The sequence below is a fragment of the Peribacillus frigoritolerans genome (assembly GCF_001636405.1).
GTDB classification, from domain to species: Bacteria; Bacillota; Bacilli; order Bacillales; family DSM-1321; genus Peribacillus; species Peribacillus frigoritolerans.
This window is the reverse complement of record NZ_KV440950.1, coordinates 4,637,908-4,753,250: the sequence shown is the minus strand read 5'-3', so window position 1 is coordinate 4,753,250 and position 115,343 is coordinate 4,637,908. Positions and strand designations below refer to the sequence as shown.

The window sequence follows — 115,343 nt, the reverse complement described above, 5'->3', positions numbered from 1 at the left end:
AAAAAACAGCGTTGGATAATAGGTGCATTGAGTGCACTCATCATCATTACGATCATTATAGGGACGTGTTCGGGGTATTCCAATCTTTCTATAGGACGACTGTTTCCAACGCTCTTCGGGCAAGGGACGTTTAAAGAGGAATTCATATTATTTTCCGTCCGCTTACCGCGTATCATCATCACCCTTTTAGCAGGCATGGCCCTTGCACTGTCGGGAGCCATTCTACAAGGGATCACACGTAATGATTTAGCCGATCCCGGAATCATCGGGATCAACTCAGGAGCAGGTGTTGCCATTGCCGCATTCTTTTTGTTTTTCCCGCTTGACGCTGGTTCATTTGTTTATATGGTTCCGCTTGTTGGTTTTATCGGAGCGTTACTGACGGCCTGTTTAATATATATCCTCTCATACAAGAGGAAGAGTGGACTTGAACCCGTCCGGTTAGTGTTGATCGGCGTAGGTTTTTCAATGGCGCTTTCAGGCCTGATGATTGTCCTCATTTCGTCAGCGGAACGAGCGAAGGTCGATTTCATCGCAAAATGGTTGGCAGGAAATATATGGGGCACGGATTGGCCTTTCATTTGGGCAATCATTCCATGGTTAGTCATCCTCATTCCATTCACCTTATATAAAGCAAATCGTTTGAATCTGCTTGGTTTAAGTGAACCGGTCGCAATTGGGGTCGGTGTATCGATTGAAAAGGAGCGGATCGTACTGCTGATCACGGCTGTGGCACTGGCAGCGGCTGCCGTTTCTGTTACAGGCGGAATTGCATTCATTGGACTTATGTCCCCGCACATAGCAAAATCCTTGGTAGGACCTCGAAATCAACTATTCATTCCGGTTGCCATTTTAATCGGTGGGTGGCTATTGCTGCTTGCCGATACGATAGGCCGAAATATAATTGAACCCGAGGGGATTCCCGCAGGTATCATGGTTGCATTGATCGGTGCACCTTATTTCATGTATTTATTGTTGAAAAAATAAGATATTGTTAAAATCCCTTGAAATCATTCAGGGGATTTTATGTTTTTTGGTTCTTCCGTAATTTTTCGTATTTAATCATGTATTATCTATATCTATTTATTTCATCAGGATTCAATCGTTTCGCTTCGAAATAAAATACTTGAATAAACTTTTTTGTATTTACCCGGGTAGGTGTAAGAACTATTTTTGAATCATTTTGCAGTTCTTTCATCTTTTGGCGAACGACTGTGAAATCAAAAAATTTGGAAGCGTAATTTTCAAACTTCGGATTCGAAAAATCCGTTAAACCTAGCGAAGCGAAATGATTTAACGAATGGTTAATCGTTCTGCGTATTCTCTGTTCGGCAGCTTTTATTTCCCGATTGATATCAACCGGCAGAGCTGCTGTTCCGAGCTTTTTTTTGGTGATTTCTACAAAGATTTCTTTAAGGGTTGGGAATTGCTTTCCAAATGTAAAAGTCCGTTCATACATAAATAAATACTGAAGCATTTCCATTAAATCTTTTGCGCCATTTTCTCCAACGACCCCTAATTCCGATAAAAGGAATTCACCCACCTCCCTTATACTTTTTTCATTAAAACTATTGGAATTATCAACTTTTGGCTGTTCAAAGTTCAATACACTATTTAAAGAGGCTTGGATATTAGTGATCGATCTTTCTAAATGGATGCGTTCCATAACTTTTCGAATGACTGTCAATATCTCAATCCGATTGATTGGTTTAGTAATATAATAATCGATTCCAAGTGAGTATGCCTCGCCAATCAACTCCTTGGATTCAACCTGCGAAATCATTATTATTTTCCCGTTAAATGTACTTTTTATATGGCGAAGTGTCTCAATGCCATCCCGGATGGGCATTAATAAATCAATAAATAATATATCAATTTGTTTTAAATTCAAAATATGCCCTTCTAATAGACTGCCATCTTCCGCTTCCTCCACCACTTCACCTAAATCTTCGTTTTCTATAATTTGGCTTAGGTTTGAACGTATGGCACAATCATCATCTGTTATAAAAAAACGCATGGAATCACCCTTTCTGGATCAACTTCTGGATTGGTAACTTTATTGAAAAAACAGCGCCATTAAAACTATTCTCAAATAGGATATCCCCTCCCAGTTCTTTCACGACTTCTTTAACATATGAGAGTCCAATCCCTGTTGAAGGTGTCCCGAACTGATCATACTTTGATGTAAAACCAGGTTTGAATATGACAGTCTGATATTTTTGAGGAATTCCAGGTCCGGTATCAGCAACTTTAAATTCTACATTGTCACTAATTTCAAACAAACTTAAACGGACGATTCCCTTTTCTTTAATTGCTTCCACTGCATTGGCGACTAAATTATTGAAAAGAGATAACACGGTATATACATGATAAGGTGAATCGTTTTTTCCTTCCAATGAGTATTCAAATTGAATGTCCTTTCCTAATGATAAGGCGTATTTTTCATTAATTCGGATAATTAAATAAAAAAGTTCAGCAGCATTCATATAATCTTTAAAACTCTCATTGGAGATCAATTTGGAGAGACCAGCAAAAATCCGTTGATTATCTTTCTTGACTTCATGCATTTCACCCGCGATGCGTAATGCTTTTTGACTATATGGCTCTGTAAGATCATGAAGTTGCTTTTCCCTTTTTTCCAATGCTTTTAATTCGCGATACAAATCATATGATTTCTTTGTAATATTCTCAGCATTTTTTAATGTTTTTTTTAAATGAATCGTTTCCTCGTATAAATTGGAAATGAGCATCAGCATATGTTCATTTTGTTTTCTGATTTGCCTCTCCCTTGATTGTGCTTCATAAAGTTTCATCATATTAAAAAAGCTCAAAACGATAAAACTGTGGCCGAATGCGATCACGATCATCTCATTTAGTGAACCAAACGTAATCGTTGTTTCCAACACAATATATTGAAAGATTAATTCTACGGAGTCGGACAATATTTCGATAATGAGACCAATAAATCCAATAATCAAAGTTCGGCTTTGAAAGCGGTTGATTTTCGCAAAATAGAATAGAACGGAATAGGTAAAATAAAAGAAAAAACTAGGATAATGAGCGTGAAATGCGGAAATCCAGGAGAAATTATCCTGCATGAAAAAGTCGATTAGAATGCGAAATATCACAACCATTGTTCCTGTCAGGATGCCCGAAAATATGGCAGGCGTTTTTTGTAATAATAGTAAAAAGAAGAAAAATGCAGGCACACCAAAACTTACCCGAAACGTTTCATTGAAAGGATAAAAACTCAATTCGCCTGCTAATGGCACAGTTAACAACATCAAAGCAAGGACATAGACCTCTTTTTTCATTAACGTACTGAGATACAAGTCGTCACCTCCTAATTTGTTTAAAAAATCAGTATACAGTTTCATCGGCTTCAATACAACGCTTACTTTTTCCTGAATAGAACGGATTATAATCAATTATGGCAAAATCAAATTGTTTTTCTATCCACAAAAAATGGTAACGGGACATGTGAGATGATCACGTTTTTTTTAGTGGATTTTTATTTTTTAGATTTTGTAGGTTTTTGTATGATTATGTAGTTCCCAATTTAAAATTAAGCAGAAAGAAATTTTTGAAAGCGCTTAACAATTTTTAGAATATTCATTATTTTTTCATCGAATCTAGTAATGGCATTCGGTAAAACGCTCATATTGAAAATATAATGATACAACAACTGAAGAGGTGGAAGAATGTGATTGAAGAATTGTCAAAAGAGTATGACATTCACGTTAATAGTCAAAGAAAATCCGACTTAGATGAATGGGTAGCATATTACAGATCCTTTGCTATTGAAGGACAAACCGCTAATTATATACCGGCATTGAGAAATGCACATTTATCGCAATTGGGCATTACCATACTGGAGCCGGGTGGAACAATGATCAAGTCAGGGGATTGGGAAGTTCCTTTCACGCTGCAAAGTATTTCAAAAGTGCTTAGCTTTATAGCCGCATGTTTGGGTCGCGGCATTTCTTATGTGTTAGAGAGGGTCGATGTGGAACCAACTGGGGATGCTTTCAATTCAATTATTCGTTTAGAAATGCATAAGCCGGGAAAGCCGTTCAATCCTATGATAAATGCCGGGGCGATTACAGTAGCTTCGCTTCTCCCAGGGGATTCTTCACAAAATAAATTGGAATTTCTCTATGAGCTATTTGAAAATTTGTTAGGGAAGCGCCCGACAATCAATGAGGAAGTGTATCAATCTGAGTGGTTAACCTCTCATAGAAATAGAGCTTTGGCTCACTATTTGAAAGAGACGAATTATTTGGAATCGGAAGTAGAGGAAGCTTTAGAGGTTTACCTCATGCAATGTTCCATAGAAGTGACCACAGAAGACATAGCCCTGTTAGGACTGATTCTTGCTCAAGATGGTTACCATCCCGTTCGTAAAGAACAAGTAATCCCTAAAAAATTGGCTAAGCTGGCCAAAGCATTAATGCTTACTTGCGGTATGTACAATGCTTCGGGGAAATTTGCGGCTTTTATTGGGGTGCCGGCTAAAAGTGGAGTATCTGGCGGGATTATGGCACTAGTTCCTCCAAGTGCCAGAAGCGGAATGCCTTTTCAAGATGGATGTGGCATTGGTATTTATGGACCAGCCATCGATGAATATGGGAATAGCGTAGCAGGTAGTTTGTTATTGAAACAAATGGCACAAGAATGGGATTTAAGCATTTTCTGAAATGCAGAAAAATTTGGTTCCGGTGTAATTAATAGAAGCAATAAGGGGACATCCTTAAGGTTTCCTCATCAATTTTCAAACTTTTACAAGAGGTGATGTAAATGCAGCAACTACTTTAAGATGTAATTGGGCGCCCTACACGAATCATTAATCCAGTTACTTTTAAACGTAAAGAATAATTTTGGAAAGCATGGTGAAAAATGTATGAATAATATGCAGCGAAAGATGGGAACATTTTCGTTAATGATGGTGGGACTCGGGTCAATTATTGGCTCAGGTTGGTTATTCGGAGCTTGGAGAGCGGCACAGATTGCAGGACCCGCTGCCATTATCTCTTGGATTATCGGGATGGTTGTTATTTTATTTATCGCACTATCTTACAGTGAATTAGGGTCTATGTTTCCTGAAGCTGGGGGTATGGTAAAATACACGCAGTACTCTCATGGTTCTTTTTTAGGGTTTATTGCAGGCTGGGCAAACTGGATTGCAATCGTTTCCGTAATTCCAGTTGAAGCGATTGCTTCTGTTCAATATATGAGCTCATGGCCATGGGAATGGGCACAGTGGACACATGGTTTAGTAGAAAATGGAAGTCTTACTGGAGGAGGCTTGGCAATTGCCTCTGTATTGCTGATCGTCTACTTTTTATTAAATTACTGGACAGTCAGTTTGTTTTCGAAAGCTAATTCATTCATTACAGTCTTTAAGGTTATTATTCCTGGACTTACGATTGGCTCACTTTTATTTGCCGGGTTTCATGCATCCAATTTTACATCTGCAGGAAGTATCGCTCCTAATGGTTGGGCAAGTGTACTTACTGCTGTAGCAACTTCTGGTATCATCTTTGCATTTAACGGTTTTCAAAGTCCAATTAACATGGCAGGTGAGGCAAAGAATCCTGGACGTTCGATCCCAATTGCAGTAATTGGCTCCATTTTAATTGCAACGGTCATCTACGTTCTATTACAGGTTGCGTTTATTGGAGCCGTTGACCCGTCCATGATTGTGAATGGATGGCAACATTTGAATTTCAATTCACCGTTTGCTGACTTAGCAATTGTTTTAGGCATAAACTGGTTGGTTATTTTACTATACGTAGATGCTTTTATTTCTCCTTCGGGGACAGGAATAACATACACGGCGACAACGTCACGAATGCTCTATGGAATGGAAAAGAATAAATATTTACCAAGTGTGTTTGGAAAACTGCATCCTCTTTATGGAATCCCGCGTCAAGCCATGTTTTTTAATCTAGGCGTATCTTTCTTATTTTTATTCATGTTTAGAGGCTGGGGCGTATTGGCAGAGGTTATTTCAGTTGCGACTTTAGTCTCTTATATTACAGGTCCAGTTACTGTTATGACATTAAGACGCACAGGTCAGAACTTGTACAGACCATTACGTTTAAAAGGATTAAGCATCATTGCACCACTGGGCTTTGTCTTTGCTTCTTTGGTTCTATATTGGGCAAGATGGCCGCTTACAGGTCAAGTATTATTTATCATTATGGCTGGTCTTCCCGTTTATTTCTATTATCAATCAAAAATAAAATGGAAGGGATTCCGCCAAAACTTTTCAGCAGGGCTTTGGATGGTTGTTTACTTACTCTGTATGATGACCATTTCATACTTAGGCAGTGAAAAGTTTGGTGGACTAAACATAATCCCATTTGGTTTGGATATGGTCATCATTACATGTTTATCACTAATGTTTTATAGTTGGGCAATAAAAAGTGGTTTCCAAACGGAATATTTGGAACAAGGACAAAAAGTGAATGAAGACTTGAGATCGATGGAGAACAACGTTTCAGCTCAAACTGATAAAAAGAACGCTGTATAATGATGAAGCCTATTCGATTGGCATGCTCAATAAGCCATTCGTGAATGACTTCGAAAGTGCTTCTATATTTATATATAGATGAGGATTCAAAAAAGGGACGGCAAATTTTATTTGCTGTCCCTTTTTTTGGAGTTTTAGAAAAGGCTGTTATTTTTTATTTCACACCTGGTTTATCGTCATACCCGGCAGTGAAGATAGCGGCTAAAAATGTTACAGCAACTCCAACGATAATAACTGTGCCCATGTTGTGACCTCCCTTTACCCATATTGTCCCACTTAAGTATAGGCTTAGTATACCCTAATTTTTAGCAGGAGTGCACACAAATTTTCTTGTCAGCATATTTGTCATCAATTCTCAATGATTAAGCCCTTTTCGATACATGGAGAGTCAAGCGGGATTCGAAACAATGCCCGTCCACTTTTTAAAGTCTGACATGTTTGTCAGACTTGGAGCATAGATTTAAGTATTCTCTGAAAGTGACAGGGGGAGGTTCCTTAATGGATATTTTAAAGAAAATCGAAAAATTTAGAGAAGATGAACAGAAGCTGAAGTGGGAAGGCACCTTCGCAGAGTACTTAGAAATATTGAAAGAAACGCCTTTAGTTGCTCAATCTGCTCATTCACGTGTATACAACATGATCAGAGATGCAGGGATAGAAGAAGTAAATGGGACAAAGAAATACAATTTTTTCAGCGGTCAGTTATTTGGCCTTGAAGATTCACTGGAAAGGCTCATCGAGGAATATTTCCATCCGGCAGCAAAGCGGCTGGATGTCCGTAAGCGGATATTGCTTCTCATGGGTCCGGTGTCAGGTGGGAAGTCCACACTCGTTTCTTTACTGAAGCGTGGACTTGAAAATTATTCGTTAAAAGACTCTGGTGCGATTTATGCAATAAAAGGATGCCCGATGCATGAAGATCCACTGCATCTCATTCCGCAGTATTTACGGGATGATTTCTTTGAAGAATATGGCATCAGGATTGAAGGAAATCTTTCGCCGCTGAATGTAATGAGGTTAGAACAGGAGTATGGAAGCAGGATTGAAGATGTTATGGTCGAACGTATTTTCCTTTCGGAGGATAAGCGTGTTGGAATTGGAACATTCAGTCCTTCTGATCCTAAGTCACAGGATATTGCTGATTTGACGGGAAGCATCGATTTTTCGACCATTGCCGAATACGGTTCTGAATCAGATCCGCGTGCCTATCGCTTTGATGGCGAGCTGAACAAGGCGAACCGCGGGATGATGGAGTTCCAGGAGATGCTGAAATGTGATGAGAAATTCTTATGGCATTTGCTATCATTGACACAAGAGGGGAATTTTAAAGCTGGCCGTTTTGCATTGATCAGTGCAGATGAACTCATTGTGGCTCATACGAATGAAACGGAGTATAAAGCGTTCATTTCCAACAAGAAAAATGAAGCATTGCATTCCCGTATCATTGTCATGCCTATTCCATATAACTTGAAGGTTACCGAGGAAGAGAAGATTTATGAAAAAATGATTCGTGAAAGTGATGTCTCGGATGTTCATATAGCCCCGCATACATTAAGGGTGGCGGCAATCTTCAGCATCATGACCCGCCTGAAAGATCCCAAAAAGGGCGATATCGATTTAGTGAAAAAGATGAGGCTTTATGATGGGGAAAATGTTGAAGGATTTAATTCCGCAGACATCAATGAATTGAAAAAAGAATATCAGGACGAAGGCATGAGCGGAATCGACCCGCGTTACGTAATTAACCGGATTTCCTCTACGATAATACGTAAGGAGAATCCGTCCATTAATGCATTGGATGTACTTATGTCATTAAAAGCAGGTCTTGACCAGCATCCGTCCATTACGAACGAACTCCGGGAGCGGTATTTAAATTTCATTTCACTGGCACGTAAAGAATACGATGCCATTGCAAAAAATGAAGTGCAAAAAGCTTTTGTATATTCATATGAAGAGTCGGCGAAAATCCTCATGGATAATTATCTGGATAATGTCGAAGCATACTGCAATAAATCAAGGCTGCGCGATCCATTGACTGGAGAAGAAATCAACCCAGATGAAAAATTGATGCGCTCGATAGAAGAGCAAATTGGAATTTCCGAGAATGCAAAAAAAGCATTCCGCGAAGAAATATTAATTCGAATTTCAGCATATGCCCGTAAAGGGAAGCGATTTGATTATAATTCCCATGATCGTTTACGGGAAGCGATCCAGAAAAAACTATTCGCTGATTTGAAGGATGTCGTTAAGATCACCACTTCAACGAAGACACCAGACGAAAGGCAACTGAAGAAAGTGAACGAGGTCATCACGAGACTTATAGACGAGCACGGATATAATTCGACTTCAGCCAATGATTTGCTGCGCTATGTGGGCAGCTTGTTAAATCGGTAATCCATAATTTTTTGCTCCTGCCCCCGATCGGGCAGGGGTTTATTACCGTTTACGGAAGGTTGGATGAATGAAAGGTGGATTAGAGGAAATCCAGGATTTCTATTGAAATCATGAATCTTTTTATAACGGTGATTATAGTAGGCATGGGAGATTATAACCCAACAAAGCACCAGTCCCTTCTGAATGAAGGAAACCCGGTGCTATTGATTTCTATTTAGTTACATTCAAGCCATACTGTTCAATAAGTGTAATAAGTTGATTCGGTGATAGTTTTTCTTCGCTATGGTCAATTTTAATTTCCCCATCATCAACATCGATGATCGCACGTTCCACACCTTCCGTTTTCAAAAGTATGGACTCCAGATTTAAAATAGGGCCTTCTGACGTTGCTTCCTTTACATAAAGGGTAGTTGTTTGCATAGATCTTGCACCTCCTTACATTTGCTCATAATGTTTTATCTATACCCCATATTTCCATTAGATATGTTACGTTTCGGATTTGGTAATATTGGGTATCTATAAGTAGAGGTGATGGCAAATGAGCAAAGAGGAACTGAAAAAAGAACATGTACCGGAAAATAGCTCCATGGCTAAGGATTATGAAGAGATGAAAGAACTTGGAAAGCAGATGGAAAATCAAAGGACGAATGAAGAATTGAAAGAGTGGGATAAACGCCCAGGTACAGTTCAACATGAAATAGAGGAAGAGAAGGGTTGACGAATACCACAACCAGAATCATTCTATCTGTGTAAAAGGGGTGTCCAGAAAAACTGCTGGGACATCCTTTTTGTTGTGTTCCATTGCTTTTTTTAAAATGTCCTGGGAGTCTTTTGCTGCTCCATTACTTCTGGCTTAAAGCGATCCTATTACCGATGAATGAAAAAACGAACAGACCTGAAAATCATCAGGTCTGTTCGTTTTGTTATATTCCTTATTTAGAAATAACCTTAAAGGGCTTTAACGCCCCTGTCAGGACTTGTCTAGTTCATGGGCAAACATCCATTATTAATTTTGTTGTAAATTATCCTGCGTCGCTGCATAAGATAGAGTAATACTTTTCTTTTCATCCGTTTTTTCGCACTGTATTTTTCAATGGAAAACCGGAATGATGTGGGCATTCCCACACTAACTTATTATATGAAGGAATGATGAAAAGCGTGCAAACATTTTTAAGGGGGGAAGAGAATGTCGGAAGAGAGTAATCAACAGTATGTAATCTCACAGGAAAATTGGACCCTCCATCGGAAAGGCTATGATGATCAACAACGCCATCAGGAAAAGGTGCAGGAAGCGATCAAGAATAATTTGCCTGATCTAATTTCAGAAGAAAGCATCGTAATGTCCAATGGCCGGGATGTCATCAAGATCCCCATTCGCTCCTTGGATGAATACAAAATTCGTTATAACTATGATAAGAACAAACATGTAGGGCAAGGCGATGGAGACAGTAAAGTGGGGGATGTAGTCGCAAGGGATGGCTCACCGTCCGATGCCGGAGCCGGTAAGGGCCAAGGTGCAGGTGACAAGGCCGGCGAGGATTATTATGAAGCCGAAGTGTCGATGATGGAATTGGAGGAGGCCTTGTTCAGTCAACTGGAACTCCCTAATCTTCAGAAGAAAGAACATGCGGAGCACACTCTTGAACATATTGAATTCAACGACATCCGCAAGACAGGCCTAATGGGAAATATCGATAAAAAGAAAACGATGATATCCGCTTTCAAACGGAACGCCTTAAGGGGGCACCCCGGTTTTCACCCTATTTATAAGGAAGACTTTAAATTCAAAACCTGGAATGAGGTTCAGAAACCTGATTCCAAAGCAGTTGTACTGGCAATGATGGATACTTCCGGAAGTATGGGGTTATGGGAAAAATATATGGCTCGAAGCTTTTTCTTTTGGATGAACCGTTTCTTGCGGACAAAATATGAGACCGTGGAAATCGAGTTCATTGCCCATCATACAGAAGCGAAAGTCGTTCCGGAAGAGGATTTCTTTTCAAAAGGGGAAAGCGGCGGTACGATTTGTTCGTCCGTATACCGAAAAGCATTAGAACTTATTGATCATAAATATGACCCTGCGAAGTTTAATATCTATCCGTTTCACTTTTCCGATGGTGATAACCTAACATCCGATAACGTCAGATGCGTTAAGCTTGTTGAAGAACTCATGAAGGTTTCCAATATGTTCGGATACGGGGAAGTCAATCAATACAATCGCCATTCGACATTGATGACAGCTTATAAGAACATCGATAATGAAAAATTCAGGTACTATATCCTTAAGCAAAAGGCTGATGTTTTCCATGCAATGAAGAGCTTTTTTAAAGATGAGGAAAGTAAGAAGTATGCTTAAAATAGGAAGAGTGGAAAGTAATTTTTTTTCAATTCAATATAGTTGAAGGTAAAAAGGCGTACGGTTCACATCGGACTACTTTTTCGGAATATTCAGTTTTATCTCGTATTAAGGAAATACACAAAGGCCATTGCTCAACATTAAGCAATGGCTTTTTCGCATGCACATCATTCGGATATTGAGCGAGGGTCAAAGAATGTAAATGAGTTATCGGAATCACTTTGTACTTTACCCTAATGATAATGATCCGTAATATGCAGCAAATAAACTTACCTCTTCTAAGCCTAGGACATTTCTTTTTCTCCAAATGGAGAAGGTGAAACTTTCTTATCTGACAGAGTTTGAGGTTGATAATTTTTACTAAAGATAAGGGAGCCGCGAAATGACCGAAGCGAGAACGCCATATATTCCTTCTCTATTTAAACCAAAGACTTTAAACCAAAGACCACTCTCTACTTATTCGAAAATTAAAATCACGGAATGGGAACATGTCGTACCGCTATCAGTGGCTGGTATGTAAATGGCCCCGGTACAATACCGGGGCCATTGCCGTTTAGAACCTTTTATACCTTTACTGGCTTTATTGAGTCGTTACATATTCATTATTTCCTGCACGCATTCCAACAATGAAAATAAGTGCCGATATAGCGGCCAACATCAGTAAGGGAAGAGTCCAGCTGTGTGTAATGTCATGAAGCAATCCGAATAATACCGGTCCAATGGCAGCTAAAAGGTACCCGAATGATTGTGCCATTCCTGATAATTCCGTCGCTTCATGCGTGCTTTGTGTTCGAAGACTAAAGAACATCATCGATAAACTGAATATGGTTCCGACTCCAATCCCAATCAATATCATGCATACTGGGATGAAGAGCGTGCTTCCGGATAATATTCCGAATATCCCTGATATAAGGAAGATGACAGGCGGGACCACTAACAGACGCTGACTTTGTAAGCGTCCAGCTAAAATTGGCACAAGGAATGTTATGGGAATGACTGCAAGCTGCATGATGGAAAGCATCCAGCCAGCTTCATCAGCATTCAGGCCTTTTTGCTCCAGGATTTCAGGCATCCAGGTAATTACTGTATAGAAAATAAACGATTGCAAACCCATGAAGAATGTAATCTGCCAGGCTAAACCAGAACGCCATAAGTTAATCTTTTTATCCTTTTGCGCCGTTTGTACATCCTTACCTGAGTTGAATGGCCGTCTTAATTGCGGCATCCATAAGAAAACTGTAATAAGTGATAAAATCCCCCAACATCCAAGGGCACCAGCCCATCCCAATCCGGATGAAGAAGCAAGGGGAATGCTGATCCCAGAACCTATTGCGCCGCATAAATTCATGGAAACAGCATAGGTTCCTGTCATCAAACCGATGTTCCTGGCAAAGTTATGTTTAATCAGACTGGGTAACAAAACATTGCCTATTGCAATGGCTAACCCGATTAAAATGGTCCCTATGAACAATGTCGGCACTCCGCCAACTGAGCGTATCCCAATTCCGATCGTTAATAATACCAAGGAAAGGAAAAGTGTAAGCTCCATTCCAAAACGCCGTGCTATCCTAGGTGCAAACGGTGATAATAAAGCGAAGGAAAGCAAAGGCAATGTCGTTAATGAACCTGATAATGTATTGGAAATCCCCAAGTTATCACGGATCGAAGTGACAAGGGGTCCAACCGATGTTAAGGGAGCCCTCAGATTTGCCCCAAGAAGAATGATTCCGATGATGAGCAGTCCTAATCTTGGTTTAATATCCACTTTTCTTTGTTCTAGTTGATTTGCCGCTTGATGAATGCCCATAATCTCCTCCTTACTTACTCTAAAGATTTTTTGAATTGTGCAATGTATTCATTCACTGTTTCGATTGCCCGGTTCACATCTTGTTCGATGATGGCATCCACAAGTTTGCAATGAATGTTCAAATGAAAGTTCACATCAGAACTCATCTCCACTATCTGATGGATGGATTCATGCAGGGAGTGTTCCATATGTTCGTACAAATCAATCAATAAATCATTATGTGATGAAACCATAATCGATTTATGTAACTGTATATCCGCTTCTTCGTAGGCCTTGATATCCTTTGCTTCGGCAGCTCTACAGCAGGCTGATATATGAAACCGCAATTGTTCTATATCTTCTTGATTACGTCTTAATGCCGCCAACTGAGCTCCTTCTCTTTCAAGGGCATGACGGACCTCTAACGTTTCTAATATACTTGACTGCTGGATCCTTCTTTCAAATGCTGCCCCCAGGGCACTTGATGACCTTACGAATGTCCCCTTTCCTTGTTTCGTTACTAAAAGCCCTGCGTAAACAAGTGATCGTACAGCTTCCCTTAATGTATTTCTGCTTACATCGAACTGTTGGATCAAATCCATTTCAGGGGGAATTTGATTTCCTATTTTCCATTCACCTGATTCGATTAACGATTCGATTTGGGAAACCACCTGCTCCACAAGTGATAAGCGATTTGTTTTGGATATGGTCAAGATATACACCTCTAATTTGTAGGATGATTGGTTCATTGGTCATTTTAACATATGTATGTTGAAAATGGGTATAAGGAGTATTTTAAATCCAAATTTGTTTCCCTTTTATTCTTTAGAAAAAATTGCAGTCGATTTCAGAAATCCGCTCCCTTTCCGCCGACTGTCTGCCAAGCCTCCTCGGTGCAAGCGCCTGCGGGGTCTCGGCTAGCCAGTTATTCGGCAGGAGTGTCGCAAATTTCTTCAATCCAATAAGGATTACAGGAAAAAGCATGAAGGATAAACTAATCTTAAACATGCTTCGGGATGAGGCCAACTCTCAGTTTTTCTTTGAAAAAATTGCAGTCGATTTCAGAAATCCGCCCCCTTTCCGCCGACTGTCTGCCAAGCCTCCTCGGTGCAAGCGCCTGCGGGGTCTCGGCTAGCCAGTTATTCGGCAGGAGTGTCGCAAATTTCTTCAATCCAATAAGGATTACAGGAAAAAGCATGAAGGATAAACTAATCTTAAACATGCTTCGGGATGAGGCCAACTCTCAGTTTTTCTTTGAAAAAATTGCAGTCGATTTCAGAAATCCGCTCCCTTTCCGCCGACTGTCTGCCAAGCCTCCTTGGCGCAAGCGCCTGCGGGGTCTCGGCTAGCCAGTTATTCGGCGGCGGGGGTGTCGCAAATTTCTTCAATCCAAAGGCATCCTCAAAGGGTAACTCAAGTTTGTTTTGAAATCATGGTTAGGGGTGAGACCATATCTATTGATGCAACCTTCAGACTATAGACAAATTTAAACTAAACGCCAGGTGGTCTATAGTTTTAAAACAACATCCCAGTTGATTGGAGCGGGTGTTCGAGCCTTTCGCGGGAAAAGCGAGTACAAGGGAGACCCTGCAGGCGCAAAGGCGCCGAGGGACTTCCGGACCGCCCGCGGTAAGCGAGTTTCTTGAGTGGAAATCGACATCCAATCTGTACTGACACTAAAAAGACTGAAGGCAAACCCGACTTTCATCGAGTTTGCTTTCAGTCTGAAATCCCTAATAAAATACAGGGGGGATAAAATTTCTATTTTTTTTGTTTGACAATAAATGAGAGAAGGATGAATATCACTAACGTGACAAGACATACTGTAGTCCCGATGAAGTTTTGCTTATTAAAGAGAAATGCCAAAAAGATAATGCTTAAAGCCGTGATGGCTAATATAGTTGTATATGGGTACCATTTTACCCGGAATCCTGGTTTGCCATTGTATTGCTTACGCAGTTTCAATTGCGCGGAACAAATACTGATCCACAATAATAAAACCGTGAATCCAGGAATGGCCATAAGGTAGCTTAAAATCAGGTCGGGATACAAATAGGATAAAAACACACCAGCCAATATGCATAATGTAGTTAAAAATATACCATTAAGCGGAATACCCTTTTTCGTTGTTTTTAAAAATGCCTTGGGCGCTTCCCCGTTCTGGGAAAGAGTGAACAGTGTCCTTGAGGTAGCGTATATGCCAGAATTTGCAGCTGATAAGACAGCGGTTAAAAGAACGAAATTCATGATATCGGCGGCTCCGGGAAGTCCCGATAAGCTGAAAACCTGAACGAAAGGACTTACTTCATTGCTTACATGGTTCCAAGGTATTACTCCGCAAATGATAAGTATCGGCAAGACATAGAAAAGAATCACCCGCCATACTGTTCCTTTTATGATTTTTGGTATGACTCGCTGACTATCTTTTGTTTCCGTGACGGCTACACCAATTAATTCTGCACCCCCGTATGAAAACATGACCACTAAAAGTGCACTTAACATTCCGTCAATTCCTTTGGGGAAAAAACCACCATGTTCCGTGTAATTAGAAAATGAAGCCGAACTAGGAAAAAGTCCTAGCATGATCAAAGCTCCTAAAATAATAAAAGCAATTAAGGTTATTATTTTAATTCCTGCGAACCAAAATTCGAGTTCTCCATAGTATTTTACTTGAAACAAATTAATTCCTATTATAACTGAAGCGCAAAGTATGCTTAATAGCCATAATGGTACTGTAGGAAACCAATATTGTAGAAAACTGCCGGCTGCGACTATTTCTACAATGATTACGATAATCCAATTGAACCAATAGAGCCACCCGACAATGAATGATAGTTGAAACCCAAAAGCTTTATTAATGAGATGTTGGACGTTCATATTAGGAAAAGCGGTTGCCATCTCCCCTAGTGCGGCCATTACAATGAATAACAATAGCCCCCCTATTAAATAGGCTATCACAACACTTGGGCCTGCCATATTTAATGTATCGGAACTCCCCTTAAAAATCCCCGTTCCTATCATTCCGGCTAAAGCAATGAACTGGACATGCCTCGGCAATAGGCCCTTTTTTAGATCTTGATGAGTCTTCTCCATTATATTCATGCCTTTCTTTCACAATTTTAATAAAATAGTCTATCAGTAAAACTTAAAGTTTCTTCTATTATTGAACGCTTTCACGTACTAAAGTGCTATATTAATATATCATGAATCGGAAAAAAGTCAATTTAGGCCGGTGAACGGGAATGGGTTTCCAACCGGCGAAGAAGGTTATCTAAAAATATTGGATTTTATGAAATGATTCAAAGAAAAAAACTGCTAGGTGATTTTTTAGGGATGAATTGGCAATTCTTCATTCTTTAAAATACATATTGAAAAGAGAGAAATATAATTCTGTTTAATTGCATTATTACTGGCATTTGTTTCGTAGTATATAAGTTGATTGAATCAGTTTCAGTCCTTAATAGTCGTGGTCGCTTAGTTTATCTTGTCAGGATTGTTACAGCCAGCATTTGGGAGCTGCGGGGGCCAGGGTTATGGAACATACTGCAGAATTACAAAAAACCGACCTTTCAAGGTCGGTTTTTCTTTAATATAAGGTAAGAAGTGGGAAACTATCCGTTCCCATATGAATAGGGGAGCGGCGCCTGTAGGTATTCGGTTTCTTGTTTCGGTTCAATTTCGCTTAAAAATTGCAAATAACCGGTATATACCTGCGATGCCATTCCTACATAGTGCAATTCAGTGTGGATGATTCCTTTCCGTGGTGAATGGAGCAAATACATTTTTTCATCCCTCCTTTCTAAAAGGATGGCCAGTTAGTACAATGATATTTATTAGGAAAAGACTCCTATTACTAAAAAATGGATGCATCAGGTTCAAAAGCTTCTGCAGTTCTTTCTTCTAACACCATGCGCAGTCCATTCTTGGGTCTTAGTGTAAGGGAGGGAAGGGGGGTCACTTCATGGTGGTCAGGTGCAAGCTTTATCCTATACCGCTTTGCAATGCAGGCCAGGACAAACACCGCTTCCATCATGGCAAAGTGATTGCCAATACAAACCCGCGGCCCTCCGCCAAATGGAAAGTAAGCGAACGCAGGCAGGCTTTTCATAAAGTTATTTTCAAATCGCTCAGGGATAAATGATTCAGGTTGATCAAAATACTCTGGGTTATGCTGCATCACATAAGAACTTATTAGAATCATATCGCCTTTTTTAAAGCGATATCCTCCTATTGTGACATCCTCCGCCACATCACGGGATAAGATATACAGTGGCGGGTAAACGCGAAGTGTTTCATGAATGATATTTTGAGTGTATTGTAATTTCATGAAATCTTCAGGCCTGGGTTTCCGGTGACCGAATATGCTATTGACTTCATTGAAAAGCTTAGCTTGAATTTCCGGATGCTTCGAAATTGCATACAGTGCCCAGGAAAGAGCATTTGCTGTCGTTTCATGACCGGCCAGAAAAATAGTCATTAATTCATCACGCACCTGATGGCTTGTCATGCCTAACCCGTCGTCGGCATCACGGGCGTCCATCAAGATCCCTAGCATGTCTTCATGTTTTACTGTGTCGTTCTTCCGTTTTTCAATAATGCCGTAAATCACTTTATCAAGCCTTTGTATCGCCTTTTTATATTCACGGTTGATTTTAGTCGGTACCCATAATGGCATACGGAAAATCTTTCTCATCCTTTTGACTGTTATTCTCAATGCAGTTTCCAGAGGTTTCCCAACGATTTCATATCCATCCTTGAATTCCATGCTGAACATGGTCTTGCTGATTATCCCGAGAGTGATGTCCATCATATCCTTCGTTATAATCCGTTCATCATCATGTTGCCAAGTTGATATATAATCCATTGTGATATCAATCATATCCTTGGCGTATTGGCTAATATGAGTCTTTTTGAAAGAGGGTTGGATAAGCCTTCTCTGTCGCATATGAAAGTCTTTTTCACTTGTAAGCAGGCCTTCACCGATAAGCGGTTTTAAAAGATTGAAGTCCTTGGATTTGACGAAAGATTGTTGTTTTGTTACGAGTATTTGTTTTATTAAATCAGGATTTAAAACGTGATAAACAGTTTGGAATGGTCCTAAACGGAATTTAGCGACTTCCCCATATTCCTTGGACAATCGGGTCAGGAACCCAATGGGATCTGTTTGGAACTCTTTTGTATGTCCGGAAACCAGCCTTCCTTTTGGAACCTTTGGAGAAGTGCGGAAGACATCATCAGCATGGCTCAATGAAGTTTTTCCCCTTTCTTTAAAATACTTACATGTAATCATTGTATGAGGATAAGCTAAATCGGTTTGGACAAGTCGTTAAAGAAAGGGCGGATAATTCTATTGGAGAAATAAAGTTACAGCGAAAAAACTCTGGATGAATATAGCCAGAGTTTTTCATGAGAGCTTTAGATTAATGAAGGGGGCTTCAATTCAATTTCTTTCATCATCGCCCCCATGTTGGAAACGATCATTTTTTTCATTGATGGGCCCGCCAAATTGTGCATTGATTTCCTTAACCACTTGTTCTAAAAATTCATCAGATATTATTGGGTTATTGGCTTTATTGTGCATGTGTTTCTCTACAATCCTTTCTGGATATCGTGTTTTGGAACATTCATGAAGGATACGTTATCAACATAACCTCACTTATAGAAAACTATTCTTTCTCTGTTCAACTTTTTCTGCTGTAACATTTTACGGAAGAATAAACAGTTATATTTTACTTAGAGGATTATGGTAAGTGGATCATGTTACAACCAAAGGGGTCAATCCGATGTGGAAATGGCCCAATCACCTCTTTTTGGTAATTGGGCATGGTCTATATTAACTTCATTAAGGAAACAACTGCCTTAAATATTTTATTAGCTGATCACGAAGTTCAGGTCGTTTCATGGCGAAATCTATTGAAGCTTGAAGGAAGCCGAATTTATCTCCTACGTCATAACGATTTCCCTCGATGATATACGAATATAATGGTTCCTTTTCTAACAAAAGGTCTAAAGCTTCGGTAAGCTGGATCTCCCCCTTACGATCAGGCTGTACGTTTTCAAGGATTTCAAAAATCGCAGGTGATAAAATATATCGGCCAATTATCGCCTGTGTTGATGGTGCATCCTCCACTTTTGGCTTTTCCACCAAGTTTCTTACCAGAAATAAATCCTCATATCGTTCTTGGAAGTTTACGATCCCATACTTGGAGACATCGGCTGGTGATACTTCCTTACATCCAATAATGCTCGCTCGAACCTTGTTATACCGTTCCATTAACTGCTTCAAGGCTGGAACCTGGCTATCCACGATATCATCCCCTAACAGGACGGCAAAAGGTTCGTCTCCGATAAAGGTTTTGGCACATAAAACTGCATGACCCAGACCTAAAGGTTCCTTTTGCCTTACATAGTGGATATCGACCATGTTGGAAATGTTCTCCACGATCTTAAGCAGATCATTTTGACCTTTCATTTGCAGAAGCATTTCAAGCTCAATCGATTTATCGAAATGATCTTCGATGGCACGTTTGTTTTTACCCGTAACGATGATAATATCCGTAATCCCTGATTGTACCGCTTCTTCGATAATATATTGAATGGTCGGCTTATCGACAATCGGCAGCATTTCCTTTGGTTGAGCTTTCGTAGCAGGCAAAAATCGTGTTCCTAAACCGGCTGCTGGAATCACCGCTTTCCTTATCATAGCCCAGCCCCTTTTTAAGGTTCTTTTATATGCTTATTGCATTTTATGTGGTCATTGGTTGACCTATATCAAAATAGGTTAAAATAAATCCCTTAAAAAGAATAGATTTACCTTCAAAGCCAAATATTATGGATATATGAATTTAATCAAGAGGTGGATATTTTGCCAATTGAAAATCAAGAGAGAAAACAAATCCTTTTTGCCTTACTCATCATTGTTTTATATCTTTCCCCCTTAATCATCCTTGGAGAAAATGCGCATATTCGCGTACATGATAATTTGGATTCCAACCTTGCCTGGTATAAAGTCCTTTCAGAAAGCGGTGAGTTATTCGGTGCAATTGACGCCAGAATTCCGCAGATTATGAATGGGCTGCCCCGTAATGCTTTTGGCAGTGAGTTCAGCATTATCGTGTGGCTTCATGCTCTTTTTCCGACAATGGTTGCTTATGCAATAAGCCAGGCATTAACAAGGTTTATTGCATTCTTCGGTATGTATATCTTATTGAGGAAACATTTGGTTACAGGAAGACAATCAGGTTGGATTAGGGTTGGAACATCCTTAGCCTTTGCCCTTACCCCATTTTGGCCATCGGGAATGCTCAGTACACTTGGGATGCCTTTAGCCCTTTGGGCTTTTTTGAATATCCGCAGCAAGGATCATTCTTGGAAGAATTATTTGGTCCTTACACTTTTACCGCTTTATTCAAGCATCGTGCTTGGCTTTTTCTTTTTCCTTGTTGCAATGGGCTTTCTTTGGCTAACGGATGTAATCAGGGGAAAAGGGTGGAATATAACGTATCTTCTTTCGATCGTTTATATGACCGTCATTTTTGGTTTGGTGGAGTATCGTTTGGTCGCTTCATTCATTTTTGATTCGGAGCCAAACAGCAGAGATGAATATTTTCACGCAAGGCTGCCGCTCGATTGGGTCGTTAAGCTTACTTTCAAAAATTTCGTTCTTGGACATACGCATGTCATGACTTTACATGCGCTTATCATCCTGCCGATTACAGTCTTTGCCCTTTATATTATTCTGACAAAAAAATTGTGGAGACAGGAAAAGGTATATGTTTTTTTATTCGGCTTGAATTTCATGCTCTCAGCGTGGTACGCATTTTGGTTTTATAAAGGCTGGCTTCCTTTAACGGAAAGGTTTCACACACTGGATACTTTTAACTTTGCCAGATTTCACTTTTTAAGGCCGATGATCATTTACTTGGGGTTTGCCCTTGCGATAAAAATCATTTGGGAATACAGCAACTATGCTAAGAAAACCCTTTCTATTTTCATCGCCGTTCAAATACTGATTTTAATCGGTTTCAATGAGGAAATCACTCACAATAAAAAGCCAACTTTTAAAGAGTTCTATTCAGAAAGCCTTTTTCAGGAAATAAAAGATCATATTGACCGTCCACAAGAAGAATATCGTGTTGCCAGCATTGGGCTGCATCCCGCAATCGCTCAATATAATGGATTTTACACGCTCGATAGCTATAACAATTTTTATCCGCTTTCTTACAAACATCAATTTCGTCAAATAATTGAAAACGAATTGGCTAAGAATAAAAACATCAGAATCTATTTTGATGAATGGGGAGGACGTTGTTACCTGTTTACCGGTGAGCTTGGGAAGCATTATATGTTCAAGAAAGGCTCGAAAAAAGAGCTGAAAAATTTGGACCTCGATATGGATGCGTTTAAAGGATTAGGCGGCACGTATATATTTTCTGCCATCCCAATCAACAACGCGAAGGAAAACGGATTGGTGCTGGACAGGGTTTTCACGAAAAAAGGAAGCGTATGGAAAATTCATTTATACAGAGTCATGTGAAAAGGGGGGAATAGAATGAATTCACCGATTGTAACGATTGTTGTACCTTGTTATAACGAAGAAAGCGTTTTGCAGGAAACCATTTCCAAGCTTTGTGGATTGATGAGGGGGTTGGTCGATGAAAACGTCGTTTCCGGTCAAAGTAAAATTTTGTTTGTCGATGATGGGAGCAAGGATCAAACTTGGAAAATCATTTACAAAGAAACGATTAATAATGAATATGTTCGCGGGCTAAAGCTTTCCCGGAATGCAGGACATCAAAATGCACTTCTGGCTGGGTTGTTTACGGCCAAGGAAGCCTCAGATTGTGTGATTTCCATTGATGCAGATTTACAGGATGATATTCAAGTCATCCCGGAATTCATTCGTAAATTCAATGAAGGATGTGAAATCGTATATGGTGTCCGCCAGAAAAGGGACCTTGATTCATTCTTTAAACGAACATCTGCAACAGGTTTTTATAAATTGATGAACAAGATGGGGGTTAACCTTGTCTATAATCATGCCGATTTCCGGCTAATGAGCAAAAGGGCGATCATGGAGTTGGAACGCTTTGATGAAACGAATCTTTTTTTACGGGGGATTGTACCGCTCATTGGGTTTAAGACGGACTCTGTTTATTATGACCGTAAAGAAAGATTGGCCGGGGAAACGAAATATCCATTTAAGAAGATGGTTGCTTTTGCACTTGATGGCATTACTTCCTTTTCAGTTACACCGATCCGGCTTGTATTATGGCTAGGATGTCTTTCCTTTTTCATTAGCTTACTCTTTGGGTCTTACTTTTTATGGTTGAAATTTTATGGGCAGACCGAAACTGGCTGGACCTCATTGATCACCTCCATATGGTTGATCGGTGGACTACAGTTGATTGCTGTCGGGTTGATTGGGGAGTATATCGGAAAAATCTATAATGAATCCAAACGCCGGCCTAAATATATTGTTGATCTTGATCTATTTAATCCGCTCGATTTAAAAAAACGGGAGCAACTAGACAATGAACGGAACAGTATTGAAAAACTATCTAAAACAAACTAACTCCTTTATCCGCTTTTTATTGGTTGGAATAGTCAATACAGCGGTTGGACTTTCCATCATGCTTTTTCTCATGAATGTTCTTGAATTATCTTACTGGATCTCCACCTTTATCGGCAATGTTACGGGAGCTGTAACGAGTTTTCTTTTGAACAGGACTTTTACTTTTAAAAGCGATATAGAATGGCGTCGAGGAGTCACCCGTTTCTTTTGCGTCATCCTGATTTGTTATTCCGCCGCTTATTCTATAGGCCAAGCCATTGCAGAATCACTGGAAGGAACCGTTCATTTATCCATACAACAAAATTTGGCTGTTCTGATAGGAACAATCTTTTATACAGTGCTTAACTATCTTGGCCAGAAATACTTTGTCTTTAAAAAAAGCAATTTGAGGCCAATTCAAGAAGGAAGGAACTAATTGGTGTAGATCAGTGGAATAATGCCCCCGTTTGGACGGGAATTAAAAATGGTATCGGAAAGCGGAATTCTGATTTTATGACTATCCAAGCTGGGGCAGATCTGTTTTACTTAATCCATCAAGTTACTTCATATTTCCTTTTGGGGAATCTATCTTTTGTTCATTGTCTTCTTGAATATCTTCCTTTTAGACGTTTACTTTCCTCCTTTCCTACCATCGAATCATGTGTTTGCATGACTTTTGTTATATAAGTCAAGAATAAAACCTCGCTTATAAATAATAATTCTATTTCTGTGCAAAATTTTCATTTACTTTTCCATTTCACGGGAGTATGATAATCAACAGTTTCATATTTCTAAATCGCTTAAACCTTATGGTGCGGGGGACCCGTTATTATGATTGTCTTTAACAATCCAAGGGGTGAATCCTTTAAAAGGTAGGGCTACTCTTAGGTCCGAATCCGTCAGCTAACCTCGTAAGCGTTATATGAGAAGGAAGGTGGAGCTTGTTAGACAAAAAAATTGATGTCTACAGGTCTATTTAGCTATGACTTGTAGGCATTTTTGTGTTCTGTCTCTTTTTTTGCGACAGCTGGGAAATATAAACTTATAAATTACATGGTGGTGAATTCTTGATGTTATCTTCTATAAAGAGGTTCTTGATCGGGAGACCTTTAAAATCAAATGCACTTGGTGAACAAAAGCTTAACAAAACAAAGGCGTTGGCGATATTATCTTCAGATGCATTGTCTTCGGTTGCATATGGGCCGGAGCAAATATTGATTGTCCTGATCACGGTCGGTGCTGCGGCATTCTGGTATTCAATCCCTATCGCGATTGGAGTATTGATCCTGTTAACCGCTTTGATTTTGTCCTACAGACAAATCATTTTCGCTTATCCACATGGCGGGGGAGCCTATGTGGTTTCAAAAAACAATTTAGGTGTCAATCCAGGGTTGATAGCTGGAGGATCCTTATTGGTCGATTATATATTAACTGTCGCGGTAAGTGTTTCCGCTGGTACGGATGCCATCACGTCCGCTTTTCCCGGCCTGCATGATTATAATGTCCTCATAGCCATTATTTTCGTCATCCTACTTACTATCTTGAACCTTAGGGGGGTTACGGAATCGGCATCTGTCTTGGCCTATCCGGTGTACCTATTCGTTTTAGCCTTGTTCATCTTGATTGGGGTTGGGATTTACAAGATTCTGACGGGAGTAGTCTCACCGGAATTGCATGCGTCAATCGGGACTCCGGTAGCCGGCATCAGTTTATTTATACTGCTAAGAGCATTTGCATCAGGAAGCTCCGCATTGACAGGAGTCGAAGCGATTTCCAATGCAATCCCGAACTTTAAAGATCCAGCACCGAATAATGCTGCGAAAACATTAGTAGCGATGGGTTCCTTACTAGCTGTTTTGTTTTCGGGAATCGTATTCTTAGCCTATTATTTAAGCATTGTTCCTAGCGCAGAGGTAACGGTCGTCTCCCAGATTGCTGAAGGGATCTTTGGACGGAATTTCATGTATTTCTTCATTCAAGGTACAACTGCATTGATCTTGATACTTGCGGCAAATACTGGATATTCGGCTTTCCCTTTGCTTGCGGTAAATCTGGCGAAGGATAAATTCATACCAAGGGCGTTTACGATCAGAGGGGACCGATTAGGGTATTCCAATGGAATTATCATACTTGGACTTGCATCCATCATCTTGATAGTCGCATTTGAAGGACATACGGAAAATCTCATTCCGCTTTATGCGGTTGGTGTATTCATCCCATTTACGTTATCCCAGACCGGGATGATTGTTAAATGGATTCGCGAAAAGCCAAAAGGCTGGATGTTGAAATTAACCATTAATTCAATTGGTGCCATAATTAGCTTTATCGTCACGATGATATTCTTTTTAACCAAATTTATTCAGGTTTGGCCTGTTTTGATTTTTTTACCTATCATCATTTTAATTTTTCATCGAATTAGAAAGCATTATGAAGCAGTTGGAGACCAACTAAGGATTACAACATGTGAGCCGATCTTACCAATCGAAGGAAATATCATCCTTGTACCTGTTGCGGGTATAACTCATGTGGTTGAGAACTCTTTAAATTATGCAAAATCTCTATCTGCACATCAGGTCATTGCCGTTTATGTCGCTTTTGAAAGAGAAGATGAAAAGAAATTCGAAGAAAAATGGAAAAAATGGCAGCCGGATGTAAGGCTTGTTACACTGAATTCGTATTACAGAAGTATCATTCAGCCACTAACTAAATTTGTGGATACAGTAGAACATAAGGCTAGTGAATCCAACTATAAAGTTACGGTGATCATCCCCCAATTCATTCCGAAGAAGGGCTGGCACAATATACTTCATAACCAATCAAGTTTACTGATTCGCGCTTACTTACTTTATAAAAGAAATGTGGTTGTTACGACAGTGCCATATCATTTAAAGAAGTAAGTTCCATATCTTAAGATAGCAGAATGTAGACAAATTCGATTTTCATCGAATTTGTCTACATTTTTTTCTTTTTTAAAAAAGTTCAGTTGGTATCAGGAAATCCGTTCCTTCCCGCCAACAGTCTGCCAAGCCTCCTTGCCGAAAGCGTCTGTGGTGTCTTGGCTAGACAGTTATCCGCGGGAGTGCCACTAATTTCTTCAATCCAGTAAGGATTATAAAACAGTAAAAACCATTGATAACCAAGTCTAATTTAAAAGTTTTGATTCCAGTTCCATCTGAATTATAAAACAAAGTTGATTGGAACGTAAGGTGCGAGACTCCTGCGGGAAAAGCGTGTCCAAGTGAGACCCCGCAGGCGCATAGGCGCCGAGGAGGCTCACGGACCGCCCGCGGAAAGCGAGTGCCTGGAGTGGAAATCAACGTTGCAGTTAGTATCAGGAAATCCGTTCCTTCCCGCCAATAGTCTGCCAAGTCTCCTCCCGCAATCATCTGTGGTATTGACCATTCCGAAATCTTTTGTCTATAAACTGTGCAAGCCTTGACTACGGTTTGCTTTTTTTATTTTCACAGTTCTGTAAGTTGGGTATTGTTTTAAATCTTTCAGTCAAAAGGGATTTGGAAATACTTGTCGAAAATTATAAAAACAACGCTCATATTGATAATGGCCAGGGGTGGGAAGATTGATGAACGGCTCTCCGACCCGTGTAGTGATGCGGATGACCACTCAGCCCAAACGATTACTGTAGTAATTGGGGCAAATGCAAGCCCATTGCAGTGGTAAAAAGGCTTTGGTGACAGTGTAATATAAAAGGAGCGTGATGGTAGCTGAGCATCATTCAGGGTTTCAATAACTTCGACTATTTTCCATTTCAACCGGAATTCGAGATTCTATCAGATTATTATATAGAATATAAACAAAGAAATTCTGACCATTCCACTACATTGTTCTATCAATTTAAAATCAATCGGGATTTAATGAATCCAATGTCCGTCATTCCGGATGGGTGCATCGACATATTATTTTATTGCGATCCCGAAAGACCTTCCGCAGATGTGTACGGGACTGTCCTCAAGTACAAAACGATAAACTTTCAGGCTAATTGTGAATATTTCGGTGTGAGGTTTATGCCTAAGCAGGAAACCCAGCATTTTAAATATTCCATGAAGGAGGTAATCGATCGCCAAATCCCTTTAGCTGATATGTTAAAAATTGAACCTACCATTATGGAAAGGTTAATAACTGAACGGGATTTTCATGGAAGAATAAAGCTGTTCAAAGAAGAAATAGGTATTAATATTTTTACGTGTAACGGTTTGCCGGCAATTATAGAATATTCCTTGAACAAAATATATTCTTCTAAAGGAAATGTAAATATGAATCAATTAGCTGCTGAGACCGGATACTCTACAAGATACTTGCGAAAGCAATTCGATGCCCATGTAGGGATGCCGCCCAAATTATTCAGCCAAATAGTGAGGTTCCAAAACTCCCTGCATATGTTATTGAATAAACAGGTCTTTACAGTTTGGGATGTGATTAATGAGAATGGGTATTTTGATCAATCACATTTAATTAATGAATTTAAAAAATTTGGTTATCTGACTCCTACTGAATTCATCGATGCTGTTTCAAAGAAACTTTCAAACCCAATATAACGTTCTTGTTATATAGTGATTACATTTGAAGGATCCCGTTCATGGTGACGAGGATCTTTTTTTTGGTTTTAATGCATAAAAAATATTCTGAATGTTCCGTTTTTTACAATAAAAAAATAGTGCCCAGCCTTATTGTGTTAATAGATATGTGATTGTTGTTTTGATTGTCCAATAGAAAGGGGAAACGATGATGGGGAAAAACTATCGATTGTTCATTGATGGGAGATGGGTTGATTCAATATCTGGAAGAACATTTGAATCATTTAATCCTGCAACTGATGAAGTGAATGCTATAGTTGCCGAGGCAGGTCCGGAAGATGTTGATTTAGCGGTAAAAGCTGCACGAAGGGCGTTTGAATCAGGCCCGTGGGCTGAAATGGCACCGGGGGATAGAGGGAGGTTATTGAATAAAGTCGCACAGGCACTGTGGGAGAAAGCCGATATGCTCGCCGAAGTCGAATCACAAGATAACGGGCTGCCAATCAATGAAACAAAATTCATTGCGATGCCAGCCATGATAGATGTACTCGAATTTTATGCGGGATTAGCCAATAAAGTCCAGGGAAGTACCCTTGCCTCTCCCAATAACCGGTTCAATTTTACTTTGAAGGAGCCAATCGGTGTCATAGGGGCCATAGTGCCTTGGAACTTTCCGCTTATGCTGACGATGTGGAAGCTTGCCCCTGCTTTAGCGGCAGGCAATACGATTGTGATAAAACCAGCTGAGCAAACTCCTGTAAGCATTCTGGAATTGGTTAAAATCTTTCAAGAAGTCGGAATTCCAGATGGAGTCATCAATGTCATTCCGGGATACGGGAAGATAGCGGGTGATGCCCTCTCCTCCCATCCTGACGTCGATAAAATCGCTTTTACGGGTTCAACGAATACTGGCCGCCTAATCATGCAGGCAGCAAGTAAGAACTTAAAACCAATTAGCCTTGAATTAGGGGGGAAATCACCAAATATAGTTTTTGATGATGCTTCAATTGATAATGCAGTGAATGGATCCATGTTTGGTATCTTCTTCGCACAAGGTCAAGTATGCGCCTCGGGTACAAGACTTCTTGTGCAGGAAAGCATATATGATCGATTCATGGAATCATTCGTGAAGAAAGCACGATCCATCCGTGTAGGGAATCCCTTAGACCATACGACCCAAATGGGACCGCAGGTTTCCTTGCAGCAACTTGACAAAATTCAACAATATGTAGCGGCCGGTCTGGAACAGGGAGCTAATCTTGTCATGGGAGGAGAAAGAAACACGGAGGCAGGAAATGGCTATTTCTTCACGCCCACTGTTTTTGAGAACGTTACCAATGAAATGACAATTGCCCGCGAAGAAATTTTTGGGCCGGTTTTGTCGGTTATCAAGTTCAAAGATGAAGAGGATGCATTGAACAAGGCAAATGACAGCTTGTATGGATTGGCTTCAGGTTTATGGACCAATGATTTAAAACGGGCGCACCGGATGGTAAGGGGGTTAAAAGCGGGGACGGTATATGTGAACACGTTTAGCATGCTTGATAGTGCAGCACCTTTTGGCGGCAGAAAGCAAAGCGGTTTCGGAAGGGAACTGGGTATCCAAGCGATGGATATGTACACGGAAACAAAAAATGTGTGGATCGATTTGAATGAGCAGGGCTTGAACTGGTATGGAGTTTAAGGGCAGGGACGCGCCCTAATGGGCAGCTTGATTGAGTTGAATTCCAGCTATCCGCTTGATAAATCGGTATGAGTGGGATGTGTTTACTGATATTGGCTATCTTCAACATATTGAATATTGTTGGGTCAAAGAGTCAACATCAGTTTCCGGGAAAGATGATGAGGTAGGCAAATAAAATTTTGCACTTTATGCACGAGGCACTTCGAGGGGAAGTTTACTTAATGGATAGAATGATATTTTACCTAAAAGGGAGAGGTTGAGATGGAAAAAACTTCTATCGTGAAAGTAACGAGGGAAAATCACCCGCTTGATCCATTAACGGCAGAAGAACTTAAACTTACGGTCCAGATTTTAAAACGTGATAAAGGATTGGATGACCATTACCGCTTCGCTAACATCAGCTTACTGGAACCTGCAAAATCCATTGTTCTGGATTATCGTGATGATGAACAAATCAAGAGAGAAGCATTCTGTATCATTCTTCATAATCAAGAGGGAAAAACATATGAGGCTGTAGTTTCCTTAACGAAAGGCAGTATAACGTCATGGAAACTGATTCCTGGAGTGCAGCCATCGATAATGGCTGATGAATTCATGGAGTGTCAGGAAGTCGTGAAAAGCCACCCTGAGATGATAAAAGCCTTTGCCAAAAGAGGGCTTAAGGATATGGACAATATCATGGTCGATCCATGGTCAGCAGGAAATTTTGGAATTGAAGAGGAAGTGGATGTACGAATCGTCAGGGCATTATGTTATTACCGTACATCATTATATGATAATGGTTATGCACGTCCCATTTCAGGATTATTTGTCCTTGTCGATTTAAATAAGATGGAAGTCATCAAGATTGTGGATAAAGGTGTCATACCATTTCCGCCGCTTGATGGAAATTATACACCCGATCAAGTAGGTGACATGAGGCAGGATGTTAAGCCTTTGGAAATAGTTCAGCCAAAAGGACCAAGTTTCACGACGGAAGGACATGTGATCGATTGGCAAAAATGGAATATCCGCTTTGGTTTCAACTCCCGTGAGGGTCTTGTCCTTCATACGGTCAGTTACAATGATGATGGAGTGCAGCGGCCAATCCTGTATAGAGCTTCTTTATCCGAGATGGTGGTGCCTTATGGTGATCCGACTGATCCGGTTAACAGGAACAATGCTTTTGATGCAGGGGAATACGGCATTGGCATGTTGGCGAATTCACTTGAACTTGGGTGTGACTGCCTAGGTGAGATCAAGTACTTTGACGCGAACCTGGTGGATAGTAAAGGGAATGTAATTCAAATTAAAAATGCAATTTGTCTGCATGAGGAGGATTTTGGAATTGGGTGGAAACATACGGATTGGAGGACAGGTCATGTTGAAGTCCGCCGTTCAAGAAGATTGGTCTTATCGAGCATTTCGACTGTTGGAAATTACGAATACGGTTTTTATTGGTATTTCTTTCAGGATGGGACGATACAGTTTGAAGTGAAATTGACAGGCATATTGCATACACAAGCCATCGAACCTGACCGGAAACACCTGCATGGCAATCTGGTCGCACCTCAATTATTTGCTGCACATCACCAGCATTTCTTTAATATGAGGCTTGATATGATGGTTGATGGAATGAATAATTCAGTTTATGAAGTCAATACAAAAAGCATGGAAAAGGGACCGGACAACCCATATGGAAATGGTTTCTATCCGGTTTCTACTTTGCTTAAAAATGAATTCGAGGCTGTCCGGGACCTTGATTTGCGTACTGCGCGCTTCTGGAAGATCGTCAATCCCTCAAAAAAGAATATATTGGGGGAACCGGTTGGTTATAAATTGTTTGCTGGGGAGAATTGTTTCCCGTTCGCCCATGATGATTCGCCTTTATTAAAACGGGCTGGATTTTTAAAACACCATTTTTGGGTGACGCCATTCGATCCTGAAGAACAGTTTGCTTCAGGGCGATACCCAAATCAACATGCAGGGGGAGAAGGGTTGGAAGATTGGGTAAAAGCCGATCGCTCCATTGAAAATGAAGATGTTGTGGTCTGGTATAACATGGGACACCATCATATAACACGACCTGAAGATTGGCCAGTCATGCCGACCGCTTATATTAGCTTCATTTTAAAACCGACGGGCTTTTTCAATCGGAATCCAGCTCTTGACGTGCCACCATCAAAAACAAAGAATTCAGCTTGCCAGATGGACGGTCATTCATCCTGTCATTAAAATCAGTCGTTTCACTAAATATTGCTCGAAAAGGGGGAAACGAATCGAATGCTGCTGCTGACCAGTTTTATGATAGTCGTGGCTTATACAATTTACTTTTCTAAAAAAGCCCATCTGAAAAAAGATCATATTGGTGTTAGCCTTGGTAAATGCATGGTCATGATGTTAAGCATGACGACAAGTTTAACCTTAAGTTTAATGCTGTCATTCCTGATGCCCGGCAAGCTGGCGGTTTTAACCGTTCTAGCCATCGCAATATGTGCAGTGGCAGGCTTCATCATCGGAAAACCATTCGGTCTGACAGCGGTTATGGAGTCTCTGTCAACAACCCTGATGGGGGCAATGATGGGAGCCATGCTTGGGGTCATGCTGCCTCTTGATTCACAAACTTACATGCTCGTTTCGATGGATCTGATTTACCTTTGCAGTATATTCTTTGTGACTTTTTATATAAAAAGAGAGGATGTAAAAGAGACAAAAAGTGGGAGGGGGTTTGCTCCTTTCTGTCTGACCCTCATGTTCTCCATCATCATTATCGGAACGTCGGCTGTTTGGGAACGTGATTATTTCAAGGTTGGTGGAGATTCGGAAATGGACATGCAACATCATCAACATGGCGGGTAGCTGTTGCAAGAATATCAATAACATCCATAAGGGCTGCTTCTGCAGCCCTTTTCGTGTTGAACAATTTTTTAGTGAAACACTTCATAAAATTACCAAGGGTCATTTCAAATAATGCGAACATATTAAAAGAATACAAAATGAAATATCCTGCTTAGTTTTGTACTTACATATATGGGGGTTGAAAATGGATATACTATTAGCTCTCTTGCCGGCATTATTCTGGGGAAGCATCGTTTTATTTAATGTGAAACTCGGGGGTGGACCCTATAGTCAAACACTAGGTACAACGATTGGCGCCTTGATTTTTTCTATTGGTGTTTATATTTTTGCCGATATTAAGCTGTCACTTCTAGTGTTTGGAGTCGGAGTCGTATCTGGATTGTTTTGGGCCGTTGGACAAGCTAATCAGCTTAAGAGCATTGATTTAATGGGAGTTTCTAAAACAATGCCGATTTCAACAGGATTGCAGCTCATTTCAACCACTTTATTCGGGGTCATAGTTTTTAACGAATGGTCTACAATGAAAGCGATTATTTTAGGCGTTTTGGCATTGATCTTCATTATTATAGGAATCATCTTGACCTCCTTGGAAGATAAAGAATCGAAAGAGGGCAAGTCGGGAAACTTGAAGAAAGGAATTGTTATTCTCCTCATCTCGACATTCGGTTATTTGGTTTATGTGGTCGTGGCCCGTCTTTTTGATGTTGACGGGTGGTCAGCGTTGTTCCCTCAAGCGATTGGGATGGTGATAGGCGGTCTGTTATTGACTTTTAAGCATAAACCGTTTAACAAATATACGATTCGCAATATCATTCCGGGATTGATATGGGCTGCAGGGAACATGTTTTTATTCATTTCCCAGCCACGTGTGGGAGTGGCCACTAGTTTTTCACTTTCGCAGATGGGCATAGTCATCTCAACCCTTGGCGGGATCTTCATTTTACGTGAAAAGAAAACGAAGCGCCAACTAATTGGAATCGTAATTGGGATTATCTTGATCATCATAGCTGGGATTATGCTGGGGTTGGCAAAAAGTTAATTGGAGGGTGATTACATGTATACAGATTTAGAAGGTAAGGTCGTGGTCATAACCGGATCATCCACTGGTTTAGGAAAAGCGATGGCCATTCGCTTTGCTAAGGAAAAGGCAAAGGTCGTGGTTAATTATCGCACTAAATCAGAGGAAGCGGATAGTGTAATGGAAGAAATCAAAACAAATGGCGGGGAAGCCATTGCAGTAAAAGGCGATGTCACCGTTGAAGAAGATGTTATTAACCTTGTTCAATCAGCGATAAAGAATTTCGGGAAACTTGATATATTCATCAATAATGCAGGGATTGAAAATCCGGTTCCATCTCACGAGATGCCGTTAAGCGACTGGAATAGGGTAATTGATACTAACTTAACGGGGAATTTCTTAGGCTGCCGCGAAGCTATCAAGTATTTTGTCGAGAACGATATTAAAGGGAATGTAATTAACATGTCCAGTGTACATGAGATGATTCCCTGGCCTTTATTCGTTCACTATGCAGCCAGCAAGGGCGGGGTGAAGCTGCTTACGGAAACCCTGGCTCTTGAATATGCACCAAAAGGGATCCGCGTGAACAGCATTGGTCCCGGAGCCATCGCCACGCCAATAAATGCCGACAAGCTTGAAGATCCCGAAAAGAAAAAGGACCTTGAAAGCATGATTCCGATGGGGTATATCGGAAAGCCTGAAGAAATTGCCGCGGTTGCTGCATGGCTGGCATCTTCAGAGTCCAGCTATGTAACGGGCATCACTCTATTCGCTGACGGTGGAATGACAAAATACCCTTCATTCCAAGCGGGCAGAGGATGAGTTTTGATTAATTCCTCTTATATGATGCAACAAGAATCCCAGCAGGATCAAGCCTACTGGGATTCTTGTGTAAAGCATTAACGAGTATGATGATTATACCAGCTAATGAAATTATCGATGACCGTATCGATAAACTGGACAGTCGGCTCATGTATAAGGCTGCCTTCGTTATCGATTTTGTCATGCACTGCACCAACATATACTTCATTCCCAGGAAGGAGTGGGGAGGAGATGCCTATTGCGAATAAGATTTCACGCAAATGCAATTGAGCTTTTACCGTCCCTAATTGCCCCATAGACGCACCCATGATCCATGATGGTTTGCCGATCAAGACTTTATCGACACGTGATAACCAATCAATTGCATTGCCCAATACACCTGGAATCGTCCCGTTGTATTCAGGTGTTACCCACAAGACTGCATCTGCTTCAGCCACTTTGCTTTTAAATTCTTTTACAACCAATGGAGGATCATTTTCAATATCTTGATCATAAAAAGGTAAATCCCGAATGTTCAAGATTTCGAGTTCAAAACGATCTTGATATTTAGTTTGAATATATTTGGCTAGCTTAAGGTTGTATGACTCTTTACGGATACTTCCCACTATGGCAACAACTTTCATCTCCAATACCTCCAATGATTTTATAATGGATAATCATGTAAATGTGTTCCACTTACCTATTATAATTGGAATGTAATTGAAAGGGAAAAAGGATGCTTGGGAAATAATCATTCGGCGGATGGCCCTTCAATTACACCACGATGAAAATGTCTTTCCATGACATACCCAAAAAAGGAGGCAAGCATTTGTTGAAACAGCATGCCAAGTACAACGGGTACCGCAACGGCAGCAGGGAAATAGGTGGTTGCAAGAACGGCTCCAGCACTGATGTTTCGCATACCGCCTGTAAATGTCAAGGTGATGATATCCGCCTTTTCCCATCTTAAACATGCACCGACCATCCAAGAAAGGGCATAGCCTGAAGCGGCTATGAACAAAACCAAGAAGGCCATGATCATTATTTTCTTATCGAAATGGGTTAAGTAAGGCGCGATTTTTGAACTGTTCAATATGACTACGATTCCAACGCTTATCTTGGAGAATGGAGCTAATCGGGGAGATAGTGTATTTTGTATCTTTCCTTTTGTAGCCTGATTCAAGAACATGGCAAGCATGGAGGGAAGAACGACCATTCCGATTAATCCTTCCACTATCGACCCCAAATCCATTTCGATCGAACCGCCTCCGAAAAGGGAAATGCTGTATGGGACGATGAATGGCGAGAGTAGGGTGTCGATTAAGATGATGGTTAGGGCAAGTATGGCATTACCCTTATAAATGGATACCCAGATCATACTGGTGACACCGGTTGGAATCACTACAGCGAGGACTAGGCCGGTAATTGTGAAAGCATCACCATGAAACACTAAATGACCGAGACCAAAAGCCCAAATTGGCATAAGCATATGAAGGATGATCAATACGATGAAAACGGGTAAAGGGTGGGTGACTGCCTGTTGCAGGGATTTAAAGTTAGAGCCTAAACTCCCGGAAAATGTAATGAAGGCAAATATCCATGGAACAAGAAAGGTATAATCCATTAGATGTTCGGACAATAATACCCCAATAATCACGCTAATCGGCGTGATGAGAGGCATGATTTTATCGAGTTGTTCATTTATTGTTTTCAGCATCATTCATCCACTTCCTCATCCATTCTATTAAGTAAGTTTACCATATTCCAAAACATATAATTTGTAAGACAAGAATTTTGTCAATTTATTTTTTGGAAATGGTGAAATGCATTTAATGTAAAACTATATAAAATAGGCCAAGTGGGATGCTAATATATCCATTCTTTTTGTGTTCTCCATTACTTTCACTGCTATGAAACAAAAAGGGCTGCAAGCTTTCCCTGATGGATGGTTTTATAAGGAGGTTTTTAGGCAGGATTGTTCGATGTAACGTTGTATATTCAATGAAAAATAGTTTAAAGTAGAGGAGAGAGGTGAAAGAAATGGCAGAAAAGGTTTCCAGTATAATGTGGTTTAGTCTTGCAGTACAAGCCCTGCTTGTACTTGCTGAACATGATGGATTATGCAATAGTAATAAATTGGCCGTTAAGCTTGATTCGGAGTCAGGTTTTCTTAGAAAAATATTAAGTAATTTAGTGAAGGCAGGGCTGATTCAAGCGAAGGAAGGAAGAGATGGGGGATATTCACTTGCCAAAAATCCCGAACAAATCATTCTTGCAGATATATACTCTGCAATTAAATCCGAACCTTTTTCAAAAGGCTTTCTTGATGTGAATGCTAAAAAATGCTTTCAACCATCTTCTCGCGAAGCTTTATGCGGCTTGAAAAACGAGATGGAGAGCTGGATTATACAAGGCTTGGAACAAAAGACGATTGCTGATTTACTATCAAAATCTTGATGTGAAAAACGAAACCGCAAGGGTTTCGTTTTTCTTAAACTGTATTTGACAAAAGAACAGTATGTGTTATATACTGTTCCTATAATAATTACAGTTAAATGGAGGTCATTATCAATGACAAAAAATATAATGAGTAAAGAAGAGTACCTGAATAAAGCTAAAGAATTGAATGTACCGCTTGAAAAGCCGAAAGTCCTTAATGATACGGATTTCACTACGGTAGCAAAAGAACGGAGATCTGTTCGCCAGTACGATGCTGAATACGTGATGACTGAAGAGGAAATTCGTGAAATCCTGGAGATTGCGATTCAAGCGCCTTCTTCTTCCAACTTACAGCCATGGAGATTCCTTGTGATTCAAGATAAGCAAACCCAACAAGAATTGCTACCCATCGCAAATAACCAACAACAAATCGTCGATGCATCTGCTGTCATTGCCGTTTTAGCTGATATAGAAGGTTACAAAAATGCAGAACGGATTTATGGTGAATTAGTCAATAAAGGGATCATGAAGAATGAAATCAAAGAGCCATATGTAGCCTCTATTCTGCATAATTACGGCAACTTTTCCGCTGAGAAGGCTTTAAGCGTAGCCATGATTGACGGTGGCTTGGTTTCCATGCAGATCATGTTGGCTGCAAAAGCAAAAGGATACGATACAGTCCCAATGGGAGGGTTCGATGAAGCCAAATTTGTGGATGCGTTCAATGTACCGGAAAACTTCAAACCTGTCATGTTGATTTCCCTTGGAAAAGGAACTAAAGCAGGCTTTGAAAAAGTCCGTTTGCCACTCGATACTATATTGACTTGGAATAAATTCTGAGGAACAAACTAAGAAAAGGATAGCTAAAATCGCTATCCTTTTTCTCATGGTTTGAGATTGGCTCTGAAAAATCATTTATTCTCGCGAGCAATAAATGAATGTGTTACAATTTTTCCAGATATTTCTTTGGAATGTCTCCTCTAAAAATCACCGACCGGCAAATTAAGCTAATGAATTCTTTTTGGCGCTGCTAGCCAAAATACAGCAATTATCGTGGGTTTAGCCGTTGACAATGGATGGGAGGGAGTCCGTGTGAAGAATATGAAAAGTGAAGTGTTCTCGTGGTTGAAAGCTATCTTATTCGCTTTAATGATCGTGTTCATTTGCCAACAGTTTTTATTTACGCCAGTCACGGTAAAAGGTGAATCAATGGAGCCGACTTATGAAAATGATGACCGGATCGTGGTAGCTAAAATCGGAAAGCCAGAGCGCTTCGATATGGTGGTATTTTATGCTCCGGACGCGGAAGAGAATTATATAAAAAGGGTGATCGGTTTACCAGGGGACAGCGTCGAAATGAAAGATGATGTCTTATATATCAATGGGAAAAAGTATACAGAACCATATTTGAATACAAAAAAAGGGGAAATTCCACCAGAAGAGAATCTGACGGAGAATTTCACCCTAAGTGATTTACTCGGGAAATCCAAGGTACCTGTCGGTCATTTATTTGTCATGGGGGATAATCGAAGGAATAGTTGGGATGGAAGAAGATTTGGTTTTATTTCTGAAAAATCACTTGTGGGCAAAGTGAAATTTCGCATCTACCCTTTAAATGAAATGGGAGTGCCGAAGTGAAAGGATAATAGTGAATTCAAGTGAAAGCCTGGATGATAATGATATGGACTAAGTTGTATTTATAGCAGATGATGGATAAGAACCTTTTCCTATTGGTAAGGTTTTTATTTTGGATTGTGGGGGATTAATATGAAGAATGGTTTATCTGCCATTTCCATCCCGATGCTGGATGAAGAAATGGGACGTCAGGTTAAAGGACATGTCGATTCGCTGACGGTTCCTCAGGGAAGCTTTGGACGGCTGGAAGAATGGATAATTGAACTGGCCAAGATGACAGGGGAGGCGTTTCCGGACATTTCGAAACCGGGGGTGATCGTGTTTGCAGCCGACCATGGAATTACGGAAGAAGGGATTTCCGCGTATCCAAAAGAAGTGACGGAACAAATGGCACTTAATTTCCTGAATGACGGTGCTGCCATCAATGTATTAAGCCGTGCGATAGATGCTTACTTGGACATTGTCGATATAGGGATCGATGCAGATATCGAAGCACCGGGGTTAACTTCCAGAAAAGTCCGTAATGGAACTAGAAACTTTTATAAGGAAGAGGCTATGACAAAGGAAGAAGTAAATCAAGCGCTTGACATTGGGTATGACCGTGCAGAGAAAATGATTGCCCGTGGGGTGAACTGCCTGATTCTTGGTGAAATGGGAATCGGAAATACGACATCCAGTACCGCCATCATCTCCATCATAAGCGGGAAAAGCGTCGAATCACTAGTGGGGCAGGGAACAGGATTGAAGTCAGAAGGCATTTTACATAAGCGAAGAATAATTGAAGAAGCGATTTCATTAAGAAATCCTAATCCTGATGATCCAATCAACATTTTGATGAATATCGGTGGATTCGAAATTGCAGGTATGGCAGGGGCCATGCTTGCTGCAGCGAATAACCGTATACCCATTCTTGTTGATGGTTTCATTACAACAACGGCTGCTGTATTGGCAAACCTGATTTCCGGACGTGCAGCCGATTATATGTTTGTTGGACATCGATCTGCAGAACCTGGTCATAGAGCGGCCATAGAACTGCTAGGCAAGGAACCGATCCTCGACCTGGGAATGAGAATCGGGGAAGGAACAGGGGCTGCCCTGTCATACCCCATTCTCAAGGCAGCGACATTGGTCATTAAAGAAATGGCAACATTTGAATCTGCGGGCGTGTCAAATAAGTAAGAAAAAGGAGACCTCGATACGCTGGTCTCCTTTTTATACGGTAAAAAAGTGGATACTGCATTGAAACTTTCTTCTATTCCGCTGTTATTTAATGGGCAGATGATCTTTATATTTCTTCATTTTCCTGACGACGGATGGCTGGCTGATACCTAAGAATTTAGCCATTTCATATGTGGACTTGCATTGTTTACTCGCTTTCATCAACATCCATTTTTCGACTTGTTCGAGAGCGGTATTGAGATCACTATCATCAACCATCATATTGTCGATCATTAGGGTATCATCCATTTTCTCCAAAGATTCTTGTCCATGGAAATGGGAGGGGAGAAAGCCTGGGAAAATGATGGAGTCTTCCGAGGTCAAAATGAGCCGTTCAATCAGGTTTTCCAATTCACGCACGTTTCCTGACCATTTATGCTGAATCAGTATTTCGTAAGTGGAAGGGTGCAATTTCTTATCCGACTTGTATTTCTTATTGATGATTTCGAGATTATGATTGATTAAGATGGCAATGTCTTCTTTTCTTTCGCGTAGCGGCGGTATTTGGATGGGAATCACATTTAAGCGATAATACAAATCGAGCCTGAATGTTCCCTTCTCCACCATTTCCTCAAGGTTTTGATTGGTTGCCGTCACAAGCCGGAAATCAATCTTATGCTCTTTTTTTCCTCCGACTCTTTTAAAGGTCTTCTCTTGCAGGACATTTAATAACTTCACTTGCATATCGAGGGGAAGCTCCCCGATTTCATCCAGAAATAAGGTTCCGTTATCTGCTTGTTCGATCAGCCCTTGCTTCCCCTGTTTCTGCGCTCCGGTGAAGGATCCCGCTTCATATCCAAACATTTCGGATTCAAAGAGACTTTCTGGGATGGTACTGCAGTTGACTTCGATGAATGGCTCTTTACTGCGGTAACTCTGATTGTGCAGCCGGCGGGCGAATACGCTCTTTCCCACACCGGATTCCCCAAGAAGCATGACTGTCGCATCCGTTTTGGAAACACGGTGTATCGTTTTGGCGATTTGTCGCATTTCCTTGCTGCGATAGATCAACTCCTCCTGTTCCCTTAGTTCCTCGACCTCCGATTGGTATTCTTGAATCTTTTTCTCCAATTGACCGTACTGATCCTGGAGGTTCCTGATTTCAGTTTGATCTTGGGCATAGCTGACGACACGAATCAATTCACCATCATCATCAAAGATGGGATAGGCAGTCGACATGACGATTTTTCCCGTCTTCGTTTGCTGCATGATCTGGATAGGCGTTTTCTCTTTCAATACCATGGCGGAAATCGAAGGTGAAAGGATTCCTTCCGTTTCGAGCTGGTAAACGGATTTTCCAAGGTAATGTTCTGGTTCGATTCCATATATCCACCAATGATTAGGATTCGTGAATAAAATGAATCCTTTTTCATCGGTCACGGTAATATTATTATTGGATGTGTTGATAATGCATTCCAAAACTCTTTTGACGTTGTTATCACTCATCATTTTCCCCCTTATCACTGTGCCGGTGATTCAAATATAAATCAAAAACAGAAGCGAAATCAAGAATTTTCAGATATTTTGATTTGGAATTGAATCATTTTTTATATGAATCTTGCCTGGGATAGTCTCATTCACTTCATTCATCAAGCTAAAACTAGAGTAATAGAGACGCCACCCACATTAAAGCAAATGGATACTTATACGGTTAACCTACTTATGTTTGGGTATAAATAAAGTAGAGAGTAATCGATTGAAGGAGTGATTGACTTGGCTGAAAACACAACCTTGGGACAATATTTATACGACTGCTTAAAAGCAGAAGGCATTACAGAGATTTTTGGTGTGCCTGGAGACTATAATTTCTCATTGCTAGATACTTTGGAAGATTACGATGGGATTGAGTTTATTAATGGACGAAATGAACTCAATGCTGGATACGCAGCGGACGCATATGCCCGGGTGAAGGGCATGTCGGCACTGATAACCACCTTTGGTGTCGGTGAAATGAGCGCATGTAATGCAATCGCTGGAGCGTACAGTGAAAATGTGCCGCTCATCCATATTGTCGGCTCGCCAAAGACCATGATGCAGCAGGAAAAGGAGCTTGCCCACCATACGTTAATGGATGGAGATTTTGATGTTTTCCGTAAGGTTTATGAGCATATTACCGGTTATACAGCAATACTTACACCAGAAAACGCAGCTAGGGAGATACCGGCTGCAATCAAAATCGCGAAAGAAAAGAAAATGCCCGTTTATTTGGTAGTGGCTATCGATCTCGTTGAAAAACCATTGCTTTCTCACGGTAAGACATCAGAAAACATGACAAAAACGAATGTCGATGCTTTGCAGTCAGCAGTGAAGCATATAAAAGGCATGTTAGAACATGTAAATAAAGCCGTTCTGCTTGTGGACGTAAAAACACTTCGTTATAACTTGCAGAAACCCGTACAGCAGCTCGCTGAGAGGTTAAATGTTTCAGTTGCTTCACTGATGCAGGGTAAAAGCGGGTTTGATGAGAGTCATCCCCAGTATATTGGTGTATACGGCGGAGCTTTCGGAAGTAAGGATGTAACTGAGACTGTTGAAGAAGCGGATTTGATCATAGCCGTTGGTACTGTTTGGTCAGACGTCAATACTTCCAAAGGTACAGCAAAGCTTAACCCGTTGAAAATGGTGGAAATTCAATCTGACACATTAAAAGTGGGGGAAGCCAGCTATATGAATGTCAAGGCGGAAGAAATACTAAATGCGCTCCAGGACATTGGCTACCGTCAGAAAGAATCTGTCGGAAACATCTCGTTTCCGTATGACACAATGGTGGAAGACCCGTCAGCACCACTGAAAGCGACTTCCTATTATCCTCGAATTCAGCAAATGTTGAAGGAAAATGACATTGTGGTCACGGAAACAGGAACATTCTCTTATGGCATGTCACAGGTCAGATTGCCGAAAGGGGCGACCTACATAGCCCAGGGAGGCTGGCAAAGCATTGGTTATGCGACGCCTGCAGCTTTCGGTGCTTGTATAGCGGATAGAAACCGGCGTGTCCTTTTGTTTACCGGGGACGGATCGATACAGCTGACAGCACAGGAAATAAGCTCGATGCTGGAAAACGGCTGTAAGCCCATCGTGTTTATCCTCAACAATAACGGCTATACGATAGAAAAATTCTTAAACGTAAAAGTCGATATAGAAAAACAGAAATACAACGAGATACCAAAGTGGAATTATACAAAACTGGCTGAAGCATTTGGTCAAGAGGCATTCACAGCAAGAGTCGAGACGAATGGTGAACTGGATGAAGCCATTACAAATGCCCAAGATATGAACGCCGATAAACTTTGCCTTATAGAACTGGTCGTGAAAGATCAGATGGATGCACCGGATTATTTGAAAAAAATAAGGCAGTACCTTGAAGAGCAAGAGAAACTAAAGTAATTCCATGTTCGAAATGCAATCACCCCTGATTAAACACTAGAATATACTTTAATGTTTTGTTTATGGAACCTCACTAGAATGAAAAATTATGAAATACTCCTGCTGAGACACCACAGGCGTTTGCTTTGAGGTAACTGGGCAGAAAATAGGCGGAAAAGGGAGCAGATTTCTGGAATCGGCTGGAACGTAATTGAAGAAAAAAAGGTCGGCTAGGCTCATCCCGAACCAAGTTTAAGACGAGGTGGTCCTTGAGTTTTTTCTACATTAATCCTTAAAGGATGGAAGAAACTTGCGACACTCCTGCCGAATAACTGGCTAGCCGAGACACCACAGGCGTTTGCATTGAGGTAACTGGGCAGAAAATAGGCGGAAAAGGGAGCAGATTTCTGGAATCGGCTGGAACGTAATTGAAGAAAAAAAGGTCGGCTAGGCTCATCCCGAACCAAGTTTAAGACGAGGTGGTCCTTGAGTTTTTTCTACATTAATCCTTAAAGGATGGAAGAAACTTGCGACACTCCTGCCGAATAACTGGCTAGCCGAGACACCACAGGCGTTTGCATTGAGGTAACTGGGCAGAAAATAGGCGGAAAAGGGAGCAGATTTCTGGAATCGGCTGGAACGTAATTGAAGAAAAAAAGGTCGGCTAGGCTCATCCCGAACCAAGTTTAAGACGAGGTGGTCCTTGAGTTTTTTCTACATTAATCCTTAAAGGATGGAAGAAACTTGCGACACTCCTGCCGAATAACTGGCTAGCCGAGACACCACAGGCGTTTGCATTGAGGTAACTGGGCAGAAAATAGGCGGAAAAGGGGGCAGATTTCTGGAATCGACTGGAACGTAATTTAAGAAAAAAACGTAGGCTAGGCTCATCCCGAACCAAGTTTAAGACGAGGTGGTCCTTGAGTTTTTTTTACATTAATCCTTAAAGGATGGAAGAAATTTGCGACACTCCTGCCGAGTAACTGGCTAGCCGAGACACCACAGGCGTTTGCTTTGAGGTAACTGGGCAGAAAATCGGCGGAAAAGGGAGCGGATTTCTGGAATCGGCTGGAACGTTTTTGAAAGAAAAAAGCTCAGGCAAACTTACTCTCCTTATTAGTATACTTTCTGAAAGTGTCTTCTGTGATGAAGGCCTTTTTTTGTTGGAAATAGATAATGTACTTACTTATATCTGCACGGCCCGATCAAGGACAAGAATGCAAGTTGAAAAAGTGAACAGGATATACCCGGAATGACAATACCAATATTGGTAACGGTCATTTCAAAATTGAAACCAAGAATTTTTAAACTAAGAGTATTATGAAAATATCATGAAGTAATAGGAAAAATATTCTTCATTAGTAGAGAAAACCATTCTTTTTCCTGCTAGCAATTTCTGTAGAGAAGGAGGTCCAAAAAATGCGTAAAAATGTATCATTAGCGCGGTTAATAGAGTCTAATAAAGAAAATCTCAACAATAATCAGATGTTCATAGATCTTATAGAAGAAAAAGTCCATAGAAAGCAGGTTGAAATGCAGGAAAGACATCTAACAACATCAAACGATAACTAAAGGAATTATCAAGTTTTGAAGGAGTCCGTATCAGTAATCAACTGAATTATGCGATTGTGGAAATGCAAGGTTAATCCGCCAGGTATGAGGAAAGAGAGGATAAAAAAGGTTAGCTTAACTTTATATATTATTCTACCTATTGATAATGAGTAAGTATTGGTATTATAAAATATTTTTAACGGGTGTGTTTATCATTGCTTCGGGTATCTATTATAAATTTGGGTTTACTAGTGAAGGTTTAGTTTATTTTGTATATCTTACAATACTTTAATGTGTTTTGAGTATTTTAATCGTAAAGTCAATTATAAAAAAGACTTATTACTTTAACGAATTATATGCATAATTTAATGCGAGAGTTAGGATGGCTTCAAAAAGAAGGGGGATAAGCCATAACACCAGTTGGCGGCTAGTTAACATTATCATAAGCAAAAAAAGCGTGTATGATCATTTATCGAAACACGCTTTTTTGCTTTTTATCGTTTACTGCCACCATCATTTAGTTTAGGACACGGACTGCCTTCACAAAGCTTGGTCCCCAGTAGGAATTGTTAATGTTAGCGTAGGATACACCTTTAGATGTCGAAGCATTCAGCATTTGACCGTTACCGGCATAAATTCCTACATGATTGATCACTCCATCATTATTGGTATCGAAAAATACTAAATCCCCTTTTTGCAGGGCCTTTGAGGATACAGCTTTACCAACGTGTGATTGGGCTACTGAATTTCTAGGCAAGGAAATACCTGCACTTTGGAATGCTCTTAATGTGAATGAAGAGCAATCAAATACATCAGTGCGTGAAGTGCTCGCACCGTAAACATACTTGGCTCCCAAGTATTTAGCGCCAGCTGCCAAAACTTGATCTGCCTTGTTGGATTTGGACGGTTTATTGATTGCAGATGCCGAGGCCTTCCCTGAAACCCGGATGGTTTGGCCGATACGAATACGATCTGAATTGGAAATATTAGGGTTTATTTTAAGTAAGGCACTAAGGGAAAGGTTATATCTTTTAGCGATTGTTGATAAGGAATCCCCTAATTTAACGACATAAACGCCTGTTGTATTTTTACCTTTATCCGGATTGCTGGTAATGGCATTAACCTTCAAGACCTGACCTGGAAAAATGAGAGTGCTAGTCAAATGATTCATAGACTTTAATTGTTGGACAGTCATATTATTGACTCTGGCAATTTTGCCCAGTGTATCCCCGGATTTGACTTTATATGAAGCATTTGAACTATTTTTAGCCGAAGGGCTGGATCCGGAGGTTTGTCCGGAAACCCGGATGGTTTGGCCAATATATATCCGGTCCGAACTAGAAATATTAGGGTTTAATTTAAGCAGGGCACTAACGGATACATTATATTTATTGGCAATTTTAGATAATGAATCCCCAAGTTTAACCACATATTTTTCGGTTTTATCTTTACTTTTATCTGTATGGTTGTTAATGGTATTAAATTTCAAGACTTGGCCGGGAAAAATAAGGTCACTAGTCAAATGGTTTTGAGATTTTAAGTGCTGGACAGTTGTATTATTGGCTTTAGAGATTTTATCTAGGGTGTCCCCTGATTTAACTTGATAAGAACCAGCATAAGCAGAAGTGCCGGCGATTAGGGTACCTATAATGGTCCCCGCAAGAATGAAAGAGTTTTTAGAATTGGTCATTTAGGAAAGTTCCTCCTGATGTGGTAAAAAAATATCTAGCATTTATATTATAAAGGTATGGAATATAAAAAACATGACCCATATAAATAAAATTCAACTTTTTCGTCATTTTTCGGGTTATTGTTTTACAGGAAAATGGGAGTCTGGTACATCGGGTGGGTTCATTGGAGTATAAGAGGACCAAATATTGGAATTTTGCATAAATGGATAGCTAGTAAACTCAAAAGAGCATTTCGTATAATGGAAGTTTGAGTTACGGTAATTAAAAGAAAGGTAAGAATAATAAATCCTTACCTTTCCGTGATTAATTTTTTAATTTTGTACGTAGGGGGCATCAGGCTCACGATTTTACTATGTGATGATACTTTGAGTAGGGGAATGGTTTTCTTGAATGGCTGATTAAATATGGATTTCATACAAACATTTAGATATTATTACCGGGGTAATTGGCTGGAAACTTAAAGCTTTCATTCACTACTTTTTGATATATCGGAATGCTTACGGACATAGTTAAATCCCCTCAAAGTTGTGTAACATCCACAGAGTTTATACAGTTCACTTAGAGGGGGTAACATCACGGAGACTATTTTGGTCCCCTTTTATTAATTAAGTTCTTACGGGATATATATGGATTGTCGGTAACCCAGAATCGCCAAGGGTAATCCTTTGCTTCCCCGGAGTTGTCGATTCCGACGCGGGGACCGCTGGATATGTGGCCAGGCTTTTTTCCTGCAGCCAGATAAAGCGGGGGGTCCGTAAAAGATCGACCATAATCATCCATGGTGATGCCTAGTGCCTTTGTTAGCTTCCCTGGTCCATCGGTCCATTTACGAATATCGGCAATTCCGCGTCTTTCATGCATTAACTCGAGCCCTGTATACGGTTCAATCGCGCGAATTAAAATGGCTTCCGGATTTTCAGGTCCGCCGCTTACGACATTGACCAGTGTATGTGTGTGCATGACGTATGTATAGATCAAACCGGAATTTCCGAACATCACTTCCGTCCGCTTTGTCCGTCTATTTCCAAAACTATGTGCGGCCCTGTCCCCAGGTCCCATGTAGGCCTCTGTTTCAACAATGAATCCAGAAGCGGTTCCTTCCGCTGTTTCTTTTACGATCAGGCAGCCAAGAAGGGATTTCGCCAGTTCAAGCGTGGGCTGCTGATAAAAATCTGCAGGCAAAATTGAATCGTTTATCCTGTCCATAGTATCACCCCATTTAGTCTCATACAGGTAAAATGCCCTTATCAATGAAAAAGAAACATAGGATTGAAGGGATGAAAAAGGCCGGCTGATTATATCAGCCGGTCCCGAGCCTGTTTTAGCCTAATTCTTTTTCCGTTTCTTGATCCCTTTTGATTCGGCCCGAACCCACGGAAAGTGCCACTAATATCCCTGCGGATACAAAAAAGATACCGGTGATGAAAACACTGGAGAATGCATCGATCCAAGCATTTTCTATCGTTTTAACAAGGACATTGCTGACTTCTGCGGGCATTTTTAGGTTTTCGGGATAAAGCATGATGTTGAATAACGTATCCGTTTTATCGGCTAATGCTTTCAGTGCTTCATGCAATATAGGGTCCTTTTGACTTACCACCGCATCATCCATATTTTGCTGGAGATTGTGATTCATTACAGCATTCAAAATCGTGATGCCCATCGTTCCACCTATTGAGCGGAAGAAGGTTGAAGCCGCTGTAACCGACCCTAGCTGCGATTTTGGAAATTCGTTCTGAACGGCAATCATCAATGTCGGCATGACAAGCCCCATACCTATCCCAAGGATGGCCATGAATGAGTACGCAGTGAATATAGTCGTACTGCCGTCCATCATACTCATTAGGAAAAAGCCGAGCGTCGCAAAGGCCATTCCAAAGGTAAGCACGGTACGAAAACGGAATTTCAAAAGTAACCGCCCGCCAATGATGCTGGAAAGAATCATACCAATCATCATCGGAGTCATGGTCGATCCCGCTTTTGTTGGTGAAACTCCCAAAACGCCTTGCATGAACAGCGGGACGAACATGATTGCCCCGAACATGCCAAGGCCAAGCAGGAATCCTAAAATATTCGTGGTCGAAAAAACTCTATTTTTAAAAAGGGATAAATCAAGGATCGGTTCGACCGCTCTTCTTTCAAAAATGATGAATAGGACAATGAAGACAATGGTGCTGCCGAAAATCAAGATAGATTCCAGTGATAACCATTCGAATTTATCACCACCGAAGGTCAAGCCAAGCAATAACAGGACAATACCAGGAATCAAAGTGAAGATTCCTAGATAATCGATATTCACTTTCTCAGTTTTCCTTATCGCTTCATGTTTCAATCCTACATAAATCAAAATGGCCGATAGTAAGCCTGTCGGTACATTGATCAAAAAGATCCAATGCCAGCTGATATGGTCAACGATCAGGCCGCCCAGAAAAGGGCCGATGACAGAACTTAATCCAAAAAGGGCTCCGAATACACCCTGCCATTTGGCTCTTTGTTCCGCAGAGAATATATCGCCGATGATTGTTTGGGATAAAGGCATGATCATTCCGCCGCCGATTCCCTGCAGACCTCTGTAGATGATCAATTGCTCCATCGAAGTGGCTGTGGCACATAAAAACGAACCGATCGTAAATATGATTGTACCAAGCAGATAAAGGGAACGCCTGCCATATAAATCAGATAGCTTTCCAACAATGGGTACAACAGTCGTTGAGGCTATTAAATAGGCGGTCGTTACCCATGCAAAGATGGTGAAACCATTCAATTCCCCGATAATTGTCGGCATGGCCGTACCGACGATCGTCTGTTCCAATGAACTGAAAAACATTCCTATGATCAATCCTGTTAAGACAAGCTTGGTATTGACCGCTTTTTTTTCCATTTGCATAGCATTTCTCCATTTCTATAACTGTATTTCTTATTCGTTTGTGACTAATAGGTCAAAATTATAAATCTCTAATGACCAATTAGTCAACGTTTTTTTTTTGTAAAAGAATTCAATTACTTGACTATAGTGGGTAAAGGTGAATATAAAGATTCATCCATATCACTTTAAGTAATTCGACCAGAAACCACCAAATCCTTCCTGTTTAATATCTCCAACGTGTTTCCATTTATCATATCCGATATAATAAAGTGGGAACATAGATGAACTTATGATTGGAAGTGTAAGATATGAATAAAAAAATCGGGTTTATTGGATGCGGCAAAATGGGTGAGGCAATGCTTGAGGGCATGCTGCATGCGGAGGTCATTTCACCTGAAGGAATAATGGTCAGTACTTCGAGTGCGGAAACCAAAACTAAAATCACCACGAAATATAACGTTAGGGGTACTTTGGATAATAAAGAGGTTGCCGGTTTTGCCGATTTTCTCTTTCTGGGGATCCAACCTGCCATGCATAAGCAAGTACTTGAAGAAGTGAAGAATCATGTTAAAGAAGACACCGTTATCATTACTATGGCAGCAGGGATCACTGTATCTCTAGTTGAGAACAGCTTCGAAAAAAGAGTGAAGGTAGTCCGGACGATGCCAAACACTCCTTCGCTTGTCGGTGAAGGCATGACTGCCATGTGCATCAATGATGAAATTACCGATGCTGATATAGAGGATGTGACTGCACTGCTGAATAGTTTCGGTAAAACGGAAATCCTGCATGAAGATTTGATGGACGCAGTTCCGGCCATCAGCGGTTCGTCGCCTGCTTATGTTTATATGTTCATCGAGGCGCTGGCTGATGGAGGGGTCCGTGATGGCATTCCACGAAAACAAGCATACAGAATGGCAGCACAAGCTGTAATGGGAGCTGCTAAAATGGTACTGGAAACGGAAAGACATCCTGCTGCTTTAAAGGATGATGTCTGCACGCCGGGCGGATCAACGATTTCTGCGGTAGCGGCTTTAGAAGAGAATCAGCTAAGATCCAGCATTCTGCAAGCAATGAAGGCCTGCACGGATAAAACGAAAGGTTTCAGTAAATGAAGAAAGATGGATTGCCTATTAGCGGGCAATTTCATTCGCGAACTATTTTCAGAATGTTCGGAGAAAAGAGGGGGCTGTAATAATGAAAGGTTATATAGAAGAATTAAGGAAGATACTTTCGGAAGAACAAGTAACGGTGAATGAAACTCTATTGGAACAGCACAGCCATGATGAATCATATCACACCCCGCATTTACCGGATATGGTCATATATCCAAGGGATACTGCAGAAGTAAGCGCAGTCATGTGTTATGCGAATGAGCATGAAATACCAGTCATTCCTTTTGGGTTAGGATCAAGTTTGGAGGGGCATGTCGTTCCAGTCAAAGGGGGTATTTCCCTGGATTTGTCCTTGATGAATCAAATATTGGAAATCAGGGAAAATGATTTCCTTGTTAAGGTCCAACCGGGTGTGACAAGGACGCAACTTAATAAAGAATTAAAAAAATACGGTTTGTTCTTTTCCGTCGATCCTGGCGCCGATGCTACATTGGGTGGGATGGCAGCTACGAATGCAAGTGGGACGACCTCGGTCAAATATGGGATAATGCGCGATCAAGTCAGGGATTTGGAAGTGGTTTTAGCAAATGGTGAAGTGATTCATACCGGAAGCTTAGCGACAAAATCATCTTCAGGCATTCATTTGAATGGCTTGTTTGTCGGCTCTGAAGGTACGCTGGGTGTATTTACTGAACTGACATTGAAGGTATATGGCATCCCTGAAGTCACAATGGCCGGAAGAGCCTCATTTCCAACCGTCGAACAGGCAGTATCTGCGGTTAATGGGATCATGCTTGCTGGAATCCCGATTGCACGAATTGAATTGGTGGATGCCGAGTCCATAAAAAAAGTTAATCAATTCATGGACAAATCCTATGATGTCCAACCAACCCTATTCCTCGAGTTTCATGGGAATTTTGCCGGACTGGAACAGGACGTCAAATTTGCCAAGGAAATCGTAAGTGATTTTGGCTGTGGAGATATCCAGTTTGAAACCGATTCAAAAGCACGGAACGCCTTATGGGAAGCGCGCCATAATCTCGCGTACGCTTTCATCCATAGTGCACCCGGAAAAAAGCTAATGGTGACCGACGTAAGTGTGCCACTACATGAATTATCGAATGCCATACTGGATACAAGGAAGAAAGTCGAACAATCCAAAGTGGAGGGTGCGATTATAGGACATGTAGGTGACGGGAATTATCACGTATTGTTCATGATTGATTTGAAAAATCCTGAAGAAGTTAAAGAAGCGAAGAGGTTAAATGAAGAAATCGTCGAATATGCATTAACAAAAGGCGGTACATGTACCGGTGAACATGGGGTAGGACTTGGAAAATCGAAGTATCAGCGAAGGGAGCATGGAGCTGCTTATGAAGTGATGAAAACGATCAAACAGGCTTTGGATCCGAAAGGAATAATGAATCCTGGAAAGATTTTCATAGATTAAGAGGAATATTCTATTTTGTAAGATTAGTAAGGACATCAACCGGGGAAAGGACAGACTTGATCAAGAAGTGGCATATCTTATATCTCCGGAAAAATCGCCCGTCCGAGCAGATAATCCAACCCATATGAGGATAATTCGACCCTTGTGCGGAATATCCCGGCCTGATCCAGATATCATACGAAGAAGCTCAGCTTCATCGAGGCCCTCGTCCAAAAAAAATAAGACTCCAGACAAGATTCTGGAGTCTTATTTATATTAAGCGTTAATGTTATTCGGGTTTAAGGCGTTTTCAACACTTACGTAATTGTAGCCAAGGTCTGTGGCAACTGCTTCGAACGTGATTTCACCGTTGGCCACATTGACGCCTTTTGCAAGAGCATCATTTTCAAGGATCGCTTTGATGGCACCTTTATTTGCAATTTGAAGTGCAAATGGGACTGTTACGTTAGTTAAAGCTACTGTAGAAGTTTGAGGCACTGCCCCTGGCATATTCGCCACTGCATAATGAACTACTCCATGTTTAACATAAGTAGGGTTATCATGTGTTGTTATGTGGTCGACCGTTTCAAAGATACCGCCTTGGTCGATTGCAACATCGACAATGACTGAACCTGGAGACATCGTTTTAACCATTTCTTCAGTAACGAGCTTAGGAGCTTTAGCACCTGGAATCAATACGGCACCGATTACTAAATCGGCATCTTTGACTGCTTCTGCAATATTATAAGGGTTGGAGATGAGTGTAGTCAGTTCATTTCCGAAAATATCATCAAGCTGACGCAGGCGGTCAGGGCTTAAGTCAAGAATGGTAACATCTGCGCCTAAACCAATAGCGATTTTAGCAGCATTCGTTCCAACCATTCCTCCGCCGATTACAGCGACTTTACCGCGTTTAACTCCAGGAACTCCGCTTAAGAGTATTCCTTTACCGCCGTTATTTTTTTCAAGGAACTGAGCACCGATTTGTGCAGCCATGCGTCCTGCAACTTCACTCATTGGTGTCAATAATGGAAGTGTGCGGTTTACTGCAACCGTTTCATAAGCAATGGCCAAGACACCGCTTTCTTTTAGTGCCTGAGCTAGTGCCGGTTCTGCCGCAAGATGTAAATATGTGAAAAGGATTAAATCTTTTCTGAAATATTTATATTCAGATGAGATAGGTTCTTTTACTTTCATGATCATTTCAGTACTTGCCCAAACGCTAGCAGCGTCCTCGACTATAACAGCACCAGCTTCTTGATATGCTTCATTTGTGAAACTGCTTCCTAGACCTGCGTTCATTTCGATTAATACTTCATGTCCTGCATTGACTAATGCCACGACCCCAGCTGGAGTGATAGCTACACGATTTTCATTGTTTTTAATCTCTTTTGGAATTCCTATTCTCATCTTAATCCCTCCAATAATATGTTTTACTATTTGTATCACAAGTATAGTTGGAAAAAGAAACAGTTAGTATGTGGAAATCAGAAAAATGAAAAAGGTGTATTTGTGGAATTCCACAAACGCAGTTTCAAAAACCATGGACTTGCGAGGATCAAGACCTTTGTATAGCTGAAATTAATTCTTTGCAATAGGTTCTTGAATGCGCTCTAAAATCCTTCTTTTCTTGTAAAGCATGATTCCCGTATCGGCGATATCGGCAATCATCGAACGATTTGTAATGGCGCCAAATATTATTCCGGCAACAGGAACCATTTGCAAAAGCTTTTTCCAGCCAAACTGATCGCGGTATGTATAAACGACTTCTCGCCATCCCTGGAGTTCGGATGCTATTTCCCTTTTTGATTGGGAATCCGTCTGGTTCATGTTCGACAATTCATTTAATAGAGCCTTTTTACCGACAACATCCGATGTTGTAAATTGCAGACATTTGACGATGAAAATACGTTCTTGGCGGTCCCTAGGATTGAAGCCATATGTGATGGCGATATCCTGAAGGGTTTTGATGGACAACCCGAGAAGAAGCGGGATGTCGATGGCCAAGGTGAAGATTCCGCCAATCCCGGTAGTGGCACCTTGAACCGTTGCCAATTTGCTGCCTGAAGTTTTAATATCCTGACTCACGCTATCCATGATATGGAGGGGGATGCTTGAAACCTCTTCCAGGTCATTAATATTCAACTCGGGAACCTTGGCTTGCAGCTGACTTAGAATATGGGCTTCTTTCGTTAAATATTTTCCGCCATTCTGAATGTAGCTGCCGATTTCATCAAGCATGAAACCTAATTTTTTCTGAATGAAATCCGGTGTCAACTTATCCAATAGCTTGAAGGGGATGCGCCCAATCCGTTCCCAAAACCATAGTCCTTTCTGATCTTTCTCCCATTTTTCAATGATTGTTAATTCTTTTTCAAGTTCTTCTTTTGTTTCTAATTTCATATGATCAACCTTTCCACACTTCTTTTAGTATTCCATATCTGGGAATATACCATTAATTTTTTTTGAAAAATTCATCATATTGATTAAGTTTAATGTTAAGAAAGAGGGACATTTTTTGAATTGGATCCTTTAATCGAATATTTCCCACTTCAGAGATTCTTTTTAATCGGTAATTCAATGTATTTACATGGATATGAAGATTTTTTGAAGCTTCATTTGGGTTGCAGTCTTTCTCTAGATAGACGGTGAGTGTTTGCAGCAATTCCGTCTGGTTTTTCATATCGTATGCTTTAAGTTTAAGGATGGAAGGATGAACACGGCGCTGTTTGTTGCTTGCGAGTGATTCAATCATTTGAAACATGCCAAGTTCTTCATAATGTAAAATGAGTGCCATGTCATCAGGGAATATATTCTTCATTTTTAGGGTGTATAGAGCTTCTTCGTAACTTGATTTAACATCCATTAAGTTTTTATACATATTGCCAGCCGTTCCAAGGATATGCTCAACACCGAAACGCCGTTTCATCTCCAGAATGAAAAAAGGAATGAACTCATAAATCGATGAAGTGAAAGAAGGGCTGTTTTCCTGGTTGGCTCCCGCGAAAAGAATGAGCTTGTTATGGTCAATGGCAAATAAGGAACTGTTTATCTTTTGAGTGGTCGTTAACATGTATGAAATGTAACGCTCCACTTCGCGATTGATCTCTTTAGGAAATTCGAATACCAATATGGAAAAAACCACTGGAACATGGATTGAGAATTTCTTGTAATTTTCAATTATTTCCGATTCTTCTTGGTAGTGCCCGGTCAACATGCGCCATAGGAACTCTTGATGACCTGCTTCTTTCCTTTTCTTTTTCAATTGCAATTGCTGTAACTGGTTCTTTGCCTCTTTGGCAGCGAATTGCAGAAATTTCATATCTTCTTCGGTGAAAGGTTCATTTACTTCCAAGGCCCAAATGAATCCAAGTACTTCATTATTTTTCCGGATGGAAACCGCAACCCTGTTACCGAGACCGACATCATTGATGGCCCCGATTTTAATGGGGGCATCTTCCTTCAATAACGCAGGGATGAAACCATCTTTCCATAAACTGTTGATGACCTTTTCAGGGACACGTCTTCCGATTATGGTCATGATTCGGGCCTGATCCGTAGTATCATCGTGAGTGCTATAAGCAAGTAAGCGGTGGTTACCGTCCTCGATTGTAATGGGGCAACCTAAAACAGAACTGATTCTATCGGCAAACTCCATCATATCTCCATAAAGGTCTTTAAAAATATCTCTATTTTTTTCGAATTCCTTCATTCTTATTTTGCCCCTCGCTAAAAAAAATTCCTTCTCCTTGAATTTTAAACGATTTCCTATTGATAAGCATAGATAAATCCTTTGTAAAACAGAAAATCCCTACCGATGGAAACCGGAAGGGATTTTATTTTAGAATAAGAAGTTAATTAAAAGATAAATCAAACCAGCTAATGTTGCCGAGATGGGAATGGTAATGAACCAAGTGATGATCATCCTTTTTGCCGTTCCCCATTTTACGCCCTTGACACGATGCGCAGATCCAACACCAAGGATTGAAGACGAAATAACATGGGTTGTACTGACTGGCATGTGTATTACAGTCGCGCCGAAAATGATAAAGGCTCCGGTTAAATCGGCTGCAACACCATTGACCGGGCGGATTTTCATGATTTTGCCGCCAACGGTCTTAATGATTTTCCATCCGCCGACGGAAGTTCCAAGTCCCATTGCGAGCGCACAGGAGAACTGAACCCAGAAGGCGATATCAGTACTTGATGCATAACCATTTGCAATAAGGGCCATCGTGATGATACCCATCGCTTTTTGTGCGTCGTTCGTTCCGTGGGTATACGATTGAAGTGCTGCAGTAGCAATCTGTATAGTCCGGAATCTTTGGTTTGTTTTTGTCAGGTTATTGTTTTTAAAGACAACTTTAAAGATGCTGTATACGATAAACCCGATTGCAAAAGCAATTAGCGGGGAGAAGATCAAAGCTTGAAGAATTTTCATGAATCCTCCCCAGTTAATTCCAGCGAATCCTGCTGCGGCAATGGCTGCACCAGCAATCGAACCGATCAATGCATGGGAGGAACTGCTTGGTATTCCGTAATACCACGTTAGAAGGTTCCATATGATAGCGGCAAGTAGAGCAGCCATTATTACATATGAACCATTCGGAAGCGTGAACGGATCCACGATATCCTTCGTTATGGTCTTCGCCACTCCAGTAAATGTCATGGCACCGACGAAATTCATGACGGCTGCCATGATGATGGCATGCCTAGGCTTCAAGGCCTTTGTTGAAACGGCAGTTGCTATTGCATTGGCTGTATCATGAAAACCATTGATGAAGTCGAATGCTAAAGCAAAGAAAACGATTAATATTGTTATAATTAATAAAGTATCCATTTATTGGGGTACTCCTTAGGCGTTTTTCATTATGATTGTTTCAAGTGTATTGGCCACCGCTTGACAGTGATCGGCAATCTCTTCAAGGCTTTCGTAAATTTCTTTATATTGAATGATCCTGATTGGGTCTTTTTCAACTGTAAACAAGTTTTTGATTGATTGTCGTTGGATTCCGTCACAAACGGATTCAAGATCTTTAATTTTGATTGCATGTTCACGAATCATTGGCAATTTTTTAGTGGATAGTGTATCGACAGCATTTTCAATCTCATACGTACACTGTTTGATTGCATCCACAAACTTAAGCATATACTCATCTGCATTGACAATTGAGTACATTTCGAATAATGCCGCACAGTGTTCCAAACCGTCTATGACATCATCCATTCTCATGGTTAATTCAAGGATATCCTCCCGTTCAATAGGAGTGATGAAAGCATTGTTCAGCTCTTTGATCACATTATGAACCATTGAATCGCCTTTATGCTCATAGTCTTTCATGGTATCTGAAAATACTTTGAGATCGGAGATGTTCTTAAGTTTATAATCCGCGAAATAGTCAGCACCTTCTTTAAGGTTTTGAGCGATGTTAAAAAGCATTACCGCGAATTTGTCTTTTTTTGATTTAAAAGCCATGTTAAAGCCTCCCAATTAGTCATGCAAATTTACGCACTTTAGTCGTACGCTTAGTATTAACAATTTGATTGTAACGAATTCATGTAGTATCCGGGAAGGTTTTTCGACGAAAATTTACAAAATCTTAATAAAACTTTACATAAAAAAACAAGGAAAATTAAAAAAAGGGGAAAACCCTGCATTTATAAGGGGGATTTGTAAAAAAAAAGCCTTTCCGATATGGAAAGGCAAAAGGTTCTATAAAAATAAAGCAATCAAATAGTAAATGATTCCAGCTAAGGAAGCAGAAATTGGCAATGTAATGAACCAAGTGACCAGCATGTTTTTTGCGGTTCCCCATTTTACCCCTTTGATGCGGTGTGCAGAACCGACCCCAAGTATTGAAGAAGAAATGACATGTGTCGTGCTGACCGGCATATGCAGGAAGGTTGCACCGAAAATGATCGCTGCTCCAGTCATATCGGCAGCCACACCATTAACCGGGCGGATTTTCATGATTTTACCGCCAACGGTTTTGATGATCTTCCAACCTCCGATCGATGTACCAAGCGCCATGGCTATAGCGCAAGATAATTGTACCCAGAAAGGAACTTCAGAGGTAGAGGCATATCCGTTAGCGATCAAAGCCATCGTGATGATACCCATGGATTTTTGAGCATCATTCGTCCCATGTGTATAAGACTGGATGGCCGCAGTGACAATTTGTATTCTCCTGAATCGTGTATTGGTTTTTCCTAAATTATTATTTTTGAATACTACCTTGAAGATACTGTAAACAATGAATCCAAGCGTAAAGGCAAGGATGGGAGATAGGATCAATGCTTGTACAATTTTAGTGAATCCACTCCATTTAATCGCATCGAATCCACTGGCCACGATGGCCGCTCCAGCTATTGAACCAATGATCGCATGGGAGGAACTGCTTGGAATGCCAAAATACCAAGTGATTAAATTCCATATTATTGCCGAAATTAGTGCAGCAAGAATAACATATGAACCATTATTCAATGTGAAAGGATCGACGATATCCTTCGTAATGGTATGCGCTACACCGGTAAAGGTCAATGCTCCCAATAAATTCATGACCGCAGCCATGATGATTGCATGTCGTGGTTTAAGTGCTTTGGTTGATACGGCTGTAGCGATGGCGTTAGCCGTATCATGGAAACCATTGATAAAGTCAAAGACCAAAGCAAAAAGTATTATTAGCGCGGTTAAGATGAGTATGGTATTCATACATGGAGGACTCCCTTGATTTCAAGTATATAAAGTGAATATAGTTTGTGGCCAATAATTGGGCGCACGACAGTTTGCACTCCTCAATATTTAGCATGGGAGTTTTAGTTTTGATTATTCTTTAAAGATGGCACCTTCTTTTTTACATGGTTTAAAATCGAACTATACTATTGTAACGAATTACATACCTTTAAGGATAGATGTTTCGTCATTTTTTTACAAAATATTTAACTTAGTAAATGATTAAAAAGATAAAATGTTACATTGATATATATAAATGGCCTTTAGGGATGGGCTTTCACTCAAGGGACTCTATAAATCCCGATGCTTATGGTTAGAAATAGAAGGTGGAGGGATGTATAATTGGTAAATAAAAGTAAGGGGGAATGATGGAATGATTTCGAATATTGGGGAAACGATCACCTTACATAATGGAGTTAAAATGCCACAGTTGGGTTTCGGTGTATTTAAAGTGAAAAACGGCAATGAAACGGTTGAGTCCGTCAAAAAAGCGATCGAAGTCGGTTATCGGGCGATTGATACAGCGGCCATTTATGAAAATGAAGAAGGTGTAGGCCAAGCGATTCGGGAATGCGGAGTGCCACGTGAAGAATTGTTCATAACCTCCAAAGTGTGGAATACCGAGCAAGGATATGAAACGACGCTCAAGGCATTTGAGGATAGTTTAAATCGCCTTGGATTGGAATACTTGGATTTATACCTGATCCACTGGCCGGGAAAAGATAAATATCTGGAAACCTGGAGGGCCTTGGAGAAGCTTTATAAGGATGGAAAGGTGAAATCAATCGGTGTAAGTAATTTCCATGTTCATCATTTGGAAAATTTACTTGCAAACAGTGAAGTGAAGCCGGTCGTCAATCAAATTGAATTGCATCCACTTTTAACTCAAGTCGAAATTCGTGATTACTGTGCAAAACATGAAATAAAGGTAGAATCTTGGAGCCCGCTAGGCAGAGGGAACCTTTTGGAAGAGCCGACAATTAATCATATAGCAAAGAAGCACGGGAAAAGTTCAGCACAAGTGTTGATTAGATGGCATCTGCAACATGATCTAGTTGTAATACCTAAATCGATTACGCCATCCCGTATCAAGGAAAATGCGCAGGTATTTGATTTTTCATTGAGTTTAAATGAAATGAATCAAATAGATGCCTTGAACAAAAATGAACGTTTCGGCAGCAATCCCGATGAACTTTTGTTCTAAAAAGAATACAGCAAATGAAAGGAGGGTGTCCCGATAATGGGGCATCCTTTTTCTTTTTGCTTTATGAACATAATTGAGACGAATGCTGCTTATACTAACTATGTGACAAAGTTAAGCCTATGGTATACCCGTTTAATATATCTGATAATCCTGTTTTTGTTGCCAAATATTTAAAAAAAAAATTAGGTTTTAGATTAATTAAACGGGGAAAATAATGAGTACAGCAGCAAACAAAAAGAAAAAATTCACTAACAAGAGGATTGTCCAATCAGTTACTCTAAGGGCTATAGCTAGCTAACACTACCCAATAACTAAAACATTCACATTCATTAGATATTGTGCGAATCGGCATCATACCATTTGAATGTAAAGGTTAAAAGTACTGAAAAAAAGCATGACAATATGGAAGTGATTTAATTTCTTGGAGTCTGCTGCAGAAAATCAAAAAATAACTATTTTGAAGGAGGAAATATATTATGGGATTTTTATGGTCATTAATTATCGGAGGTATCATCGGTTGGTTAGCAGGTATGATTGTTGGACGTGACGTACCATTTGGAATTATCGGTAACATTATCGCTGGTTTTGTTGGTGCATGGTTAGGTTCATTAATTCTTGGGAACTGGGGACCTTCAGTGGCAGATTTCGCTATAATTCCAGCATTGATTGGTGCAATCGTATTTGTCTTCATCTTAAGCCTTATCTTAAAAGGCATGAGAAAAGCTTCATAAATACAAAAATAAAGCTGGCCCAAGAGGCCAGCTATTTTTTTATGCCAAAATGAACGGATTGCTTCCTACATGCAGATAATCCGTCCCAATTGCGTAAAATGGGAAAAAGGTTTTGAACTAATCGATCATAATTAAAGTGTAAGTGAAATTGTAAATCAGTTTTTATAAATTTGGCTATAGGAATCTTATTAAAAAAGTTTTTGTAGGTGTGGGATTTCTGAGAATGACATTTATCCCCATCTCCCATGACAAATTGATATAATAATATGATTTCAAATAATCCCTTGAAAGCGCAGAACAATTTCAGCAATAATTGCGGAACCCAAAAAGGTACCAAGTAAAACACACATTCCAACAACGATCGTTTTCCAACCTAGTTTAGCAAAGTCTGCCCATGAACGGCCAATACCTATCCCAGCATAGGCTAAAATGGGTGTAGCTATTGCTAAAAGACTGACATCTGCAGTCCACTTCACAATTTGATCTGACCCAGGCATGTTAGGAACAGTAAGTATAAACCCTAATATTCCAATGTAAGCTATACTTGGGATTTTGAGTGGGACTAGTTTACCGATAACAAGGCCCGCTAAAGAAATAAGGATTAATATAACCATTCCTGGTAAAGCAGTAATTGGGAGTATATCATAGCCAATATAATTTCCAATTAACACCACAACTCCGATAATCCCTAAAACTAATATCCATTCTTGGATGTTCTTTAACATTGGTTACACCCCCACATTCGATTTCATATTTTTACTTTTTCTTTTTGTCATCCATCCATAGAGTTTTTCTGTTAATGGCAAAGCAATAAAAATACTCACATATAAACCTGTTACAGATGTCGCAAGATTACTTGCACCTGAAAAAGCAATAATTTGATCTTTCATTTCTGGAAACGCCGTAACTAGAGGACCTAATGCAGCAGCTGCCATACTTCCACTTCCTATTCCTGTTGCCATTGCAAAGGATAATGGATGAATGGGCGTAACAGTTGCTAACAATCCAGATATTAATCCCATAAATATAGCGCCAAAAACGGTACCAAATATGTATACAGCCATAACTCCACGGCCTTCTGGTGAGGAAAAACCGTATTTATCAGTAATTAAAGCGACATTGGGCTCACGTCCAATAGAGTGTGTCATTCCGATAGATTCTCGTTTCAATCCTAGTAAAACTGCAACTGGAAGGGCCAGAAAAATGGTGCCGAGATTTCCTATTTCTTGAAGGAGTAGTGCAGGTCCTGCTTCAATTAACAGAGGCAAGGCTGGCCCTGCTTGTACCCCAAACTTCGCAATAAGTAATGTAACCGATATAAAAACAAGTGATTCAGCACTTTTGGATTGCTTTTCCTTAACAAGTGGTGTGAAGAATAAAGAAATTCCAATTATAACTGCATAAAGCATTGGTAATAATAAAATAACTCCTGGTCCTAACGGAATTTCGTGTGTACCAATCGTTTCAGACAGTAATACGATAGCAAAGACGGTGGCATGTACTCGCCAATCTTTCCAAAGTTTTTGTGTTTCAATCGTCATCTTTACCATCCCCTTTGATTTTTGGTCTTGAATTAGGGGCCAAATACAAATAGGCCCCTAAATTTCACCTATTTGGTTACTTGTTGTGATGATAAAGTTTTTGAACTATTCTTCATGTATTGTAATGTCGCTACCCCAAGAGTTTTCGCAGCGATTAATAACGAGCGTTCATCGATGTCAAACTTTGGATGATGATGTGGATAGGCTTGTTCCCAATCAGGATTTTTTGCTCCTGTGAAAAAGAATGTTCCTTTTACCTTTTCTAAATAATAGGAAAAGTCTTCACCACCCATAATAGGTGGGGTTTCTTTAACAGATTCAACCCCAGGTACTGAGTGAGCCAATTTCGCAACGAATTCAGTCTCCTCCTTGTGGTTAACTGTCGTCGGATATCCTCTCATATACTTATAGTCATATGTTGCATCTGATACAATACATGTTCCCTTAACGACTCTTTCAATTTCTTTTTCTATAAAATTACGAATCTCTTCTTTAAATGTTCGAACTGTACCAGTTAAAGTAGCTGTATCTGCAATAACATTGTAAGGATTTTTTGCTTCAAAAGCACAAACAGATACAACAGCAGATTCTAATGGATCTACTTTCCGGCTAACAATTTGTTGCAGATTACCTATTAGCTGTCCTCCAATTACTATACTATCCTTTGTTTCATGAGGAGCAGCGCCATGTCCGCCTTTACCCTGAATTGTTATATCAAAACGATCAGGTGCTGCTTGAAGAGGGCCTGTCCGATAACCAATTTCACCTAAAGGCATCTGTGCCTGTAAATGCGTTCCAAAAATTACATCAACCCCATCCAGGCATCCATCCTCTATCATAGCAATTGCTCCACCTGGAGGAAGTTCTTCGGCATGTTGATGGAGAAAAACAACTGTCCCTTCAATTTCCGACTTCATGCCATTTAGAACCTTTGCAAGGCCTAATAATGTTGCAGTATGCCCATCATGGCCACATGCATGCATGACACCTTCATTAACTGATTTAAACGGAACTTCCGTTTGTTCATGGATCGGAAGTGCATCAAAATCTGCCCGTACAGCAACCGTCGGCCCGGGTTTATCTCCTTCTAGATAAGCTAAGACCCCATTTCCTCCAACCCTTTTGCGTACTCTATGCCCAAGTTTTTCATGATAAGCTGCAATATAATTTGCCGTATTCACTTCTTCAAAAGAGAGCTCAGGATGTTGATGGAGATGGCGTCGAATATCGACGATTTCGTTATAAATATCATCTAATCCTTTAAATAATTGATCCATAATTCCACTCCTTTAATATAGTAGTATTTTATTTCAAATAAATGGTTGAATAGCAATTTTAACCCTTACCTCGGAGTATAACCATTATAATAGTAGCATTCGTATTTTGAAAATTCAATATATTGTCATAATTCAAGAAACTACAAATAGCTTGTTTTTCTTTTTTAAAAAGTAATAAAGCGCTTAGAATTTTTTTGCATAATACTAATTGTGATATTGAATGCGCATACAAAAATATTTTAATTCATTAAACAATTAAAGATAACGGATGATCATGGGGGAAATATCGGCGCATAAAATTATAGAAATACTGGTGAAGAGTAGCCGGGAAGTTCCCACAGCCATGCTAAGGGGTTTTTCTTGTCTACAAAGGTTCTATAAGTATATCTAACTTTTGTTTTTGCCCTTTGGAAAGAGTACAAGTCAATGATTTACTCGCTGACGAGTTTTCCAAAAAGCCTTTCTATAGTAGTCATACCAGGGAGAATAATTTTTCTTGTGCTGTACGCAGAAGATACATTGAATTTCCATTGTGATAATTCCCTAAGGAGAAATTCTGATAACCTATACCAGACGGATTTCATTCATTAGTAATAAATAAACTTTAGCTTATCAGCCATTAAATTTTAAAGGTTGCTAATCTTTTTTACGTAAAATAAATAATAAAAAAATGCGAAAATAAAATTAAAATTGATATATAATCCGTCCGCTGGTGCACAAAAATATGAGGAACAATTTCGCTTTCATGAAGAAATTGAATGAACACCGTTCCGAAATGGAACGGTGTTTTCTGTTTGGATTATATGTGAACATCGAATATTTCAGGTCTATCAATGAAAGGAGCTTCAACGATCATTTTTTCTTCTGAAATGGGATGGATGAATTCGATTTTCCTTGCATGCAGGGCTTGACGTGGAAATGTCTTTTTTCCGCCATACAATGTATCTCCGGCCAAGGGATGATTCAAATGACTGAAATGCACCCTAATCTGGTGGGTTCGGCCGCTTTCCAGGGTGCAGCTGACGAGGGTCAAGTTTTTCTTGGAATCACGGTTAAGCACCCGATAATGGGTGACTGCCGTCTGGCCAGTAGGGGAAACCCTTCGTCTAGTGGCATGGTGGCGGTCACGTCCAATTTTTTCTTTGATTTCTCCTTCATCCTTTTTAATGTTTCCTTCGACTAAAGCTAGGTAAGTCCGCTTGATTTCCCTTTCTTCCAACATTCTATCCAGCATGGACCCAATGAGGCGGTTCTTGGCAAAAAGGACCGCACCGGTGGTATCTTTATCAAGCCTATGAATATGCTTGATCATACAGGTCTGGCTGGTTTTTTGAAGATGGTGCGCGACTCCATTGAGGAGGGAGTGTGCATCACCCGGTTGAGAAGGGTGGGTTTCCATTCCAGCCGGCTTATTGGCTATCAACAACACATCATCTTCATATAAGATGGTAATTCCTAAGTCTATGGCTTGAACTGTTTCATTTTCAGCGTGATCCAATAAGGGGATGCTGATCGTATCTCCTTCATTGAGGATAGTTGACCAGGTGACGTAGTTCCCGTTCATTGACACTTCTTTACTCATCCTCCATTCATGCACTAATTTTTTCGGGGCCTTCCAACGCTCCCTGAAAAGCTTTTCCAATGTTAATCCATTCCAACTTTGGAGTACATCAATTATTAAATGTTGGTTAGTTATTTTGAAATTTTCCAATTTAACTCCTACTTTCGACTCGTTTGGTTGTGCTTAAATGAAAAAAATCTATAATAATTATGGAAATGGTGTAAAAAAGTAACCTTGGGCCTATTGCTAAGATTTTCAGTGGTGGAAATTACCACATATTTTTTACAAAATTTATGTTATTCTAGGGGGAAAGAAATCCCTTGTCCTAGAATATACATATAATAGATAGGTCTAACGGATCTGAAAAAAGGTGGTTTTTTTAGTGAAGACGGTCTTTTCTTCAACGGAAGAACAAGAGCAAGAAATAGCGAGTCTCGTGTCTCGTTTCTACGAATCTGTATTTCCAAAGTACTTTACGGAAAGTGAAATCCTTCATTTTCGTGAGATTGGCGTTTTAGAGCCCAATCAAAGTTCTGTTACTTACTTGGCAACATTAAGAGACGCATTTCAAGTAATGACATGTCTTCAAGTCCTTATGTCGATATTAGAAAAACAAAAGAGGGTGATGGAACCTAAGTCTGAAGAATTGTTCCAACATAACATCACTCTATTGAATGAATGCGGAATATTCTTCCCCTTTTATTATGACCATTTTTCAAGTATAAACCTTGAAGCGAATAATGATATGCAGATGATGGACATCCAGGTGGCGAATCAATATTTAGTATAAGGCAAAAAAAATGAGCCGGCTATAACGGGAGAAGCATTTCCGTTAGGGCCGGCTCATTTTTTCATCCTTAATTAATATCGTGGTCCTCGAACCATTTCTCGAACGTTCCTTCATCTTTAAATCCGACGATTCGTTCTTGTTCTTCCCCATTTTTATAGTGGACGATGGTCGGGGTCTTTTTGATGCCATAGTCGCTCCATCCTTGTTCAAACTCCAAAAGATTGAATTGAACAAGATCAATACCCAATTTCTCTGCCAAAGGTGCCACGACTGGTGTGGTTTTTTGACTGATTGAGTTCGTAGGACTATAGAAATAAACGGTCACGTCTTTACTATCTTGGAGGTCCTGCTCCAACTCTACAGGAAGAATCAAATTTTGATAATTGGGGTCATCCAGCTGATCGACGGTAGCGGGTTTAAGCTTATCCTTGCCGTATGGATTTCCTTTTGATTTTTCTTCTTTTTTCATGTTTGTAAAAACGCTCAGCAGGACAAAAAGGGCGACGATTATCACTAAAAATATAGCCATTTTCTTCATTAAGCTGCAACCTCCTTGGATCTTGTCCATACGATGTAAAAATAATGACGAATGCAGTCAAGGCTAGAACGTGATGGTGATGAAACCAATACGTTTATATATTGTCCTGTACCTGGAACCCTTCTCATGCAAGGGGGTGGTCGGGAAAGAATGAATCCTTTTGTATCAAGTAATGGTACGTGGAAATGAATGCACCGATAGCGGACGATATCATGGTATAAAAACTGATCCAATAATCTTTTCGAATGATTGCAATTCCTGATATGATCGTAAAAGGATACATGATGATCCGCTGATACCAACAGAGTGCACAAGGTTCGTATTGCTTAATTTCAGAAAAATATAAGCTTCCAAACATCGCAATGATGGAAGCAGCCCAGGCTGCAAATAATAAGTTTTCCACACTGCGTTTTGTATTGTTCATGGTTCCTCTTCCCCATCTCTTTTTACTCTCATGAAAAGTATAGTATGTAAGGACCGCGTCTGTAAAATATATATTCTTTTAACGGACATTCAGAATGTTATTATTTGAAATCAATGGGTAGGTTCGGTTGTTTTAATTTTTGAATAAGGGGTATAATTCTTATGGAAGAGATTAAAGGAGTCTGAGGAAAATGCCTAATTTGGACCTGCATAAATATGAAAAAATAATGGAAATACGTAATATGAGGCTAGGAGACATAGATGAAATAATTGCTTTGCAGTCGAGTTGCTTTCCGGGAATGGTTCCCTGGAAGCGAGATCAGCTTGAGAGCCATCTGGCAATTTTTCCAGAAGGGCAGTTTGTGGCTGAATATGATGGAAAAGTGATTGGCTCATGTTCCAGCCTCATTATTAATTTTGACGAATATGATGACCGCCATACATGGGATGATGTAACCGATAATGGGTACATCACGAATCATAATCCGGACGGTTATAATTTATATGGAATCGAGGTCATGGTCCATCCTGAGTTCCGCAGGATGAAAATTGGTCAAAGACTATATGATTCAAGGAAAGAACTTGTTGCCCAATTGAATTTAAAAAGCATCATTATCGGGGGCAGGATCCCCAATTACCATAAACATGCGGAGGAACTGTTACCAAGGGAGTATGTGAAGGAAGTTCAATTGCACAAAATATATGATCCGGTTCTTTCGTTCCAGCTTTTAAATGGGTTCACGCTTATGAGGATCAATCCGAATTATTTGCCGGACGATCTGCAATCCAATAAGTATGCTACGCTCATGGAGTGGAATAACGTTGATTATCAGCCGAAAACAAAACGTTATTATAAAACATCGGAACCGGTACGGATTTGCGTCGTGCAATACATGCTGCGTAAAATCGATTCATTCGATGACTTCGCTAACCAAGTCGAGTATTTCACCGACGTTGCTTCGGATGCCAATGCGGATTTCGCCGTGTTCCCGGAATTGTTCACAACCCAGCTGATGTCTTTCTTGAATGAAAGATCACCAAGCTTGGCTGTCAGGAAACTGTCGGATTTCACGGAGCAGTACATTGAATTGTTTACCACTTTAGCTGTAAGGTATAACGTCAATATCATCGGCGGTTCCCATTTCGTTAAAGAAGATGATGATAATATCTATAATATCGCTTATTTATTCCGTCGCGATGGGACGATTGAAAAGCAATATAAAATTCATATTACCCCGAATGAAAGAAAATGGTGGGGTATTAACGCAGGAGACCGCGTTCGTGTCTTTGATACGGATTGTGGTAAGATCGCCATACAAATTTGTTATGATATTGAGTTCCCGGAACTCGCCCGGATTGCTACCGACATGGGAGCCAAAATCATATTCACTCCCTTTTGTACTGAAGACAGGCAAGGCTACCTGCGAGTTCGCTATTGTGCCCAGGCCCGTGCCGTGGAAAACCAAATTTATACCGTCATTTCCGGAACGGTTGGAAATCTCCCGCAAACGGAAAATATGGATATCCAATATGCCCAATCGGGAATCTTCTCTCCTTCGGATTTCGAATTTGCACGTGACGGCATAGTCGGGGAAACCAGCCCGAACCTTGAGATGGTCCTGATTGGCGATGTCGACTTGGAGATCTTAAGGCGGGAGCGTCAGTCCGGTACTGTAAAGCAATTGAAAGATCGCCGTCATGATATTTACCATCTGCATTACAAAGATGGCGGGAAATAAATAGGAAGAAAACAGCTCGTGATGTGAAGAACACTGGATTAGGTTCTTTTCATTACGAGCCTTTACTTCATTTATTGGAATAAATATGATAATTTTGTATATGTAAGGCAGATACATAATAATTACAAATAAGGCGTTTGGGAGGAGATGTTGGAGATGGATTGGAAATCTTTATACACTACTTGGGCAGGGTACCAGAATTTAAATGGGGAATTACGTGTCCTCCTTGAGGAAATGCAGCAGGATGAAGCACAACTCGAAGATGCCTTTTATAAAAATTTAGAGTTTGGAACAGGCGGAATGCGTGGGGAAATCGGAGCGGGAACGAACCGGATGAATCTTTATACTGTAAGGAAGGCAACGGTTGGGTTGGCTCAATATATCTCTTCGTTTGGAGAAGAAGCAAAAGGAAGAGGGGCTGTGATCGCTTATGATTCGAGACATAAGTCCCCGGAATTTGCACTCGAAGCGGCTAAGACCTTGGCTACATTTGGGGTGAAGGCTTATTTATTCGATGAATTGCGTCCAACTCCAGAATTGTCATTTGCGGTTCGCGAGCTGAATGCTTTTGCTGGAATCGTCATCACGGCGAGCCACAATCCGCCTGAATATAATGGTTACAAGGTTTATGGGTCAGATGGGGCACAATTGCCGCCGGAAGCAGCGGATCAGGTGATCGGCTATGTGAATGCCATTGAAAGTGAGCTTGAAATTCAGGTTGAAGAAGCTGAAGTCCTTAAAGGGCAAGGCCTCATCGAAATGATTGGGGAGGAATTGGACGCTGCCTATAATCGTGAGCTGCTGACGGTTCCCGAGAATCCGCAGCTTGCCGAGGAAATAGATGTGTCAATCGTCTTTACGCCGCTTCATGGAACGGCAAATAAATCCGTCAGGCGGGCACTGCAAAGCTTAGGGTATCAAAATTTGCATATCGTTAAGGAACAGGAATTGCCGGATCCGGATTTTTCGACAGTTCAGTCTCCGAATCCAGAGGAACCAGCTGCATTTGAAATGGCCATCGAGCTTGGAAACAAGGTGGAGGCGGACTTATTGATAGCAACGGACCCAGATGCCGATCGGCTTGGAATTGCCGTTAAAAACGAGATGGGTCAATATGTTGTCCTGACTGGAAATCAAACAGGTGCACTTTTCCTGGACTATTTACTGTCCCAGAAAAAAGAGAAAGGAAATATTCCCCAAAATGGAGTCATCTTAAAAACCATCGTCACTTCGGAAATCGGGCGGACGATTGCCGAGTCATATGGCTTGAAGACGGTTGATGTACTTACCGGGTTTAAGTTCATCGCCGAGAAAATAAATCAGTATCATGAAAGCGGGGAAAGTAGCTTCTTGTTCGGATATGAAGAAAGCTACGGTTATCTGATTAAAGACTTTGCACGTGATAAGGATGCCATTCAAGCTGCAGTGCTTGCTGTCGAGGTCTGTGCCCATTATAAAAAGCAGGGATTGACACTATATGAAGGATTGCTGAATGTGTTTGAAAAGTACGGCTTTTACTTGGAAGGATTGCGTTCATTGACTTTAAAGGGCATTGAGGGAGCAAAACAGATTCAAGGAATATTGAATCAATTCCGTCAAAATCCTCCTTCCCGAATAGCTGGCATTCCGGTAGTCATTGAAGAAGATTACCAAAGCAGCAAGAAGCGTACATTACTTTCAAATGATGAAGAATTGATCGAGCTTCCGAAATCAAATGTATTGAAGTATTTCCTTGAGGATGGTACATGGGTTTGCCTGCGTCCTTCAGGCACCGAACCGAAAATTAAATTCTATTTCGGTGTCCAAGGTAAATCAATGCAAGAAGCTGAGTCCAAGTTATCGGGAGTCATGGAAGATTTCATGAGCAAGATTGAAGCATTGGTTTAAATGTATGAAAGCTAAACGAAAGACTTCTTCGGTCTTTCGTTTTTTTTTATGAATTTTAGTTGAATGAAAAATCAAAATTCTAGGAAATTCCGTTTCGGTTTTGGTATACTGTATTGGCGACTGATCTCGGAAAACAACGGGAATAATGGAGGTTTTTTAATTCATGAAATTAGTAATCATTAATGGTTCACCACGTAAACAAGGGCGTACGGGGATTGCCTCACGCTACATATCCAAGAAATACGGAGCGGAACTTATTGATTTAAGCAATAGCGAAATCCCTTTATATTCAGGTGAAGGGGAGCAATATCAATTGGAAGTGATTCAAAGTCTCCGGAAAAGCATCGAGGAAGCTGATGGCGTAATTCTGACCACTCCGGAATATCATGGTTCCATGAGCGGAGCCTTGAAAAATGCCTTGGATTTTTTAAGCAGTGAACAATTCACGCATAAACCTGTCGCTCTATTGGCTGTTTCCGGCGGAGGAAAAGGCGGGATCAATGCCTTGAATTCAATGAGGACAGTGGGTCGAAGCCTTTATGCAAATGTGATCGCAAAACAATTGGTTCTGGATCCGCATTGCTTCGATTACGAAAATGATGGTTTATTTGAAGAGTCTGCGGTACTTGTTGAAGGTATGATCGAAGAGCTTAAAATGTATGCAACTGCATATGCTACAATGAAAAAATGATGAAATGAGGGTCAGGTATTCAATACCTGACCCTCCCTTGTTTTTATAGGGTTTCACCAGCCAAAGTTATATCCCCGATAATTAATCCTCTTGTATAAATTTTCCCGATTTGCAAAAACTATAGTTGATTTTAGCTTGGAAGTTCACTTAAATAATCACTTGTTTTTTCTGCCGCATGATCCAGATAACGAAGCAGTGCATACAGCTGGGATTGAACGATTTGATAATCATGCTCAAACCTGTAAGCATGCAAAAAATGTTCTATTTTTTTCGAAAGAAAGTGATCTTTCGTTCGGACCATCAATACTAACAAGCTGTCCCAATCAGAACGGTGTGTGTGAAACAATGCCTGATCATAATCCGCAATCCTCATGTTCTTTTCCCCCTTAATAAGGAGCTATTTGTATTTTGTTCAGATCTGACAGAACATTTCCTTACAATAAGTGGCGATGTATTTGGACCGCGGTTGTTGCTTTTTACCTGAATAAAAATAAAAGGTGAGTACATGAGAAAAATAATGGTAATTGGAATATTGGTCCTTCTTTTTTTCCCTGAACCATCGCTGGCGGCAGAAGTGTATTCCCCTGAACAGATGGAGATGGATTTGCAAGGAATCCAAAAGCAGTATGAATTGGACGTTCAAATAATCGGACAAACTGAAAAGGGGAAAAATATAAAGGCAGTCAAGTTAGGGAAAGGAAAAAAAACGATTTTACTGGTGGGGTCACATCATGGACGGGAATGGCTCAGTACCATACTTTTAATGCACATGCTTGAAGAGTATGCAGCCGCCTATCAAGCGGGCAAACCTGTTGGAGAATTTCCGTCGGAATCATTGGATCAAGTGAGCATCTGGTTCATCCCGATGCTGAACCCAGATGGCGTGAGCATCCAGCAAGGAGATTTATCCAATTTAAATGTTCTTGAAAAGGCTGCAGTATGGAAAATGAACCGATATAGCAGGAATTGGTCCCGGTGGAAAGCCAACGCTAAAGGCATTGATTTGAATAGGCAGTATCCGGCTGGATGGAAAGAAGTCATGAGTCATGAAACAAAACCGACGTATCAATTTTATAAAGGCGGACAACCACTGGAAGCAGCCGAAGTAAAAGCGCTTACGGATTTCACGAAGGAGATCGATCCCCTTATTGCTGTTTCCTACCATACCTCAGGAAGGGAAATCTTTTGGCATTACAAAAATAAACGGAAAAATATGGCAAGAGATTATGGGATTGCCAAAAAGACTGCCGAAATGACGGGGTATGAACTGACCTTTCCGGAAAAAGAAGCGGTAGGAAGCGGATTTACTGATTGGTTCATAACTGAATTCAGCCGCCCAGGAATGACGATCGAACTTAGTTATTTAGTGGATGAAACCAATCCGCCGTTGACTGTGTTTCCTGAGGAATGGAAGAGGAATCGATTAGTTGGCATCATGCTTGTAAAAGAAGCGAAGCAGCTGCATACCAACTGAACATTTTTACATAATAATACTAAGCGGAAAGTATGAGGAGGAAAAGATTTTGAAAAAAGTCATCGTGATGCTAATGGGGATTTTTTTGATCATACAAGCAGGATCCATTTCAGCACAGGCCCAAAAACCCGATTACGAAAAATACGGAAAGATTGCGATTACGGTAGTGCAGGCAGATTATCCTGAAGTTGAGATTACCGACTACGAATATAAGGGCAGAAAAACTGTAGCGAAAAATCTCGTCGAAGACGATTTCAGATTTTTGGTCGAGGATAAAGGTCAGGAGTTCAATGTCATCGTAACCGTACAACATGATTTGAAAAATGAAAAATTACTTAGTTTGAAGGTCACGGAGCAAAAAGGAAAGTGAGATCAGGACAAACCGAAATTCCAGGTAGGCATCTTACCGAACATCTTCAACTCGAGAAGATGTTTTTTTCTGATTTCTTTTAAAAGTTGTCCGGAAAAGGGGATATCGGAATCGTTGTTATTCCAATACGGTTAGCTGCCATGAAGTTTTCATTGCATTTATGGGCAGCTAACCAGTATAGTTAGTATCAGATTGAAACAATAAGCTTGATTGTAGGGGTATTAGAAAATGAGAAAGTTTAAGAAAGTTTATGTGGAAATTACGAATATATGTAATTTGAAGTGTAATTTTTGCCCAAGTTCCAGCTTGCAAAGGACCCTTAAATTCATGGATCCCGAAGGGTTTACGGATGTTATCAAGAAAATCAAACCACACACCGATCATATTTATTTTCATCTGATGGGTGAACCGTTTTTAAATAAAAATTTGGGAACATTCCTGGATATCAGTGCTGAAAATGACCTGAAGGTTAATATTACAACGAATGGTACTTTGATTCAAAAGGTCAAAGACAAGCTGCTCTCCAAAAAAGCCCTCCGGCAGGTGAATATTTCACTTCATAGCTTTGAGGCAAACGATACGACCAATAGTCTTGACTCTTATGTCAGTAATATTGCCGATTTTATAAATGAAGCAAATGAAAAAAGTGAAGTGATTTGTGCCATTCGTTTATGGAATATGGATACGGCTGAATTAAAAGCGAGTAATGGCCTGAACGATGATATTCTGAGCATGCTGGAGGAGAAGCTTTCATTGGACATTCGCTTAAGTGAAGCTCTTCAGCAAAAGAATAATATTAAGTTAAGGGACCGGGTTTATATAAACATGGCCGAAAAATTCGAGTGGCCGGAATTGGACCGTGACATTATCGATGAAAATATTTTCTGCTATGCTCTTAGAGATCAGTTAGGTATCTTGGTGGATGGTACAGTCGTACCTTGTTGTTTGGATAGTGAAGGGAAAATACCGCTTGGAAATATATTCGAAACATCACTTGAAGACATTTTAAATGGTGAACGGGCTAAAAATATGTATGATGGTTTCTCAAGAAGATGTGCAGTTGAAGAATTATGTAAACGATGTGGCTACGCAAAGCGTCATAAAAAATAAATGAAGGAAAATTACGGAGTTCACCTTCGTGGTTTCAGGCTGTAGACAAACTCGATGGAAAATCAGTTTGCCTGCAGTTTTTTTATTGGAAAAGTTCAGGTGATTGAAGAATTCCGCTCCCTTTCCGCCGATTGTCTGCCAAGCCGCATCAAAGCAAGCGTCTGTGGGGTCTCGGCTAGCCGGTAAATTCGGCAGGAGCGTCTCAAATTTCTTCAATCCAACGAGATTAGGCAGTAAAAAACATGAAAGATAATCAAGTTTATTTTTATCTTGGTTCAGGGGAAACAATCCGAAACTCCTTTTGTCGAAAAATTGATGGAACCCCCAGACTGTAGACGAATTGGAGAAGAGCCAGTTTTCCTACAATATTTCTTTTGAAAAAAGTTACAGTTGATTGGAACGGAAGGTACGAGACTCCTGCGGGAAAAGCGTGTCGAGGGACACCACACAGTCGCAAGGACCGCCCGCGGAAAGCGAGTGCCTGGAGTGGAAATCATTACACATACCCTCTTTCAGAAATCCGCTCGCTTTTCGCCGACTGAAAAACCATCCCCGTACTCCGAACCCCATCTTATTTCGCCAAACTGAATCCATGGAGTCCATCTCTGTTTTTTGTGCTTGAAGGACATTGTCACCATCTCATTGTGAAAATTCAGAATATTATTGTTTTATTAAAAGGACCGTGATAAAATACTCACTATTATTAATGAAGTTAATACTTCATATTGTCATATAAAAAGTATTGGATTCATATCTTGCATCAGAGGGGATGTTTTATGGATTTACAGCAAAAAGTTAAAGAAGTATTCCCTGGTTTATCTACTGGTCAAAAAAAGGTAGCAAAATACTTGTTGGTGCATTCACATACATTTGCAGTCACTTCAGCTCAAAAGCTTGGAAAAGAGATTGGTGTGAGTGAAACGACCATCATCCGCTTTTGCTATTCATTGGGGCTAAGCGGATATGCAGAGCTTCAAAACCTTATTCGAAATCAGTTGATATATGAGAGCAGCAGTTTGAATGAATATCATTCTTCAAAACTTGAAGCCGCGAGTCAGCCAAACTTCATGGCTCAAGTGATGGGGCAGGATATCATCAGCATCGAAAAGACCATGAAAAATTTATCAAATGAAGATTTCACCAAAACAGTCGATAAATTGACGGCAGCTGACAATGTTTTGATTTCCGGACACCGTTTATCATTTTCGGCAGCACATTGGTTAACCTTTACGCTAAGGCTTGTTAGGGAAGAGGTCCATTTATATCGGCCTGATACTGATGATATATTTTTACTGTTGGATAAAATGACTGAAAATTCCGTTTTTGTCGCCATTTCATTTCACCGCTATGTTAAAGAGACTGTGAAAATAACGGAAATGGCCAAAAAAGCGGGTGCATTTGTAATTGGGATTACGGATTCCGAACTGGCTCCGATTGCGGAATACACTGACATTTTATTGCCCATTTCAACACCAAGGACTTCTACGATCGATACGGCGCCAGTGTTATTTTCATTATTGAATAGTTTAGTAGCTGGTGTATCGATAAAGGATGAACATGGATTCAAAGAAAGAAAAGCTATATATGATGCGTTCAATCAAGACGATTATTTCTTTTGAGATAAAACATCCATCGGTTGGTGAACATGCCGATTAAATAAGGGGGAGACAGAAATGGATATCACACAAACTATAGAAAAATTAAGGCCGCGTATACTCGATATTTTTGACCATTTACACGCAAATCCAGAAACGAGTTGGAATGAGGTGAATACGACAGCTTTCATTTCAAATATTTTAACGGGCAATCAGTGTACGGTGAAAACATTCGAGGACTGTACAGGCGTGGTTGGCGAAATCGGGGATGGGGATTTCACGGTGGGATTACGATCGGATATCGATGCACTTTGGCAGGAGGTGCAAGGGACGTTTCAAGCCAATCATTCCTGTGGACACGATGGTCATATGACCTTGGCACTTGGAGTATTCCTTGTATTGAAGGAAATGGGCTTTCGCCCAAGAGGCAAGCTTAAATTCATTTTCCAACCTGCTGAAGAGAAAGGTACGGGCGCCTTGAAGATGATTGAAGAAAAAGTATTGGATAATGTCGATTTCCTTTATGGAGTGCACCTAAGACCGGTTGAGGAAGTGAAAGATGGGCAAGCGGCGCCAGCCATTGTCCATGGAGCCGCTCAGTTCATTAAAGGTGAAATAGCGGGAACTGATGCGCATGGAGCCAGACCGCATCAAGGGCAGAATGCCATCGAGATAGGAGCGGCATTCATCACTTTGTTAAATGGAATCCATCTCAATCCGTCCATCCCTTATTCCGTAAAAATGACGCAGTTTTTTGCTGGCGGCGAAAGTTCCAATATCATCCCGGGGAGAGCCACTTTTTCATTGGATTTACGGGCACAGGATAATGCAGTGATGAAAGAGCTCACCAAAAAGGTGGAAAAGGTTGCAGAATCTTTGGCCATTGTCCATGGAGTCGAAGTGAAACTCGAACCGGGAACCTGTGTTGCTGCAGCAACCGTGAACGATCAAGCCCAGGAAATAATGTCTGAAGCGATAGCCGATACACTTGGAGAGGAAAATTTGGTAGCGCCAGTCATTACAACAGGAGGGGAGGATTTTCATTTTTATACGTTGAAAAGACCTGAACTCAAAGCGACGATGCTTGGATTGGGCTGTGATTTGGCACCAGGGCTCCATCATCCGAACATGACATTCAACAAAGAAGCTTTGTTATCGGGAATTGAAATCCTGGCCAAAGCCATCATACTCACTTTCGAGAAATATGGAGGGGAGGGCCACTTACATGACTGAAGAATTCATCATAAAATCCCTATCCGGACTAGAGGATCTACAAGAAGTGCAGCGGCTGGAAGCCCTTGTATGGGGCATGGATTGCGTTCCCATCCATCAGACGATTACAGCTGTCAAAAACGGCGGGCTTGTATTAGGCGGCTATATCAATGGCCAGTTAGTCGGGTTTCAATACAGTTTCCCGGGATTCAAGGACGGAAGGGGATATCTTTGTTCACATATGTTAGCCATCCATCCGGCCCATCAAAAGAAGGGCTACGGCAGATTACTTAAACTTGCACAAAAAGAGGAAGCACTTAAAAAGGGCTACGACTTGATCAAATGGACATATGATCCATTGGAAAGTGTGAATGCAAACTTGAATATCGGTAAGCTAAAAGCTGTTTGCTCTACATACATGGAAGATTGTTATGGAAATATGAAGGATACCCTCAATGAAGGACTTTCCACTGATCGATTCATGGTGGAATGGAATATACGGCAGGAAGCAAAGGAAGCGACTCCGCTTCCTGATAAAGCCATACACATCGTAACGACAGGAATGAATGACCAAGGCTTTCCTTACATCAAGGATTATCATTTCGAAACCAATGCCGAGGTGATCGCCATCCCCATTCCGACGGATATTCAACAAATCAAAAAATCTGATCTTCGCCTTGCGATTGATTGGCGGTTAAAAACCGGTGAATTATTCAAAGCTCTTTTTGCCAAAGGATATGTTGCAGCCGGGATTGAACGGGAACAAGGTGAAAACATTCAAAACTATTTATTAAAAAAACAAGAATAAGAGGGGAATCGGGATGAAAATAACGGAAGTGCGTTTACGTCATTTAAATATGGATTTGGTAGCTCCCTTTACAACAAGCTTTGGAACGTTTGTGGATAAGGAGTTCATTCTTGTGGAAGTGAAAAATGGAGAGGGACTTTCAGGCTGGGCTGAATCTGTGGCATTTTCAGCACCTTGGTATAACGAAGAAACGATAAAAACCAATTGGACCATGCTGGAGGATTTCCTGATTCCGCTTGTATTGGATAAAGAAATAGAGCATCCTCGTGATGTATCGGATATGTTCTCGCATATCCGTAAAAATAATATGGCAAAATCGGCAATCGAGGGAGCCATTTGGGATTTATACGCAAAAGAAAAGAATATCCCTTTAAGTATGGCTTTAGGCGGAGAGCTGGAAAAAATCGAAGTTGGGATCAGTATCGGCATCCAAAAAACGGTACCTGAATTACTGGCAAAGATAGAAGCTGGATTGAAGGATGGGTATAAAAGAATCAAAATGAAAATTCAACCAGGTTGGGATGTAGACGTAATCAGGGAGGTGCGCAATCGATATCACGATATCCCGATCATGGCAGATGCAAACTCCGCTTACCGGCTGAAAGACATTGAATTACTCAAACAACTTGATCAATTTGATTTAATGATGATCGAGCAGCCTTTGTCATCGGATGATATTGTCGATCATGCCACATTACAAGCGGAAATCAAAACACCGATTTGCTTGGATGAAAGTATACATTCCGTCGAAGATGCGAGAAAAGCCCTTGAATTGGGAAGCTGTAAAATCATTAATATTAAAATTGGCAGGGTTGGCGGTTTAACGGAAGCTATGAAAATACATGAATTATGTAAAGAAAGGAATGTACCGGTTTGGTGCGGAGGCATGTTGGAATCTGGTGTGGGGCGTGCCCATAATATCGCATTGACAACACTTGATAACTTCACGATGCCTGGTGATACGGCAGCATCCGCGAATTATTGGCATAAAGACATCATCCAACCAGAGGTTACAGTGAATGATGGGGGCATAACCGTTCCAAAAGCGGCAGGCATTGGCTATGAAGTCGATTATACAGCGGTCGATGAATTCACTTCCTATAGTAAAAGATATACAAATTAATAAGAGTTGGAATTAAAGGACCTCCCGGCTTCATGGGCAATTGCCCGTTAACTTGAAGCTGGGAGGATAACGATGAAAGGAAAGATATTCTTATAACTGAAATTTTCAGAATAATCATATAATTAGGGTGGTGTTTAATATGAAAAACAGTATTAATCTTGCAGGAGCATATATTGGAATCATCATTGGAGCAGGTTTCGCTTCAGGACAAGAAGTGTTACAGTTCTTCACGAGTTTTGGAATCTACAGTGTATTGGGAATTGTGGTGGCGACAGTTTTATTCGCGTTTTTGGGCATGCAAGTTACCCAGTTGGGGAGCACTCTCCAGACACGTTCCCATAAAAGCATCATCGATCATATTTGCGGCCGCTATATAGGCAGGGTGGTCGATATTATCATCACATTTTTCTTGTTTGGCGTTACAGTCATCATGATTGCCGGCTCCGGAACGATTTTTGAGGAACAATTCGGGATTCCAAGCATAGTCGGTGCAATCGTCATGACGGTGCTCACGATCGGTACGCTTTTACTTAATGTTAATAAAATAATGTCCATCATTAGTGCCGTTACACCGTTTTTATTCGTTATCATGATCATTATTTCAGGTTATTCATTTTTCACATCCAATCTAAGTTTCAATCAAATCATTTCATCTTCAAGTAAAGGAACGGCTGCAACCGGAAATTGGTTGATGGGTTCATTACTTTATGTTTCATATAATATGACTGCCGGAATTGCCATGCTGGCCGTAATGGGCGGGACCTTCAAGAATAAGAAACAGGCTGGAATGGGAGGAATTCTGGGAGGTATCGGATTGGGGATCCTGTTATTTTTGATCAATTTGGGGATGATGTCCGACTTGAAGGGCATAGAAGGCTCTGGTATGCCTACCCTTCATTTAGCGAATCAGATTTCTCCATGGTTGGGATATATCCTATCAATCATCCTTTTAGGAATGATTTATAATACAGCTGTCGGGATGCTGTATGCATTCACCGTCAGGCTGGTGCCTGCGGAAACGAAACGATTTAAATTATCCGTGATTATAGTCGGGATTCTCGCCTTCCTTGCAAGTTTCGTTGGCTTTATTAAATTGGTTGGGACGGTATACCCAATCACAGGATACTTAGGTTTTGTCATCATTACAGCGCTCATCATTACCTGGATCCGTTCAAAAATGAAAAAAGAGGCTGTGAATCCGGAATTAGCAAAATTTTAATATCTAAGGGATTGAGTGCAGAACTGCATGAAACATTTGGCCTGACATCTTCTTCATGGAGGTGTTTTTTTTCTGTTATCGAGGACCTTTACTCATGATCACGGCATTTTTCCTCCTTTTTTTCATACATTAGTTTAAAGGCGGAAGACAAGGGGGATATCGGATGAATGAAGCGGAGCAAAAGGCTCTGGAATATGCCATTAGTGAAATTACAGAAATAGCAACGGGGTTCGGGTTGGATTTTTACCCGATGCGCTATGAAATTTGCCCTTCAGAAATCATTTATACATTTGGTGCCTACGGGATGCCGACCCGTTTTTCTCATTGGAGCTTTGGAAAGCAATTTCATAAAATGAAGCTGCAGTACGACTTTGGATTAAGTAAAATCTATGAACTGGTCATTAACTCTGATCCTTGTTACGCTTTTCTGCTGGACTCCAATTCACTTGTACAAAATAAATTGATTGTTGCCCACGTTTTGGCACATTGTGACTTCTTTAAGAATAATATACGTTTCAATAATACCAAGAGGGATATGGTAGAAAGTATGTCGGCAACGGCAGAAAGAATCCGTGAATATGAAATCCTGCATGGCAAAAAGGAAGTGGAAACCTTCCTGGATGCACTTTTAGCCATTGAAGAACATATCGATCCGTCGCTGATGAGACCGAAGCTTGCCTGGACGATGGAAGATGAGGAAGAAGAAGAGGAAATAAAACCGACAGCCACACAATACGATGATTTATGGAATCTTGATAATAAGGATAAACCGCAGAAATCCAACATTAAAAAAAGAAAAAAATTCCCGCCAAGGCCAGAAAAGGATATTATGCTTTTCATAGAACAGTACAGCAGGGATTTAACCGATTGGCAGCGGGATATCATGACGATGATCAGGGAAGAGATGCTGTATTTCTGGCCGCAGCTGGAAACGAAAATCATGAACGAAGGCTGGGCATCCTACTGGCATCAGCGCATTATCCGTGAATTGGATCTATCCTCAGGGGAAGCCATTGAATTCGCGAAACTGAACGCAGGTGTCGTGCAGCCTTCACGGACCAGCATCAATCCTTATTATCTTGGATTGAAAGTGCTTGAAGATATTGAAGAACGCTATGATAATCCGACCGAAGAAATGATCAGGCTCGGCGTCAAGCCAGGATCTGGCCGGGAAAAGATGTTCGAGGTCAGGGAAATCGAATCGGATATATCCTTTCTCCGCAATTATTTGACGAAGGACCTGGTCATGCGGGAGGATATGTACCTATTCCAAAAACAGGGCAAGGATTATAAAATCGTCGATAAGACATGGGAACATGTTCGTGATCAACTCGTGAGCATGAGGGTTAACGGAGGTTTCCCTTATATCACAGTTAACGATGGGGACTTCATGCGTAATGGGGAACTTTATCTAAAACATTGGTATGAAGATATTGAGCTGGATCTGAAATATCTCGAAAAAGTCATGCCATATATCCATCAGCTTTGGGGCCGCTCCGTGCATATGGAATCTGTCATAGAAGGAAAAGAAGTACTGTTTTCCTATGATGGAAAAGGCATTCACCGGAAATATTTATAAAACTGATAAAACTGCCGGTCACTCGGCAGTTTTCTTGTTTCAAGCACTTTTATTCGTATAGTGATCCTTTCTATAAAAAACCAAAATATTTGTAATTTGCAACTATTGATGTTATAAATCGACTAAGAATATTAAAAAAATCATTTGGCAAACGAAAGGAGAAAGGTATGTAATGATCATTCGTGAAGCGATTGAAACAGACTTGGACTCGGTCAAAGATATATACAATCAGGGGATTGAGGATAAAATTGCCACGTTGGAAACGGAAACGAAGGATCAAGCCTACATGGAGGAATGGTTTACCAAGCATATCGGGCGATATAAGCTGATTGTCGCCGAGCAAGATGGGGAAATTGTCGGTTGGGCTTCCTTGAACCAATATAACAGCCGTAATGCTTATAACGGAGTTGCCGATTTATCCGTATATATCTCGAGAGATCATCGAGGAAAAGGGATTGGCGGTTTATTGCTGCAATCCATCGAAAAGCACGCAAAAGAAAATGACTTCCATAAGATTGTGTTATTCACTTTTCCCTTTAACCAGATTGGGCAAGGATTGTACAGAAAACGGGGGTATAGAGAAGTGGGAGTGTTTAAGAACCAGGGAATATTAGACGGTGAATTTGTCGATGTGATGGCTATGGAGAAATTACTGTAAACAATTAGGGGGTAGGGGTATTATGACAGTGAACCATTCAAGCGTATTGTCTGTCAGTTATTTTGATGCCTATTTCAAACTTGTTTTATCATCGCGTGAACCTATGGCGGATAATGCAAAGAAATACATCGAAAAGAATTTTTTCAAAGGAGAAGCGTGCTATTACGGCGAGGAAACTCACCGAAATTTCATGACGGCTTTTAACAAGCTAAAAGGATAAATAAAAAATAATTGAATCAAATAGTTGCAAAATGCAAATAATTAGCGTATAAATAAAGCGAGGTGAAAGTAATGGAAAATGAAAACCTTAGAGGTCTCTTCCAACTCTTGACAAGACGGTTTGGATTATTAAATAAAAATTGCTGTAGCGCTGATGGAATTGAAATTTCACTCGTTCAAAGCCATATCCTGTATGAAATACATCGACAAAACAAAGCTTCCATCCAGCAAATTGCAGAAACCCTAGGAACGGACATTACGACGTTCAGCCGACAAATCCAATCCCTGATAAAATTGAATTTGATCACAAAAAAGCAAGATGCTGAAGATCGGAGAATTTCCATCCTTTCTTTGACCGAAGAAGGAATGAAGGTCAATCAAACTATCGATCAGCAAATGAATGAATACTTGAATGAGGTCTTCAAGACGATGAATGAGTTTGAAAAGGAATCCGTCGTGCGTTCCCTGAAATTGCTTAATGATAAAATGCTGAAGTCTTCCGTATGCTGTACTACTCCTTGGGGGTAGTATATTTTTCGACAATACTTGCAAATTACAACTTTTTTAAGGGGATTTAGGAGGGAATAATGATGGATCAATTTGATAAAAGTGCATTACCCGTAGCGATTATAGGAGGAGGTCCTGTGGGGCTGGCCACGGCCGCTCATTTACTGAAAAAAGGGGAGAAGTTTATCGTTTTGGAAGCAGGCGACTCGGTTGGTTCGAGTATGCTGGAGTGGGGACATGTTCGCATGTTTTCCCCATGGCAGTATAACATTGATCAAGCAGCAAAGGAATTACTGGAGAACGCAGGATGGACGTCACCTGACGAAGAAGCTTTGCCAACAGGTCGTGAACTGGTAGAAGAGTACCTTCTGCCTTTAAGTAACCTTCCAGAAATAAAAGAACAGGTCATGTTGCAGGCAAAAGTAGTCGGAGTTGCCAAAAAGGCTCACGATAAATTAAAAACAGGAAAACGGGACACGGTTCCCTTTCAACTCTATGTAGAAGTGAATGGTGACACAACAGTTATTGAAGCGAAAGCGGTCATTGATTCATCAGGTACTTGGACCAATCCAAACCCCATCCTTTCAAATGGAATTTGGACGAATGCGGAGAGACAATTACACAATCAAATCCACTATGGCATTCCTAACGTCGAACAATTAGAAAACAGATATCAAAATAAAACCACCGTGGTGATCGGGAGTGGTCATTCTGCCATAAATGCTCTATTGGACCTTGCAACTTTACAGCAGAAATTTACGGATACCAAGATTTACTGGGTTCTTCGTAAAAAACAGATTCATGAAGTGTACGGCGGGCAAGAAAACGACGGCTTGGCCGCTCGTGGAGAGTTGGGCATAAGAATTCAGCAATTAGTTGAGTCTGGACGAATCAATATTTTTACTCCCTTTCATATTAACGGAGTGTATCCAACAAACGGTAAAATCACTGTCACGGGAGAACTGAACGGGGAAGAATTCACACTCGGCGATATCGAGGAAATCGTTGTGAGTACGGGTTTTAGACCAGATATATCCTTTTTAAATGAAATAAGGATTAACCTTGACTCAGCTGTCGAAAGCATAAACGCGCTTGCTCCGCTTATTGATCCCAATATTCATAGTTGTGGAACGGTGAGACCGCATGGTGAACAAGAGTTACGGCACCCAGAAAAGAATTTTTACATTGTTGGGATGAAGAGTTATGGAAGAGCACCTACATTCTTACTGGCAACAGGCTACGAACAAGTCCGTTCCGTGGTGGCTTATCTCACAGGGGATGTAGAGGGGGCAAAAGAAGTACACTTGGAACTGCCTGAAACAGGAGTTTGCAGTGTGAATTTAACATCTAGCACATGTGACTCTGATACTCCAGCAACTAAAACTAAGGATGGTTCTTGCTGTGGCAGCCCCGTTCTAGCGAGATTGGAAATGAAAAATAATTCCTGTTGTGAATGAAATAGAAGGACCAGTCTGAAACAGGCTGGTCTTTTTACATTATAATTTTTATTTCAAGATGTACTATGAAATTATTTTTGGAGCTGATTTCAGCTCCTGATTAAATTGTTTTTCAAATTAACCTTTTAAAACTTTGAATGCTTCCCGAACTTTTCGAGCAAATTCCAGTGGTGGTTCGATTGATTCAAAATGCATATACATGGCTCTAGGGTTTTCAAACAACCAGTGATTATGAACTGCTGTTACAATAAGGTCCCTTTTTCTTAATTCTGTTAACAATGGATTTACCTCGGCTTGAAGTAGAACTGTTTCACCTAGATTTAGTGCATTTCCTTTACTATCTAAATTCTCAAAGGTGAAAAATTGAGGGTTCACTAACGGTGAATTAGTTCTCCTTCCAAGTATTTTAAATGGTATGTCTCTAAATCTTTGAACTAGACATACTCCGTTCATAAAACTTGCATCACCGTCAAGAATCCTTGCAAATTCACTACATAAATCCCTTTTTGAGTCGTTACCCATAATATTCACTCCTTATAATATAAAACCATTTGTACCCTTAAGTAATCTGGTTTTATTGTATGAGAGTGGATTATTTAAGATTGGGCAAATGAGGGGAAATAACAAACCTTATTTGGGTCAATTCATAAAAACACTTACTTATTTTATATAGTAAGCACGATATCTTTTCATTTTTATTTTTTGACATGAAAAAATTTTGCAAACAATTTATAAATAAATTTCCTGAATTTTTGCCTGTCTTAATGAACTATCCTGCACGTTAATTCATCCAGATAATCAACAACACCCTTTATGAAACATCTTTAAGCAGACTAAAATTTAAAATTATATTGCTGAATATTTAATGGTTGATTAAATAAGAATATGCTTATACAATAATGTTGAATAATCACATAAGCATATACTTATTTAATTTGGGCCAGGAGGGATGAAAGGCAATGAATGGGGCGTTGGATATAGAAACCACGGCAAACATTCTTAAATTATTAGGCGATAAAACCCGTTTGACCATGATTAAGATCATGTCTGAGCATGAATGCTGTGTCTGTGAATTTGTGGATCTATTCGAGATGAGCCAGCCGGCTATAAGCCAACATTTACGAAAGTTGAAAGATAGCGGAATTGTGAATGAAGCGAGAAGGGGACAATGGATATTCTACTCGTTAAACCAAACATCCTCGTATTACTCATTTATTCAAACGGTCATCAAGGACTTGCCGAGTCAAAACTTTAAATTAGAAGAATTAACAGCACAAGGAAAACGGATTTGTTGTGACTAACGAGGAGGAGAACATCAGTGGGTACAGTTATATTAGCTAGTATCATCTTTTTGCTGACGTTGACATTCGTCATCTGGCAACCCAAGGGATTGTCAATCGGCTGGTCAGCATGCGGGGGGGGCGGTACTTGCCTTACTATTTGGGGTTGTTGACTTCAACGATGTAATTACTGTTACAGGTATTGTATGGAACGCGACGTTGGCGTTCATTGCTATTATCATTATTTCTTTGATTTTGGATGAAATTGGTTTCTTTGAATGGGCAGCCCTGCATATGGCTAGAGCGGCTAAGGGAAATGGAGTAAGGATGTTTGTGTATGTGAGCATTCTCGGTGCTCTAGTCGCTGCGTTCTTTGCAAATGACGGAGCGGCTCTCATTTTAACTCCGATTGTATTGGCGATGGTTCGAAACTTGAAGTTAGAAGAGAGAATGATCTTCCCATTTATCATCGCGAGTGGGTTTATTGCAGACACTACATCCTTACCGCTTGTGGTAAGTAATCTGGTCAACATTGTTTCTGCTGACTTTTTTGATATCGGGTTTATTGAGTTCGCATCTAGAATGATCGTTCCCAATCTGTTTTCATTAGTAGCAAGCATCCTGGTATTATTTTTGTACTTCAGAAAGAGCATTCCGAAGAATTATGATATGGCTCAATTGAAGAAGCCAGTCGATGCCATTCGGGATGTGAAAATGTTTCGCCTGTCTGGGATTGTTTTAGGCATTCTGTTGGTAGGCTACTTTATCAGTGAATTTTTGAACATTCCTGTATCCTTCATTGCAGGTGTTATCGCCATATTCTTCTTGTTTATGGCAAGACGAAGTCCAGCTGTAAATACCAAGACCGTTGTAAAGGGCGCACCATGGGCGATTGTGTTTTTCTCCATTGGAATGTATGTCGTGGTGTATGGATTGAGAAACGTTGGATTGACGAACATTTTAGCTGACCTTATACAAGTAACAGCTGATCAAGGATTATTCGCTGCTACTGTCGGGATGGGCTTCATCGCAGCCATTCTTTCATCGCTTATGAATAACATGCCGACGGTCATGATAGACGCTCTTGCCATTTCCGACACCCATACGACAGGCGCAATCAGGGAGGCACTTATTTATGCAAATGTCATCGGTTCGGACTTGGGCCCGAAAATTACACCGATCGGTTCTTTGGCTACGTTATTGTGGCTGCATGTCCTTTCATTAAAAGGCGTGAAAATCTCATGGGGAACTTACTTTAAAACGGGAATCATCTTAACCATCCCTACATTGTTCATCACATTGGCCGGCTTATATATATGGCTGCAAATTATTCATTAAACCTTACTTTACAAACAAAGGAGAGAAACCGCATGGCTAAGAAAACGCTATACTTTTTATGTACTGGCAATTCTTGCAGAAGCCAAATGGCAGAAGCATGGGGGAAGAAATATTTAGGTGACGAATGGCAAGTGCTTAGTGCAGGAATCGAGGCCCATGGGTTAAATCCCAAAGCAGTAAAAGCAATGAATGAAGTTGGATTGGACATCTCCAATCAAACATCGGATATCATTGACCCAGATATATTGAATAATGCTGATTTTGTCGTTACATTATGTGGCGATGCGGCTGACAAATGTCCTATGACACCACCGCATGTGAGACGTGAACATTGGGGCTTTGATGACCCGGCAAAAGCGGAAGGAACAAATGAAGAGAAATGGGCAACCTTCCAACGTGTTCGAGATGAAATAGGTGAAAGAATTGCACGTTTCTCTAGAACTGGTGAATAAATAATTGAAAAGCCGTGGGTGTTAGCAGGCGGACCAAAGACCATAAAGAAAGAGCTGCCAAAATCGGCAGCTCTTTTCATCATTAAATCTTAATATCGACTTTAGCATTTTTCTGAAGTTCTTCGACATGCTTCACAAGCTTTTCTTGTTTCTTTTGCTGCTCTAGTTGTTCCTTGATTTGCGGCTTCATTTCTTCGAGTTTCTGTACCTTCTGTCCGCTTGTTTTAGCTTGCTCCGCAACCTGGTCGTAATACTTTTGGATTTCTTCATCAGTTGCTTCTTCTACTTTAATCTCTTTTTCAACGTACTTCGTATATGGGATGTTCTCTGCGATCTGGGCATTCAGCATTTCCGAATTCAGACCTGCTTGTTTCAATGCCGCCTTGAATTTCTCTTCACTCTCATATTGCTTCTTGATTTCGGAAAGTTGCTTTTCAATTTCAGCCTTGGAAGCTGTGTAGCCCTTTTTATCAGCTGCTTGAAGCAGCAATTTTTGCCCCACTAAAGAGTTGAGCGTTTGCTCTTTAATTTGTTTGGCGCCCTCCTTGGATGTTGGGTCTTGTCCGAATTGCTGCATCTGCATTTGTGTGGTGGATAACACGGTATTATATTCCGCACCTGAAATTTTTTCGTCATTGACGATGGCTACCGTTTTCTTTTCATCCACCTTTTGCTTGTCCAGTTTCTTCTTCATTTCTTCCATCTGTTTTTGCTGTTCCTCAGTTGCTTTAGCCGTTTCTTTCTCAGTTGTTTTAGTCTCTTTCTCGTCATTTTTCTTATCAGCTTCATCGTTCGAACCACAAGCCGTTAGAACAACTGCCAATAATCCAATGATGATTGGGTACAATAGTTTCTTCATATTTCAGTCTCCTCTCGTATTCAATGCTAAAAAATCATCTAATGCGCATTATAAAGGAATTTCCCATTAAAACACAATAAATTCATTCTTTTTTCCAGAAAACAGGAAGATAGTATAGGCATCATCTCATTATATAAGTGTAACATTCGCGGAAATGAACCCATTTACCCTTCGTCATGCAATATGCTTAAAGGAAAGCGAAGGCTGATCCTGGTACAGTCAGAAACTTGTCATCTATCCCTTACTCACAAAACATGCTTAGTAACCATTGTATATAAAACTTGTATGGTATTATATACCTTATCATCCGGATATAGTTCATTTAACCTATCTTTCAAATCGTGCACGGAGTGAGCCGTGACAATGAGAATAGTGACTAAGAGACAGAGTTGGAAATCCAGCAGATTACTGGAGGTATAGATTTTGAAAGGGAATTCAAGGCTGCCATGCGAATTGGCAGGGTATTCCAGGAACAGCATCATTGGGTTCAAAGTGGAACAAAAAGGAAAGCATTTCGACCCATCCATCGTGATGTCTTTCTTTTGCCATTTTGATGAAAAGGCGGCGCAGAAAAAAGGCTGCGATACCGTTCGCAGCACAGGGATATAGTAAATTGCGAACTCGTCGCCTTCTGGATCTGGTCGTTAACCCTTGGAGATAAAGGGTTAACGATTCTTGAAAAAAATAAGGAGTTTGTAAAATGGTAAATGAATCGATTCAATTTACCAAAAAAATAGTGAAGCTCCTTACTCCCTTTCTTTTTTCTTATTTCTATTAAGATAATAAACGACTGAGATTACGAGAATCAACAGTATCAAAACAATCCTTAAATCGTCCGATGCCTTCAATACCTCTGTGTTACCGAATATGCCTCGACAAGGAGGGAGGGCAGTTTTCCGATGGATGTCGCGAGGAAGAAAATCATCATTCCCGTCCTGCTTAAAGCTGCTGTAAGGTTGATTGCGCCGGATGGTATAAAGGGAAGGAGCCTAAGCATCAGGATCACCCAAAATGCATGAAACCCTTGTGACTTTTGCAGCTTCTTGACCCACCGGTTCTTCATGAACTTGGGTTTGAATGTTTGAAAGCCCTTTCGATATAACCAAAAGCTGACCACTGCACCGGCAATTTCCCCTATGTAAGAAAGGATCAATCCCTTTTCAAATCCAAATACGCTGATATTGGCGGCCGTGATGAATACACTTGGAATAAAACCAAGCACGCTGATCAATATATTGAATACTAAACTTACAGCAATGGAGAAAGGGCCGCTGGATAGTAATGCCTCAGAAATGAAATCCATATCAATCCCCAGAACTCCATTTATACCCGATGCCCCAGACCGTTTTCAAATGTTGATCTGCTGGAAAACCGGCATGACGCAATTTCTCTCTAATATTTCGAATATGGGAATCGATTGTCCGATCTTCGGTATCCGTTTTAAATCCCCATATGGTCGAAAGCAGGTGGTCTCTGGAATACACTTGGTCTGGGGATTTTAAAAACAAGCACAGCAGTGAGAACTCTTTCGGTGTAAATGGAATTGTTTTGGTATCATATTGTGCTTCATAAGCGGATTCATTTAATTTTAGCCCCCTAAAGGTCAAAGAATCATCCTGATTGTACACCCGCCGCGTCACTGCTTCGATTCTGGCAAGTAAAACATCTTCATGAAAGGGTTTCGTAATATAATCATCTGCACCCTTTTTCAACCCTTTCACCATTTCTTGTGCAGCATCCCGAGCGGTGAGCATGATTATGGGAATGCTGGAAAATGCGCGGATCCTCTCGCACGTTTCCCACCCATCCATCTCAGGCATCATTACATCAAGAAGTACTATGTCCGCATGTTCACGCGCTAAGAACTGTAAGGCTTCAAGCCCAGATTTCATCTTCAGGCATGTATATCCGTGAGGCTTAATGTATAGCTCTAATAGATCAAGCATTCTCTGTTCATCATCAACCAGAACTACTGTCTTCATTTGTTATCTCCTTAAATGTGATAGTGAAGCACGTTCCTTGCTCCAAATTGCTTTTAACCGAAATGGTTCCACCTTGTATCTCCACTAATTGCTTGACGATGGAGAGCCCCAATCCGAAACCGCCGGTATCTCTGGCGCGTGATTTCTCGACACGATATAAACGATCAAAGATATGGGGGACATCTTCAGGTGGAATGCCAACCCCTTGATCGATTATGGAGATGGAAATCCAGCCATTGCATTCAGTGGCATTGATGGTGGTGACTGTATATTCGTTCGAGTACTTCAACGCATTATCCAACAGGTTAAGAATGACTTGCTCAAACCGTGAGGGATCTATATCTATAAATAAATCATCCTTGCATTCCAGATTCAATTGAATTCTTTCATTTGCAAAAGCCGGTAACACTTTTTCATGAATGTTTTGCAGGAATGAAGAGAGCTGAACGATTTCTTTTGATATGGTGAATGTATTTACATCCATTCTAGCCATATTGAATAGTTCGTCCAATAATTTGTTTAATCGTTCGGATTCATCATGGATGATCTCTAAGTATCTTGTTCGTTCTGATGCATCCAAATCTTTCCGGCGGGTTATATCAGCGTATCCTTTGATATAAGTTAGCGGCGTGCGCAGTTCATGGGAGATACTTGCCAAAAATTCATTGCGTTCCTTCTTTAAATAGTTCAATTCATTAGCCAAGCTTTGAATGGATTGGGCAAGCTCCCCGAGTTCATCATGTGATCGTACCGGCACAGCCACTGAAAAATTCCCTTTGCTGAGTTTGGTTGTCGCTTCCTTCATCGAAATAAGCGGTCTAGTCAAAGCCTTTGATAGAAAATAGATGGTGATAAGCATGAATAAAAGGAGCAATGCAGTCGCAAAAAGGAAATGCCTATTCAATTGTGCGATTAAATCCTTAACATCTCTAGTATCTTTGAACATATAAACATAGCCTTTATTTTCTTTATCACTGATAAATGGCGTAACGGTGGCTATATATCTTTCATCCTTCCAACTTGATTGGAGGACCATACCTTTTCGGGGTACTTGCGGGATCTTTTTTGCCAAGATTTTGTTCATTCCCCCATTTACCTTTGCGGAAGATATCAGAATATCTCCTCTAGTGTTCGTAATCACGACATCTGTATCGGTATGGTATTCCATCAGTCCGATATGCTTAAGGGTAGAGTCGGAATACGTGATTTCCAACACATCACGATGACTATTGCCACGGGCCTTCAGTGATTCCAATTCTTGATTGATACGGGAATGGATCACTTTATTATGCAAGTAAATCATGGAGACGGTTTCCATTAAAAAAATGCAAATAAATATAGATAGTCCGAGTTTAAAGGAGATTTTCAGGATTATTCACCTTCTTATTGAATAAAGTCAGTTTAGCGAGAAAGTATGAAGAAAGTATGCAGTTTTTTCAATTTCTTCGCATCTATTAAACAACGATAATCCGAATGATGACTTGTTGCAAGAGAGACAATCCGTTTAATGGGCCAAAACTGTCACTTTTTTAAGTCCTGTGCAGGGGGGAATCAGGTTGTATTTAGCCACTCCTCCCAATAAACATATACGTAGGATTGCTATGCGGCAACCGTGAAAAAACATAATTTTCCACGCGAAACCATTAAACATAACACTTTTCGAAGTTGTTACTAATTATTCATATAGAACTTATTTTAATTACACCTCTAACGAATGGAAACTGCCGTGAAAATGGACCGTTTCTTTATTTAGTTTATACAAAATGTTTTGTATTAAGGAAACATTTTGTCGTGAATGAATACTATGTAAAAAAGGAGCTGATCCATATGAATTGTACAAACCGTACACAGAAAAAAATAATGGCATATTCCGCATTATTCAAAAAAATGGGCATTATCAATGATGAGGAATACAAAAATATCGCAAAGACCTTTCAATCAAAGGGTTGAGGAAGTGTCCCTTGGATATTCATAAACTTTTATCCTGCAGTATACGGTCTGTAAAACCCCCGCCTTTCAATCTTAGAAAAGGAGGGGGACTGCAGACTATTAGGATATCAAGGAAGTGTGGGCGATGTTGTCAATTTGTCCGGTTCTAAGTCTATCGATCTTTTTGGCGGCTGCACCCAGCTGGTTGAATTGATGCACCTTAAGTTTGAAAACTACATAAACGATGGACATTTCTTGGCAAGTAGGAGGTAGTTCATTGAAAAGGGATACTAAAAAATTTCTTTCTTCGTTATAAGAAGTGAGTAGGAAGATTGTTGTGATACGATGGTGTTCTCTGCGATAATGGAGTAAAGAAATTGAAAAGGAGTTACGTAAGATGGCGGAGGACTTTAAGATTCCCAGCTTGAAAGTTGATGAGATCGATAAGAAAATCATATCGGTTTTACATGAAGATGCACGAATTTCATATACCGACTTAGCGAAGAAAGTGGAGCTTTCCAGAGTTGCGGTTCAGATGAGAATTAATCATCTAGTTGAAAAGGGTGTGATCGAGAGGTTCACTGCGGTCATAAATCCAGCTAAAGTCGGCATCCATGTTTCGGCATTCTTTAACGTGGAGGTTGAGCCAAAATATCTAGAATCGGTCGCACAGCAATTAGAAAGTGAACCGGCTGTTACGAGTTTATATCATATGACCGGTCCGAGTAAACTCCATATGCACGGAATCTTTACTGATAATCAAGAGATGGAACGCTTTCTTAATGAGAAACTGTATGCGGTCGTCGGTGTTGTCAGCGTTGATTGCCAAATTCTCATTAAACGTTATAAAAGCCGGATGGGCATGAAGCTTTAATAAAAAAATCCCCCTATACAGGCGGATTTTTTTATTTATGTGAGCGGGATGATAAAGCCGCCATACGCAAAGGCAAGAATGATTACGAATGCAGGGTGGATCTTGAATTTACCTAAAGCCAAGAAGGCCAATCCAGCGATGAAGACTGAATGGATGTAGCCGATGGACCCGACCGCGTCCGCGGCCATATTCCAGGTGAGCAATAACATCATGATCGCGATCACTGGCTGTACAAGTAGTGACATGCCTTTTACGATAGGCGATTGCTTGTATTTTCGAAGGATCTTTAATAGATATATCAAAGCCACAGCTGAAGGGATGATCGTGCCTGCCAATGCAGCTATAAATCCTGGCCAGCCATATACATCATATCCGACATATGCGGCTATTTTCGTGGCGATGGGTCCAGGGAGTGAATTTCCTAACGCGAGCATTTGTGAGAACTCGGTATTATCAAGCCAGCCATAACGGGTGACGATTTGATCATACATAAGCGGAATCGAAGCTGGACCTCCGCCGTAACCAAGAATATTGGCAATGAAAAACGCTAGAAAAACAGCAACTCCTATTGGGATAATAATACCCATTAAGCGGATTCCTCCTTCCTATCAGTCTTTTTATTTTTCAATCTATCCTTTAATTTATAATGAAACGCCCCATATAAAAGAAACATCATAATGACGATACCCGGATGCAGGGAAATGACCTGCAGAAGCAAAAAGGAAATCGCAAAAAAGGTGATTCCGAGCACCTTTCCTAACCCTTTTACCGCCTTTTCGCCAAACTCATAAGCCATTTGACCAAGCATGACAGCGACAACCGGCATGACAGCAGCGATCATATTACTGATCATTGCCGAATTACTTAGAACATTAATGAACGCAATCAAGAAAACCATTGCAATGCATGAAGGTAATACGTGAGCCGCCACACTTACGATGGCTCCCGGCCAGCCTTTTAATTTATAACCAAGATATGCTGCCATCTTCGTGGCAATCGGTCCAGGGAGTGTATTGGCAATCGCCAATGTGTCCCCGAATTCATCATCGTCAAGCCAGTGATAACGGGAAACTGCTTCGTGGCGGATGAGCGGGATGACAGACGGCCCGCCGCCGAATCCTAATATCCCCGTTCTCATCATTCCAATCGTCAATTCCGTATATGGATTTTTCAAAAACGACCCCTCCTTTGTTATAAAATTCAGCATTCATTTCCAAGATTATGAATTAATGATAACAAAAATTCTTTCGAAATGTACATGAAATTATGATAATAATTACGTAATGAATGTATTTTAGGGGATTTTCGATATAATGGGTTGAAATAAACAAAAGAAAGTATCTTTTTGCCTTGAGGAAGGAAGTTTGGATTACATTAGACAAACAAGCTAGTATAATGCTATTCACTCTAGTGCGATGGGTTATTGGATTCCGCCTTATTAAAGGGGGATAAGAAGGAGAAATTATAAACAAAAAAACAACTTTTCTGCAAGCCCCCTTTTTTAAACCTAAAAAAGAACCTTATAGGCAGCCTGTTTCAGAGTGACTGCTCTATAAGGTACATTTTTTAATATATAATTCTAATAAATTTAATGTGGGTCATTCTTCCCGAATGACTAATAGCACACCGATGAAAATTAAGATTGTACCGATCCAAAAGGACAAGCCGATTTGTTCACCTAGTATTAACCAACCTAAAAAAGTACCGACTATAGGCTGTAAAAAGAAAAATAGTCCGCCACTTGAAGCGGTAAGCATTTGCAGTCCGCGATTCCACAGTAAAAAGGCACATGCTGTTGAAATAACGCCCAAGTATAGAAGGCCGCCCCATATGGATGGATGCATGATGGCTTGAAAGTCAAGCTCATCCAATCGACTAATCGTAAAAGGGGTTAAAAGGACAATTGCCACAAGCACGGCATAGGTCGTTAAAACAATTTGTGAATATTGCCCAGGTACACGTTTGATTAGAACAGACATAAGGGCCCAAGTTAACGCAGCAATAAGCAGTGATACGCCCCCAAGTTGGTGAGATGAGCCAATATGGGCATTTCCGACAATGATACCGACACCGATTGTCGCTAAAATAACAGAAATTGATTTTTTAAAAGTGATCTTTTCTTTTAAAATGATCCGTGCAAATATCACCATGAACGCAGGTGTTGTTGAAGTAATGATGGCTCCCATTTGCGCAGAAGAAAGTAGCGTGCCAACTTCCTGGGTTACGATGGAAATGGTGTTTCCAACAAGTCCTATAATGAAAACCAAAAGCCAGTCCCGTTTGTCGATCCGCCAAGATTGTTTTGTTATAAAACCAATTGTCAGCAATGCTAAAATCGCAATTACATATCGTAAAAATACTAATTCAAGTGGCGGAACAACGTCTACCACAACTTTTACCACAACATACATCCCGCCCCAAATGCTGGCAGCGAGTGATAAATATAAAGAACCTAATATAGTGTTTTTCATTTTTGTACCCTCCGTTTTAACTAAACATTCCAGTCCCTAACGGAGATGCAAGTTTTCTGCCGTTAAGGAAGAATAACTGCAGGTACATCATTTTCGAATAGTGGTGACCACAACATCAGCTTTCAGCTCACTTTCCAAAAATATTTATTTTCAATGATTTTAGCTAATTAAAAAGCTATTCGGAGCTGCTACTGATCATTCGTTTCAAACTTCAGCAAGTTATAAAACATACTCATTTAAATATACAAGATTTTAGATTAATAAAACAACAAATTATAGTATTTAACCTAGCGTACCATTAAGATCATTCGCATTATACTAAAACTTAAAACACAGGAAAAACCCCAACCTTAAAAACTGGTCGGGTTTCTATTTGGTTCATGGATTCTAGTTGGAATAGAAAGAGGGATTTATAGGGAAGGGAAACAAATGGTACAGTAATAATGCTGGTCAAATTGCCGGCAGCGGTAATGATGTAAATAATAAAGCTGGAAAGAAAAAGTGGATTAGGATTAATGGGCTCCCTTAAAGAGTATAATCCTAATCCACCGCTAAGGTGAATTTAGTGCATGTCCTTTCCGGAAGCACCACTATCCGTTATATTTTCTTTCGATTTTCCTGAACTCATCTGATAGTTCAAATAACGTGTGTAAGACGGCTGTTTGAATATATAGATTCATATAATTATCATTGCTTTTCTTTTGAAAAGATAAATCATGTTTTTCATTGATTTTCCGAGTTATACATTCATTAATTTCGCTCCACATTTCTTTCGTTCCTACTTTAAGTTTAGTCTCCATAATCTCCCACTCCTTTTTTATTAGTTTATCCAATCTATTACATTCTTATACTTATTTTTTGGCCAAACTGGTAACTTTTTTATCTTAAAATTAATGTCTTCAGTTTTTTTGGGTATCCTTCTTTTTGAGTGTAAAATCGAAAAATAGGAGAAGGCATTACCCATTAGTGGTTATTTAATTGCTGAAAAAATATTGTCGGCTAACTTGTTTCAAAGTTAAAACAAAGCTGATTGGTACGGATGGCGGACCGCCCGCGGAAAGCGAGTGCCTGGAGGCAACGTTCAAATTGTACATTCTCTAAGAGGGGGGCAGGGTGTCACTATCGCATTCCTTCTTTTAATTGAGCCATATTCTTGAGTGATGTATTGTACAAATGACAGGAGTTTGGAATAATTACATAATGATATTAAAGAACATGTAAACCTTTATCGAATTCATGAGCAGATTTTCAACGAAAACCATTCGAGTAATCTGGCTTTTTTCATACCTAGCAGCAAGTGAGTCCAAATTCCATCTTCTAATCCAATTCCAGTAATTTTACGCCTTAAGGGGACAGGTTAGTTGCAAGGGTGCTAGAGCAAAAGGAGATATTATTGAAAGATAAGGAATAAAATCAAGTTTTCTACAAAGAATACTTCTATTAATTACAAATTAGGAGTGTGGATATGGAACAAACACTTTATGAAAAAGTTGGCGGAGAAGAAGCGATAGCAAAAGTTGTGGACTATTTTTACTCCGAATTGGTTCTTAAAGATGAGACAGTTAATCATTTTTTTGAAAAAACGGATATGGAAAAGCAACGGAGTCATCAGACAAAATTTATTAGTTTTGCATTAGGCGGCCCAAAACAATATTCTGGACAATCCATGGCAAAGGCGCACCAAGGATTGAATCTGCAACCAGACCATTTCAATGCCATTGTCAAACATCTTAACGATGCACTTGCTCACTTTGGAGTGAATGAAGCTGACATAGATACAGCTTTGACTAAAGTTGCTTCACTAAAAGATGATATTTTGTATAAATGAATATCGATCCATCCCCCATTATCTGGGGTTTTTTTTATTTGTTTTTTTATCCTTTTGTTACATCTTTTGACTTTAAAGAGAATGATTTTTAAATGAAATTGCGTTTTAAGAAAATTACAAAGACAATGACCGTTTTGTAAAATTCAGAAAAATGGAAAATATATTATTGACTTATGTCTGGAGTGTTATGTATTATGTATACATAACACATATGAGGATTTAGCCAATCATATAGATTCAAGTTGTTCATAAAGTAAAGACTTATCAAAAAGGACGGATTAATATGGCAGGAATTCATTTAAAACCAATCGAAAAGGAAAGAACAACACAAGATAAAGTTTATAATCAAATAAAAAAAGCCATTTTATTTGGTGGTATTACCAGTGATGAAATATTTACAGAAGTTCAATTAGCGGAAAGGTTAGATACTTCAAGAACTCCGGTAAGGGCAGCTATTCAAGATTTGGTGAAGGAAGGATTACTTGTTTCCATTCCAAGGAAGGGTTTAACTGTAAGAAAGATTACTCCAGAGGAACAGGATGAAATCTTTTTACTAAGAAGTGCTATTGAAGTTGAATCAGTGAAAAAACTAACAAAAGAAATTACATCACCTGAACAACTGAGGCTGCTTAAATTAATTCTGAAGCAGCAAGAAGAAGCATTGCAAAATGATGATGCTATTAGTTTTATTAAGCTAGACCATGAGTTTCATCTCTCGTTGACAAGACTGGCAAACTTCACCATAATAGAGCAAGTTTTGAACAATCTTCATAACCTTACTCAGCTAATGGGGTTAAAAGCAGTCAGTAAACTTGGGAGAATGAAAAATGTTTTAATGGAACATACTCAGATTATCCAGGCTTTAGAGGAGAAAAATCCCGAACTAGCTTCACAGGCGATTTTAAACCATTTGGAAAAAACAAAAGAAACATTGATTATGGTTGATAATTCTTGATTTTCCATCAAATGATTGAAGGGAGGGATTGCTCCCAGTAAAAGGTAGTTTACTATATTTATAGGGACAAAAATTAACGGTTTTGAATAAACTTGCCTATGAAATGGAAGATTTACAGCAAGGTCAAACCAATTCTCACGTTTAGAGCAAAAACCTTGGAGAAATCCTTCCAATTCTTTTTCCTGGGTTTTTGCTTAGATAGTAAGCCATGGTGTTGAAAGAACCGTCTATAGTTCATTGTAAATGAAAGCGTTTACCAGTCGTTGATGTTCATAGGTAAAGAGTAGAGAATATTTAAGGGATAAACATTAAATTCACTTTGACTTTACCAACCATAATTACATGATAGGAATTGGCAAAGCCTTTAATGTATACACAATACATAATACATCACACAAAATACAATTAAGGTTCGCCATTAAGCTGTTAAATCGTTTCTTGTTTTTAAAACATGTACTTATTCAAACATATAGGAGGAATCAGGTATGGTTAGAACAGGTAAAGAATATTTACAGACATTGAAAGATGATAGGGCAATCTACATAAATGGGGAACGAGTACAGGATGTGACGACCCACCCAGCTTTTACAGGGATTACCCAAACCATTGCAGGCTTATACGACCTAGCATGGGATGAATCTCAGAATATGACATACAAAACTGAGGACGGTACGCTAGCAAATAAAATTTATATGATTCCAAGGAGTCGGGAAGAACTTGAAGAGAGAAGATTGGCGATTTCTAAATGGTCTGAAGCAACTTGTGGATTTGTCGGAAGAAGCCCTGATCACGTTGCCAGCTTTTTGGCTGCTTTTGCCAGTTCACCCGAAGTGTTTGATCGTGGAGGAGAAGGTTATGGAAATAATGTTTTGAATTTCTATAAACATGTGCGAGATCAAGATCTATATGTAACATACGTTATTATTCCGCCACAAATTGATCGAAGTAAAGCAGCTCATGAGCAGGAAGATAAATTTCTCCCAGTTGGAGTGTACGAAGAAAGGGAGGATGGAATTATTGTTCGAGGTTCTCAAATGCTCGGTACTGCATCAGCCGTATCCGATTACTTATTCGTAAGTTGCCTTACACCACTCAGACCTGGTGATGAAGATTATGCTTTGTCTTTTGTCCTGCCGATTCATGCAAAAGGATTAAAATTTTATGCGAGGCCTGGTTATGCTGAAAAATCACCAAGCACATTTGATTACCCATTGTCCTCCCGTTTTGATGAAAGTGATTCATTAGTTGTTTTTGACGATGTATTTATTCCTTGGCAAGATATTTTTGTTTACAAAAATATTGACATCGTGAGAGCTCAGTTCCATGAAACACCAGCTCACGTATTAGGCAATAATCAAGCGCAAATTAGATTTAGCAATAAATTGAAATTTTTGATTGGTGCTGCCCGAAAAGTTTCTGCTATGAATGGAATTGATAAAATCCCATCAGTCCAAGAGAAGTTAGGGGAACTCGCTTCTATTGCTGCTTCTGTAGAAGGTAATCTTTTAGCTTCGGAATATAATTGTATCATCGACAAAAACGGTGTGGCACGACCAAATCCACGTTTTCTTTATGGTGTAGTCGGTCAACAGGAAACTATCTATGCTTCCACTATTAAAATTTTACGGGAGTTATGCGGTGGAGGCGTTTTACAATTACCATCCTCATATAAAGAGCTCATCAATCCTGAAACGAAAGATGATATGTATCAATATATACGTTCTACGGGAGTTGGGGCTGAGGAGAAAATTAAACTATTTAAGTTAGTATGGGATATCATTGGTTCAGAATTCGGTGGCAGGCATCAACAGTATGAAATGTTCTATAATGGTGCACCTTTCGTCACGAAAGGCTTTTCATTTAGAAATTACGGCTATGATGAGCCGGTTCAAATGGTGGATAAATTTTTAGGAAGCTATTCACTTCCCACTCAAGTGGAAGAACTAATATAAAAAATATAAATGATAGGGTGGTGCAGAAATGAAAATAGCGTCGATACAATTGGAGATTAAAGATAGTGAGTCTAAATCTGCTCGCATAGATCGTGTGGAGTCAATGATTGATGGATTAAAAGGACAAGATTTAATAGTTTTACCAGAAACGTGGGCAACGGGGTACTTTTCTTTTGATCGCTATATAGACGAATCAGAAGAATTGAATGGCGATTTTGTCCAACGTTTCTCCGCAAAGGCCAAAGAAGTTAAGTCATATATATTTGCAGGTAGTTTTATAGAAAAAAATAATGGAAAGTACTACAACACAAGTGTTCTATTTTCTCCGGATGGGACACTAATAGGAACCTATCGAAAAATGCATTTATTTCGTTATGGTTCAAAAGAAGGTCAAATATTGACGAGAGGAAATGAAACATCTGTAGTCGATACAGAATTCGGGAAAGTTGGCTTATCAACTTGTTATGATTTGCGATTTCCTGAATTGTACCGTGCAGAAGTGGATTTAGGAGCAGAGTTACTTCTTGTTACATCTGCTTGGCCGCATAGAAGACTGGAGCATTGGAAATTATTCAATTCAGTTCGGGCATTGGAAAACCAGTGTTTCTTGATTTCGAGTAATTGTGTTGGAAATACTAATGACGTCCTTTTAGCTGGTCATAGTCAAGTGGTTGACCCATGGGGGATTGTTGTGGCTGCTGGAGGAGATGAAGAAACTATTATTAAAACAGAGATTGATCCAGCTCAGGTTGCTAAAATTCGTGATGTATTTCCTAATTTGAAGCACCGGGTATTAGATAGGCAGGAGGAATTCAGTTGATAAATATTAATGTTTGTGGAAGAAATATTGTCGCAGACCCTAAACGATTGCTTATTGCCGGCTATACGGGAAAAGACCAGGAATCTGTAAAAAAACATATTGATGAATTGAAGGAGATCGGCGTTCCGGCTCCTCCACAAGTTCCGATGATTTACGATCTTTCAACAAATCTCATTACGACAAATAACTCAATTTCAGTTATCCAAGAAAGCAGCAGCGGAGAAGCAGAAGTGGTCATCATGAAAATTGAAGGGAAATGGTATTTAGGACTAGGCAGTGACCACACGGATCGCGGGCTTGAAAAAGTGTCTATTCAGAAATCCAAACAAGTATGCAGCAAACCTATTTCAACACAATTTTGGGACTTGGATGACGTAAAAGATCGATGGGATGACATTGAAATGAGAAGCTGGATGATCGTCGATGGGGTGAAAAACGAGTACCAAGCAGGCAAGCTAGGAGAATTCTTGCATCCTGAAGAATTGCTCAAAATTATCGAAGAACGTGGCTATGATAGTGAGGATATGATTGTGTTTTGCGGAACATTACCGATTATAAATGGTGAATTCATTTATGGGGAAGCATTTTCAGCAGAATTATATGATCGTTTAACAGATAACAAAATTCAATTGAATTATCAGGTTCATATTTTAGTGGATGCGGAGGTAGTTTGAAATGGAAAAATCAAAAATGAAAATTGATAGAAAACCAGAGTTGGAATTTGTTGAGTATAAAACCTTTGAGGCCGTTCCTTCAAAAACTGTAGAAGGTGCATCTCAACGGATTATTGCGCAGATTCCAGATACTAATGTAGCAACTCGTATCCTTGAACTGGAAGCAGGTACTGATACATCGCCTGATGGCGTGCAAGTCCATGACTTTTGGGAAGAATTATATATTATTGAAGGATCCTTAATCGATTTACGTCTAAATGAGGAATTTACAGCAGGAATGGTTGCATGCCGTCCTCCAGGGATGGAGCATGGTCCATGGAAATCACCTAATGGCTGCAGGATTTTCGAAGTTCGCTATTATGCAGATCAGAAAAAAGAAGAACATGAATTTGTCGATCATACCACTTTTGAAGCGCAGCCTTTTAGTAAAGTTAAGAGCCTTTCTGAAAGAATCATTGCTTCTGACCCTACTACAGGGGTCGCTACAAGAATTCTTCATAACGGTCCAGGGACAGATACATCTCCTAATGGCGTGCAAGTCCATGATTTTTGGGAAGAATTATATATTATTGAAGGATCTTTAATCGATTTGCGTCTAAATGAGGAATTTACAGCAGGAATGGTTGCTTGCCGCCCTCCCGGTATGGAACATGGACCGTGGAAATCACCAGATGGCTGTAAGATTTTCGAGGTCCGCTATTACTCCACGCAACAATAAAGAGGTATGTACCGGACTTCTGCATTCCTATAGCAATATGGCAATCCATCAAATGGCTTCTCGTGACATCAAACAACGAGGAGCCTTTTATCTCTGATATATTCTTCCACAGGGACCACGTGCTGAATGCTCAAATTGATAATTGGGTATCACAGGAAGCAGGTATGTGAATGTTCTGTGTCATGGATTATGTATACATAATTCATTACACAGAAACCTTTAATCGGTAAAAAATGAGTGCACATACAAGATTATTGGAAAGTTGTTGATTCCGCATGAATGGGTAATACCCGTCCACCGGGCACGAAACTTGGTCCTTGGTTAGCAAACGGATGCAAGGTTTTTGAAGTCCAGTATTCCATTAAATAAAATCGACAACACCATTTTTTCCCCTTTGACAAAATTTTATTAACTTAATGACGGAGAAGGTGAAGCAAGTTGGAAGTTTACCATTTAACACATCCACTAAAGGGATCCCTATATCCAAGGGAGCCTCATGTAATGGCATTAGGTTTTTTTGACGGTGTTCATTTAGGGCATCAATCTCTGTTAATGCAAACCAAGAAAATAGCTGAAAAGAACAATCTTAAATTCACGGCGATGACCTTCGATCCACATCCAAATGAAGTAATCAAATTGGAGAAAGATTGGAGATATATAACTCCCCTGGCTTTAAAGATTGAAAGAATGGCTGCCATTGGAGTGGATAAACTTTTTGTCATAAAGTTTAATTCATCATTTGCTTCCCTTTTGCCATCTGATTTTATTAAACAATATGTTCTAGGTCTTCAAGCTAAACACTTAGTTGTGGGATTTGACTTTACCTTTGGTAAAAAAGCTCAAGGGACTGCTGATTATTTGCAAAAAATGAGTGAAAATAACCCTTTTGATGTAACCGTGATTTCAAAACAGGTACATAATGGCGAAAAAATAAGTTCAACCATAATCAGGAAAATAGTAAGGGACGGAGATGTCCACCTTGTTCCTTACTATATGGGACATCATTTTGAAATTAAAGGGGTCGTTAATGGTTCAAATAGACATAAACACGATAAAAAGAAAAATATGGAGTTCCATACCGAAAATAAGTATATCCTGCCAGCGCCAGGTGTATATCGTGTAGAAATCAAAACCTGGAATAAAACTTGTCAGGGGTTATTTATAAGATATGGATCCAGCAGGAAAAATGATGAAATTAGCGGTCAAGTTATAGAAATGCTGAAGGGAGGTGTTGCGGAAGGAGTGACGGTTAAATTTTTAAAACAGATACCTTTTGAGTCAAAGTATCAGTGCAGTACAAATTTTAAGGAGGTTATAAAATGATGGATGATAGAAATTTTAGAAATGCGATGGGGAAATTTGCTACAGGAGTAACAGTGATCACGACACTTTTAGAAAATGAAGCACACGGTATGACGGCGAATGCATTTATGTCAGTTTCCCTTAACCCAAGGTTGGTTATCATATCCATAGGCGAAAATGCTAAAATGCTAGATAAAATTAATGAATCTGGTAAATTTGCTGTAAATATATTGTCAGAAGCCCAAAAAGAGTTATCCATGCATTTTGCAGGGCAGATTAAAGATAATCGCCAGATTGAATTTGGCTGGATAAATGAACTTCCAGTAATAAAAAATGCTTTAGCAAACATCGTCTGTAAGGTCCATAGTAAACAAATAGCTGGGGACCATACACTCTTTATTGGAGAAGTAACTGAACTCGACATTAGTGAAGGGGCACCACTAACCTTCTATGAAGGGAAATACGGCAAAATACTCAGCTAAACTTATGGCAGGATTATTGTTTAAGTTTAATAGTTAAAGTTGTGTGAGCTTTCTAAAAAGGGCTTTTGTTGTGGTTAAGGAGGGGAAACTCATGCAAAGCAAAAATAAGACAGTCGTCAGATCAATGGATATCCTTACTCTTTTCTTAACGCATTCAAAGCTAGGTCTTAATGAAATCGTACAGTTTTCAGGGATACCGAAAACATCTGTTTTTCGAATGGTGATGTCACTTGAAGAGATGGGTCTTCTCGATAAAGATAGAGGTGGAAAATACTCACTTGGGCTGTTATTTCTTCAGTTTGGCCATTTAGTAGCTGAACGGTCCGATATTCGAGAAGTAGCTCTGCCGATTATGCAAAAATTTCATGATAAGGTAGGGGAAGCCGTTAATCTCATCGTACTTGATGGGAATGAGGCAATCTGCATCGAAAAACTGGATACAAAACAGCGGGTAAGGCTTAATACGGCAATTGGCCGGAGAATGCCGCTATATGCCGGAGCGTGTTCACGTGTCATTCTCGCTTTTCAGCCGAAGTATGAACAGGAACAATATTTAGAGCAAACCGAACTGAAGTCGATCGCATCTGGAACGATTACAGTTAAAGAGAGACTTCGTATTCTTCTAGAAGAGACTCGAAAAACGGGATTTACGGTCAGTCACTCGGAACTTGAAAATTATATATCTGCGGTAGCCGCTCCTATTTTTGATCATAAAGGTTATATCATAGCGGGCATTAGTGTTGAAGGTCTAGAGGTGAACTACGAAAAGGGGTTGTTGCCTCCATTGGTTAAAAAGGTTAAGTGTGCAGCACTCGAGATTTCACGGAAATTTGGATATACCGATAAACATCTTTGCTTAGGCTGATATATCAATATGTCCACGGTTGAGAACAAATGGCGATTGTCTTTAAACTTTTTCACCAGAACGACTTTTATCTTTATTGACTGTATTTCTATAATGTATTGTGTATACACAATACATTATACATAATACATATTGAATTAAAAGCTCATTTACTCATGTTCAAGATGATTACGGGTGGAAAAGCAATACGAGAGGTAAGAGTCAGACTCTCTTTATCGGGGGAGTAGTTCGTTATTAATGATGTTGCACCTTTTACCTTCTATTAAAGAAAATGTGGAAGAATTATCGGAAGGCCATCTTGATAATTCTTCAACATCTAAGAAACCACATCCAGAAATATAACTAATTCGGAGGTGTGTTAAATTGAGTGGGAAAAAGAAACTGGACAAGAAATCAAAAAAGATATTATTTGCGAGTTTACTTGGCAGTACCATTGAATTTTATGATTTCTTTCTTTATGGAACCGTTGCTGCACTTGTGTTTAATAAACTGTATTTTCCTAATGATGATCCATTTGTAAGTTTATTGCTTGCTTATGCATCTTTTGGCATCACTTTTTTTATACGACCTCTTGGAGGGCTTGTATTTAGTCATTTGGGAGACAAGTTTGGCAGGAAAAATACTCTCGTGCTTTCACTTTTATTAATGGGCGTTTCTACCGTCTGTATTGGACTCCTTCCAACATATAGCATGATAGGGCTTTGGGCACCAATCCTCCTTGTTTTCTTTCGTCTCGTTCAAGGTATCGGGCTTGGCGGAGAATGGGGAGGAGCAATACTCCTAGCGGTTGAATCTGCGCCTAAAGAAAGACGTGGCTTTTTTGGAAGCTTTCCTGCAATGGGTATCCCTCTTGGGATGTTACTTGGGACATTTTCCATTTCATTAATGAGTTTACTTCCAGAATCACAATTTCTATCATGGGGATGGAGAGTGCCATTTGTCTTAAGTGCGATTTTGGTTGTTATTGGTATTTGGATACGAAAAGGGATTGAGGAAACCTCGGCATTCAAAGAAGAGAAAGAAAAAGGAAACGTCGTAAAAATTCCTCTCTTTGAGACACTGCGATATCATTGGAGAGCGGTATTGATTTCTTTAGGTGCAAAATGTGTTGAAGTGGGCCCATTCTATTTGTTTTCCACATTTTTCATCTCCTATGCTACGGAAACACAGGGTTTTTCAAGGACTACAGCTTTAAATGTAGTTACGGTGGCAACAATCGTTACAGCAATTTGCATGCCATTTATGGGAATGTTGTCTGATAAAATTGGCCGTAAACGTGTTTTTCTTATTGGGACAATCGGGATAACTCTTTTTGCCTTTCCATACTTTTATTTGTTTTCCTTACAATCCACTCCTTGGTTATATGTTATTTCAATAGTAGGATTAGGAATTCTATGGCCTCCAATTGCGGCGACTATCGGGACAATGTTTACTGAAATGTTCAGTACGAATGTTGGTTATACAGGAATAACACTTGGTTATCAAACAGGCTCTGCATTATTTGGTGGAACTGCTCCAATGATTGCGACTATATTAGTCGGCGCTTACAATAATTCTTGGATTCCGCTAGCATTATTTTTAGTATTTCTTTGTATCGCCTCTCTTATTTCAGTATTATTTGTCCGAAATAGTCAAAATAACAGTATTCCTCTCTCTGAAAGTAGAACAATCGACTAAAAGGATTCAGAAAATCCAATAGGTGGGTAATGGTTTGTTTTCTACTGGGAGATCGTTGGTGAAGAAAAATCGAATCAAACGTTTGATTTCATCTTTAAAATAGTAACGTTTTCACAGTTGATGAAGATTAAAGTTGGGCGGTAGCTGTTGCTGGTAGGGGTGAAGAGATGCTTTACGTTGGTGAAAACTTTGAGTATGAAATTGAAATCTGAAGTTAAGCAAAAAAATAAATATCATGATTCTATTATCCATAAAGGGGAGGGAGATTTTGAAAAAGAAGCCAACAAAGGTTAGATGGGGACTTGCACTGTTTTTCTTCATCATCGGTGTAATCGCTTACATGGATAGGTCAAATATTTCTATAATAGCAAAGCCTATGATGGATGATTTAGGATTGGATAAAGTTCAGTTTGGTATGCTTGCATCATTATTCTCATTAGGTTACGCGTTAGTTCAAATTCCAGCTGGAATTTTGGCGGAAAAATTCGGGCCAAGGAAAATGATTGCATTTTCCCTTATTTGGTGGTCAGTATTTACAGGTCTTACAGGTTTAGTGAAATCTCACAGTCTTTTGTATGTAGTGAGATTCTTATTTGGAATAGGTGAAGGACCAATGTTTCCATCTAACGCCGTATTTAATACAAACTGGTTTAGAAAAGATGAAAAAGCTAGAGCTTCTAGTGCCTTATTGGCAGGTTCATATTTTGGACCAGTTATAGCCCCTATCGTTACGGTTTATATCTATCAATACTTTGGCTGGCAAGCTGTATTTTACATTTTTGGTATTTTAGGAATAATGATTGCAGCTGTATGGTACGTTATTGCCAGGGACTATCCTGAAATTCACAAATTAGTTAATGAACAAGAAAAAGAATATATACTTGAAAACAGAGAAATTGTTGAAACTGCTAAAGTAAGGGCACCTTGGAGTAATTTTCTGAAAAACTCTCAATTTTGGGCGTTAGGAGTGCAGTATTTTGTTGTTTTATATATTATTACTTTCTTTTTAGTTTGGTTACCTACTTATCTATTGGAAGATAGGGGATTCTCATTAAGTAAAATGGGATTTGCTGCAAGCCTACCATGGTTGGCAATTCTGATAACTGTAATGTCTGGTGGTATTCTTTCAGACTACTTAGTGCATAAAGGATTTTCAAAACAAATATCTAGATCCTCTTTAGCAATATCAGGCTTATTAGTATTTATTATTTCAATGTACCTGGCTGTTATGACAGTATCACCATATATGAATGTTTTGTGGTTATCATTATGCTTGGGCTCACTCGGATTCACAGTAGTGTGTTCTTGGGCCGCAGCTACAGACTTAGGGAGAAACTTTTCTGGATCAGTTTCAGGTTGGATGAACTTATGGGGGAATTTAGGAGCATTTGTATCACCGTTATTATGTGGGTGGTCAGCAGAAAACTTTGGTTGGAATATCACTTTAGGAGTAACGGTAATCCCTGTGTTTATTGCAGCTATAATGTGGGTGTTTGTGAAACCAGATACCTCTTTACTAAATACAACTGAGCAATTACCAATGAATTTTTAGTATTTCAAGTGGATTAAATAGTTCAATATCAAATTTTTTTTAGTTCCTATAGAAATTTGATTACTAGGGTGAAAAAATCAATCGAAAGGGGTTTGATTACGATGAAGAAAAAATATTTCTTCCTTTTTTTTATAGCTTTGCTTTTTAGTTCGGTATTTACCGGGTGTTCGTTGGAAAAGAAAAGTTCGAATAATGTGACTGGGAAGGTAACTTCGAATCAAACGGCTGATTTGATTTTTAAAAACGGTGAAGTTTACACAGTTGATAAAGATCGAAGTTGGGAGAAAGCAGTTGCGGTTAAGAATGGCAAGATTCTTTACGTTGGTGATAACAAGGGAGTTGCAGCCTTCAAAGGGAACGATACCAGAGTGATTGATCTAAAGGGGAAAATGGTCATGCCTGGGTTTACCGACAGTCATAACCATGCGTACCTAATGGCAGAAAGCCTTTTTTGGCTAAGTCTCAATCCTTATTCCACAGTGGAAAAACGCCAACAGGCCATCAAGGATTACTTAAAAGAGCATCCCAATATAAAGCAATTACGTGGAGTAGGCTGGGATGACATCAAACGAGATAGCAAATCCAGAGGGCTGGCTCCTAAAGAATTGCTTGACCAAGTTGTCCCTGATATACCTGCTGTCTTTATATCAAACGGCCATCACAGTATATTAGTCAACTCAAAGGCTCTTGAGATTGCAGGGATAGACAAAAACACCCCTGATCCGCAAGGCGGGACTATTGAACGTGATCCTAAAACAGGAGAGCCGACAGGAATTTTAAACGAATTTTCCGCCGAAAACCTTGTAATTAACGTTCTTCCCCAACCGGACTATACGGTAAAGCAGTATAAAAAGACGCTTTTAACTTGGCAGAAAACAGCTGCAGAGGATGGAGTTACCTCAGTATTCGTGCCTGTTCACTACCCAACGGAAAGTTTGCTTAAAGCATTTAAAGAGCTTGATAATGCGGGTAAATTGACCGTGAGATACGATTTAGGGTTATGGGCTGATGAAAACAAAGGGACAAAGCAAATCGGGGGATTAAAAGAACTCCGTGACAAATATCAAGGAAAGTCGTACAAGATAGATACAATTAAAATATTTGCTGATGGTGTCGGAGAAAATAAACTAGTTTGGGATCAAAATGTATTAGAGAAGACCGTGGCAGCTTTGGATAAAGAAGGTTTTCGCGTCTATATCCATGCAATTGGCAATCAGGGGTTTTACCCATCTCATAATGCTTTAGACGCTTTTGAATATGCGGCTAAATTAAATGGAAAAAGGGATTCGCGTCATGTAATCACCCATTTAGACTGGGTAAAGGAAGATGATGTTGCCCGGTTTAAGGACTTAGGAGTAATACCTGCTCCTCAACCTTCCTGGTTTGGTAAGGACTGGTATACCAATGTAAGAGGTGAGGGGTTGAAGGAACTTAATCATATGGGTAGCTATTTTGAAGCCGGAATACCGGTTGCTTCATCGAGTGATTTCCCTTCAACAGATACTTTTAAAAGAGATATGTATCCCCTTACAGGATTAGAAGTAGGGATAACGAGATTGGATCCAGACAAAACCACAGAAGACGGTCTAAATAAAGTAGTGTGGCCTAAGGAAAAAGCTTCTCTCGAAGATATGATTACTAGCTATACAATCAACGGAGCTCATTTGATTTTCCAAGAGGATGAAAGAGGTTCTATAGAGGCGGGCAAGAAAGCGGACTTGATCGTTTTAGACAAAAATCTCTTTCAGATTCCAGTAACGTCAATTGGTGAAGCGAAGGTCTTGATGACTTTTTTCGAGGGGAAGGAAGTATTCCGTCATCCTAATTATTAATTCATCCTATATAAAGATTGAACAATTCGAAGAAGATAGGGAAATTGTCAACCATGTGTTGCCCGTTCACTACAGGTACATTTGGATACCTTGGTCCGTTTTGAAAAACTGGAAGCAGACAAAAGGATTGTCAAGCTCATTAAAAGGTTTAACAGTTACTTGGCAAGCATAAAAAAGATGGGTTGATATCCAAGGATGCGTATAACACCCTTAAAACTTGTAATGATCCTTTAATTAATAAGTGGCAAAAAGATTGCAAGAAAGACCTGGGTTACCAAGTTGATGTCGAATAATGTAGTTTCAAGGGGAGGGATGTTCGTAGTCCCTTTTCTTATACTCATAAATAAATAAATAAATGAATTTTGAGGGCTTTTTCTATATGACACAGTAGTAATAAGCATTAATCGCATCTTAAACAATCGCGGGATTTGCGTGTCATATCAGATACAATTTAACGATGACCCCATTACGGCACGTAGCTTATTTCGAACCTTATTCGTATGAACCAGAATACACGGTGAGACATCTACGTAGCTAATGACTATTATGCAATCATAATTAATTGATGCAATATTGCATAAAACTAGTAATCCATTAAATAGTCCGTATATTTTAATTATTGGGAATATACCGATAATTAAACCGTTAAATAATCAATCTCCGCTTGGTATGGTATTTGCATATAAATTAATTAATCACGAATAAGGGTGGAGTGATACATGGAGAATGCAAAATTAAGACGTTCGTTAACAGTATTTCCCTTAGTGCTATTTGGATTGGCTTATATGGCACCTACAACAGTTTTTTCAACTTATGGGGTTGTTGCGGAAATAACGAAAGGGATGGTGCCGGCTGCTTATATCATAGCTTTGGTAGGTATGTTGTTTACAGCCTATAGTTATGGTCAAATGGTCAAAGCCTACCCTGTTGCCGGTTCTGCTTATACATTTACTCAAAAGGCCCTTAATCCTCACCTTGGATTCTTAGTGGGATGGGTCATCCTATTGGACTATTTATTTTTGCCAATGATCAATGGATTATTGATCGCCATTTACTTAAACGCGTATTTTCCATCCGTTCCCTTTTCCGTCTGGTTAATTGTCTTTGTCATTTTAATCACCGCTGTAAATATAATTGGAGTGAAAATAGCAACAAAAATAAATCTATTATTAGTTGCCTTTCAATTCTTAATAATCGTTATATTTACATTCCTCTCGATTAAAGGGTTACTGAACGGAATGGGTTCAGGAACATTATTCATGGGTTCTCCATTCGTGAATGGCGATATACCGCTATCTTTAGTATTGGCAGGATCTTCCATTTTATGTTTATCTTTTTTAGGATTTGACGCTGTAACCACATTTTCGGAGGAGACCATTAATCCGAAAAAAATGATACCAAAGGCCATTTTCCTCGTCGCATTAATAGGAGGAGGTCTGTTTGTCGCCATCTCATACATCAGTCACCTTGTTTACCCGAATTTCCAAGCCTTTAAAGATCCAGATTCCGCTTCCTTGGAAATTGCCATGTACATCGGGGGTCATTTATTTCAATCTATTTTTCTAGCAGGATACATTACCGGGGGGCTGGCTTCCGGTTTATCAGCTCATGCAAGTGTTTCGCGGCTTTTGTATGCGATGGGGAGAGATGGAGTTCTTCCAAAGAAAATATTTGGTCATATTCATCCGAAATTTCAAACTCCAACATACAACATCATCTTAGTGGGTATTTTTGCTTTATCTGCTTTATTTGTTGATTTAGTGACAGCCTCATCCTTTATTAACTTTGGGGCGCTTGTTGCATTTACTTTTGTCAATCTTTCGGTTATCTCCCATTATTTTATTAGAGAAAAACAGCGAAAAGGAATTAATGCACTTAAATATCTAATACTTCCAATGATTGGTACGAGTTTCACAATTTGGTTATGGACCAGTCTTGATTCAAAGGCACTTTTACTCGGACTAGGATGGTTCGGAATTGGTGTCATCATGCTGCTTTCAAATACGAAAATGTTTAGTAAGCGGCCGCCAGAGCTTTCCATTGATAGTGCGATTGAAAAAGAAATTAAAGCATAAAAGCTTTATGCATCAAGGAGGATAATAATGGTAAATGCAGACATCATTCTTTCTGGTCAACATGTTTTTACTGGATTACAGGATGAGCCTATACAGGCAGCTATCGCTATTAAAGATAATAAAATGATTAAAATCGGTTCTAAAGAAGATATAATGTCATTTCTTGGAGATCAAACAAAGGTGTATGACTTCGAAGAGGGGCTGATCATTCCGGGATTTCATGATTTTCATATGCACATTATGATGGGAAGCATTTTACAGAAGGATAGTGCCAAATTATTTGATGCAGCTTCAGAAGAAGATGCGGCCAAAATAGTAGCTGAATTTGCAGAAACGAGACCAAATGATGAGTGGATATTCGGTGTTGGCTGGGATCATACCAAGTGGAAGAATAAAGTGCTCCCACATAGAACAACACTGGATAAATATATTTGTGATCGTCCCGTTTTATTATTCAATGCAGAAGTGCATTACGCATGGATCAATAGTAAAGCGATGGAGATGATCCAATTAACGAAGGATACTCCAGATCCGGAATATGGAGAAATTGGAAAAGATGAAAATGGGGAACTGACAGGCCTTCTATTTGAACAGGCAATTGGGTATGCATCAGAACATGCATACAAATTACCGAAAGAAAAACGTGAAAACCTATTCCAAGGTTTTCTTAATGAAACAAAAAGGTTGGGAATCACATCCGTTAATGATTTATACGGAGCTAAAATTGCTCCGAATCCACTAGACGACCTTGAAATTTTTAAGGAATTTGAGAGAGAAGGGTTACTAACAACCAGAATTCACTTTTCGCCGGAGTTAAAAATGGATGTAGCTGCCGCCAAGGAATTACAAAAAAATTATCAGTCAGACAAGCTTACCTTTTCTGGATTAAAACAATTTATAGATGGTGTCGTGACTAGTCATACTGCTTTTTTATTGGATCATTATAAAGACCGTCCTGAAACAAAAGGCGGGACCACTTATCCAGCTGAAACAATTAAACAATTAGTAAAAAAGGCAGATAAGGAAAAATTTCAAATTCGTTTCCATGCTATTGGCAACGGTGCTGTCCGCTTAGCATTGGATGCATTTGAAGAAGCGAGGAACGTAAATGGGGAAAGAGATGCCAGACATGTCATTGAACATGTGGAGGTATTGCACCCAGACGATGTTCATCGCTTTAAGGAATTAAATGTAATCGCCTCATTTCAACCTAAACATATTGAATTAATGGAAAGTGAGGCATATACGGCCAGAATCAGTGAAAAACAACAACCACTCTATTATCCAATCAAAACACTCGTGGATACTGGTGCAAAAATTGCCTTTGGTACAGATTTTCCTGTAGTGCCCTTAAATCCCATGATGGGCATTTATCAGGCAATCACGAGAAAAGATTTAACCGGGAAGGCGTGGCAAGAGTCGGAAGGAGTAACATTAGCACAAGCGTTAAAGTATTACACGGCTACACCGGCATTCGGGTCTTTCAGAGAAAAGGAATTGGGCACTTTGGAAGCTGGAAAGATAGCGGATATCGCAGTATTAAATAAAAACTTATTTAGCATATCAACAGAGGAAATTCTTGAAACAGAAGTAAAGATGACGATCATGGATGGGAAGATCGTATATGAAAACCCGGTCGTCACAACTGTGTAAGATAAAAAATGATAAAAAGGTAGGTAGTGAGAAAATGTCAAAAGTGAAAGTTGGGCTTATTCAAATTCATTGCGGGGAATTCATTGCGGAAAATATTCAAAAAACGATAGGGAAAATAAAAGAAACAGTAAATAAAGGCGCACAAATCGTTTGCTTGCAGGAATTATTTTCTTCGCAATATTTTCCGCAAACGGTTAGTGTGAAAAATTATGATTTAGCAGAAGATGTAGATAGCGGTACATTGGCCGCAATGGGTGAATTGGCTAAGGAATTGGCCATTGTCTTGATTGTCCCTTTTTATGAAAGAGCAGGTGCTGGTATTTATTTTAATAGTGCAGCTGTATTTGATGCTGATGGGGAATGTTTAGGGATTACAAGGAAAAATCATATTCCGGATGGTCCCCAGTATCATGAAAAATATTATTTCGTTCCAGGCAATACTGGGTATCCTGTCTATGAAACGGCTTATGGAAAAATAGGAGTCGGGATTTGCTGGGATGAGTGGTATCCAGAAGTTGCCCGAATTTTGAGCTTACAAGGTGCAGAAATATTATTCTATCCTTCTGCTATTGGTTCAGAGCCAGATCATCCCGAGATATCAACAAGATCATCCTGGGAAAAGGCAATTTCCGCTCATGGTATTTCTAATGGTGTATTCGTTGCTGCGACAAATCGAGTGGGCCAGGAAAAGGACATGAATTTTTACGGCGGTTCATTCATTAGCGATACATTCGGGAATATTTTAGCTTCACTTGATGAGGAAGAAGGAATTATTGTCCAAGAAATTGATTTAAAAGAAATAGAAGAGACTAGAAAAATTCTGCAATTCTTTAGAGACCGTCGTGTCGATACATACGGCCCTATATTGCAAAAAGAAATTCTCCCGACCCCATCCCCTTCAAAAAAGGGAACAAACAAAGCGCTGTTTAGTTAATCAGTAAAAATAATGCAGGTGTTTTCTCTTAGGAGAATCCCATCACATAACCCATCAAGCTAATTCTGTTTTTAAATTAGGGATTGTTGTCTTATTTTACACTTACAACATCGTAATTAAGGCTGTGCGCAATCCTTTTTCTCAAAATTGGTTATACTTTGCTGAAATTTAAAAGAGGGATAGATTAATAGAACGATTGTTGGGGGACACGTAGTTTATGTTCAGGAGAGTACATTGTAAAATAATAACCGGTTCTTAAACTGCGTAACAAATTCTGCAATGGAAATAATGCGGTTCAATCGAATATAGCGGAATATATTTAAAAGAAATAGCAGGTGGGACTACCTGTTATTTCTTTTTTGCCTACTGTGAGTTATGCCTTTAAAGGTATAACTCACAGTTTTTTCAAAGTTTAAAATAAAATAGAATGAGATAAAAATGTGTCAATAAAGGGTGAAACGATAAATGAATATAGATTCATATTAACGTCATAAGTGAGCCTCCAGTAGCACCGATTATCACTATAAACCAAGCAGGCAATTTCCAGTACACAAGCATACTAAATAAGATGGCAGAAAAAGCAAAGTCTATAGGAGCTGAGATGGAGCTGGTCCAAATGGGATTATAAAAAGCCGCAATCAAGATGCCTACAACTGCTGCATTTACTCCCATTAATGCCCCTTTTACTTTAGGATTACGGCGTAATGTGTCCCAAAATGGCAATGTCCCTAAAATAAGAAGAAATGCAGGTAAGAAAATAGCAATTGTTGCTAATAAGCCACCTTGCCATCCATTTATCACGGCACCTATGTACGCTGCAAACGTAAATAATGGTCCCGGTACAGCTTGTGTTGCACCATATCCAGCAAGAAATGCCTCTTTGTCTAGCCATCCAGTAGGGACAAATTCACGTTCAAGCAATGGCAAGACTACATGTCCACCACCAAACACTAAAGAACCAGACCGATAAAAGCCATCAAACAGAGCAATCCAATTTGATGAAGTAACCTCTCGTAAAATTGGAAGTAGAAACAGTAATCCGAAAAATAAAACTAAACTAACAAAACCGACACCACGCGAAATCGGAAAATGAACGTTAGATTCATAACTTTCGTCGTGTCGTTTATAAATAAGAAAACCAATAAATGCGGCCAGTATTATAATACCAACTTGCACATAGGCAGTCTGCCAAATCAAGGTCCCAACCAAGGCTATTAATGCAATTGTCTTTCTCTTTATATCTGGAGTTAAATTTTTTGACATCCCCAAAATGGCGTGTGCAACTACTGCTACAGCTACTATTTTTAATCCGTGGATCCAGCCTGCATTTGAAACTTCCATTCCTTTGAAAAATGATGCTAATATTACTAACGCTATCACCGAAGGCATTGTAAAACCAAGGAAAGCTAAAATTCCACCGAAGAAACCTCCCCGCATAACTCCGACTCCAATTCCAACCTGACTGCTAGCTGGACCAGGCAAGAATTGACACAAAGCAACTAAATCAGCATAGCTTTTTTCATCCATCCATTTTCGTCGTTTAACATACTCATCATGAAAGTAACCTAAATGTGCTATTGGCCCAC

At 39.9% G+C, this 115,343-nt stretch carries 103 protein-coding genes, 1 pseudogene and 1 riboswitch (2 of these 105 only partly in view); of the genes and pseudogenes, 64 read left to right on the top strand and 40 right to left on the bottom strand.

Annotation, left to right across the window (positions count from 1 at the left end):
• A protein-coding gene (locus tag A6755_RS22390) for a FecCD family ABC transporter permease (RefSeq protein ID WP_057275625.1) crosses the window boundary here: on the top strand, nucleotides 1-987 show its 3' portion. 21 nt of this gene lie to the left of the window's left edge; 987 of the gene's 1,008 nt are visible here — the last part of the coding sequence; its start codon lies beyond the left edge, outside the window; its stop codon occupies nucleotides 985-987.
• 82 nt (nucleotides 988-1,069) lie between these two features.
• Here A6755_RS22390 and A6755_RS22385 read toward each other — a convergent pair whose 3' ends face one another.
• Together A6755_RS22385 and A6755_RS22380 are read right to left on the bottom strand one after the other, a co-directional pair.
• Nucleotides 1,070-2,017 carry a response regulator gene (locus A6755_RS22385; RefSeq protein ID WP_034315164.1) on the bottom strand — a complete coding sequence of 316 codons (948 nt, stop codon included), beginning with the start codon at nucleotides 2,015-2,017 and terminating at the stop codon, nucleotides 1,070-1,072.
• Nucleotides 2,018-2,021: 4 nt separating this feature from the next.
• A complete protein-coding gene (locus A6755_RS22380) occupies nucleotides 2,022-3,284 on the bottom strand; it encodes a sensor histidine kinase (protein ID WP_034315597.1) in 1,263 nt (420 codons plus the stop codon).
• A 422-nt stretch (nucleotides 3,285-3,706) separates the two neighbouring features.
• Here A6755_RS22380 and A6755_RS22375 point away from each other — a divergent pair, with 422 nt between their 5' ends.
• The 3 genes from A6755_RS22375 (at nucleotide 3,707) to A6755_RS22365 (ending at nucleotide 8,929) form a co-directional block, all read left to right on the top strand.
• On the top strand, nucleotides 3,707-4,696 hold the full coding sequence (locus A6755_RS22375; RefSeq protein WP_223255834.1) for a glutaminase: 990 nt from the start codon (nucleotides 3,707-3,709) through the stop codon (nucleotides 4,694-4,696).
• A 204-nt stretch (nucleotides 4,697-4,900) separates the two neighbouring features.
• Nucleotides 4,901-6,535 carry a glutamate/serine transporter AimA gene (aimA, locus tag A6755_RS22370; RefSeq protein WP_034315161.1) on the top strand — a complete coding sequence of 545 codons (1,635 nt, stop codon included), beginning with the start codon at nucleotides 4,901-4,903 and terminating at the stop codon, nucleotides 6,533-6,535.
• Between the two features lie 498 nt (nucleotides 6,536-7,033).
• A complete protein-coding gene (locus A6755_RS22365; protein WP_034315159.1) occupies nucleotides 7,034-8,929 on the top strand; it encodes a PrkA family serine protein kinase in 1,896 nt (631 codons plus the stop codon).
• A 210-nt stretch (nucleotides 8,930-9,139) separates the two neighbouring features.
• Here A6755_RS22365 and A6755_RS22360 read toward each other — a convergent pair whose 3' ends face one another.
• Nucleotides 9,140-9,349, bottom strand: coding sequence for a metal ABC transporter ATPase (locus A6755_RS22360; RefSeq protein ID WP_034315156.1), 210 nt, complete (start codon nucleotides 9,347-9,349; stop codon nucleotides 9,140-9,142).
• A gap of 118 nt (nucleotides 9,350-9,467) precedes the next feature.
• On the opposite strand from A6755_RS22360, the gene A6755_RS22355 reads away from it, so the two are divergent.
• The 3 genes from A6755_RS22355 to A6755_RS27305 all read left to right on the top strand — a co-directional run bounded on the left by A6755_RS22355 (nucleotide 9,468) and on the right by A6755_RS27305 (nucleotide 11,805).
• On the top strand, nucleotides 9,468-9,647 hold the full coding sequence (locus tag A6755_RS22355; RefSeq protein WP_063592002.1) for a hypothetical protein: 180 nt from the start codon (nucleotides 9,468-9,470) through the stop codon (nucleotides 9,645-9,647).
• Nucleotides 9,648-10,115: 468 nt separating this feature from the next.
• Complete coding sequence (yhbH, locus tag A6755_RS22350) at nucleotides 10,116-11,285, top strand: sporulation protein YhbH (RefSeq protein ID WP_063592001.1); 1,170 nt, start codon at nucleotides 10,116-10,118, stop codon at nucleotides 11,283-11,285.
• A gap of 382 nt (nucleotides 11,286-11,667) precedes the next feature.
• Nucleotides 11,668-11,805 carry a hypothetical protein gene (locus A6755_RS27305; RefSeq protein WP_174878761.1) on the top strand — a complete coding sequence of 46 codons (138 nt, stop codon included), beginning with the start codon at nucleotides 11,668-11,670 and terminating at the stop codon, nucleotides 11,803-11,805.
• A 60-nt stretch (nucleotides 11,806-11,865) separates the two neighbouring features.
• On the opposite strand, the gene A6755_RS22345 is transcribed toward A6755_RS27305, so the two are convergent.
• The 8 genes from A6755_RS22345 to galU all read right to left on the bottom strand — a co-directional run bounded on the left by A6755_RS22345 (nucleotide 11,866) and on the right by galU (nucleotide 19,774).
• Complete coding sequence (locus tag A6755_RS22345; protein ID WP_034315150.1) at nucleotides 11,866-13,092, bottom strand: CynX/NimT family MFS transporter; 1,227 nt, start codon at nucleotides 13,090-13,092, stop codon at nucleotides 11,866-11,868.
• Between the two features lie 14 nt (nucleotides 13,093-13,106).
• Complete coding sequence (locus A6755_RS22340) at nucleotides 13,107-13,784, bottom strand: FadR/GntR family transcriptional regulator (RefSeq protein ID WP_063592000.1); 678 nt, start codon at nucleotides 13,782-13,784, stop codon at nucleotides 13,107-13,109.
• Nucleotides 13,785-14,285: 501 nt separating this feature from the next.
• Nucleotides 14,286-14,459 carry a hypothetical protein gene (locus A6755_RS27300; protein ID WP_174878760.1) on the bottom strand — a complete coding sequence of 58 codons (174 nt, stop codon included), beginning with the start codon at nucleotides 14,457-14,459 and terminating at the stop codon, nucleotides 14,286-14,288.
• 373 nt (nucleotides 14,460-14,832) lie between these two features.
• Nucleotides 14,833-16,164: an amino acid permease gene (locus A6755_RS22330; RefSeq protein ID WP_063591998.1), complete on the bottom strand. Its 1,332-nt coding sequence runs from the start codon at nucleotides 16,162-16,164 to the stop codon at nucleotides 14,833-14,835.
• 518 nt (nucleotides 16,165-16,682) lie between these two features.
• On the bottom strand, nucleotides 16,683-16,853 hold the full coding sequence (locus tag A6755_RS27295) for a hypothetical protein (RefSeq protein WP_174878759.1): 171 nt from the start codon (nucleotides 16,851-16,853) through the stop codon (nucleotides 16,683-16,685).
• A gap of 71 nt (nucleotides 16,854-16,924) precedes the next feature.
• On the bottom strand, nucleotides 16,925-18,319 hold the full coding sequence (locus A6755_RS22325) for a cytochrome P450 (protein ID WP_063591997.1): 1,395 nt from the start codon (nucleotides 18,317-18,319) through the stop codon (nucleotides 16,925-16,927).
• A gap of 192 nt (nucleotides 18,320-18,511) precedes the next feature.
• Complete coding sequence (locus A6755_RS26810) at nucleotides 18,512-18,652, bottom strand: hypothetical protein (protein ID WP_134402173.1); 141 nt, start codon at nucleotides 18,650-18,652, stop codon at nucleotides 18,512-18,514.
• 261 nt (nucleotides 18,653-18,913) lie between these two features.
• Nucleotides 18,914-19,774 carry a UTP--glucose-1-phosphate uridylyltransferase GalU gene (galU, locus tag A6755_RS22320; RefSeq protein WP_034315138.1) on the bottom strand — a complete coding sequence of 287 codons (861 nt, stop codon included), beginning with the start codon at nucleotides 19,772-19,774 and terminating at the stop codon, nucleotides 18,914-18,916.
• A 168-nt stretch (nucleotides 19,775-19,942) separates the two neighbouring features.
• Between galU and A6755_RS22315 the strand changes: the two genes are divergently transcribed.
• The 10 genes from A6755_RS22315 to A6755_RS22270 all read left to right on the top strand — a co-directional run bounded on the left by A6755_RS22315 (nucleotide 19,943) and on the right by A6755_RS22270 (nucleotide 33,518).
• A complete protein-coding gene (locus A6755_RS22315; protein WP_174878792.1) occupies nucleotides 19,943-21,607 on the top strand; it encodes a DUF6044 family protein in 1,665 nt (554 codons plus the stop codon).
• Between the two features lie 15 nt (nucleotides 21,608-21,622).
• Nucleotides 21,623-22,645, top strand: coding sequence for a glycosyltransferase family 2 protein (locus A6755_RS22310; RefSeq protein ID WP_063591996.1), 1,023 nt, complete (start codon nucleotides 21,623-21,625; stop codon nucleotides 22,643-22,645).
• On the top strand, nucleotides 22,605-23,060 hold the full coding sequence (locus tag A6755_RS22305) for a GtrA family protein (protein WP_063591995.1): 456 nt from the start codon (nucleotides 22,605-22,607) through the stop codon (nucleotides 23,058-23,060). The genes A6755_RS22310 and A6755_RS22305 overlap by 41 nt, the downstream gene beginning before the upstream one ends.
• Nucleotides 23,061-23,411: 351 nt before the next feature.
• Nucleotides 23,412-23,558, top strand: a riboswitch (cyclic di-AMP (ydaO/yuaA leader).
• A 136-nt stretch (nucleotides 23,559-23,694) separates the two neighbouring features.
• Entirely contained in the window at nucleotides 23,695-25,521 is a 1,827-nt protein-coding gene (locus A6755_RS22300; RefSeq protein ID WP_063591994.1) for an APC family permease, read from the top strand.
• Between the two features lie 942 nt (nucleotides 25,522-26,463).
• A complete protein-coding gene (locus A6755_RS22295) occupies nucleotides 26,464-27,177 on the top strand; it encodes a helix-turn-helix domain-containing protein (RefSeq protein ID WP_343929484.1) in 714 nt (237 codons plus the stop codon).
• Between the two features lie 190 nt (nucleotides 27,178-27,367).
• Complete coding sequence (locus tag A6755_RS22290) at nucleotides 27,368-28,840, top strand: aldehyde dehydrogenase family protein (protein WP_063591992.1); 1,473 nt, start codon at nucleotides 27,368-27,370, stop codon at nucleotides 28,838-28,840.
• A gap of 261 nt (nucleotides 28,841-29,101) precedes the next feature.
• Complete coding sequence (locus A6755_RS22285; protein ID WP_063591991.1) at nucleotides 29,102-31,054, top strand: primary-amine oxidase; 1,953 nt, start codon at nucleotides 29,102-29,104, stop codon at nucleotides 31,052-31,054.
• A 48-nt stretch (nucleotides 31,055-31,102) separates the two neighbouring features.
• A complete protein-coding gene (locus A6755_RS22280) occupies nucleotides 31,103-31,678 on the top strand; it encodes a hypothetical protein (RefSeq protein WP_063591990.1) in 576 nt (191 codons plus the stop codon).
• A gap of 184 nt (nucleotides 31,679-31,862) precedes the next feature.
• Entirely contained in the window at nucleotides 31,863-32,717 is an 855-nt protein-coding gene (locus tag A6755_RS22275) for a RhaT/GlcU family sugar-proton symporter (RefSeq protein WP_034315121.1), read from the top strand.
• A gap of 15 nt (nucleotides 32,718-32,732) precedes the next feature.
• The gene (locus A6755_RS22270; protein ID WP_048689825.1) at nucleotides 32,733-33,518 is read left to right on the top strand and encodes a glucose 1-dehydrogenase; all 786 of its coding nucleotides are present in this window, start codon (nucleotides 32,733-32,735) and stop codon (nucleotides 33,516-33,518) included.
• Nucleotides 33,519-33,595: 77 nt separating this feature from the next.
• Here A6755_RS22270 and A6755_RS22265 read toward each other — a convergent pair whose 3' ends face one another.
• The gene (locus A6755_RS22265; RefSeq protein WP_063591989.1) at nucleotides 33,596-34,141 is read right to left on the bottom strand and encodes an NADPH-dependent FMN reductase; all 546 of its coding nucleotides are present in this window, start codon (nucleotides 34,139-34,141) and stop codon (nucleotides 33,596-33,598) included.
• Nucleotides 34,142-34,248: 107 nt separating this feature from the next.
• The gene (locus A6755_RS22260) at nucleotides 34,249-35,214 is read right to left on the bottom strand and encodes a bile acid:sodium symporter family protein (RefSeq protein ID WP_063592664.1); all 966 of its coding nucleotides are present in this window, start codon (nucleotides 35,212-35,214) and stop codon (nucleotides 34,249-34,251) included.
• 323 nt (nucleotides 35,215-35,537) lie between these two features.
• Here A6755_RS22260 and A6755_RS22255 point away from each other — a divergent pair, with 323 nt between their 5' ends.
• The 4 genes from A6755_RS22255 to cobT all read left to right on the top strand — a co-directional run bounded on the left by A6755_RS22255 (nucleotide 35,538) and on the right by cobT (nucleotide 38,750).
• On the top strand, nucleotides 35,538-35,954 hold the full coding sequence (locus A6755_RS22255; protein ID WP_034315113.1) for an RrF2 family transcriptional regulator: 417 nt from the start codon (nucleotides 35,538-35,540) through the stop codon (nucleotides 35,952-35,954).
• Between the two features lie 114 nt (nucleotides 35,955-36,068).
• A complete protein-coding gene (locus tag A6755_RS22250; RefSeq protein ID WP_063591988.1) occupies nucleotides 36,069-36,776 on the top strand; it encodes a nitroreductase family protein in 708 nt (235 codons plus the stop codon).
• 261 nt (nucleotides 36,777-37,037) lie between these two features.
• On the top strand, nucleotides 37,038-37,574 hold the full coding sequence (gene lepB, locus A6755_RS22245; RefSeq protein WP_034315582.1) for a signal peptidase I: 537 nt from the start codon (nucleotides 37,038-37,040) through the stop codon (nucleotides 37,572-37,574).
• Between the two features lie 129 nt (nucleotides 37,575-37,703).
• Nucleotides 37,704-38,750 (top strand): nicotinate-nucleotide--dimethylbenzimidazole phosphoribosyltransferase, encoded by a 1,047-nt coding sequence (gene cobT, locus A6755_RS22240; RefSeq protein ID WP_084738055.1) that lies wholly within the window; start codon nucleotides 37,704-37,706, stop codon nucleotides 38,748-38,750.
• A gap of 84 nt (nucleotides 38,751-38,834) precedes the next feature.
• Here the strand turns inward: cobT and A6755_RS22235 are convergent, their stop codons facing one another.
• Complete coding sequence (locus A6755_RS22235; protein ID WP_063591987.1) at nucleotides 38,835-40,238, bottom strand: sigma-54 interaction domain-containing protein; 1,404 nt, start codon at nucleotides 40,236-40,238, stop codon at nucleotides 38,835-38,837.
• Nucleotides 40,239-40,502: 264 nt separating this feature from the next.
• Between A6755_RS22235 and A6755_RS22230 the strand changes: the two genes are divergently transcribed.
• Together A6755_RS22230 and A6755_RS27290 are read left to right on the top strand one after the other, a co-directional pair.
• Nucleotides 40,503-42,176 carry an alpha-keto acid decarboxylase family protein gene (locus A6755_RS22230; protein WP_244889709.1) on the top strand — a complete coding sequence of 558 codons (1,674 nt, stop codon included), beginning with the start codon at nucleotides 40,503-40,505 and terminating at the stop codon, nucleotides 42,174-42,176.
• Between the two features lie 1,398 nt (nucleotides 42,177-43,574).
• Entirely contained in the window at nucleotides 43,575-43,727 is a 153-nt protein-coding gene (locus tag A6755_RS27290) for a hypothetical protein (RefSeq protein WP_174878757.1), read from the top strand.
• A 496-nt stretch (nucleotides 43,728-44,223) separates the two neighbouring features.
• On the opposite strand, the gene A6755_RS22225 is transcribed toward A6755_RS27290, so the two are convergent.
• The 3 genes from A6755_RS22225 to A6755_RS22215 form a co-directional block, all read right to left on the bottom strand.
• On the bottom strand, nucleotides 44,224-45,396 hold the full coding sequence (locus tag A6755_RS22225; protein WP_084738052.1) for a C40 family peptidase: 1,173 nt from the start codon (nucleotides 45,394-45,396) through the stop codon (nucleotides 44,224-44,226).
• A gap of 583 nt (nucleotides 45,397-45,979) precedes the next feature.
• A complete protein-coding gene (locus tag A6755_RS22220; protein ID WP_063591985.1) occupies nucleotides 45,980-46,603 on the bottom strand; it encodes a DNA-3-methyladenine glycosylase in 624 nt (207 codons plus the stop codon).
• Nucleotides 46,604-46,718: 115 nt separating this feature from the next.
• On the bottom strand, nucleotides 46,719-48,284 hold the full coding sequence (locus tag A6755_RS22215; protein WP_063591984.1) for an MDR family MFS transporter: 1,566 nt from the start codon (nucleotides 48,282-48,284) through the stop codon (nucleotides 46,719-46,721).
• A gap of 287 nt (nucleotides 48,285-48,571) precedes the next feature.
• On the opposite strand from A6755_RS22215, the gene proC reads away from it, so the two are divergent.
• Both proC and A6755_RS22205 read left to right on the top strand, forming a co-directional pair.
• Complete coding sequence (gene proC, locus A6755_RS22210; protein WP_057275644.1) at nucleotides 48,572-49,378, top strand: pyrroline-5-carboxylate reductase; 807 nt, start codon at nucleotides 48,572-48,574, stop codon at nucleotides 49,376-49,378.
• An 82-nt stretch (nucleotides 49,379-49,460) separates the two neighbouring features.
• On the top strand, nucleotides 49,461-50,828 hold the full coding sequence (locus A6755_RS22205) for an FAD-binding oxidoreductase (protein WP_063591983.1): 1,368 nt from the start codon (nucleotides 49,461-49,463) through the stop codon (nucleotides 50,826-50,828).
• A 255-nt stretch (nucleotides 50,829-51,083) separates the two neighbouring features.
• Here the strand turns inward: A6755_RS22205 and ald are convergent, their stop codons facing one another.
• The 6 genes from ald to A6755_RS22170 form a co-directional block, all read right to left on the bottom strand.
• The gene (ald, locus tag A6755_RS22200) at nucleotides 51,084-52,217 is read right to left on the bottom strand and encodes an alanine dehydrogenase (RefSeq protein WP_034315093.1); all 1,134 of its coding nucleotides are present in this window, start codon (nucleotides 52,215-52,217) and stop codon (nucleotides 51,084-51,086) included.
• Nucleotides 52,218-52,388: 171 nt separating this feature from the next.
• The gene (locus A6755_RS22195) at nucleotides 52,389-53,210 is read right to left on the bottom strand and encodes an EcsC family protein (RefSeq protein ID WP_034315090.1); all 822 of its coding nucleotides are present in this window, start codon (nucleotides 53,208-53,210) and stop codon (nucleotides 52,389-52,391) included.
• A 52-nt stretch (nucleotides 53,211-53,262) separates the two neighbouring features.
• A complete protein-coding gene (locus tag A6755_RS22190) occupies nucleotides 53,263-54,519 on the bottom strand; it encodes a PucR family transcriptional regulator (RefSeq protein ID WP_034315574.1) in 1,257 nt (418 codons plus the stop codon).
• 129 nt (nucleotides 54,520-54,648) lie between these two features.
• Entirely contained in the window at nucleotides 54,649-55,647 is a 999-nt protein-coding gene (locus A6755_RS22185) for an inorganic phosphate transporter (protein ID WP_048689777.1), read from the bottom strand.
• 15 nt (nucleotides 55,648-55,662) lie between these two features.
• Nucleotides 55,663-56,283 (bottom strand): DUF47 domain-containing protein, encoded by a 621-nt coding sequence (locus tag A6755_RS22180; RefSeq protein ID WP_048689774.1) that lies wholly within the window; start codon nucleotides 56,281-56,283, stop codon nucleotides 55,663-55,665.
• 237 nt (nucleotides 56,284-56,520) lie between these two features.
• Nucleotides 56,521-57,519 carry an inorganic phosphate transporter gene (locus tag A6755_RS22170; protein ID WP_063591981.1) on the bottom strand — a complete coding sequence of 333 codons (999 nt, stop codon included), beginning with the start codon at nucleotides 57,517-57,519 and terminating at the stop codon, nucleotides 56,521-56,523.
• Nucleotides 57,520-57,913: 394 nt separating this feature from the next.
• Between A6755_RS22170 and A6755_RS22165 the strand changes: the two genes are divergently transcribed.
• Complete coding sequence (locus A6755_RS22165) at nucleotides 57,914-58,744, top strand: aldo/keto reductase (RefSeq protein ID WP_053533931.1); 831 nt, start codon at nucleotides 57,914-57,916, stop codon at nucleotides 58,742-58,744.
• Between the two features lie 476 nt (nucleotides 58,745-59,220).
• A complete protein-coding gene (locus A6755_RS22160; protein ID WP_170946860.1) occupies nucleotides 59,221-59,475 on the top strand; it encodes a GlsB/YeaQ/YmgE family stress response membrane protein in 255 nt (84 codons plus the stop codon).
• A gap of 272 nt (nucleotides 59,476-59,747) precedes the next feature.
• Here the strand turns inward: A6755_RS22160 and A6755_RS22155 are convergent, their stop codons facing one another.
• From A6755_RS22155 to A6755_RS22140, 4 genes are all read right to left on the bottom strand, one after another.
• Nucleotides 59,748-60,200, bottom strand: coding sequence for a hypothetical protein (locus A6755_RS22155; protein ID WP_063591980.1), 453 nt, complete (start codon nucleotides 60,198-60,200; stop codon nucleotides 59,748-59,750).
• Between the two features lie 3 nt (nucleotides 60,201-60,203).
• The gene (locus A6755_RS22150; protein WP_063591979.1) at nucleotides 60,204-61,016 is read right to left on the bottom strand and encodes a DUF3100 domain-containing protein; all 813 of its coding nucleotides are present in this window, start codon (nucleotides 61,014-61,016) and stop codon (nucleotides 60,204-60,206) included.
• Nucleotides 61,017-61,084: 68 nt separating this feature from the next.
• Nucleotides 61,085-62,293: a M20 family metallopeptidase gene (locus tag A6755_RS22145; protein WP_063591978.1), complete on the bottom strand. Its 1,209-nt coding sequence runs from the start codon at nucleotides 62,291-62,293 to the stop codon at nucleotides 61,085-61,087.
• Nucleotides 62,294-63,092: 799 nt separating this feature from the next.
• Nucleotides 63,093-64,004, bottom strand: coding sequence for an RluA family pseudouridine synthase (locus A6755_RS22140; protein ID WP_244889708.1), 912 nt, complete (start codon nucleotides 64,002-64,004; stop codon nucleotides 63,093-63,095).
• Between the two features lie 232 nt (nucleotides 64,005-64,236).
• On the opposite strand from A6755_RS22140, the gene A6755_RS22135 reads away from it, so the two are divergent.
• The gene (locus A6755_RS22135; protein WP_063591977.1) at nucleotides 64,237-64,644 is read left to right on the top strand and encodes a DUF5365 family protein; all 408 of its coding nucleotides are present in this window, start codon (nucleotides 64,237-64,239) and stop codon (nucleotides 64,642-64,644) included.
• A 67-nt stretch (nucleotides 64,645-64,711) separates the two neighbouring features.
• Here the strand turns inward: A6755_RS22135 and A6755_RS22130 are convergent, their stop codons facing one another.
• Nucleotides 64,712-65,182, bottom strand: a complete 471-nt coding sequence (locus tag A6755_RS22130; protein ID WP_063591976.1) for a thioredoxin family protein — start codon at nucleotides 65,180-65,182, stop codon at nucleotides 64,712-64,714.
• Between the two features lie 124 nt (nucleotides 65,183-65,306).
• Complete coding sequence (locus A6755_RS22125; protein WP_244889707.1) at nucleotides 65,307-65,606, bottom strand: disulfide oxidoreductase; 300 nt, start codon at nucleotides 65,604-65,606, stop codon at nucleotides 65,307-65,309.
• A 190-nt stretch (nucleotides 65,607-65,796) separates the two neighbouring features.
• Here A6755_RS22125 and A6755_RS22120 point away from each other — a divergent pair, with 190 nt between their 5' ends.
• From A6755_RS22120 to A6755_RS22110, 3 genes are all read left to right on the top strand, one after another.
• Nucleotides 65,797-67,344: a carbon-nitrogen hydrolase family protein gene (locus tag A6755_RS22120; protein ID WP_063591975.1), complete on the top strand. Its 1,548-nt coding sequence runs from the start codon at nucleotides 65,797-65,799 to the stop codon at nucleotides 67,342-67,344.
• Between the two features lie 156 nt (nucleotides 67,345-67,500).
• Entirely contained in the window at nucleotides 67,501-69,231 is a 1,731-nt protein-coding gene (locus A6755_RS22115; protein ID WP_063591974.1) for a phospho-sugar mutase, read from the top strand.
• A 163-nt stretch (nucleotides 69,232-69,394) separates the two neighbouring features.
• A complete protein-coding gene (locus A6755_RS22110) occupies nucleotides 69,395-69,922 on the top strand; it encodes an NADPH-dependent FMN reductase (RefSeq protein ID WP_063591973.1) in 528 nt (175 codons plus the stop codon).
• A gap of 130 nt (nucleotides 69,923-70,052) precedes the next feature.
• Here A6755_RS22110 and A6755_RS22105 read toward each other — a convergent pair whose 3' ends face one another.
• On the bottom strand, nucleotides 70,053-70,295 hold the full coding sequence (locus A6755_RS22105) for a YhdB family protein (RefSeq protein WP_048689737.1): 243 nt from the start codon (nucleotides 70,293-70,295) through the stop codon (nucleotides 70,053-70,055).
• Between the two features lie 132 nt (nucleotides 70,296-70,427).
• On the opposite strand from A6755_RS22105, the gene A6755_RS22100 reads away from it, so the two are divergent.
• From A6755_RS22100 to A6755_RS22035, 13 genes are all read left to right on the top strand, one after another.
• A complete protein-coding gene (locus A6755_RS22100; protein WP_063591972.1) occupies nucleotides 70,428-71,396 on the top strand; it encodes a M14 family zinc carboxypeptidase in 969 nt (322 codons plus the stop codon).
• 49 nt (nucleotides 71,397-71,445) lie between these two features.
• Nucleotides 71,446-71,766: a DUF3889 domain-containing protein gene (locus A6755_RS22095; RefSeq protein ID WP_053533939.1), complete on the top strand. Its 321-nt coding sequence runs from the start codon at nucleotides 71,446-71,448 to the stop codon at nucleotides 71,764-71,766.
• Between the two features lie 228 nt (nucleotides 71,767-71,994).
• A complete protein-coding gene (locus tag A6755_RS22090) occupies nucleotides 71,995-72,876 on the top strand; it encodes a radical SAM/SPASM domain-containing protein (protein ID WP_034315057.1) in 882 nt (293 codons plus the stop codon).
• Nucleotides 72,877-73,652: 776 nt separating this feature from the next.
• Entirely contained in the window at nucleotides 73,653-74,495 is an 843-nt protein-coding gene (locus tag A6755_RS22080) for a MurR/RpiR family transcriptional regulator (protein ID WP_063591970.1), read from the top strand.
• Between the two features lie 60 nt (nucleotides 74,496-74,555).
• A complete protein-coding gene (locus A6755_RS22075) occupies nucleotides 74,556-75,704 on the top strand; it encodes a M20 peptidase aminoacylase family protein (protein WP_063592660.1) in 1,149 nt (382 codons plus the stop codon).
• Nucleotides 75,697-76,491, top strand: coding sequence for a GNAT family N-acetyltransferase (locus A6755_RS22070; protein ID WP_063591969.1), 795 nt, complete (start codon nucleotides 75,697-75,699; stop codon nucleotides 76,489-76,491). Before A6755_RS22075 ends, A6755_RS22070 begins: the two co-directional genes overlap by 8 nt.
• A 13-nt stretch (nucleotides 76,492-76,504) precedes the next feature.
• Complete coding sequence (menC, locus tag A6755_RS22065; RefSeq protein WP_063591968.1) at nucleotides 76,505-77,614, top strand: o-succinylbenzoate synthase; 1,110 nt, start codon at nucleotides 76,505-76,507, stop codon at nucleotides 77,612-77,614.
• A 139-nt stretch (nucleotides 77,615-77,753) separates the two neighbouring features.
• A complete protein-coding gene (locus A6755_RS22060) occupies nucleotides 77,754-78,833 on the top strand; it encodes a YkvI family membrane protein (protein WP_063591967.1) in 1,080 nt (359 codons plus the stop codon).
• A 163-nt stretch (nucleotides 78,834-78,996) separates the two neighbouring features.
• Nucleotides 78,997-80,412 carry a SpoVR family protein gene (locus tag A6755_RS22055; protein ID WP_063591966.1) on the top strand — a complete coding sequence of 472 codons (1,416 nt, stop codon included), beginning with the start codon at nucleotides 78,997-78,999 and terminating at the stop codon, nucleotides 80,410-80,412.
• Nucleotides 80,413-80,584: 172 nt separating this feature from the next.
• Entirely contained in the window at nucleotides 80,585-81,070 is a 486-nt protein-coding gene (locus tag A6755_RS22050) for an arsinothricin resistance N-acetyltransferase ArsN1 family A (RefSeq protein WP_063591965.1), read from the top strand.
• 22 nt (nucleotides 81,071-81,092) lie between these two features.
• A complete protein-coding gene (locus tag A6755_RS22045) occupies nucleotides 81,093-81,290 on the top strand; it encodes a hypothetical protein (RefSeq protein WP_063591964.1) in 198 nt (65 codons plus the stop codon).
• A 71-nt stretch (nucleotides 81,291-81,361) separates the two neighbouring features.
• Nucleotides 81,362-81,817 carry a MarR family winged helix-turn-helix transcriptional regulator gene (locus A6755_RS22040; protein WP_063591963.1) on the top strand — a complete coding sequence of 152 codons (456 nt, stop codon included), beginning with the start codon at nucleotides 81,362-81,364 and terminating at the stop codon, nucleotides 81,815-81,817.
• Nucleotides 81,818-81,876: 59 nt separating this feature from the next.
• Nucleotides 81,877-83,253 carry an FAD-dependent oxidoreductase gene (locus A6755_RS22035; RefSeq protein WP_134402172.1) on the top strand — a complete coding sequence of 459 codons (1,377 nt, stop codon included), beginning with the start codon at nucleotides 81,877-81,879 and terminating at the stop codon, nucleotides 83,251-83,253.
• Between the two features lie 117 nt (nucleotides 83,254-83,370).
• On the opposite strand, the gene A6755_RS22030 is transcribed toward A6755_RS22035, so the two are convergent.
• Entirely contained in the window at nucleotides 83,371-83,775 is a 405-nt protein-coding gene (locus tag A6755_RS22030) for a DUF1259 domain-containing protein (RefSeq protein WP_063591961.1), read from the bottom strand.
• Nucleotides 83,776-84,212: 437 nt separating this feature from the next.
• On the opposite strand from A6755_RS22030, the gene A6755_RS22025 reads away from it, so the two are divergent.
• The 3 genes and pseudogenes from A6755_RS22025 (at nucleotide 84,213) to arsC (ending at nucleotide 86,323) form a co-directional block, all read left to right on the top strand.
• Nucleotides 84,213-84,554: an ArsR/SmtB family transcription factor gene (locus A6755_RS22025; protein ID WP_063591960.1), complete on the top strand. Its 342-nt coding sequence runs from the start codon at nucleotides 84,213-84,215 to the stop codon at nucleotides 84,552-84,554.
• Nucleotides 84,555-84,571: 17 nt separating this feature from the next.
• Nucleotides 84,572-85,871, top strand: a pseudogene (locus A6755_RS22020) (arsenic transporter).
• Nucleotides 85,872-85,903: 32 nt separating this feature from the next.
• Nucleotides 85,904-86,323, top strand: a complete 420-nt coding sequence (arsC, locus tag A6755_RS22015) for an arsenate reductase (thioredoxin) (protein WP_063591959.1) — start codon at nucleotides 85,904-85,906, stop codon at nucleotides 86,321-86,323.
• An 82-nt stretch (nucleotides 86,324-86,405) separates the two neighbouring features.
• Here arsC and A6755_RS22010 read toward each other — a convergent pair whose 3' ends face one another.
• Nucleotides 86,406-87,182 carry a SurA N-terminal domain-containing protein gene (locus tag A6755_RS22010; protein ID WP_063591958.1) on the bottom strand — a complete coding sequence of 259 codons (777 nt, stop codon included), beginning with the start codon at nucleotides 87,180-87,182 and terminating at the stop codon, nucleotides 86,406-86,408.
• 423 nt (nucleotides 87,183-87,605) lie between these two features.
• On the opposite strand from A6755_RS22010, the gene A6755_RS22005 reads away from it, so the two are divergent.
• Complete coding sequence (locus A6755_RS22005; protein WP_063591957.1) at nucleotides 87,606-87,791, top strand: hypothetical protein; 186 nt, start codon at nucleotides 87,606-87,608, stop codon at nucleotides 87,789-87,791.
• 235 nt (nucleotides 87,792-88,026) lie between these two features.
• On the opposite strand, the gene A6755_RS22000 is transcribed toward A6755_RS22005, so the two are convergent.
• From A6755_RS22000 to A6755_RS21990, 3 genes are read right to left on the bottom strand one after another with little or no spacing between them, the layout of a single operon-like run.
• On the bottom strand, nucleotides 88,027-88,485 hold the full coding sequence (locus A6755_RS22000) for a TVP38/TMEM64 family protein (RefSeq protein ID WP_084738049.1): 459 nt from the start codon (nucleotides 88,483-88,485) through the stop codon (nucleotides 88,027-88,029).
• 1 nt (nucleotide 88,486) lies between these two features.
• Nucleotides 88,487-89,164: a response regulator transcription factor gene (locus tag A6755_RS21995; RefSeq protein ID WP_063591956.1), complete on the bottom strand. Its 678-nt coding sequence runs from the start codon at nucleotides 89,162-89,164 to the stop codon at nucleotides 88,487-88,489.
• The gene (locus A6755_RS21990; RefSeq protein ID WP_347876804.1) at nucleotides 89,142-90,467 is read right to left on the bottom strand and encodes a HAMP domain-containing sensor histidine kinase; all 1,326 of its coding nucleotides are present in this window, start codon (nucleotides 90,465-90,467) and stop codon (nucleotides 89,142-89,144) included. The genes A6755_RS21995 and A6755_RS21990 overlap by 23 nt, the downstream gene beginning before the upstream one ends.
• Before the next feature lie 1,023 nt (nucleotides 90,468-91,490).
• Between A6755_RS21990 and chrS the strand changes: the two genes are divergently transcribed.
• Nucleotides 91,491-91,967 carry a chromate efflux transcriptional regulator ChrS gene (gene chrS / locus A6755_RS21985; RefSeq protein WP_063591954.1) on the top strand — a complete coding sequence of 159 codons (477 nt, stop codon included), beginning with the start codon at nucleotides 91,491-91,493 and terminating at the stop codon, nucleotides 91,965-91,967.
• Nucleotides 91,968-92,002: 35 nt separating this feature from the next.
• On the opposite strand, the gene chrA is transcribed toward chrS, so the two are convergent.
• The 4 genes from chrA to A6755_RS21965 all read right to left on the bottom strand — a co-directional run bounded on the left by chrA (nucleotide 92,003) and on the right by A6755_RS21965 (nucleotide 95,238).
• Complete coding sequence (gene chrA, locus A6755_RS21980) at nucleotides 92,003-92,554, bottom strand: chromate efflux transporter ChrA (RefSeq protein ID WP_063591953.1); 552 nt, start codon at nucleotides 92,552-92,554, stop codon at nucleotides 92,003-92,005.
• A complete protein-coding gene (gene chrB, locus A6755_RS21975) occupies nucleotides 92,554-93,141 on the bottom strand; it encodes a chromate efflux transporter ChrB (RefSeq protein WP_034315014.1) in 588 nt (195 codons plus the stop codon). Before chrB ends, chrA begins: the two co-directional genes overlap by 1 nt.
• Nucleotides 93,142-93,565: 424 nt before the next feature.
• Nucleotides 93,566-94,438, bottom strand: a complete 873-nt coding sequence (locus tag A6755_RS21970) for a DMT family transporter (protein ID WP_063591952.1) — start codon at nucleotides 94,436-94,438, stop codon at nucleotides 93,566-93,568.
• Nucleotides 94,439-95,028: 590 nt separating this feature from the next.
• On the bottom strand, nucleotides 95,029-95,238 hold the full coding sequence (locus tag A6755_RS21965; protein WP_063591951.1) for a hypothetical protein: 210 nt from the start codon (nucleotides 95,236-95,238) through the stop codon (nucleotides 95,029-95,031).
• Between the two features lie 665 nt (nucleotides 95,239-95,903).
• On the opposite strand from A6755_RS21965, the gene A6755_RS21960 reads away from it, so the two are divergent.
• The 15 genes from A6755_RS21960 (at nucleotide 95,904) to A6755_RS21890 (ending at nucleotide 113,757) form a co-directional block, all read left to right on the top strand.
• Nucleotides 95,904-96,266, top strand: coding sequence for a group I truncated hemoglobin (locus tag A6755_RS21960; RefSeq protein ID WP_063591950.1), 363 nt, complete (start codon nucleotides 95,904-95,906; stop codon nucleotides 96,264-96,266).
• A gap of 283 nt (nucleotides 96,267-96,549) precedes the next feature.
• Nucleotides 96,550-97,221, top strand: coding sequence for a GntR family transcriptional regulator (locus A6755_RS21955; protein ID WP_048689664.1), 672 nt, complete (start codon nucleotides 96,550-96,552; stop codon nucleotides 97,219-97,221).
• A 485-nt stretch (nucleotides 97,222-97,706) separates the two neighbouring features.
• Nucleotides 97,707-99,173 carry a 4-hydroxyphenylacetate 3-hydroxylase family protein gene (locus A6755_RS21950; protein ID WP_063591949.1) on the top strand — a complete coding sequence of 489 codons (1,467 nt, stop codon included), beginning with the start codon at nucleotides 97,707-97,709 and terminating at the stop codon, nucleotides 99,171-99,173.
• Between the two features lie 28 nt (nucleotides 99,174-99,201).
• Complete coding sequence (locus tag A6755_RS21945; protein ID WP_063591948.1) at nucleotides 99,202-99,993, top strand: carbon-nitrogen family hydrolase; 792 nt, start codon at nucleotides 99,202-99,204, stop codon at nucleotides 99,991-99,993.
• Nucleotides 99,990-100,667, top strand: a complete 678-nt coding sequence (locus tag A6755_RS21940; protein ID WP_244889706.1) for a DUF2848 family protein — start codon at nucleotides 99,990-99,992, stop codon at nucleotides 100,665-100,667. Before A6755_RS21945 ends, A6755_RS21940 begins: the two co-directional genes overlap by 4 nt.
• Before the next feature lies 1 nt (nucleotide 100,668).
• On the top strand, nucleotides 100,669-101,385 hold the full coding sequence (locus tag A6755_RS26805) for a cupin domain-containing protein (protein ID WP_063591947.1): 717 nt from the start codon (nucleotides 100,669-100,671) through the stop codon (nucleotides 101,383-101,385).
• A 501-nt stretch (nucleotides 101,386-101,886) separates the two neighbouring features.
• On the top strand, nucleotides 101,887-102,708 hold the full coding sequence (locus A6755_RS21930) for an FAD synthetase family protein (protein WP_063591946.1): 822 nt from the start codon (nucleotides 101,887-101,889) through the stop codon (nucleotides 102,706-102,708).
• Nucleotides 102,708-103,169, top strand: a complete 462-nt coding sequence (locus A6755_RS21925; protein WP_063592658.1) for a flavin reductase family protein — start codon at nucleotides 102,708-102,710, stop codon at nucleotides 103,167-103,169. The genes A6755_RS21930 and A6755_RS21925 overlap by 1 nt, the downstream gene beginning before the upstream one ends.
• Before the next feature lie 91 nt (nucleotides 103,170-103,260).
• The gene (locus tag A6755_RS21920; RefSeq protein ID WP_063591945.1) at nucleotides 103,261-104,034 is read left to right on the top strand and encodes an IclR family transcriptional regulator; all 774 of its coding nucleotides are present in this window, start codon (nucleotides 103,261-103,263) and stop codon (nucleotides 104,032-104,034) included.
• 363 nt (nucleotides 104,035-104,397) lie between these two features.
• Nucleotides 104,398-105,711 (top strand): MFS transporter, encoded by a 1,314-nt coding sequence (locus A6755_RS21915; RefSeq protein WP_063591944.1) that lies wholly within the window; start codon nucleotides 104,398-104,400, stop codon nucleotides 105,709-105,711.
• A 268-nt stretch (nucleotides 105,712-105,979) separates the two neighbouring features.
• Complete coding sequence (locus A6755_RS21910) at nucleotides 105,980-107,263, top strand: MFS transporter (RefSeq protein ID WP_063591943.1); 1,284 nt, start codon at nucleotides 105,980-105,982, stop codon at nucleotides 107,261-107,263.
• A 101-nt stretch (nucleotides 107,264-107,364) separates the two neighbouring features.
• Nucleotides 107,365-109,095 carry an amidohydrolase gene (locus A6755_RS21905; RefSeq protein ID WP_063591942.1) on the top strand — a complete coding sequence of 577 codons (1,731 nt, stop codon included), beginning with the start codon at nucleotides 107,365-107,367 and terminating at the stop codon, nucleotides 109,093-109,095.
• Between the two features lie 719 nt (nucleotides 109,096-109,814).
• A complete protein-coding gene (locus tag A6755_RS21900; RefSeq protein ID WP_063591941.1) occupies nucleotides 109,815-111,170 on the top strand; it encodes an APC family permease in 1,356 nt (451 codons plus the stop codon).
• 27 nt (nucleotides 111,171-111,197) lie between these two features.
• Entirely contained in the window at nucleotides 111,198-112,823 is a 1,626-nt protein-coding gene (locus tag A6755_RS21895; protein WP_063591940.1) for an amidohydrolase, read from the top strand.
• Nucleotides 112,824-112,857: 34 nt separating this feature from the next.
• Nucleotides 112,858-113,757 carry a carbon-nitrogen hydrolase gene (locus A6755_RS21890; RefSeq protein ID WP_052137514.1) on the top strand — a complete coding sequence of 300 codons (900 nt, stop codon included), beginning with the start codon at nucleotides 112,858-112,860 and terminating at the stop codon, nucleotides 113,755-113,757.
• Nucleotides 113,758-114,234: 477 nt separating this feature from the next.
• Here the strand turns inward: A6755_RS21890 and A6755_RS21885 are convergent, their stop codons facing one another.
• A protein-coding gene (locus tag A6755_RS21885; RefSeq protein WP_063591939.1) for a chromate transporter crosses the window boundary here: on the bottom strand, nucleotides 114,235-115,343 show its 3' portion. The gene runs 112 nt beyond the window's last position; the window shows 1,109 of its 1,221 coding nt (coding positions 113-1,221); its start codon lies beyond the right edge, outside the window; its stop codon occupies nucleotides 114,235-114,237.

What these genes read in the sequence shown, in the direction of transcription:
- A6755_RS22300 (WP_063591994.1), top strand. Translation starts at nt 23,695, where the DNA reads ATGTTATCTTCTATAAAGAGGTTCTTGATCGGGAGACCTTTAAAATCA.
- A6755_RS22130 (WP_063591976.1), bottom strand. Translation starts at nt 65,182, where the DNA reads ATGAAGAAAATGGCTATATTTTTAGTGATAATCGTCGCCCTTTTTGTC.
- galU (WP_034315138.1), bottom strand. Translation starts at nt 19,774, where the DNA reads ATGATAAGGAAAGCGGTGATTCCAGCAGCCGGTTTAGGAACACGATTT.
- A6755_RS22105 (WP_048689737.1), bottom strand. Translation starts at nt 70,295, where the DNA reads ATGAGGATTGCGGATTATGATCAGGCATTGTTTCACACACACCGTTCT.
- A6755_RS21890 (WP_052137514.1), top strand. Translation starts at nt 112,858, where the DNA reads ATGTCAAAAGTGAAAGTTGGGCTTATTCAAATTCATTGCGGGGAATTC.
- chrA (WP_063591953.1), bottom strand. Translation starts at nt 92,554, where the DNA reads ATGGGTATTATTATCCCAATAGGAGTTGCTGTTTTTCTAGCGTTTTTC.
- A6755_RS22270 (WP_048689825.1), top strand. Translation starts at nt 32,733, where the DNA reads ATGTATACAGATTTAGAAGGTAAGGTCGTGGTCATAACCGGATCATCC.
- A6755_RS22225 (WP_084738052.1), bottom strand. Translation starts at nt 45,396, where the DNA reads ATGACCAATTCTAAAAACTCTTTCATTCTTGCGGGGACCATTATAGGT.
- A6755_RS22170 (WP_063591981.1), bottom strand. Translation starts at nt 57,519, where the DNA reads ATGAATACCATACTCATCTTAACCGCGCTAATAATACTTTTTGCTTTG.
- A6755_RS22160 (WP_170946860.1), top strand. Translation starts at nt 59,221, where the DNA reads ATGGGATTTTTATGGTCATTAATTATCGGAGGTATCATCGGTTGGTTA.
- A6755_RS22290 (WP_063591992.1), top strand. Translation starts at nt 27,368, where the DNA reads ATGGGGAAAAACTATCGATTGTTCATTGATGGGAGATGGGTTGATTCA.
- A6755_RS26805 (WP_063591947.1), top strand. Translation starts at nt 100,669, where the DNA reads ATGGAAAAATCAAAAATGAAAATTGATAGAAAACCAGAGTTGGAATTT.
- A6755_RS21950 (WP_063591949.1), top strand. Translation starts at nt 97,707, where the DNA reads ATGGTTAGAACAGGTAAAGAATATTTACAGACATTGAAAGATGATAGG.
- A6755_RS22255 (WP_034315113.1), top strand. Translation starts at nt 35,538, where the DNA reads ATGGCAGAAAAGGTTTCCAGTATAATGTGGTTTAGTCTTGCAGTACAA.
- A6755_RS22110 (WP_063591973.1), top strand. Translation starts at nt 69,395, where the DNA reads ATGAAATTAGTAATCATTAATGGTTCACCACGTAAACAAGGGCGTACG.
- A6755_RS22285 (WP_063591991.1), top strand. Translation starts at nt 29,102, where the DNA reads ATGGAAAAAACTTCTATCGTGAAAGTAACGAGGGAAAATCACCCGCTT.
- A6755_RS22185 (WP_048689777.1), bottom strand. Translation starts at nt 55,647, where the DNA reads ATGGATACTTTATTAATTATAACAATATTAATCGTTTTCTTTGCTTTA.
- A6755_RS22215 (WP_063591984.1), bottom strand. Translation starts at nt 48,284, where the DNA reads ATGCAAATGGAAAAAAAAGCGGTCAATACCAAGCTTGTCTTAACAGGA.
- A6755_RS21955 (WP_048689664.1), top strand. Translation starts at nt 96,550, where the DNA reads ATGGCAGGAATTCATTTAAAACCAATCGAAAAGGAAAGAACAACACAA.
- A6755_RS22380 (WP_034315597.1), bottom strand. Translation starts at nt 3,284, where the DNA reads ATGTTGTTAACTGTGCCATTAGCAGGCGAATTGAGTTTTTATCCTTTC.
- A6755_RS21990 (WP_347876804.1), bottom strand. Translation starts at nt 90,467, where the DNA reads ATGATTTACTTGCATAATAAAGTGATCCATTCCCGTATCAATCAAGAA.
- A6755_RS22235 (WP_063591987.1), bottom strand. Translation starts at nt 40,238, where the DNA reads ATGATGAGTGATAACAACGTCAAAAGAGTTTTGGAATGCATTATCAAC.
- A6755_RS22030 (WP_063591961.1), bottom strand. Translation starts at nt 83,775, where the DNA reads ATGGGTAACGACTCAAAAAGGGATTTATGTAGTGAATTTGCAAGGATT.
- A6755_RS22040 (WP_063591963.1), top strand. Translation starts at nt 81,362, where the DNA reads ATGGAAAATGAAAACCTTAGAGGTCTCTTCCAACTCTTGACAAGACGG.
- A6755_RS21965 (WP_063591951.1), bottom strand. Translation starts at nt 95,238, where the DNA reads ATGGAGACTAAACTTAAAGTAGGAACGAAAGAAATGTGGAGCGAAATT.
- A6755_RS27305 (WP_174878761.1), top strand. Translation starts at nt 11,668, where the DNA reads ATGACCGAAGCGAGAACGCCATATATTCCTTCTCTATTTAAACCAAAG.
- chrS (WP_063591954.1), top strand. Translation starts at nt 91,491, where the DNA reads ATGGCGGAGGACTTTAAGATTCCCAGCTTGAAAGTTGATGAGATCGAT.
- A6755_RS22345 (WP_034315150.1), bottom strand. Translation starts at nt 13,092, where the DNA reads ATGGGCATTCATCAAGCGGCAAATCAACTAGAACAAAGAAAAGTGGAT.
- A6755_RS22115 (WP_063591974.1), top strand. Translation starts at nt 67,501, where the DNA reads ATGGATTGGAAATCTTTATACACTACTTGGGCAGGGTACCAGAATTTA.
- A6755_RS22000 (WP_084738049.1), bottom strand. Translation starts at nt 88,485, where the DNA reads ATGGATTTCATTTCTGAGGCATTACTATCCAGCGGCCCTTTCTCCATT.
- A6755_RS26810 (WP_134402173.1), bottom strand. Translation starts at nt 18,652, where the DNA reads ATGCACAATAAAGCCAATAACCCAATAATATCTGATGAATTTTTAGAA.
- A6755_RS21905 (WP_063591942.1), top strand. Translation starts at nt 107,365, where the DNA reads ATGAAGAAAAAATATTTCTTCCTTTTTTTTATAGCTTTGCTTTTTAGT.
- lepB (WP_034315582.1), top strand. Translation starts at nt 37,038, where the DNA reads ATGAAAAGTGAAGTGTTCTCGTGGTTGAAAGCTATCTTATTCGCTTTA.
- aimA (WP_034315161.1), top strand. Translation starts at nt 4,901, where the DNA reads ATGAATAATATGCAGCGAAAGATGGGAACATTTTCGTTAATGATGGTG.
- A6755_RS22120 (WP_063591975.1), top strand. Translation starts at nt 65,797, where the DNA reads ATGCCTAATTTGGACCTGCATAAATATGAAAAAATAATGGAAATACGT.
- A6755_RS22310 (WP_063591996.1), top strand. Translation starts at nt 21,623, where the DNA reads ATGAATTCACCGATTGTAACGATTGTTGTACCTTGTTATAACGAAGAA.
- A6755_RS22355 (WP_063592002.1), top strand. Translation starts at nt 9,468, where the DNA reads ATGAGCAAAGAGGAACTGAAAAAAGAACATGTACCGGAAAATAGCTCC.
- A6755_RS21895 (WP_063591940.1), top strand. Translation starts at nt 111,198, where the DNA reads ATGGTAAATGCAGACATCATTCTTTCTGGTCAACATGTTTTTACTGGA.
- A6755_RS22155 (WP_063591980.1), bottom strand. Translation starts at nt 60,200, where the DNA reads ATGTTAAAGAACATCCAAGAATGGATATTAGTTTTAGGGATTATCGGA.
- A6755_RS22060 (WP_063591967.1), top strand. Translation starts at nt 77,754, where the DNA reads ATGAAAAACAGTATTAATCTTGCAGGAGCATATATTGGAATCATCATT.
- ald (WP_034315093.1), bottom strand. Translation starts at nt 52,217, where the DNA reads ATGAGAATAGGAATTCCAAAAGAGATTAAAAACAATGAAAATCGTGTA.
- A6755_RS22050 (WP_063591965.1), top strand. Translation starts at nt 80,585, where the DNA reads ATGATCATTCGTGAAGCGATTGAAACAGACTTGGACTCGGTCAAAGAT.
- A6755_RS22080 (WP_063591970.1), top strand. Translation starts at nt 73,653, where the DNA reads ATGGATTTACAGCAAAAAGTTAAAGAAGTATTCCCTGGTTTATCTACT.
- cobT (WP_084738055.1), top strand. Translation starts at nt 37,704, where the DNA reads ATGAAGAATGGTTTATCTGCCATTTCCATCCCGATGCTGGATGAAGAA.
- A6755_RS22205 (WP_063591983.1), top strand. Translation starts at nt 49,461, where the DNA reads ATGAAAGGTTATATAGAAGAATTAAGGAAGATACTTTCGGAAGAACAA.
- A6755_RS22070 (WP_063591969.1), top strand. Translation starts at nt 75,697, where the DNA reads ATGACTGAAGAATTCATCATAAAATCCCTATCCGGACTAGAGGATCTA.
- A6755_RS22035 (WP_134402172.1), top strand. Translation starts at nt 81,877, where the DNA reads ATGATGGATCAATTTGATAAAAGTGCATTACCCGTAGCGATTATAGGA.
- A6755_RS22145 (WP_063591978.1), bottom strand. Translation starts at nt 62,293, where the DNA reads ATGGATCAATTATTTAAAGGATTAGATGATATTTATAACGAAATCGTC.
- A6755_RS22165 (WP_053533931.1), top strand. Translation starts at nt 57,914, where the DNA reads ATGATTTCGAATATTGGGGAAACGATCACCTTACATAATGGAGTTAAA.
- A6755_RS22385 (WP_034315164.1), bottom strand. Translation starts at nt 2,017, where the DNA reads ATGCGTTTTTTTATAACAGATGATGATTGTGCCATACGTTCAAACCTA.
- A6755_RS21960 (WP_063591950.1), top strand. Translation starts at nt 95,904, where the DNA reads ATGGAACAAACACTTTATGAAAAAGTTGGCGGAGAAGAAGCGATAGCA.
- A6755_RS22010 (WP_063591958.1), bottom strand. Translation starts at nt 87,182, where the DNA reads ATGAAGAAACTATTGTACCCAATCATCATTGGATTATTGGCAGTTGTT.
- A6755_RS22250 (WP_063591988.1), top strand. Translation starts at nt 36,069, where the DNA reads ATGACAAAAAATATAATGAGTAAAGAAGAGTACCTGAATAAAGCTAAA.
- A6755_RS27290 (WP_174878757.1), top strand. Translation starts at nt 43,575, where the DNA reads ATGCGTAAAAATGTATCATTAGCGCGGTTAATAGAGTCTAATAAAGAA.
- A6755_RS22180 (WP_048689774.1), bottom strand. Translation starts at nt 56,283, where the DNA reads ATGGCTTTTAAATCAAAAAAAGACAAATTCGCGGTAATGCTTTTTAAC.
- A6755_RS21970 (WP_063591952.1), bottom strand. Translation starts at nt 94,438, where the DNA reads ATGAAAAACACTATATTAGGTTCTTTATATTTATCACTCGCTGCCAGC.
- A6755_RS22280 (WP_063591990.1), top strand. Translation starts at nt 31,103, where the DNA reads ATGCTGCTGCTGACCAGTTTTATGATAGTCGTGGCTTATACAATTTAC.
- A6755_RS22260 (WP_063592664.1), bottom strand. Translation starts at nt 35,214, where the DNA reads ATGCTGAAAACAATAAATGAACAACTCGATAAAATCATGCCTCTCATC.
- A6755_RS22150 (WP_063591979.1), bottom strand. Translation starts at nt 61,016, where the DNA reads ATGACGATTGAAACACAAAAACTTTGGAAAGATTGGCGAGTACATGCC.
- A6755_RS22090 (WP_034315057.1), top strand. Translation starts at nt 71,995, where the DNA reads ATGAGAAAGTTTAAGAAAGTTTATGTGGAAATTACGAATATATGTAAT.
- A6755_RS22125 (WP_244889707.1), bottom strand. Translation starts at nt 65,606, where the DNA reads ATGAACAATACAAAACGCAGTGTGGAAAACTTATTATTTGCAGCCTGG.
- A6755_RS22275 (WP_034315121.1), top strand. Translation starts at nt 31,863, where the DNA reads ATGGATATACTATTAGCTCTCTTGCCGGCATTATTCTGGGGAAGCATC.
- A6755_RS22220 (WP_063591985.1), bottom strand. Translation starts at nt 46,603, where the DNA reads ATGGACAGGATAAACGATTCAATTTTGCCTGCAGATTTTTATCAGCAG.
- A6755_RS22100 (WP_063591972.1), top strand. Translation starts at nt 70,428, where the DNA reads ATGAGAAAAATAATGGTAATTGGAATATTGGTCCTTCTTTTTTTCCCT.
- A6755_RS22025 (WP_063591960.1), top strand. Translation starts at nt 84,213, where the DNA reads ATGAATGGGGCGTTGGATATAGAAACCACGGCAAACATTCTTAAATTA.
- arsC (WP_063591959.1), top strand. Translation starts at nt 85,904, where the DNA reads ATGGCTAAGAAAACGCTATACTTTTTATGTACTGGCAATTCTTGCAGA.
- A6755_RS22045 (WP_063591964.1), top strand. Translation starts at nt 81,093, where the DNA reads ATGACAGTGAACCATTCAAGCGTATTGTCTGTCAGTTATTTTGATGCC.
- A6755_RS22195 (WP_034315090.1), bottom strand. Translation starts at nt 53,210, where the DNA reads ATGAAATTAGAAACAAAAGAAGAACTTGAAAAAGAATTAACAATCATT.
- A6755_RS22330 (WP_063591998.1), bottom strand. Translation starts at nt 16,164, where the DNA reads ATGGAGAAGACTCATCAAGATCTAAAAAAGGGCCTATTGCCGAGGCAT.
- A6755_RS22305 (WP_063591995.1), top strand. Translation starts at nt 22,605, where the DNA reads ATGAACGGAACAGTATTGAAAAACTATCTAAAACAAACTAACTCCTTT.
- A6755_RS22365 (WP_034315159.1), top strand. Translation starts at nt 7,034, where the DNA reads ATGGATATTTTAAAGAAAATCGAAAAATTTAGAGAAGATGAACAGAAG.
- proC (WP_057275644.1), top strand. Translation starts at nt 48,572, where the DNA reads ATGAATAAAAAAATCGGGTTTATTGGATGCGGCAAAATGGGTGAGGCA.
- A6755_RS21900 (WP_063591941.1), top strand. Translation starts at nt 109,815, where the DNA reads ATGGAGAATGCAAAATTAAGACGTTCGTTAACAGTATTTCCCTTAGTG.
- A6755_RS22265 (WP_063591989.1), bottom strand. Translation starts at nt 34,141, where the DNA reads ATGAAAGTTGTTGCCATAGTGGGAAGTATCCGTAAAGAGTCATACAAC.
- A6755_RS21925 (WP_063592658.1), top strand. Translation starts at nt 102,708, where the DNA reads ATGGATGATAGAAATTTTAGAAATGCGATGGGGAAATTTGCTACAGGA.
- A6755_RS21945 (WP_063591948.1), top strand. Translation starts at nt 99,202, where the DNA reads ATGAAAATAGCGTCGATACAATTGGAGATTAAAGATAGTGAGTCTAAA.
- A6755_RS22055 (WP_063591966.1), top strand. Translation starts at nt 78,997, where the DNA reads ATGAATGAAGCGGAGCAAAAGGCTCTGGAATATGCCATTAGTGAAATT.
- A6755_RS21930 (WP_063591946.1), top strand. Translation starts at nt 101,887, where the DNA reads ATGGCATTAGGTTTTTTTGACGGTGTTCATTTAGGGCATCAATCTCTG.
- menC (WP_063591968.1), top strand. Translation starts at nt 76,505, where the DNA reads ATGAAAATAACGGAAGTGCGTTTACGTCATTTAAATATGGATTTGGTA.
- A6755_RS21995 (WP_063591956.1), bottom strand. Translation starts at nt 89,164, where the DNA reads ATGAAGACAGTAGTTCTGGTTGATGATGAACAGAGAATGCTTGATCTA.
- A6755_RS21920 (WP_063591945.1), top strand. Translation starts at nt 103,261, where the DNA reads ATGCAAAGCAAAAATAAGACAGTCGTCAGATCAATGGATATCCTTACT.
- A6755_RS22190 (WP_034315574.1), bottom strand. Translation starts at nt 54,519, where the DNA reads ATGAAGGAATTCGAAAAAAATAGAGATATTTTTAAAGACCTTTATGGA.
- A6755_RS22360 (WP_034315156.1), bottom strand. Translation starts at nt 9,349, where the DNA reads ATGCAAACAACTACCCTTTATGTAAAGGAAGCAACGTCAGAAGGCCCT.
- yhbH (WP_063592001.1), top strand. Translation starts at nt 10,116, where the DNA reads ATGTCGGAAGAGAGTAATCAACAGTATGTAATCTCACAGGAAAATTGG.
- A6755_RS27295 (WP_174878759.1), bottom strand. Translation starts at nt 16,853, where the DNA reads ATGTATTTGCTCCATTCACCACGGAAAGGAATCATCCACACTGAATTG.